This window comes from Millisia brevis NBRC 105863, assembly GCF_001552615.1.
Classification (GTDB): Bacteria; Actinomycetota; Actinomycetes; order Mycobacteriales; family Mycobacteriaceae; genus Millisia; species Millisia brevis.
The window spans coordinates 57,547-149,201 of the sequence record NZ_BCRN01000016.1; the positions used below are offsets into that span (position 1 = coordinate 57,547).

The 91,655-nt window shown below is 69.7% G+C and carries 87 protein-coding genes and 1 pseudogene (1 of these 88 running past the window's edge); 30 read left to right on the plus strand and 58 right to left on the minus strand.

The features are described 5' to 3' along the window. From hemB to MB1_RS19825, 6 genes are all read right to left on the minus strand, one after another. Positions 1-59 carry the 5' portion of a porphobilinogen synthase gene (hemB, locus tag MB1_RS19800; protein WP_066911526.1) on the minus strand. 925 nt of this gene lie to the left of the window's left edge, so 59 of the gene's 984 nt are visible here — the first part of the coding sequence; it begins with the start codon at positions 57-59; the stop codon falls past the left edge of the window. Continuing rightward, on the minus strand, positions 56-1,615 hold the full coding sequence (locus tag MB1_RS19805) for a bifunctional uroporphyrinogen-III C-methyltransferase/uroporphyrinogen-III synthase (protein ID WP_066911528.1): 1,560 nt from the start codon (positions 1,613-1,615) through the stop codon (positions 56-58). The genes hemB and MB1_RS19805 overlap by 4 nt, the downstream gene beginning before the upstream one ends. 207 nt (positions 1,616-1,822) lie before the next feature. Next, entirely contained in the window at positions 1,823-2,809 is a 987-nt protein-coding gene (gene hemC, locus MB1_RS19810; RefSeq protein ID WP_066911531.1) for a hydroxymethylbilane synthase, read from the minus strand. After that, positions 2,806-4,170, minus strand: coding sequence for a glutamyl-tRNA reductase (locus MB1_RS19815; protein WP_066911534.1), 1,365 nt, complete (start codon positions 4,168-4,170; stop codon positions 2,806-2,808). Before MB1_RS19815 ends, hemC begins: the two co-directional genes overlap by 4 nt. Continuing rightward, positions 4,167-4,913: a redox-sensing transcriptional repressor Rex gene (locus tag MB1_RS19820; RefSeq protein WP_084352258.1), complete on the minus strand. Its 747-nt coding sequence runs from the start codon at positions 4,911-4,913 to the stop codon at positions 4,167-4,169. The genes MB1_RS19815 and MB1_RS19820 overlap by 4 nt, the downstream gene beginning before the upstream one ends. Before the next feature lie 196 nt (positions 4,914-5,109). After that, on the minus strand, positions 5,110-5,415 hold the full coding sequence (locus MB1_RS19825) for a glutaredoxin family protein (RefSeq protein WP_066911540.1): 306 nt from the start codon (positions 5,413-5,415) through the stop codon (positions 5,110-5,112). 206 nt (positions 5,416-5,621) lie between these two features. On the opposite strand from MB1_RS19825, the gene MB1_RS19830 reads away from it, so the two are divergent. Continuing rightward, complete coding sequence (locus tag MB1_RS19830; protein ID WP_245650284.1) at positions 5,622-6,503, plus strand: HAD family hydrolase; 882 nt, start codon at positions 5,622-5,624, stop codon at positions 6,501-6,503. A 3-nt stretch (positions 6,504-6,506) separates the two neighbouring features. Here MB1_RS19830 and MB1_RS19835 read toward each other — a convergent pair whose 3' ends face one another. The 9 genes from MB1_RS19835 to MB1_RS19870 all read right to left on the minus strand — a co-directional run bounded on the left by MB1_RS19835 (position 6,507) and on the right by MB1_RS19870 (position 14,663). Then, positions 6,507-7,493 carry a lysophospholipid acyltransferase family protein gene (locus MB1_RS19835; protein WP_066911735.1) on the minus strand — a complete coding sequence of 329 codons (987 nt, stop codon included), beginning with the start codon at positions 7,491-7,493 and terminating at the stop codon, positions 6,507-6,509. A 14-nt stretch (positions 7,494-7,507) separates the two neighbouring features. Next, complete coding sequence (locus tag MB1_RS19840) at positions 7,508-8,602, minus strand: NAD-dependent epimerase/dehydratase family protein (RefSeq protein WP_066911543.1); 1,095 nt, start codon at positions 8,600-8,602, stop codon at positions 7,508-7,510. A 195-nt stretch (positions 8,603-8,797) separates the two neighbouring features. Further along, complete coding sequence (locus MB1_RS25280) at positions 8,798-8,899, minus strand: 30S ribosomal protein bS22 (protein WP_003402602.1); 102 nt, start codon at positions 8,897-8,899, stop codon at positions 8,798-8,800. A 191-nt stretch (positions 8,900-9,090) separates the two neighbouring features. Continuing rightward, the gene (locus MB1_RS19845; protein WP_066911546.1) at positions 9,091-9,327 is read right to left on the minus strand and encodes a helix-turn-helix domain-containing protein; all 237 of its coding nucleotides are present in this window, start codon (positions 9,325-9,327) and stop codon (positions 9,091-9,093) included. Positions 9,328-9,422: 95 nt separating this feature from the next. Beyond that, a complete protein-coding gene (proC, locus tag MB1_RS19850; protein WP_066911549.1) occupies positions 9,423-10,268 on the minus strand; it encodes a pyrroline-5-carboxylate reductase in 846 nt (281 codons plus the stop codon). 54 nt (positions 10,269-10,322) lie between these two features. Continuing rightward, entirely contained in the window at positions 10,323-11,198 is an 876-nt protein-coding gene (locus MB1_RS19855; protein WP_084352262.1) for a thioesterase family protein, read from the minus strand. Continuing rightward, positions 11,195-12,166, minus strand: coding sequence for a sugar phosphate isomerase/epimerase family protein (locus MB1_RS19860; protein ID WP_245650275.1), 972 nt, complete (start codon positions 12,164-12,166; stop codon positions 11,195-11,197). The genes MB1_RS19855 and MB1_RS19860 overlap by 4 nt, the downstream gene beginning before the upstream one ends. Then, positions 12,163-13,683, minus strand: a complete 1,521-nt coding sequence (locus MB1_RS26845; RefSeq protein ID WP_066911552.1) for an Rv0497 family membrane protein — start codon at positions 13,681-13,683, stop codon at positions 12,163-12,165. The genes MB1_RS19860 and MB1_RS26845 overlap by 4 nt, the downstream gene beginning before the upstream one ends. After that, positions 13,680-14,663, minus strand: coding sequence for a Ppx/GppA family phosphatase (locus tag MB1_RS19870; protein ID WP_066911555.1), 984 nt, complete (start codon positions 14,661-14,663; stop codon positions 13,680-13,682). Before MB1_RS19870 ends, MB1_RS26845 begins: the two co-directional genes overlap by 4 nt. A 165-nt stretch (positions 14,664-14,828) precedes the next feature. Here MB1_RS19870 and MB1_RS19875 point away from each other — a divergent pair, with 165 nt between their 5' ends. Then, a complete protein-coding gene (locus tag MB1_RS19875; RefSeq protein WP_245650285.1) occupies positions 14,829-15,566 on the plus strand; it encodes a DUF3109 family protein in 738 nt (245 codons plus the stop codon). Between the two features lie 27 nt (positions 15,567-15,593). On the opposite strand, the gene MB1_RS19880 is transcribed toward MB1_RS19875, so the two are convergent. From MB1_RS19880 to MB1_RS19895, 4 genes are all read right to left on the minus strand, one after another. Further along, positions 15,594-16,277, minus strand: coding sequence for a winged helix-turn-helix domain-containing protein (locus tag MB1_RS19880; protein WP_066911558.1), 684 nt, complete (start codon positions 16,275-16,277; stop codon positions 15,594-15,596). Continuing rightward, positions 16,274-17,536: a sensor histidine kinase gene (locus MB1_RS19885; protein ID WP_084352264.1), complete on the minus strand. Its 1,263-nt coding sequence runs from the start codon at positions 17,534-17,536 to the stop codon at positions 16,274-16,276. The genes MB1_RS19880 and MB1_RS19885 overlap by 4 nt, the downstream gene beginning before the upstream one ends. A gap of 173 nt (positions 17,537-17,709) precedes the next feature. Further along, a complete protein-coding gene (locus tag MB1_RS19890; protein ID WP_066911561.1) occupies positions 17,710-18,465 on the minus strand; it encodes a phosphoglyceromutase in 756 nt (251 codons plus the stop codon). 137 nt (positions 18,466-18,602) lie between these two features. Then, positions 18,603-19,238, minus strand: coding sequence for a TIGR03086 family metal-binding protein (locus MB1_RS19895; RefSeq protein WP_066911564.1), 636 nt, complete (start codon positions 19,236-19,238; stop codon positions 18,603-18,605). A 103-nt stretch (positions 19,239-19,341) separates the two neighbouring features. Here MB1_RS19895 and MB1_RS19900 point away from each other — a divergent pair, with 103 nt between their 5' ends. Beyond that, on the plus strand, positions 19,342-20,316 hold the full coding sequence (locus MB1_RS19900; protein ID WP_066911567.1) for a helix-turn-helix transcriptional regulator: 975 nt from the start codon (positions 19,342-19,344) through the stop codon (positions 20,314-20,316). Positions 20,317-20,326: 10 nt separating this feature from the next. Here MB1_RS19900 and MB1_RS19905 read toward each other — a convergent pair whose 3' ends face one another. From MB1_RS19905 to MB1_RS19925, 5 genes are all read right to left on the minus strand, one after another. After that, entirely contained in the window at positions 20,327-21,934 is a 1,608-nt protein-coding gene (locus MB1_RS19905; protein WP_066911570.1) for an AMP-binding protein, read from the minus strand. 104 nt (positions 21,935-22,038) lie between these two features. After that, on the minus strand, positions 22,039-22,542 hold the full coding sequence (locus tag MB1_RS19910) for a type III secretion system chaperone family protein (RefSeq protein ID WP_245650286.1): 504 nt from the start codon (positions 22,540-22,542) through the stop codon (positions 22,039-22,041). A 35-nt stretch (positions 22,543-22,577) separates the two neighbouring features. Continuing rightward, positions 22,578-23,912, minus strand: a complete 1,335-nt coding sequence (gene mshA / locus MB1_RS19915; protein ID WP_218000282.1) for a D-inositol-3-phosphate glycosyltransferase — start codon at positions 23,910-23,912, stop codon at positions 22,578-22,580. Between the two features lie 30 nt (positions 23,913-23,942). After that, complete coding sequence (locus MB1_RS19920) at positions 23,943-24,671, minus strand: cache domain-containing protein (protein ID WP_066911576.1); 729 nt, start codon at positions 24,669-24,671, stop codon at positions 23,943-23,945. Between the two features lie 54 nt (positions 24,672-24,725). Beyond that, positions 24,726-25,466: a FadR/GntR family transcriptional regulator gene (locus tag MB1_RS19925; protein WP_066911579.1), complete on the minus strand. Its 741-nt coding sequence runs from the start codon at positions 25,464-25,466 to the stop codon at positions 24,726-24,728. A gap of 264 nt (positions 25,467-25,730) precedes the next feature. On the opposite strand from MB1_RS19925, the gene MB1_RS19930 reads away from it, so the two are divergent. After that, positions 25,731-26,777, plus strand: coding sequence for an LLM class flavin-dependent oxidoreductase (locus tag MB1_RS19930; RefSeq protein WP_066911582.1), 1,047 nt, complete (start codon positions 25,731-25,733; stop codon positions 26,775-26,777). Between the two features lie 96 nt (positions 26,778-26,873). On the opposite strand, the gene MB1_RS19935 is transcribed toward MB1_RS19930, so the two are convergent. Together MB1_RS19935 and MB1_RS26110 are read right to left on the minus strand one after the other, a co-directional pair. After that, complete coding sequence (locus MB1_RS19935) at positions 26,874-28,199, minus strand: ROK family protein (RefSeq protein WP_084352269.1); 1,326 nt, start codon at positions 28,197-28,199, stop codon at positions 26,874-26,876. A 71-nt stretch (positions 28,200-28,270) separates the two neighbouring features. After that, positions 28,271-28,414 carry a hypothetical protein gene (locus MB1_RS26110; RefSeq protein ID WP_169801705.1) on the minus strand — a complete coding sequence of 48 codons (144 nt, stop codon included), beginning with the start codon at positions 28,412-28,414 and terminating at the stop codon, positions 28,271-28,273. Between the two features lie 137 nt (positions 28,415-28,551). Between MB1_RS26110 and MB1_RS19940 the strand changes: the two genes are divergently transcribed. Next, on the plus strand, positions 28,552-29,466 hold the full coding sequence (locus MB1_RS19940) for an L-lactate dehydrogenase (RefSeq protein ID WP_066911585.1): 915 nt from the start codon (positions 28,552-28,554) through the stop codon (positions 29,464-29,466). On the opposite strand, the gene MB1_RS19945 is transcribed toward MB1_RS19940, so the two are convergent. Beyond that, complete coding sequence (locus MB1_RS19945; RefSeq protein ID WP_084352270.1) at positions 29,463-30,581, minus strand: UDP-N-acetylmuramate dehydrogenase; 1,119 nt, start codon at positions 30,579-30,581, stop codon at positions 29,463-29,465. The genes MB1_RS19940 and MB1_RS19945 overlap by 4 nt on opposite strands. Before the next feature lie 25 nt (positions 30,582-30,606). On the opposite strand from MB1_RS19945, the gene MB1_RS19950 reads away from it, so the two are divergent. Genes MB1_RS19950 through MB1_RS19960 form a run of 3 tightly spaced genes read left to right on the plus strand, consistent with a single transcriptional unit; the run spans position 30,607 to position 32,416 of the window. Further along, the gene (locus tag MB1_RS19950) at positions 30,607-31,107 is read left to right on the plus strand and encodes a DUF2505 domain-containing protein (protein WP_066911588.1); all 501 of its coding nucleotides are present in this window, start codon (positions 30,607-30,609) and stop codon (positions 31,105-31,107) included. Positions 31,108-31,133: 26 nt separating this feature from the next. Further along, a complete protein-coding gene (locus MB1_RS19955; protein WP_066911591.1) occupies positions 31,134-31,637 on the plus strand; it encodes a DUF2505 domain-containing protein in 504 nt (167 codons plus the stop codon). Next, positions 31,616-32,416 (plus strand): class I SAM-dependent methyltransferase, encoded by an 801-nt coding sequence (locus MB1_RS19960; protein WP_245650276.1) that lies wholly within the window; start codon positions 31,616-31,618, stop codon positions 32,414-32,416. The genes MB1_RS19955 and MB1_RS19960 overlap by 22 nt, the downstream gene beginning before the upstream one ends. A 19-nt stretch (positions 32,417-32,435) precedes the next feature. Here the strand turns inward: MB1_RS19960 and MB1_RS19965 are convergent, their stop codons facing one another. Then, positions 32,436-33,401 carry a LysR family transcriptional regulator gene (locus tag MB1_RS19965; protein WP_169801706.1) on the minus strand — a complete coding sequence of 322 codons (966 nt, stop codon included), beginning with the start codon at positions 33,399-33,401 and terminating at the stop codon, positions 32,436-32,438. Between the two features lie 172 nt (positions 33,402-33,573). Between MB1_RS19965 and MB1_RS19970 the strand changes: the two genes are divergently transcribed. After that, on the plus strand, positions 33,574-34,341 hold the full coding sequence (locus tag MB1_RS19970; protein WP_169801707.1) for an LmeA family phospholipid-binding protein: 768 nt from the start codon (positions 33,574-33,576) through the stop codon (positions 34,339-34,341). A 28-nt stretch (positions 34,342-34,369) separates the two neighbouring features. Here MB1_RS19970 and deoC read toward each other — a convergent pair whose 3' ends face one another. Next, positions 34,370-35,068 (minus strand): deoxyribose-phosphate aldolase, encoded by a 699-nt coding sequence (gene deoC / locus MB1_RS19975; RefSeq protein ID WP_066911600.1) that lies wholly within the window; start codon positions 35,066-35,068, stop codon positions 34,370-34,372. A 47-nt stretch (positions 35,069-35,115) separates the two neighbouring features. Between deoC and purU the strand changes: the two genes are divergently transcribed. Beyond that, positions 35,116-36,072 carry a formyltetrahydrofolate deformylase gene (gene purU, locus MB1_RS19980; RefSeq protein WP_084352272.1) on the plus strand — a complete coding sequence of 319 codons (957 nt, stop codon included), beginning with the start codon at positions 35,116-35,118 and terminating at the stop codon, positions 36,070-36,072. Positions 36,073-36,093: 21 nt separating this feature from the next. Here the strand turns inward: purU and MB1_RS19985 are convergent, their stop codons facing one another. The 5 genes from MB1_RS19985 to MB1_RS20005 form a co-directional block, all read right to left on the minus strand. Then, the gene (locus tag MB1_RS19985; protein ID WP_245650277.1) at positions 36,094-37,230 is read right to left on the minus strand and encodes an alpha/beta fold hydrolase; all 1,137 of its coding nucleotides are present in this window, start codon (positions 37,228-37,230) and stop codon (positions 36,094-36,096) included. 147 nt (positions 37,231-37,377) lie between these two features. Continuing rightward, a complete protein-coding gene (locus MB1_RS19990) occupies positions 37,378-37,668 on the minus strand; it encodes a DUF2516 family protein (protein ID WP_066911603.1) in 291 nt (96 codons plus the stop codon). A 67-nt stretch (positions 37,669-37,735) separates the two neighbouring features. Then, positions 37,736-38,464, minus strand: a complete 729-nt coding sequence (locus tag MB1_RS19995) for a heparin-binding hemagglutinin (protein ID WP_066911606.1) — start codon at positions 38,462-38,464, stop codon at positions 37,736-37,738. Between the two features lie 74 nt (positions 38,465-38,538). After that, positions 38,539-38,985, minus strand: coding sequence for a helix-turn-helix domain-containing protein (locus tag MB1_RS20000; RefSeq protein WP_174531985.1), 447 nt, complete (start codon positions 38,983-38,985; stop codon positions 38,539-38,541). 199 nt (positions 38,986-39,184) lie between these two features. Then, the gene (locus MB1_RS20005) at positions 39,185-40,456 is read right to left on the minus strand and encodes a DUF445 domain-containing protein (protein ID WP_066911609.1); all 1,272 of its coding nucleotides are present in this window, start codon (positions 40,454-40,456) and stop codon (positions 39,185-39,187) included. Between the two features lie 223 nt (positions 40,457-40,679). Between MB1_RS20005 and MB1_RS20010 the strand changes: the two genes are divergently transcribed. Both MB1_RS20010 and MB1_RS20015 read left to right on the plus strand, forming a co-directional pair. After that, positions 40,680-41,480 (plus strand): TetR/AcrR family transcriptional regulator, encoded by an 801-nt coding sequence (locus tag MB1_RS20010; protein WP_245650278.1) that lies wholly within the window; start codon positions 40,680-40,682, stop codon positions 41,478-41,480. Positions 41,481-41,529: 49 nt separating this feature from the next. Further along, positions 41,530-43,812, plus strand: coding sequence for a M20/M25/M40 family metallo-hydrolase (locus tag MB1_RS20015; RefSeq protein ID WP_169801708.1), 2,283 nt, complete (start codon positions 41,530-41,532; stop codon positions 43,810-43,812). Here MB1_RS20015 and MB1_RS20020 read toward each other — a convergent pair. Both MB1_RS20020 and MB1_RS20025 read right to left on the minus strand, forming a co-directional pair. Next, complete coding sequence (locus tag MB1_RS20020) at positions 43,809-44,837, minus strand: PHP domain-containing protein (RefSeq protein WP_066911615.1); 1,029 nt, start codon at positions 44,835-44,837, stop codon at positions 43,809-43,811. The genes MB1_RS20015 and MB1_RS20020 overlap by 4 nt on opposite strands. A 10-nt stretch (positions 44,838-44,847) precedes the next feature. Next, positions 44,848-45,795 (minus strand): NADP-dependent oxidoreductase, encoded by a 948-nt coding sequence (locus tag MB1_RS20025; protein ID WP_066911618.1) that lies wholly within the window; start codon positions 45,793-45,795, stop codon positions 44,848-44,850. Positions 45,796-45,859: 64 nt separating this feature from the next. Between MB1_RS20025 and MB1_RS20030 the strand changes: the two genes are divergently transcribed. Together MB1_RS20030 and MB1_RS20035 are read left to right on the plus strand one after the other, a co-directional pair. Continuing rightward, a complete protein-coding gene (locus MB1_RS20030; RefSeq protein ID WP_066911624.1) occupies positions 45,860-46,330 on the plus strand; it encodes a MarR family winged helix-turn-helix transcriptional regulator in 471 nt (156 codons plus the stop codon). A 121-nt stretch (positions 46,331-46,451) separates the two neighbouring features. Next, positions 46,452-46,766, plus strand: a complete 315-nt coding sequence (locus MB1_RS20035) for a hypothetical protein (protein WP_157084187.1) — start codon at positions 46,452-46,454, stop codon at positions 46,764-46,766. 11 nt (positions 46,767-46,777) lie between these two features. On the opposite strand, the gene MB1_RS20040 is transcribed toward MB1_RS20035, so the two are convergent. Further along, positions 46,778-48,082, minus strand: a complete 1,305-nt coding sequence (locus tag MB1_RS20040) for an HNH endonuclease (RefSeq protein WP_066911630.1) — start codon at positions 48,080-48,082, stop codon at positions 46,778-46,780. 216 nt (positions 48,083-48,298) lie between these two features. On the opposite strand from MB1_RS20040, the gene MB1_RS20045 reads away from it, so the two are divergent. Beyond that, positions 48,299-49,273, plus strand: a complete 975-nt coding sequence (locus MB1_RS20045; RefSeq protein WP_066911633.1) for an alpha/beta hydrolase — start codon at positions 48,299-48,301, stop codon at positions 49,271-49,273. 49 nt (positions 49,274-49,322) lie between these two features. Next, positions 49,323-50,450: an AraC family transcriptional regulator gene (locus MB1_RS20050; protein WP_245650279.1), complete on the plus strand. Its 1,128-nt coding sequence runs from the start codon at positions 49,323-49,325 to the stop codon at positions 50,448-50,450. Between the two features lie 15 nt (positions 50,451-50,465). On the opposite strand, the gene MB1_RS20055 is transcribed toward MB1_RS20050, so the two are convergent. Together MB1_RS20055 and aceA are read right to left on the minus strand one after the other, a co-directional pair. After that, positions 50,466-51,353, minus strand: coding sequence for a 3-hydroxybutyryl-CoA dehydrogenase (locus MB1_RS20055; RefSeq protein ID WP_066911636.1), 888 nt, complete (start codon positions 51,351-51,353; stop codon positions 50,466-50,468). 43 nt (positions 51,354-51,396) lie between these two features. Further along, positions 51,397-52,686, minus strand: a complete 1,290-nt coding sequence (aceA, locus tag MB1_RS20060; protein ID WP_066911639.1) for an isocitrate lyase — start codon at positions 52,684-52,686, stop codon at positions 51,397-51,399. A gap of 379 nt (positions 52,687-53,065) precedes the next feature. Here aceA and MB1_RS20065 point away from each other — a divergent pair, with 379 nt between their 5' ends. The 4 genes from MB1_RS20065 to MB1_RS20080 all read left to right on the plus strand — a co-directional run bounded on the left by MB1_RS20065 (position 53,066) and on the right by MB1_RS20080 (position 58,103). Further along, positions 53,066-55,156 carry a S9 family peptidase gene (locus tag MB1_RS20065; RefSeq protein ID WP_066911642.1) on the plus strand — a complete coding sequence of 697 codons (2,091 nt, stop codon included), beginning with the start codon at positions 53,066-53,068 and terminating at the stop codon, positions 55,154-55,156. Positions 55,157-55,166: 10 nt separating this feature from the next. Further along, positions 55,167-56,579 carry an acetate metabolism transcriptional regulator RamB gene (gene ramB / locus MB1_RS20070; RefSeq protein ID WP_066911645.1) on the plus strand — a complete coding sequence of 471 codons (1,413 nt, stop codon included), beginning with the start codon at positions 55,167-55,169 and terminating at the stop codon, positions 56,577-56,579. A gap of 61 nt (positions 56,580-56,640) precedes the next feature. Continuing rightward, on the plus strand, positions 56,641-57,222 hold the full coding sequence (locus MB1_RS20075) for a carboxymuconolactone decarboxylase family protein (RefSeq protein ID WP_066911648.1): 582 nt from the start codon (positions 56,641-56,643) through the stop codon (positions 57,220-57,222). 38 nt (positions 57,223-57,260) lie between these two features. Then, positions 57,261-58,103, plus strand: coding sequence for a PPK2 family polyphosphate kinase (locus tag MB1_RS20080; protein ID WP_245650280.1), 843 nt, complete (start codon positions 57,261-57,263; stop codon positions 58,101-58,103). 3 nt (positions 58,104-58,106) lie between these two features. On the opposite strand, the gene MB1_RS20085 is transcribed toward MB1_RS20080, so the two are convergent. The 3 genes from MB1_RS20085 to lpdA all read right to left on the minus strand — a co-directional run bounded on the left by MB1_RS20085 (position 58,107) and on the right by lpdA (position 61,294). Continuing rightward, positions 58,107-58,841, minus strand: a complete 735-nt coding sequence (locus MB1_RS20085; protein ID WP_084352284.1) for a DUF6882 domain-containing protein — start codon at positions 58,839-58,841, stop codon at positions 58,107-58,109. 87 nt (positions 58,842-58,928) lie between these two features. Next, on the minus strand, positions 58,929-59,885 hold the full coding sequence (gene mshB, locus MB1_RS20090) for an N-acetyl-1-D-myo-inositol-2-amino-2-deoxy-alpha-D-glucopyranoside deacetylase (RefSeq protein ID WP_218000283.1): 957 nt from the start codon (positions 59,883-59,885) through the stop codon (positions 58,929-58,931). A gap of 5 nt (positions 59,886-59,890) precedes the next feature. Continuing rightward, positions 59,891-61,294: a dihydrolipoyl dehydrogenase gene (lpdA, locus tag MB1_RS20095; RefSeq protein WP_066911654.1), complete on the minus strand. Its 1,404-nt coding sequence runs from the start codon at positions 61,292-61,294 to the stop codon at positions 59,891-59,893. 37 nt (positions 61,295-61,331) lie between these two features. On the opposite strand from lpdA, the pseudogene MB1_RS20100 reads away from it, so the two are divergent. The 4 genes and pseudogenes from MB1_RS20100 to MB1_RS20115 form a co-directional block, all read left to right on the plus strand. Then, positions 61,332-63,497, plus strand: a pseudogene (locus MB1_RS20100) (prolyl oligopeptidase family serine peptidase); the annotation flags it as partial. Between the two features lie 146 nt (positions 63,498-63,643). Then, positions 63,644-66,103, plus strand: coding sequence for a beta-glucosidase family protein (locus tag MB1_RS20105; protein WP_084352288.1), 2,460 nt, complete (start codon positions 63,644-63,646; stop codon positions 66,101-66,103). Positions 66,104-66,134: 31 nt separating this feature from the next. Then, positions 66,135-67,283 (plus strand): MacS family sensor histidine kinase, encoded by a 1,149-nt coding sequence (gene macS / locus MB1_RS20110; protein ID WP_066911660.1) that lies wholly within the window; start codon positions 66,135-66,137, stop codon positions 67,281-67,283. A gap of 41 nt (positions 67,284-67,324) precedes the next feature. Further along, the gene (locus tag MB1_RS20115; RefSeq protein ID WP_066911770.1) at positions 67,325-67,954 is read left to right on the plus strand and encodes a response regulator; all 630 of its coding nucleotides are present in this window, start codon (positions 67,325-67,327) and stop codon (positions 67,952-67,954) included. A 33-nt stretch (positions 67,955-67,987) separates the two neighbouring features. On the opposite strand, the gene MB1_RS20120 is transcribed toward MB1_RS20115, so the two are convergent. Next, positions 67,988-68,506 (minus strand): GNAT family N-acetyltransferase, encoded by a 519-nt coding sequence (locus MB1_RS20120; RefSeq protein ID WP_245650281.1) that lies wholly within the window; start codon positions 68,504-68,506, stop codon positions 67,988-67,990. A 114-nt stretch (positions 68,507-68,620) separates the two neighbouring features. On the opposite strand from MB1_RS20120, the gene MB1_RS20125 reads away from it, so the two are divergent. Further along, positions 68,621-70,606, plus strand: coding sequence for a DUF2339 domain-containing protein (locus MB1_RS20125; protein ID WP_066911663.1), 1,986 nt, complete (start codon positions 68,621-68,623; stop codon positions 70,604-70,606). Here the strand turns inward: MB1_RS20125 and MB1_RS20130 are convergent. The 14 genes from MB1_RS20130 to MB1_RS20195 form a co-directional block, all read right to left on the minus strand. After that, positions 70,582-72,189 (minus strand): lipase family protein, encoded by a 1,608-nt coding sequence (locus MB1_RS20130; protein WP_169801709.1) that lies wholly within the window; start codon positions 72,187-72,189, stop codon positions 70,582-70,584. The two genes, MB1_RS20125 and MB1_RS20130, sit on opposite strands and share 25 nt — an antisense overlap. Before the next feature lie 168 nt (positions 72,190-72,357). Next, positions 72,358-73,032: a histone deacetylase gene (locus MB1_RS20135; RefSeq protein ID WP_218000284.1), complete on the minus strand. Its 675-nt coding sequence runs from the start codon at positions 73,030-73,032 to the stop codon at positions 72,358-72,360. Between the two features lie 34 nt (positions 73,033-73,066). Beyond that, entirely contained in the window at positions 73,067-74,557 is a 1,491-nt protein-coding gene (locus tag MB1_RS20140) for an amino acid permease (RefSeq protein ID WP_066911669.1), read from the minus strand. A 272-nt stretch (positions 74,558-74,829) separates the two neighbouring features. After that, positions 74,830-75,702: a serine/threonine-protein kinase gene (locus tag MB1_RS20145; RefSeq protein ID WP_066911672.1), complete on the minus strand. Its 873-nt coding sequence runs from the start codon at positions 75,700-75,702 to the stop codon at positions 74,830-74,832. A 4-nt stretch (positions 75,703-75,706) separates the two neighbouring features. Continuing rightward, positions 75,707-76,489, minus strand: a complete 783-nt coding sequence (locus MB1_RS20150) for an isocitrate lyase/PEP mutase family protein (RefSeq protein ID WP_066911675.1) — start codon at positions 76,487-76,489, stop codon at positions 75,707-75,709. Positions 76,490-76,525: 36 nt separating this feature from the next. Then, positions 76,526-78,010 carry an acetyl-CoA acetyltransferase gene (locus MB1_RS20155; protein ID WP_066911779.1) on the minus strand — a complete coding sequence of 495 codons (1,485 nt, stop codon included), beginning with the start codon at positions 78,008-78,010 and terminating at the stop codon, positions 76,526-76,528. A gap of 76 nt (positions 78,011-78,086) precedes the next feature. Further along, positions 78,087-78,428, minus strand: a complete 342-nt coding sequence (locus MB1_RS20160) for a winged helix-turn-helix domain-containing protein (RefSeq protein WP_066911678.1) — start codon at positions 78,426-78,428, stop codon at positions 78,087-78,089. After that, on the minus strand, positions 78,425-78,871 hold the full coding sequence (locus MB1_RS20165; protein ID WP_157084188.1) for a hypothetical protein: 447 nt from the start codon (positions 78,869-78,871) through the stop codon (positions 78,425-78,427). Before MB1_RS20165 ends, MB1_RS20160 begins: the two co-directional genes overlap by 4 nt. Positions 78,872-79,002: 131 nt before the next feature. After that, positions 79,003-79,395, minus strand: coding sequence for a hypothetical protein (locus MB1_RS20170; protein WP_157084189.1), 393 nt, complete (start codon positions 79,393-79,395; stop codon positions 79,003-79,005). A 37-nt stretch (positions 79,396-79,432) separates the two neighbouring features. Then, a complete protein-coding gene (locus MB1_RS20175; RefSeq protein WP_066911687.1) occupies positions 79,433-80,677 on the minus strand; it encodes an MFS transporter in 1,245 nt (414 codons plus the stop codon). Next, complete coding sequence (locus tag MB1_RS20180; protein ID WP_066911782.1) at positions 80,674-81,984, minus strand: LLM class flavin-dependent oxidoreductase; 1,311 nt, start codon at positions 81,982-81,984, stop codon at positions 80,674-80,676. The genes MB1_RS20175 and MB1_RS20180 overlap by 4 nt, the downstream gene beginning before the upstream one ends. Before the next feature lie 50 nt (positions 81,985-82,034). Then, positions 82,035-82,892 (minus strand): ABC transporter permease, encoded by an 858-nt coding sequence (locus MB1_RS20185; RefSeq protein ID WP_066911690.1) that lies wholly within the window; start codon positions 82,890-82,892, stop codon positions 82,035-82,037. Next, positions 82,885-83,700 carry an ABC transporter ATP-binding protein gene (locus tag MB1_RS20190; RefSeq protein WP_066911784.1) on the minus strand — a complete coding sequence of 272 codons (816 nt, stop codon included), beginning with the start codon at positions 83,698-83,700 and terminating at the stop codon, positions 82,885-82,887. Before MB1_RS20190 ends, MB1_RS20185 begins: the two co-directional genes overlap by 8 nt. A gap of 113 nt (positions 83,701-83,813) precedes the next feature. Further along, the gene (locus MB1_RS20195) at positions 83,814-84,584 is read right to left on the minus strand and encodes an IclR family transcriptional regulator (protein ID WP_245650282.1); all 771 of its coding nucleotides are present in this window, start codon (positions 84,582-84,584) and stop codon (positions 83,814-83,816) included. Between the two features lie 219 nt (positions 84,585-84,803). Here MB1_RS20195 and MB1_RS20200 point away from each other — a divergent pair, with 219 nt between their 5' ends. From MB1_RS20200 to MB1_RS20210, 3 genes are all read left to right on the plus strand, one after another. Then, positions 84,804-85,751 (plus strand): TauD/TfdA dioxygenase family protein, encoded by a 948-nt coding sequence (locus tag MB1_RS20200; RefSeq protein WP_066911693.1) that lies wholly within the window; start codon positions 84,804-84,806, stop codon positions 85,749-85,751. Between the two features lie 54 nt (positions 85,752-85,805). Then, on the plus strand, positions 85,806-86,753 hold the full coding sequence (locus MB1_RS20205; RefSeq protein WP_066911696.1) for a TauD/TfdA dioxygenase family protein: 948 nt from the start codon (positions 85,806-85,808) through the stop codon (positions 86,751-86,753). A 67-nt stretch (positions 86,754-86,820) separates the two neighbouring features. Next, positions 86,821-87,834, plus strand: coding sequence for an ABC transporter substrate-binding protein (locus MB1_RS20210; protein ID WP_066911700.1), 1,014 nt, complete (start codon positions 86,821-86,823; stop codon positions 87,832-87,834). Between the two features lie 69 nt (positions 87,835-87,903). On the opposite strand, the gene MB1_RS20215 is transcribed toward MB1_RS20210, so the two are convergent. Further along, a complete protein-coding gene (locus tag MB1_RS20215; RefSeq protein WP_066911703.1) occupies positions 87,904-88,803 on the minus strand; it encodes a LysR family transcriptional regulator in 900 nt (299 codons plus the stop codon). 81 nt (positions 88,804-88,884) lie between these two features. Here MB1_RS20215 and MB1_RS20220 point away from each other — a divergent pair, with 81 nt between their 5' ends. Together MB1_RS20220 and MB1_RS20225 are read left to right on the plus strand one after the other, a co-directional pair. Beyond that, the gene (locus MB1_RS20220) at positions 88,885-89,823 is read left to right on the plus strand and encodes a family 2A encapsulin nanocompartment shell protein (RefSeq protein WP_066911705.1); all 939 of its coding nucleotides are present in this window, start codon (positions 88,885-88,887) and stop codon (positions 89,821-89,823) included. Between the two features lie 142 nt (positions 89,824-89,965). Next, a complete protein-coding gene (locus MB1_RS20225) occupies positions 89,966-91,654 on the plus strand; it encodes a family 2A encapsulin nanocompartment cargo protein cysteine desulfurase (RefSeq protein WP_439646964.1) in 1,689 nt (562 codons plus the stop codon). Position 91,655 lies beyond the last annotated feature (1 nt).

Here is a 91,655-nt window from a genome sequence, read left to right on the forward strand (position 1 = left end):
CGCATCGCCGGAGTGGTGCGCAACCGGCGCGGTCGAACGACCGGATGATCGAGGCTCATCGGCGCCGCGACTTCTTGCGCGGCGGCGGCAGAGCTCCCTCGGCCCGCAGCTGCGCGGCCCGCTCCGCCAATGCGTCGACCAGTTCGGCGACGTTCGCGGTCTCGGGCTGCACGTCGACCCGCAGGCCGAACTCCGCGGCGGTCTCCGCGGTCTTCGGGCCGATGCAGGCGACCAGCGTGCGCGCGTGCGGCTTGCCGGCGATGCCGACCAGGTTGCGCACGGTGGAGGACGAGGTGAAGCAGACCGCGTCGAAGCCGCCGGTCTTGATCATCTCGCGGATCTCCGCCGCCGGCGGTGCCGCGCGAACGGTCCGGTAGGCGGTGACGTCGTCGATCTCCCAGCCGCGGTCCCGCAGGCCCTCGGCGAGGGTCTCGGTGGCGATGTCCGCGCGCGGCAGCAGCACCCGGTTGACCGGGTCGAAGACGTCGTCGTACGGCGGGAAGTCCTCGAGCAGACCCTGCGACGACTGCTCGCCACTGGGCACCAACTCCGGCTCGATACCGAAGGCGCGCACCCGCGCGGCCGTTCCCTCACCGACGCAGGCGATCTTGACACCGGAGAAGGCCCGCGCGTCCAGACCGAACTCGCCGAACTTCTCCCAGACCGCGCGCACCGCGTTGGTCGAGGTGAACACGACCCACTGGTAGCGGCCGTCGACCAGACCCTTGACCGAACGCTCCATCTGCGCGGGGCTGCGCGGCGGCTCGACCGCGATCGTCGGCACCTCGATGGGGATCGCGCCGTGCGAGACCAGCCGATCGCTCATCTCCGCGGCCTGATCCTTGGTCCGCGGCACCAGCACCGTCCAGCCGTACAGCGCGCGCGACTCCCACCACGACAGCTTGCCGCGCTGCGAGATCGCCTTGCCGACGGTGACGACGACCGGGCCGGGCTGCTCGATCACCGTCTTGCCGAGCGTCGCGAGGGTCGCCTCGATCGTCTTCTGCCGACGGGTGGTGCCCGCGGTGGTGACCGCCACCGGTGTCTGCGGCGCCAGGCCGTGCTCGACCAGCGCGGACGCGGTCTCGGCGAGGTGCTCGGAGCCGGCGCTGATCACCAGCGGACCGGGCGCGGCGGCGACCGCCGGCCAGTCGACCTCGCCGCGCACGTCGACCTCGGTATGCGTCGAGCCGAGCGCGACACCCGCGTAGCTCGGCACCGCCGAACCGGCGGGCAGGCCCGGGTAGACCTCGAAGCCGACCGTGCTCCGCGAGACCGCGGTGATCTCCGCGATCACCGAATCGGTGGTCAGCGGATCGCCGGCGACCAACCGCACGACGTCGTAGCCATTCTTCGCCTCGTTGACGAGGGTCTTTGCGACCTCGGCCGGCTCGCCGAGAGCCGGACGCACCTGAACGTCGCGATCCTCGTCGGTCTCGCCGGCGATGTCGGCGCCCACCAGATCGGTGATATCGGCTGCGACCTCGGCATCGACGAAGGCGCGATGTGCGGTGCGCAGCGCATCGCTGGCCCGCAGCGTCAGCAGCGCGGGATCACCCGGGCCCGAGCCGACGAAGAGGATCCGCCCCCGGGCGTTGGTGCGGGTTCGGGTCATCGATTGTTCTCCAGTGCATACTTGTTTCGGAAGCGAAGTTCGATCGAATCGACGGAGCCGCGCTTCGGGATGACGCGTGCGGTGGCGATCCGTTCCGGCCGGCCTACTCGTGTCGACCGACGTTTCGCTCGGACACCGGCCCGACCGGGCCGTACCAATTCGAGTTCACGTGCCCCTTCGAGGGTGCCCATATATGCCGTCCGGGTCTCAGACATCGCTTCCACTTCCCTGTTCCGCTGTCGCGGGCACCCGTTCGGCCGGCCCCGACGGTTCCGTCGGTGTCACCAGCTCGCGCGCACCCAAATCCAATAGTTCGCGGGCGACCGCTGCGCCCACTTTTTCCGCATCCGCGACCGCCGCCACGGCGGAGGCCTTCAACACGTCACTTCCGTCGAACGCGGCCGCCATCCCGCGAATCGACAGTTCCTCGACGATGCGGCCGTCGTCGTCGAGCGACTCGACAACCTCCGCGATCGCCCCCACCGGCGCCGTGCACCCCGCCTCGAGTTCCACGAGCAGGGCCCGCTCGGCCGCCACCGCCGCCCGCGTCGCCGGGTCGTCGATCTCGGCCACCAGCCGGATCAACTCGGCGTCGTCGGAACGCACTTCCACCGCCAGCGCTCCCTGCGCCGGCGCCGGAACGAACTGACTCGGCTCGAGCGATTCGGTGATCGCGTCGAGCCGTCCGATACGTTCGAGACCCGCGCGCGCCACCACGACCGCGTCGAGCTCACCGTCGGTCACCTTGCGCAGCCGCGTATCGAGATTTCCGCGCAGGGGTACCACCGTCAATCCGAGCCCGAGCGCCTCGAGCTGCGCCACGCGCCGCGGAGCCGACGTTCCGATCACCGATCCGGCGGGCAACTGACCGAGCACCAGGCCGTCCCGCGCGACCAACGCGTCGCGGACGTCGGCGCGCGGCGGCACCGCGGCGATGAGGAAACGTGGATCCGCAGCCGTGGGGAGGTCCTTGTACGAGTGTACGGCGACATCGATCCGCCCGTCGGCGAGCGCATCGCGCAGAGCCGAGGTGAAAACCCCGACGCCGATCGTGGCCACCGGAGCCTGCGAGCGATCGCCCGCGGTCTCGACGATGACCAGTTCCGCCTCGTGGCCCAGGGCGCGCAATTCGTCGCGGACGGTCCCGGCCTGGGTCGTCGCCAACAGCGACCCGCGCGTTCCGATCCGAATCACGACGTCACGTCCGTTCCCTTGTGTCGTTCCACCGGCGGTCCGGCGATCTCGACGGTCTCGCTCGCGGCGGCCACCGCGGCCGCGGAGCCGGGCGACAGTTCGAACAGCTCGCGCAGCGCCTCGGCGTAGCTGCTTCCGCCGGGGGCCCCGGCGAGTTGCTTGACCCGCACCGTCGGCGCGTGCAGCAACTTGTCGACCACCCGGCGGACCGTATGGGCGACCTCGTCGCGCTGCTGATCGGGCAGATCGGGAAGTCGGCCGTCCAGGCGCAGCAATTCCGCCTCGACGACCTCCGCCGCCCGCCGGCGCAGCGCGGCGACCGTCGGGGTCACCGCGGCCTCGCGCTGGGCGAGCAGATAGGCCGCGAGCGCGGAGGCCACGATGTCGCGGCCGGCGCGCTCGTCCTCGGCGGCCAGCGTGGACGCCGGGTCGCGCTGCAGCGCCTGCACGTCGATGACCTCGACACCCGCCAGTTCGGTGACCGCGGGGTCGATATCGCGCGGAAGGCCCATGTCGCACAAGACGATCGGGCGATCCTGCCGCCCGACGAGAGCCGACCGCACCTGGTCGGCACTCAGCACGGTGCCCACCGCGCCGGTACAGGCAACCAGGACGTCGGCGTCGGCGACCGCGGGAACCAGATCGTCGAGACCGGCGACGTCGGCCGGGATTCCCGCTTCGGTGACCGTGCGGGCGAGGTTGCGGGCCCGGTCGAGGGTGCGGTTGATCAGCGTCACCGAACCGATGCCGGCGCGGGTGAGATAGGCGACCGCGAGCGAACCCATCGCCCCGGCACCGACCACGACGGCGCGCCGCCCGGCCAGCCCGCCGAGGAACCCGTCCGCGCGGTCGAGCGCGACCGAGACCATCGAGGCGCCGGCCGAGTCGATGCCGGTATCGCTGTGCACCCGCTTGCCGACGCGCAGGGCGCCCTGCGACAGCTCGTGCAGCACCCGCCCGACCGCGTGCTGCTCGTCGGCGACCGCATAGGCCGACCGCAACTGGCCGAGGATCTGCTGCTCACCGACCACCATCGAATCGAGGCCCGCGGCGACGGTGAACATGTGCTCGACCGCCGACTCGCTGTACCGCACATAGGCATGTCCGGTCAGATCCGCGAAGGGCATCGCGCTGTGGTCCGACAACACCGATCCGACGTCGGCGAGCGCGGAGTGGAACGAATCGACGACGGCGTAGATCTCGACGCGATTGCACGTCGAGAGCACCATCGCCTCGGATACGTGCTCCGATTCGAGCAACGCCGTCAGCATCTTCGGTCGATCGACCTCGGCGACCGTGACGCGCTCGAGAACCTCCACCGGGGCGGTCCGATGGGAGACGCCCAGCAGCAACACACTCACCGCGCACCCACCGATCCAGCCGTCCTACCCGTGCCCATGCCACCTCCAGACGCGGCGTCATTGCCGCGCATGTCCGCTTCACCGTCGGATGCCTGAATATCGACATCGTCGAACGCGTTGATGCTGTTGAACGTGAGCACCTGCATGTCGATCGCGAGATCGACCCGCCGCTGCTCGACTCGATCCGGCAGATCGAAGTCGGCGGCGGTGAAGTTGAGGATCGACCGCACCCCACCGTCGACGAGGGTGCGGGCGACGTCGGCGGCCGGCGCGTCCGGAGTGGCGACCACGCCGACGGTCGGGGCGAGTTCCCGGCAGGCCCGGGGCAGTTCGGCGACATCGCGGACGGTGAGCGTGCCGAGTCGTTGGCCGACGCGCTCGGGACTGCGGTCGAAGAGGCCGACCATGCGGAATCCCTTGCGGTTGAACCCGGAGTAGCGGGCCAGGGCGGTGCCGAGGTGGCCGATGCCGACCAGGACCACCCGGTGCTGGCGGTCGAGGCCCAGTCCGCGCTCGATGCGCTCGCGCAGCCGGGCGACGTCGTAGCCGACCCCGCGGATCCCGCTGCGGCCGAGGTGGGACAGATCACGCCGAAGCTTCGCGGAACCGACCCCGGCGGCGCCGGCCAATTCCTCACTGGATACCGTCACCACGCCGCGCTCGACCATGGAACCGAGGACCTCGAGGTAGATCGCCAGCCGGCCGACGGTCGCCTGCGGTATCCGGGACACACTCGGTGGCATATGGGGGCCACCGGCAGGTGTGCGGCGCACGTAGGACACGTCTTCGGCTCCTTGCCCGACCGCTGCGACTGCCGACGACGACAGCCGGATACGGTGGGTCACGACTCGGGTTCAGCAGGGACTACGGTAGCCGCTTGTGAACGAATGAACAAAGTCGCCGAGCCGTCCGGTAGGATGCCGGCGCCCCGATAGGGCATCACCGCCCCAGATCCGCGCTCAACCTGGCCGTATCCACCGTCCAGTAGGAATGCTCCTCGCCGTCGAGCAGCACGACCGGCAACCGGTCGCCGTACTCGGCGCGCAGCTCCGGATCGTCCGCGGCGGCCAGGTCGACGTCGATCACCCGCGGGGTCAGCCCGAACTCGCCGCAGATGCCGCGCAGCACCTCGAGCGCCGTCCCGCAGGCGGAGCATCCCTCCCGGGTCAGCAGGACGACATCGTGCTCGCCGGTCTCGGTTCTCCCTGTCGCCACCCGGCCAGCATTCCACGCACGCGGTCGCATCTCACGTATTCGCCCGACAACTCGTACTCCCGGCCGTCGGATCGCTTGGCTAATGTGGATCAGGCGCCGTCGCATCGACGCGTCGCTGCGATTGCGCTTGCGCGATACGTACTCGTGTGCGGGAAGGAGGCCAGGTGGGGCCTCGGATCACCAGGGAGTCCGCCGGCGAGTCGACCCGATGGGAGTCGACACGGTGGCGGCGACCGCTGGGGGCGAGCCTGGCCGACCTGCGCGCGTCGCTGGCCGGCAACGCCAGCGCCGACGCGGCGCTCGCCGGGCTACAGGAGCACGAGGCCGACGAGGCGATCGACTCCACGGTGCCCCGCGACCTGACCGCGGCGGCGTTCTTCGACGTCGACAACACGATGGTCCAGGGCGCCTCGATCATCCACTTCGCCCGCGGCCTGGCCGCGCGCAAGTACTTCTCCACCCGCGATGTCGCCGAGTTCGCCTGGCAGCAGGTCAAGTTTCGGGTCAGCGGCAAGGAGGACCTCGGCGACGTCGCCACCGGCCGACAGAAGGCGTTGTCCTTTGTCGCCGGTCGCTCGACCGCCGAGCTGCGCTCCCTGGGCGAGGAGATCTACGACGAGGTGATCGCCGACAAGATCTGGGCGGGCACCCGCGCCCTGGCCCAGATGCACCTCGACGCCGGCCAGCAGGTGTGGTTGGTCACCGCGACCCCGGTCGAGTTGGCGCAGATCATCGCCGAGCGGCTCGGGCTGACCGGCGCCCTGGGCACGGTCGCCGAGAGCGTCGACGGGGTCTTCACCGGCAATCTCGTCGGCGACATCCTGCACGGTCCGGGCAAGGCGCACGCGGTGCGGGCCCTCGCCATCCGGGAGGGTCTGTCCCTCGACCGCTGCTCGGCCTACTCCGACAGCTACAACGATGTGCCGATGTTGTCGCTGGTCGGGACGGCCGTCGCGATCAATCCCGATCCGAGCCTGCGCGAACTCGCCCGCACCCGCGGCTGGGAGATCCGCGACTACCGCACCGGCCGCAAGGCGGCCAAGGTCGGGCTGCCGACCGCCGTGGCCCTGGGCGCGATCGCCGGCGGGGTGGCGGTCGCCGCCGGGCGGCGGCGTTAGGGGTCAGTAGAAGACGTTGCGGCGGCGGGCGAGCAGCCGGTAGAGGTTCTGCTGGATCGTCTCGCGCACGTGGTCGGTGATCTCGAACAGTTCCATCGGATCGTCCGCCGCGGCGGTCGGGTAGTCGGCGGTGTGGATCGGCGCGCCGAATTCGATGAGCCACTTGGAGGGCAGCGGCACCAGGCCCAGCGGACCGAGGTGCGGGAACAGTGGGGTGATCGGGAAGTACGGGGCGCCGAGCAGCCGGGCCAGCGCGGTCAGTTCGCCGATCTTCGGGTAGATCTCCTCGGATCCGACGATCGAGCACGGGATGATCGGCGTACCGGTGCGCATGGCGGCGGAGACGAATCCGCCGCGGCCGAAGCGCTGCAGCTTGTAGCGCTCCGAGAAGGGCTTGCCGATCCCCTTGAATCCCTCGGGGAAGACACCGACCAGATCACCGTTGTTGAGCAGCAGCTCGGCGTCGGACTGGCAGGCCAGCGTATTTCCGGTACGCCGGACCAGCACCGAGACGCCGGGGTATTCGAACCCGAAGTCGGCGACGAGCATCCGCACCAGCCGGTGCGCGGGATGCTCGTCGTGCACCCCGACGGCCAGCATCGTGCCGTCGATCGGGATCACGCCGGCGTGGTTCGACACGACCAGCGCGCCGCCGGTCGCCGGGATATGTTCCATTCCGCGGATTTCGACGCGGAACCACTTCCGGTACAGCGGTCGCAGCAACGGATACCAGACGTTCTGGGTGAAGTCCTCGTCGTAGCCGAACTCGTCGATCTCGTAGTCACCGGCCAGCCGCCGACGCAGCAGATGGGCCGCCGAACCGACGTCGTCGATCAGCCGGCGCCGAATCTGCTCGAGCAGTTCGACCGCCTCCGCGGGCGGGGCGGGCAGCGTTCGCGTCCCGACGGCCGATCCGTCGGACGGCGGCATCCGGGTGCTCGCGCCGCCCGCGACCGAGCGCAGGGGTAGAACTTTGGCCACGGTCGACACCGCCCTCCCGTCGGTCATTTCGCCGAATTGTTCGTCATCGAATCATGCAGGGCCGGAACCAATGTCGGCTTCGGCCTACCTCCGAGCAGCGACTCGATGCGCACCGCCGCCGACGTGACCCACTCGGGATTGATCACCGGCGGCTTGCCGAGTCCGACGACGTAGTCGTCGATCGCCTCCAGGGTCGTCCGTTCCGGTCGAAACCTCAAGACCTCGCGCATGCGTGTGGTGTCCACCCCACAGCCGTACCGGAAATACTGCATATGCTCGTCGTCGATGGACCCGGTACTCGGTCCGATGATCGCGCTGCCCACCTTGCGATAGATCGGCGACGGCAGCGGCACCTCGAGCCTACCCGCGCGCCGGATCGCCTGACTGAGGGGCACGACGCCGTCCGCGGCGATGTTGAAGGTGCCCGAACGGTCGGACACCGCGGCGACGGTCAGCGCGGCGAGCGCGTCCTGCTCGTGCACCAACTGCAGGCGAGCGTCGCGTCCGAGGATCGTCGGGACCAGCGGGGAGGCGAGGTATCGGGAGATCATCCCGTTCATCAGCGGGCCGACCATCGGCGCCTGACGCAGGATCGTCACGTCGATGTCGGCGCGTCGGCGCCCCAATCCCCTGGCGTATCCCTCGATTTCGCGGCAGTCGATCGCAAAGGCGCCACGCAACCGCGAGCGGGCCGAGGTCTCCTCGGTGAAGCGAGCCGGGTCCTTCGGGCTGCTGCCGTAGACGGCGGTCGACGAGCGGACCACCAGCTTGCGCACGGTCTCGGACTTCTGGCAGACGGCGAACAGCTGCATCGCCCCGATGACGTTGACGTCCTTCATCATGGTGCGACCGGCTCCGCGCGGCGGGCGCGAGAGCAGCCCGGCGTGCACGACGGTGTCGATGCCGGCGTTGCGGATAACTTTGGCGATGAGCGGATTACGAATATCGGCACGAACGAATTCCGCGCGCCCGAAACGACGCATCATCGCCTTGCTGGGCTGTACGTAGTCGACGCCGATCACCCGCTCGATGCGGTCGTCGCGGGCGAGGCCGGCGGTCAGGAAGCCACCGAGGAATCGGCTGGCGCCCGTGACGAGCACGGCGCGAGGCGCGTTCACCGCTGCCGATCCTGAACCATCGATCCCGCCTCACCCCTCGGATTACGAAGCACCGGACAGCCCGCACGGGAGAATGTGATCTCCGCCTCCCGGGTCAACGCCGACGAGGACAGGCTACCCCGCCCGGAACGACGAATGCCCACCACGTCACAGTGGTGGGCATTCGCTGATACGGGCCGGATTCGGCGACGAATCCTACTTGCCCAATTTCCGGCGCTGCACGCGTGTCCGACGGAGCAACTTGCGATGCTTCTTCTTCGACATGCGCTTGCGGCGCTTCTTGATTACTGAACCCATTCGGGACGTCCCTCGCGTTTCGCTTCCACGCACACAGCCGGTGTGTGCTCAGTACGGCCAGGCGTACCCACTACCCCGGATCGCTCCGGCGTACGGGTGAACACCCCGCACTGGTCAGGCACGACGACGCACAACATTACCGGGTGCGCCTGCCGTGCTCGCGAGCGGGTCCCCGTCGAGTCCTCGCGCGCTCAGCCCGCGTCGAAGTAGGAGGTCTGCAGGTACTCGTGAACCGCCTTCTCGGGGACACGGAACGACCGACCCACCCGCACCGCGGGCAGCTCACCGCCGTGTACCAGTCGGTAGACGGTCATCTTGGAGACGCGCATCAGGGCGGCCACCTCGGCCACCGTGAGGAACTGCGGCCCGGTCACACCGATCTGGACGTCCTGACCCGGGCCCTTTGTGGGCTTGTTGATGGGTGCCATCTATTCACTTACCTCCGACACGGCCGCGCCGCCGGCTTCCCCACCGGCGGAACAGACACGCACGTGCTGCCTTGAGCTTAGCGGGACGGATGGGATTAGTGCGACGCGCGCGCCGATTGCGGCGCGTCTTCCGTATGACGACCCAGCTCCGCCGACCGCTTGCGGGCCGCTTCGACCGCGTTGAGCAGGCCCGCTCGCAGGCCGGCGCGCTCGAGTTCGCCGATCGCCGCGGCGGTGGTACCGGCCGGGGAGGTCACCGCCGCGCGCAGTTCGTTCGGGGTCTGGTCGGAGCGGTCGAGCAGGGCCGCCGAGCCGATCAGCGTCTGCGTGACCAGCGTCGACGCGGTGGCCCGGTCGATGCCGAGGGTGACGGCGCCGTCGATCAGTGCCTCGGTCACCAGGAAGAAGTAGGCCGGTCCGGACCCCGAGATCGCGGTGACCGCGTCGAGGCTCGACTCCGGCAGGACCAGGACGCGGCCCACCGATTCGAGGATCGTGCGGGCCTGCGCGAGGTCGTCGGCGGCCGCATGCCGTCCGGCGGCGATCACCGACATCCCCTCCCCCACCAGCATCGGGGTATTCGGCATCGCCCGCACCACGGGTGCGCCGGCCGGCAGCTGCGCCTCGATCCGAGCGGTCGATACCCCCGCCGCCAGCGACAGGACCAACTGGTCGGTGTCGGTATCGGAATCGACCGCACCGACGCCGGCGAGCACGGAGTCGACGTCGTTCGGCTTGACCGCCAGCACCACGACGTGGGCGCCCTCGACCGCGTCGGCGATCGTGGTGACCCGGATGCCGAAACGGTCGGCGATCTCGTCGGCGCGCACGGCTGCCCGCTCGGCGACCACCAGATCCTTGATCGGCCAACCGGCCTCGACCAGACCGGCCACCAACGCTTCACCGATTCGGCCGCCGCCGATCACCGCAACTCTCGTCATGGCGAATAGCGTGCCACGGCCCTCGGTGCGATCCCCGTCACACCCGCTCGACCGTTAGCCGCCCTCACCGGCCGGCAGCGGCGGCATCGCGAGCTGCCGGCATTGCGCGACGATCGCGTCGTTGCCGTCGATGACCAGGTGATCCTCGTCCATCCAGCCGGTGCCGACCGCAGTCGCCCGGGTGACCAGCCGCAGCCAGCCCGGTTCGGGGATATGCCGCAGATAGCTCGACATCTGCACGGTCGGAGCCCAGCCGGGGCGTCCGAGGTTGAGCGTGATCGGCGGGCTGGTGTCACCGGCCATCAGGCCGAACAGCGCCCGCACATCGTCGCTCTTGGCGTCCTCGTCGAACAGGCGCAGCCACAGCCGGATCTCCGGTCCACCGATCGATCCGGTCAGGAACGACGCCGAGCGCGGGTCGATCGCCATGTCGATCCCGGCGGCGATGTGGATCACCGCGGCCAGCGGGTGGCTCGGATCGACGGTCAGACCCAGTTCGCCGGGTTCGACCGGCATCTCCCGACAGACCTCGTCGTCGGACTGCACGTACCTCTCGTCCGGATGCCCGAGGACCACCAGGGCGCGGACGTATTCGCGCCCCTCCTGGAGCGCGGAGACCGCGATGTGCACCACGCGCCGGCCGCGCTTGACGACATCGGTGGTCAGCTCGAGCCGGCCCGGATCGGGAGCCGACAGGTACGAGGCGGTCACCGCCAGGGGCTGGCGGGTGTCCAGTCCCTCGGGGTCCTCCGCCCGCAGCCGATCGCGGGCGGCCGCGGCCAGCACCGCCATCAGGGCGCCGCCGTGCACCTTCGGTCCGATCGTCCACATCGGATCGACGACGGCGACGAACCGCGCCGGGTCGGCGCCGTCCGGCTCCAGCGTCACCAGATCGGTGAAGGGGTGCCCGGTGCGGGGCAAGCGACTCATCGAAGCGGCCTTCCGTAGTGCGTATGCGGATCGGGACCCCCCGGGGTGGCGGGGTCGGGATCGGTGCTGCCGCGCGCGAAGTAGCCGCGGGAGGCGACCAGGGCCCGTTCGAGGATCTCGGTGCGCTCGCGGACGGTGCGCGCCGACTTGGTGGTCACCTCGACCGCGGCGCTACCGGCGAATCCGGCCTCGACCGCCGCTCGGCAGACCTGCTGGATCGGCTGGGTACCCGCGCCGGGCACCATGTGCTGGTCGAGGGGATGGCCGTCGCCGTCGGCGAGGTGGAAGTGCACCAGACCGGCCCCCATCCGCCGGGCCAATGCCAGCGCGTCCACGCCGGCGGCCGAGGTATGCGAGAAGTCGAGCGTGTAGTGGCGGTGGCCGGTGTCGGTGGGGTCGAAGGAGGGCCGATAGGCGCTCGCCCGGCGCGAGTTGGCCGAACTCTCCGGCCCGAGGCCCGGGTTCTCCCTGAAGCGGTGGTCCGGCAGCGGCCGATCGGCGGACCGACCTCTCCTGCGCAGGCGTCCGGCGATCAGCCGACCGGCCTGGACGGGAAACATGTTCTCCACCCCGACCGCGACCCCGGTGCTGTCCTCGAGGCGTTCGATCTGCTCACCGATGCGGTCGGCGTAGACGCGTTGCCACCGAAAGGGCGGGTGCACGACGACCACCTCGGCGCCGAGCTTCTCGGCGGCCTGCACCGAGCGGTCGAGCTTGGCCGCGGGGTCGCTGCCCCAGACCCGCTGGGTGACCAGCAGGCAGGGCGCGTGGATCGACATCACCGGCATCCGGTAGCGCCGGGAGAGCCGCCCGATCGCGTCGATGTCCTGGCTGACCGGGTCGGCCCAGATCATCAGCTCGACGCCGTCGTAGCCCAGTTCGGCCGCGTAGCGGAAGGCGGCGTCGGTGTTCTGCGGATACGCCGAGGCCGTCGACAACGCGATCGGGGTGATCGGGTTGGCGTTCACCCCGTACCGAGCAACATCGCCAGCGGTCCGAGGGTGACCAGTGCGCCGACGGCGACCGCCAGCACCACGCTGAACAGGTCGTCGGCCCGGCGCAGAATCCGGATGACCGTCACCAGCGCGATGATCACCAGGATCGCCAGCACCACCGCCAGGACCGGCAGGTCCTGCCAGAGCCGCTGGAAGCCCAGGAACAGCCCGGCGCCGACGGCGACGGCCACCAGCGCCTGGCCGACCAGGATCGCCCACTCCCGGACGTTGCCCGGGGCGTGGTGGGTATGTGCCTCGGCCGCGTCATCGGATGCGGCGTCGGTGCTCACCGAATCGGCGCTCACCGAATCGGCGCTCGTGGAATCGGCGCTCGTGAAATCGGCGCCGGCCGCGGTGGTCGGCACCGCCGGGTCCGTCACGTCGTCGGTGGCGGCGCCGGCCTCGGGGGTGGCTCCTGCCGCGCCCACGAGTGCGGCGATCGGGGCCGGACCCGGGGTGGCCGCGGGCGGGGTGGTCACCGGCGGGCTGGTCGCCGGCGGGGTGGCGGGTGAGGCGGTGGTCACCGGCGTGGCGTCGGTCGGCGCGTCCGCATCCTCGACGGCGGCCGGGGTGATCGCCGTCGGTCCGGTGTCGACGCCGCCGGCCTCCTCGGGCTGATCGATCGACTCGTCGGCACGCCGACCGCGGCGCTTGAGCAGCCGGGTCAGTCCGGCCCGCGCCGGCTTGGCCGACTCGTCCGCGTCCTCGGTGTCGGGGGCCTCCGGGGTCGTTTCGTCCACAGGGGGCGCCGCCGGGGCGGCCGGGACGCGGGAACCGGGCGGGGGTGGGATCGCGGGCCGCCACTGGATCGGCGACATCACCTCGGTGCGCTCGGCCGGCGATTCCGGATTGCGCTGCTGGGCGGGGGTGCCGGACGTGGCCGGGGCGCTCTCCCGACGCAGGGCGTCGGTATTCCAGGGCAGATCGCGCGACTGCGGCACGGCGGAGCCGTCCGGGACCGAACGGCCCCCGGCAGCGGGAGCGGCAGGTGCGGGCGGCGTGGGGTTGACGCGCGCCTTCGGGACCGGGACGGGAGCCAGGGTCGGGCGACCGGCGGCGGGCGCCTCGACGATCGCGTGACCGTTGGTGGCCGGGGCAGCGCTGGTCGTCGGGGTGGCGTCAGTGGTCGGGGCGGGGCCGTTGGTGGCGGGGGCAGGACCGTTGGTGGCGACGGCGGTGCCGTTGGTCGCGGGCGCGTCCGAGGGAGCCGTGCCGTTGGTGGCGGGGGCCGCGCCATTGGTGGCGGGGGCGGCGCCGCTGGTGGGCGCGGCGCTGTTCGCGCCGGCCGCGTCGCTGTCCGCGGCGTCGGTATCGGTCGACTCCTCGAGCCGGGGGACCTTCGGAATGTCACCGGTCAGTTCGGCGACCGAGATACCTCCGGACACGCCTCGGCGGCGTCGGCCACCGGCTTGTTGTCCGTTGACCTTCTGGCCGTTGCGGGCCAGCAGTTCGGCAACAGTGACCTGCTTGCCGTCCTCATCAGTACTCATCTCGGGCTCTCCACCAGATCTTCGCCGACCTTACGACCGACCACCGGATCCTCGCCCGGTTCCGAATCCAATCGTCGCAGGATCAGTCCCTCGCGCAAGGCCCACGGACAAATATGCAGCGTATCCAGCGACAATGCACGCATAGTGGCCTCCGCCACCAGGGCGCCGGCGACCAATTGGGCCGAACGATCGGAACTCACACCCTCCAATTCTGCACGGTCGGCGCTGGTCATCCGCGCGATGAAGGCGATCACCTGCCGCAGACCGGTCGCGGTGAGGTGCCGCGGGACCCGCAAACCGGCCGCCGACGGGGCGGCTCCGGTCAGCCGGGCGAGGGAGCGGAAGGTCTTCGACGTGCCGACCGCCAGATCCGGGGTACCGGCGGCGAGCAGGTCGCGCGACGGCTCGACCAGTTCGGCGTCGAGCCAGTCGCGCAGCACGGCCACCCGGCGCTTGCTGGGCGGATCGGAGTCGAACCAGTCCCTGGTCAACCGCCCGGCACCCAACTGCAGGGACATCGCCACGTCGGGGGTCTCGTCGACGCCGCTGCTCAGTTCGAGCGAGCCGCCGCCGATGTCGAGATCGAGGATCCGCCCGGCGCTCCAGCCGAACCACCGGCGAACCGCCAGGAAGGTCAGCCGCGCCTCGGACTCCCCGCTGAGCACCTTGAGCTCGACGCCGGTGGTCCGCCGCACCTCGGCCAGCACGTCGTCACAGTTGCCCGCCTCCCGCACCGCCGAGGTGGCGAAGGCCATCAGCTCGCCGCACCCGGAGGTCCGGGCGATATCGGCGAACTCACCGACCGAGGAGACCAGCCGCTCGGCGCCCACCCGCGTGATGTTGCCGGTGTCGTCCAGGTTCTCCGCCAGCCTCAGAGCCGCCTTCGTCGAACTCATCGGGGTGGGGTGACCGCCACGATGGGCATCGACCACCAACAAATGAACGGTATTGCTACCCACGTCCAAAACGCCTAACCGCACGCCTCTACGGTACTGCCTCCACTCGACACGCCGATTCGGTCTAACCTCACGACGGTGACCAGCGATTGCGATCGGAGCCTGGAGGCCGCTACGAGCCGGACCGCCACGCCCACCATTCCCGCGCCGGAAGTGGAACTCGACTTCCCCCGCGAATGGGTGCAATTTATGGATCCGGCCAACACCGAGCACCTCATCAAGGCCGACCTGACCTGGCTATTGTCCCGCTGGACCTGCGTTTTCGGCACTCCCGCCTGCCGCGGAACGGTCGCCGGGCGGCCCGATGACGGGTGCTGCTCGCACGGCGCCTTCCTGTCGGATGACGACGACAGCGACCGATTGGCCGCGGCCGTCGAGATGTTGACCGACCAGGACTGGCAGTTCCGCGAGAAAGGCCTCGGCCGCAAGGGCTATCTCGAACAGGACGACCTCGACGGCGAACCCGCCGTGCGCACCCGCAAGTTCCGCGGCGCCTGCATCTTCCTGAACCGTCCGGGATTTGCCGGCGGTCCCGGTTGCGCGCTGCACATCATGGCGGTGCGCAAGGGCATCGAGCCGCTCGAGGTCAAGCCGGACGTCTGCTGGCAGTTGCCGATCCGGCGCACCCAGGAGTGGCGGACCCGCCCCGACGGCTCGGAGATCCTCGAGACGGTGATCGAGGAATACGACCGCCGCGGTTGGGGCGAGGGCGGCGCCGACTTGTCGTGGTACTGCAGCGGATCGCCGGACGCGCACGTCGGCACCCGGCCGGTGTGGCAGTCGTACGAGGCGGAGCTGACCGAATTGCTCGGCCGGCCCGCCTACGACGAGTTGGCCGCGCACTGCCGACGGCGCCAGGGCCTCGGCCTGATCGCGGTGCACCCGGCGACCCGCGAAGCCCAGCGCCTCGGCCTGCGCCGGGACTGACCGCCCCGGCGCCGAACCGGAGCCGACTCAGCCCTCGAGCTTGTAGCCGAGTCCGCGTACGGTGATCAGGAATTCCGGATGCGCGGGATCGCGCTCGATCTTCGAACGCAGCCGCTTGACGTGGACGTCGAGCGTCTTGGTGTCGCCGACGTAGTCGGCGCCCCAGACCCGATCGATCAATTGACCGCGGGTCAGCACCCGGCCGCTATTGCGCAGCAGGAATTCGAGCAGGTCGAACTCCTTGAGCGGCAGGGTGATCGGGTCGCCGCCGACGGTCACGACGTGCCGGTCGACGTCCATCCGGACCGGGCCGGCGGCCAGGATACCGGTCGCCGCGTCGGTCTCGCCCTCGCCACCGCGGCGCAGCACCGCGCGGATCCGGGCGATCAGCTCACGAGCGGAGTACGGCTTGGTGACGTAGTCGTCGGCGCCGAGTTCGAGTCCGACGACCTTGTCGATCTCGCTGTCGCGGGCGGTCACCATGATCACCGGGACGTTCGCCCGCTGCCGCAACTGCTTGCAGACATCGGTACCGCTCATCCCCGGCAACATCAGGTCGAGCAGCACGATGTCCGCGCCCACGCGGTCGAACTCGGCGAGGGCGGAAGGGCCGTCGCCGACGACCAGCGCCTCGAAACCCTCCTTGCGCAACAGGAATGCCAGCGGGTCCGCCAGCGACTCCTCATCCTCGACGATCATTACCGTTGTCATGTGTCCTCCGAGCCGGTGATCGATCCCATCCGGGTACCGCGCATGGCCGCCCGCATGGGCGATCCCGCGGCACCGGACCCGCCTCCGGAGCCCTTGCGGGTGGCCGGTGCGGGAGTATTCGGTTGCGCCTCTTCCCGATACAGCGGAAGCCTCAGCGCGAAGGTCGACCCGGTGCCCAGGCGGCTCCACAGGGTGACCTCGCCATGGTGATTGGCGGCGACGTGCTTGACGATCGCCAGTCCGAGCCCGGTACCACCGGTCGCCCGCGATCGTGCGGTGTCGACGCGGAAGAAGCGCTCGAAGACGCGCTCGCGGTGCTCCGGGGCGATGCCGATACCGCGGTCGGTCACCGCGAGCACCAGCCGGTCGTCGCGCACGCCCCGCGAGATCGACACGCTCGAGCCGCTGGGTGAGTAGGCGATCGCGTTCTCGACCAGGTTGGAGACCGCGGTTACCAGCAGGCTGTGGTCGCCGAAGACCTCGAGCCCGCTCGGCGCATCGGCGACGACGGTCATCCCGGCGGTCTCCGCCTTGGTCGCCGAGCGCTCGATCGCCTCGCGCACCACCGAGTCGATATCGACGACGTCGAGCGCGGCTGTCGGTTCCTCGGCCTGCAAGCGGGACAGCGAGATCAGCTCGCCGACCATATTGCCCATCCGCAGGGCTTCGAGTTCGATGCGGCCGCCGAAGTGGCGCACCGAGTCGGCGTCGTCGGCCGACTCGAGCAGCGCCTCCGCCAGCAGGGAGATCGCGCCGACCGGCGTCTTGAGTTCGTGGCTGACGTTGGCGACGAAGTCGCGCCGGGTCGCCTCGAGGCGGACCATCTCGGACTCGTCCTCGGCGAAGATCAGCACGAACCGCGGGTCCTCGGTGGTCAGCATGCGGGCGGTGCCGCGCACGGTGATCGTCACCGTCGGGGTCCCGGTGGTCTCCGGGGCGGTGGTCAACTCGATCGGTACGACGCCGCCGCGATCGAAGACGCGCTGCGCCGCCGCCCAGATCCGGGGGTCGACCGCGCGGCCGTCCGGGACGAGGGCGAGTTGCTCGGAGCGAGGGTTGTGCAGGATCACATCCTGGAACCGATCGACCACGACGATCGCGCTCTCGGACGCCGTGACGATCAGTTCGAGAACCTTCGAAAAGGTCAGTCCCGATTCCCGACGCCGACGCTCGGCGCGTCGCCGTTGCCAACGCGCCCCCAGCACCAGGCCAACGATGATCCCGGCGATCAGGAATGCCAGGAACTGCAGGACCGTCACATCCAGAAATATACGGGCGTCCCGACTCCCGGTGAATGTCCGGGAGTCGGGTCCACCCGACCGCCATCGGGAATTGCGCGGCCATTCACCGCGCGTTTCCCGAGCTTGTGTGGTGGATTACATTCCTGCCTGGAAGCGGCTACTTACCACCCCGCCCGGCGAAGCCGTGGCGGCTACTTGCCACCCTGCCCGGCGACCGCGGCGGCGCCGGCGGCGGCGGCCTCCGGGTCGAGGTATTCGCCACCGGGGACCTTCGGCACCAGCACGCCGTCGACCTCGTCGAGGTCGTAGCGCAGCGGGATGCCGGTCGGAATGTTCAGCGCGGCGATGTCGTCGTCGGAGATCTTGTCCAGGTACTTGACCAGGGCGCGCAGCGAGTTGCCGTGCGCGGCCACCAGCACGGTCTTTCCGGCCTTCAGCTCGGGAACGATCGTCGACTCGAAGTACGGGATCAGGCGGGCGACCACGTCGGCGAGGCACTCGGTGCGCGGCACCTCCGGGAGGTCGGCGTAGCGAGGATCGGCGTCCTGGGAGTAGGTCGAGCCGAGTTCGATCGGCGGCGGCGGGGTGTCGTAGCTGCGGCGCCACAACATGAACTGCTCATCGCCGTACTTCGCCTTGGTCTCGGCCTTGTCGAGCCCCTGGAGGGCGCCGTAGTGGCGCTCGTTGAGCCGCCAGTCGCGAACCACCGGGATCCAGAGCCGGTCGGCCTCGTCGAGCGCGAGGTTGGCCGTGACGATCGCGCGACGCAGCAGCGAGGTGTAGAGCACGTCGGGCAGCAGCCCCTGCTCGGCGAGCAGCCGTCCGCCACGCTTCGCCTCACCGACACCCTTCTCGGTGAGTGAAACGTCCACCCAGCCGGTGAAGAGGTTCAGCGCGTTCCATTCGCTCTCGCCGTGTCGCAGCAGGACCAGGGTTCCGATAGTCATGGCTCGATTTTCCCATGGGTCCGGGGCGTCGCGCCTCATGTCGGGGGAATGTTCACACGGGCATTCCCGACCGGACGGCGCGACGCCCCCACACGACCACGCCGTCGTGGCTTCTCGGGCGTGACTTCTCGGGCGCGCTACTCGTCGGCGCTCACCCACGGCGCCGAGACGCGGCCGCTCCAGTTGGCGAGCCGCTCGGTGGCGTCGGCCCCGGGGCGCGGCTCGACCACCGGGCCGAAGGGCACGTCGTCCATCGCCCGGATCTGCGCCGGGATGAATCGGGTCGCGAAGGCGAAGGCCCCGTCGACCGCGGCGGCATCGGCCCGGGCGGGCTGCCCGGTGGCCACCGCCAGGTCCCAACCGTGTACCAGGGTTTCGTTGACGTATCCCCAGAGCACGCCCGCGCCGGGTACCTCGCCCCAGGGCACGACGATCGGGGCGGTCAGCCGGCTGTCGTCCCGCCAGGTGTCGATCGCCTCGGCGACGATCGGGGCGTAGTCCGCGGCGGCGTGGGTCGGCAGATCGACCGCGACGGACATGACGTCCCGACCGGCCCCCGCCGCCGCCGCCCGCTTGCCGGTCCCCACGATGTGGCGGATCAGGCCGAGAACGTCGAATTCGGTACACGGGGTGGGCAGGGCGTACTGCTGCTCGGTGACGTTGGCGAGCAACTCGGTCATCCAGGCGGTCGCGGCGGCATAGGCCGGGCGCGGATCGGTGGCGGTCGGGGCGGCGGTCGGGGCGGTGGCGGTCGGGGCGGTGGTACCGGTCATGGTCTTCTCCCGGGTCGAGTCGTGTGGGCTGCTCGTCGTACGGGAATCAGTTCACCGCCATTTCCTGACACCTGCTGTCAGGTTTTCCGGGAGAATCGAAAATATGCGGGCCGAACGACTGATCGCGGTGCTGATGCTGCTCAAGGGGCGGGAGCGGGTGACCGCCGCCGAGATCGCCCGGCAGCTCGAAGTCTCCGAACGCACGGTATTCCGCGATATCGAGGCGCTCTCGCTCTCCGGGGTGCCGGTCTACGCCGAGCGCGGTCGGCACGGCGGATTCGCGCTGCTGCCGGGCTACCGCACCGATCTGACCGGGCTGACCCTCGACGAGGCGATCGCGCTGCTGGCGGGTTCCGGGCGGATCGACTCCGCCGCCTACGCCGGTGCGATGCGGAAGGTGACCGCCGCGATCCCGGAGACGCATCGCGCGCGGGTGAACGATGCGGCGCAGCGGGTGCTGGTGCGGCCGGAGGGCTTCGTGCGCCCGGCGCCGACGATCGCGGCGCTGCCACTGGTCCAACGAGCGGTGCTCGACGGTCGACGGCTGCGGGTGCACTACCGGCGCAACGAATCCCAGCAGGCGCAGTGGCGGGTCCTCGATCCGATCGGCCTGATCGTCGCGGGCGAGGTGTGGTACCTCGTCGCGCTGCGCGACGGCGCCGAGCGCATCTACCGCCTCTCGCGCATGGCGGACGTCGAGCTGCTCGACGAGCCGGCGCAGCGCCCGGCCGAGGTCGACCTCGAGGAGATCTGGCAGCGCCATCGGGCCCAATTCCGCGCCGGCTTCGCGATTCTGGAGCTGACCGTCGAATGCGCCCGAGCCGGCGTGGAGACCCTCGCGACCCATCTTCCGCTGCGCGTGGACCGTCCGGTCGGCGACGACCGCGTCCGCTGCATCCTGCAGACCGTCGGCCGCGAGATGGCCCTCCAGCGCCTCTGGATCCTGTGCGGCATACCGGAACTCGAGCTGGAGGTGATCGAGCCGACCGAGTTCGCGGAGCGGATCGCCGAACGCTCGGCCGCGGTGACCCGCAGACACCAGCGGCGCCCGGAGGGTATCCGGGCGCCGCTCGGCTAACGCATGCGAATCAGCGGACGCGCAGATCCTTGCGAAGGATCTTGCCGGACGCGGACTTCGGCACGATGTCGATGAATTCGACCTGCCGCACCTTCTTGTGCGGAGACACCTGGGCGGCGACGAAGTCGATGACACCCTGCTCATCGATCGTCGAATCGGGCTGGCGCACAACAAAAGCCTTCGGCACTTCCTCGCCCTCGTCGTCGAGGACACCGATGACGGCAACGTCGGCGATATCGGGGCTGGTCAGCAGCACCGCCTCGAGCTCCGCCGGCGGAACCTGGTAGCCCTTGTACTTGATCAGTTCCTTGATCCGGTCGACGATGTACACATTGCCGGCGCCGTCGACGACCGCGAGATCACCGGTGTGCAGGTAGCCGTCGGCGTCGAGGGTGTCCTTGGTCGCCGCCTCGTTGGCCAGGTAGCCGACCATGATGTTCGGGCCGGAGACCCACAATTCGCCCGGCTCGCTCAGTTCGGTGGAGCCGGCCGCCGGGTAGGCGACCTCCTCGCCGGTGGCCGGGTCGACCAGCTTGTTGAGCGTATTGGGCACCGCCGGGCCGACACTGGAGAGCGGGTAATCGCCCTGGTGGGTCACCACACCCTGCACCGACAGCGGCTGCGCGTGCGAGACCGGGCTCATCTCCGACATGCCGTAGCCCTGCGCGACGAGGGTGTCGAGCCGCTTGGACACCGCCAGGCCGAGCTCCTCGTCGAGGGAGGCGGCGCCGGAGAAGATCACCTTCACCGACGACAGGTCGTACTGGTCGACCAGCGGATGCTTGGCCAGCGCGACGGCCACCGGCGGCGCGATGAACAGGTGGGTCGCCTTGTGGTCCTGCGTGAGGGTCAGGAACTGGACGAGGTCGAAACGCGGCATCGTGATCAGCGTCGAGCGCTTGGCCAGCGCCAGGTTGAGCAGCACCGTCATGCCGTAGATGTGGAAGAACGGCAGCACCGCGATGAACTTGTCGCCGGCCTTGATCGCCATCCGGTCCTGGATCTGGCAGACATTGGCCACCAGGTTGCGATGGGTGAGCATGACGCCCTTCGGGACGCCGGTGGTCCCGGAGGAGTACGGCAGCACCGCCAGGTGGGTGGCGGGGTCGAAATCGACCGCCGGAGCCGGCGTACCGGTCGAGATCAGGTCGATCGCCGAGGAGAAGCCCTCCGCGCCGTCGAGCACGATGACCTGCTCGTCGGACAGGCCGACCTTGCGGGCCCCCTCCAGGGCGGCCTCGAGCAGCGGCGAGACCGTGATCAGCAGCTTCGCCTTCGAATCGGTGAGCTGCTTGGCGATATCCGCGCCGGTGAACAGCGCGTTGACCGTGGTGGCGACCGCGCCGATGCGCAGGATGCCGTGGAAGGCCGCCGCGAAGAAGGGCACGTTCGGCGCGTGCAGGGCCACGACGTCGCCGAGACCGATCCCGCGGGCGGTCAGCCCGCCGCCGACCGCGTCGATCAACCCGACCAGGGTGCCGTAGGTGGTCTCCGCCCCGTCCCGACCGTCGATGAAGGCGGTCACCGCCTTGTCCTCGTCGCTCAGATCGGAGAACAGGAAGTCGAAGACGCTGACATTGGGGATCTCGACATCGGGATAGGGGCTGCCGAAGCTCATGGGTCTCCTCTGACTCATTCGGGTCGGCGACCGCGGCGTACCGGCCCGCCGGACATCCGAGCCAGTATGCCTCACATATCCCCTCTTTCGGGAGGGGTCGGCCCTCAGCGAACGCCGTCGACGCTCGCGCGATCCTCATCGGTGATCAGGTGTTCGAAGGCGGCCAGATTCGCCAGCGATTCGCCCCGCGATACCCGCCACTTCCATTCGCGGCGAATGGATTCGGCGAATCCCAGTTCGAGCAGCACATTGAAGTCGCCATCGGCGGCCTCCAGGATCTGGCCGAGGATCCGGTCGATCTCGTCATCGGTGACCAGTTCGGTCGCCAGCCGGCCGATCAGGTAGATGTCGCCCATCGTGTCGATCGTGTACGCGACGCCGTAGAGCCGCCGATTGCGGCGCAGCAGGTAGGTATGCACCCCGTCGGTGTTCTCGTCCGGATGCCGACAGACGAAGGCCTCGATCCGCACCCCGTGCGGACCGGCGGTGAACTGCGCCGGGGTCTTGAGCCGCCGCTCCCCCGGCAGCTGGACGACCAGGACGTCGGCGTCGGGCCGGGCGTATTCGAGCTCGCGTTCGACGGCGATCGCCTCGACGCGGTCGATCACCTCCCGCCGACGCGCCTGCGCCGCATCGGGCCCGCTCACCGGACCGTCACCCGGTTTTCGCGAACGATGCCGGTGAACCGGGGTCCGAACGGGCGTGCCGGCGGGGTGAACAGGCCGGACCGCGCGCGCCGGTAGCTGCCGAGCAGCCCCTCGGCGGTATGCGCCCAGGAGAACCGCTCGGCCTGTGCGCGAGCCCCGGCGGCCAACCGCTCGCGCAGTTCGCGATCGGTGACCAGTCGCTCGACTTCCTGTGCCCACCGGTCGATCTCGTGCCCGGGCACCAGCAGGCCGCTGCGGTCGTGCGCCACCGCGACCGACAGGCCGCCGACCTCCGCTGCCAGTACCGGCGTTCCGCAGGCCTGCGCCTCGATCGCGACCAGCCCGAAGGACTCCGAGTAGCTGGGCACCGCAACGATGTCCGCGGCCCGGTAGACCTGCGCCAGGCGGTCCGGCGGCTGCGGCGGCAGAAACGTGACCGACTCGGACATGCCGAGTTCCGCTGCCAGTTCGACCAATTCGTCCGGGCGCTCCAGCCCGGTGCCCGACGGGCCGCCGACGACCAGCACCCGCAGCGGCACACCGGGATTGCGGCGACGCACCACGTCGGCGGCCCGCAGCAGGATGTCCGGGGCCTTGAGCGGCTGGATCCGACCGACGAAGGCGACGATCGTCTCGTCGGGCGACAGTCCCAGAGCGCGGCGGGCCGCGCCGCGGTCGCCGGGGCGGAAGCGACTCAGATCGGCTCCGGGGGCGACGACGTCGACGCGATGCGGATCGGCCCCATAGGTGTCGATCAGTTGGCGGGCCTCGGCGATCGTATTGGCGGTCAGCCGGTCGGCCTCGGCGACAACCTGCCGTTCGCCGATCTCGCGGGCCGGCGGTTCCGGCCGGTCGCGGGCGGCGAGGGAGGCGTTCTTGACCGCCGCGAGGGTATGCGCGGTGTGCACCAACGGCACCCCCCAGCGGTCGCGCACCAGCCAGCCGACCTGGCCGGAGAGCCAGTAGTGCGAATGCACCACGTCGTACCAGCCGGGGCGCCGGCCCGCCTCCGCGCGCAGGACACCCGCGGTGAAGGCGCACAGTTGCGTCGGCAGATCGTGCTTGTCGAGGCCCTCGAAGGGGCCGGCGACGACGTTGTGGACCGTGACGCCGGGCGCCGGGGACTGCAGCGGTTCGTCCGCCGACGATGTCGCGCGGGTGAAGATGTCGACCTCGACATCGCGGCGGGCCAGTTCGAGCGCGGTCTGCAGGACGTAGACGTTCATCCCGCCCGCGTCGCCGGTACCGGGCTGGGCGAGCGGCGAGGTGTGCAGCGACAACACCGCCACTCGACGTACCGCTGTCTTTCGCTCGACCGTCTTTCGCTCCACCTGATCAATAGTGCCTCGAGCGGGCGCGACCTACGGAATCGCCCACAATCGCCAGGTCGGACCGGCCACCTGCCGCCCGACCGCGTCGTCGGGGATCTCGGCGGCCGGCAGCAGCGAACCGATCAGCCAGCGCGCGGACGTCGAGACCACCACCCGATCGTCGTCGCCGACCACCACGATGTCCGATCCGGCGTCGCGCAGCCGCCCGAGGACCACCGATTCGAAGCGCGATGCGCGCACATCGGCGCCGGCGACCCCGACGAATCGGTCGTCCACCGCGACCGGGTCGGTGAAGGTCAGCACGTAGCTGTCGGTGCCGTAGACGTCGACATAGGGTCCGACGACGTGACGTCGCCCGGTGCGCGCGGGAACGGAGTACCAGGGCGCGGACAGGTAGTCGTAGAAACCGAGCCGGCCGGGGTTGAGCTCGACCTCGAGGCGGCTCGGGATATCGCGCTCGGCACCGTACTGCCACCACTCGAGCCACAGCGGCTGGTCGTCCAGCAGGTCCGGGGCGACGACCACCCCGAGCCCCAGCGGTATGTCCGACTGCGCCAGCATCTCCAGGACCGGTTCGCGCACCCGCCGAATATCCTTCTCGGTCAAGGACTTTCCTTCGGACGCCGCCGATCGGCAGCAGCCGACGAAGAGCCGATGAATCTGCGTGACCGCCCCGAAGATCTGCTCGACCACGCCGCCGACCGCGTCGGCGGCCAGGCGCGCGTCCTCGACCGAGGGGCGGGCGGTCGATCCGCGCATGAGGTCCAACCGTACGCGGGCGGACCGGTTCCCGCGCGGCGTAACCGCGATCGCCTACCGGCGGACGAGCGCGATGTGCACGTCGATCAACGCCAGGGTGGTCGCCTCGATATGTTCCTCGGTCCGAGCGCGGGCGGCGATCGGATCGCGGGCGGCGATCGCGTCGACCACCAGCCGATGCGCCTCGACATCCGACCGCAGGTCGTCGGCCGATCGGCGCAGGCTCCAGAGCACCTGGCCGAGTTCGATCTGCAGATCGAACTGCTGCCGGGTCAGCCGCACCGACTGGGCGGCGGCGGCGACGGCGATGTAATAGCGCCCCTCGAGACGGCGCTGTTCACCGAGACGCGGCTCGTCGGCGAGGCGGTCGATGATCTCGCGCAGTCCGGCGATATCGGACGCCGCGGCCCGCCGCGCGGCCAGCCGGGCGGCGCTGCCGGCGACCGCCGCGCGCATATCGCCGAGTTCGCGCAGTTCGCTGCTGCCCAGTTCGCGCAGCCGGTCGCGGGCCAGTTCGCCGAGGATCGAGTGGTCGACCTGCACGAAGCTGCCGCCGCCGCGGCCGCGGCGGGTCTGCACCAGGCCGTGACTGCGCAGTTCCGCGAGCGCATCGCGCAGGGTGGTCGGCGCGACACCCAGCGCCGCGGCCAGGTCGCTCTCCGGCGGCAACTGTTCGCCGTCCTCGAAGATGCCGAGCGCGATCGCGCTGCCGAGCCGGCGCACCACCGCCGCGCTGCGCCCGACGCCGTCGTCCAGTGGCGCGAGCACCGCACGGCGCGCATCCGCGGTCAGCACCGAATCGCCCCCTCTCGCCCGACGCCGACGACCACCGTTTTCCAACGATCCGATTCCGAGTTCGACCAACTTTTCCGGATCGGTTGCGGACTAAACATATGATCCCATAGTTTTGAAACGCCAGAGGAGCGCGCCGTCGATGTCAGCGCCCCGGATCCTCACCCGAGGAGGTCCGATGACCCGGTTCGAACTGTTCCGTGGCGCCGATGTCCTCGCCGGTGAACCCTTCCGCCCCGCGGCCAAGCGCAAGGAGATTCCGTCCCGATGAAATTCAGCTACGTGATGTTGCCCGACTATCCGCTGACCGACTCCCTGGCGTCGATCCAGCTGGCCGACGAATTGGGCTTTCACGCGGTCTACGCCGCCGACGAGACCTGGCACAAGGACCTGTGGCTGTTGTTCGCCGCGGCTGCCGACAAGACCACCAATATTCGGATGGGGCCGTCGGTCTCCGCGGTGGTGCTGCGCGAGCCGAGCCTGATCGCCCAGGCGACCGCCACCCTCGACGAACTGACCGGCGGCCGGGCCGAGGTGGTGCTCTCGTCGGGCAACTTCGGCCTGCTCGCCCAGTACGGGATGGACTGGAGCACCCAGAAGCCGCTGAGTCGGGTCAAGGAGGGCGTCCACGTCATCCGAACCCTTCTCGACGAGGGTGCCATCACCTACGACGGCGAATTCTTCACCTACAAGGGACTTTTCACCTTCGCCCGCCCGGTCGCCGACCATGTGCCGGTCAAGATGGGCGCGATGCGCGGCCCGAAGTCGTTCCAGGTCGCCGCGGAGTTCTCGGACGGCTGTCACCACGCGCTGAGCTACACCAAGGGTGCCTACGAGTACATGGTGGAGAACATGGCGATCGGAGCCGAGCGCGCCGGCAAGAAGGTCGAGGATCTCGACATCGGTGCCTGGGTCGTCTTCGCCACCGGTGAGGACTCCGCGATCGCCAAGGACGCCGCCCGCTCGATGGTCGGACTGTACGCCTCGGCGATGCCGAACGAGCAGCTCGAGCGCAACGGTGTCGATCCCGCCGATATGGCGCCGATCATCAGCAAGCTCGGCGCCGGCGATCTCGCGGGCTCGATCGATGCCACCACCCCCGAGATCGGCGAGATCCTCTCGGTCGCCGGCACCCCGGAGGAGTGTGTCGCCAAGCTCAAGGAGATCGAGGCGGCGGGCGTCAACCACATGATTCTGGCCATTACCGACGCGACCCTGGTCAAGACCTTCATGGGCCGCGATATCGAGGGCGTTGCGGACGTCGACACTCAGCTGCGGCTGATCGCCGACCGCATCATGCCCGCCTTCCGGTAGCGCCGACTCGGGACCTCCCCCCACCCGGGTCGGCGCTACCGGTCCCCCCGACCGCGACGGTCTAGGGGACACACGCTGTCGGTCGCGTGCGACCGGTCAGGCGGTGCGCGGCAGCGTGGCCGCGCGCCGCAGCGTGCCCAGCGGATCGGCGTAGAGCGAGCCGAGGGCGACCGCGGCGGCCGCGTAATGCTGGACCCGGGCGCCGAAGCCGGTGACGTGCACGGTGGTCGGGGCCAGCGTGGTACGCGCGGTGAATTCCGCGCCGACCGCGGCGAGAGCCGGCCGGTAGTCGGTGAAGGCCTGGCCGCCGAGAATCACCCGATCGGGGTTGATCATGTCCCGCGCGACCGCCACGGCGCGGCCGAGCACCCGCCCGCGCTCGACGAGCAGATCGTGCGCCGCCCGTGAACCGTCGCGCGCCGCGGTGATCACGTTGGCGATCGTGGTCACGTCCGGCACCCCCGCCGCCTGCGCGGCCTGCACGATCGCGCGGTCGCCGACGGTCACCTCGAGGCAGCCGGTCGCGCCGCAGGAGCAGGCCACCGAGCTGCCGGTGGGGAGATGGGCGATCGATCCGGCACCGCTGGCCGGGGCGTGGACGCGGTTGTTCACCGTCAGCGCCAGGCCGACGGTCTCGCGGGCGTAGACGTAGAGCGAGGTGCCGCCGTCCGGCAGCACGGGGGTATCGCCGGCGCGGGTCAGCAGCAGTTCCGCGGCGGCCATCGCCGGCACGTGCGGCGCGACCGAGATCGGCACATCGAAGCGCTCGCCGATCAACCGGCCGACCTGCGCTCCGGTCCAACCGAGACGCGGGTGGTCGACGATGCCGGTGGCGGCGTCGACCGCTCCACCGATCGCGACCCCCACCCAGATCAGACGCGGGCCCCGGCGGCGCGCCGCGTAGGCGGCGGCGCTGTCGGCGATCGAGCTGAGCGCGGTGCTCGGATCCCCCTTGGGCGTGGGAACTTCGACCACTCCGGTGATCCGGCCGCTCGGGTCGGTCGACACGATCGCGGTGCCGGCGGCGCCGATGTGGATGCCGAGCGCCATATGCGCGTCGTGGTCGACCTCGACCGGGATGCGCGGGCGGCCGACGGAGCCGGCGACGGTGAGGTCGGCGCGTTCGTTGAGCAGGCCCGCCGCGAGCAGCGAGCTGACCTGACGGTTGACCGTGGCGGCGCTGGCGCCGGTCTGGCCGGTGATCGTGTCACGGGCGGAGGGGCCACCGAGGATGACCGCTCGCAGGACGGACGCGGCGGGCGAGTCGGCGATCTTGAGCTGGGCCGGAGCGATCCGAGCCCGCCCCGGCGTCACCGGCCGACCGGGCTGAGCCGGTCGCAGCAGGGGCGCCGGCCGACCGGCCGACGCACGGCCGCGGGTCGGAATGCGACTGGAGGTGGAAGCTGCCAGGGAAGTGTTCACTGCTCGTCCTTCGAAACCGGCGGCGCGGGCGGGCGCCGCTCGGATAACGAGTCACGGACGAGCGAGAAGTCTCAGACGTCCGCCGACTCGTAGGGGGATTGGGGCTGTCGGCTCATCGATGAGCGACAACACAATTCACGAGCGAGCGGCAGACGGGAGCCGAGAGCGGCGGTCACGTACGTGACGCGCAGCGCATTGCTCGGCTTGGACACCATGCCGTCAACCGTAGCATCAAAACGCCAGACTTCCGCTTCGTGATGCCTATCACATCATAGCTCCGGCATGCGCGACGGCACGCACCGATACCCCTAGGCTCGGCTGTGCACGCCCTCACACCAGGACGGGGACATTCGTGAAGATCGCCATCGTCGGAGCCGGGTCGGTGGGATCGACCCTGGCCTACACCGCACTGCTGCGCGGCACCGCCCGCTCGGTGGTGCTCTACGACATCGATACGAACAAGGTGCGCGCCGAGGCGCTCGACCTGCGACAGGGCCTGCAATTCATGCCGGCCGCGACGGTCGACGGCTCCGACGACGTCGACATCTGCGCCGATGCCCAGGTGGTCGCGGTCACCGCCGGAGCGAAACAGAAGCCGGGGCAATCCCGCATGGAACTCGCGGCGTCGACCACCTCGATGCTGCGCACCCTGATGCCACAGTTGGTGGCGGTCGCCCCGAACGCGATCTTCGTGATGGTGACCAATCCGGTCGACGTGGTCACCTACGCCGCCCAGCGGATCACCGGTCTGGACGGAGCTCAATTGTTCGGCTCCGGAACGGTTCTCGACTCTGCGCGGCTGCGCGGGCTGATCGCCGAGCACTGCGGCGTCGCGGTGCAGAATGTGCACGCGTATATCGTCGGCGAGCACGGTGACAGCGAGATCCCGGTGTGGAGCAGCGCCGTCGTCGGCGCGGTTCCGGTCACCGAATTGACCACCGCCGCCGAACGCGACGCGACGGCGACCGACGTGGTGCGGGCGGCCTACGAGATCATCAAGGGCAAGGGCGCGACCAACTATGCGATCGGCGCGTCGGCCAGCCGCATCATCGACGCGATCCTGCGGGACGAGAAGCGGGTGCTGCCGGTCTCGACGACGGTGCACGACTACCACGGGATCAGCGACGTCTGCCTGTCGGTGCCGACGGTCGTGGGCGCGGGCGGCGCGGAACGACAGCTCGTGATCCCGATGACCGACGAGGAGATCGCCGGGCTGCGCGCCAGCGGGGATTCGATCCGGTCGACCGCCCGCGGGCTGGGTTTCTAGCCGACCGGCGGGAGCTCCACCCCGACGAGCACCGGCTCGGGTTCGAGGGTGATGCCGAACCGCTCGGCGACGCCGTCGCGCACCTCGGCGGCCAGCGCCAGGATGTCCGCGGTGGCGGCGGCGTCCGCGTTGGTCAGCGCCAGGGTGTGTTTGGTCGACAGCCGGGCCCGGCCGCCGGCCGCCGGGTAGCCCTTGTGGAAGCCGGCGCGTTCGATCAGCCACGCCGCGGACAGCTTCACCGCGCCGTCGGCGGCCGGATACTGCGGCACCGCATCGGCGCCGGAGACGCGCGCCGCGCGCTCGATCGCGGCCGGCGCGTCGGCGGCGGCGATGATCGGGTTGGTGAAAAACGAACCGACACTGTAGGTATCGCGATCCTCGGGATCGAGCACCATCCCCTTGCCGCGGCGCAGCGCCAGGACCCGGTCGCGCACCGCGGCGGCCGGGCGCCGCTCGCCGGCCTCGGCGCCCATCGCCGCGGCCAGTTCGCGATAGCGCAGCGGGGCGGACAGGCCGTCCGCCCGCCCACCGAATTCGACCGCGAGCACCACCAGCCGCGAGCGGCCCTTGAGCACGCTGGTGCGGTACGCGAAGCCGAGTTCCTCCGGCGCGGCCCAGCGGCTCGAGCCGCTCTCCCGATCGAACAGGTGCACCCGGCGGATCAGCTCGGCCACCTCGACGCCATAGGCGCCGACGTTCTGCACGGGGGTCGCGCCCACCGCCCCCGGGATGCCGGACAGGCACTCCAGCGCGCCCACGCCCGCCTCGACCGATCGGCGCACCGCGTCGTCCCACACCACGCCGGCGTCGGCGACGACGGTGTCGCCGTCGATCCGCAGCCCGCTCGAGACGATCCGCACCACGGCGCCGCGGAAGCCTGCGTCGGAGACCACCACATTCGAGCCGCCACCGAGCAACAGCACCGGGACGCCGGCCGCGTCGAGACCGCGCAGCACCTCGACGAGCACCTCGGTCGAGTCGCAGGCGACCAGCAGATCCGCCGGGCCGCCGGTGCGCAGGGTGGTCAGCTCGCCGATCGGCCGGTCGAGGTCGACCCGCGCGCCGAGATCGGCGAGGCGATCGGCGAGACGACCGGTATTCGTGTCGGTTTCCACGAGCAGTCACGGTAGCCTCCCGGGAATGGCCGCCTCATTTACCCAGAGTTTCTCCACCAGCGTCGTTCCGGTCGATGCCTACGCCGACGCGATCGTCGACCGCACCTTCTGGAACGACCGCCTCGCCGCGGTCGGCGGTCCGGGCGGACGGATCACCTCGTTCGAGGGGGACGGCAAGAAGGCCGACGTCACCCAGGTGCAGGTGATCGCCAAGGACCTGCTGCCGCAGGCGGTGACCGCCTTCCTGCCCGGCGACCTGGAGATCGAGCGGCACGAGATCTGGACGCGCACGGCGGACGGCGCCGACGGCCGGTTCACCGCTTCGGTGGCCGGCGCCCCGGCGACGGTCGACGGGACGCTGTCGATTCGCTCGGTGGACAAGCAGGCGACGGTCACCGTGCACGGTGAGGTGGAGGTCAAGGTTCCGCTGATCGGCGGCCGCATCGAGAAGATGATCATCGAGCAGCTCCAGGAGCTGATCAAGGCCGAGCACGGGTTCGCGGTGCAGTGGCTCGAGAGCCGGTAGCTCGACGGTCGGTAATCTGACCCACCATGGCGCGTCGCATGAGTTACTCCGCCCGGCTGCGATTCGAGACCGGCCAGGTCTACGAGGCGTTGCAGGACACCGGCTATTGGGAGCACCGGATCGAGGAGTTGCGCAAGTACTCCCCCAACGAGATGGTCTCCCTCGAGGTGTCCGACTCCGGTATCGACGTGGAGTTGCACCACATCCTGCCGCGCACCGAGCTGCCGGAGATCGCGCAGACGGTGATCAAGAAGGACATGGTGATCACCCGCCATGTGCACTTCGACCCGTATACCGAGACCACCGCGGGCACCTACAGCGCGTCGATCCCCGGCGGGCCGGGCTCGCTGACCGGTGAGACCTCGCTGTTTCCCACCGAGACCGGCTGCACCCTGCGGACCACCTCGACCGCCAAGGTCTTCGTCCCCTTCGTCGGGCCGCGCCTCGAGCAGCTGATGTTGGTCAACCTGGTCGACCTCTTCCGCGCCGAGGGCGACCTGACCGCCGAGTGGCTGACCAAGAAGGGCTGATCCGGGCGGCGCCGGGGCGCGCCGAGGGGGTGATCACCCGCGGCACCACCGGTATCAATCGGTTGCGCCGCATCGACCGGCATTCCCTGCGCGAACCGGTGGTCGTTGCCGCGCTGGGCGACGATCCGCGGCCTCTGGCGATCGACCTGGGCTACGGGGATCGGCCGGTGACCACCCTGGAGTGGGCGGGCCGACTGCGCGCCGCCGCACCCCGGATCGGCGTGGTCGGCCTCGAGATCGATCCCGAACGGGTGGTCGCCGATCGCGACGGGGTCATCTTCCGGCGCGGGGGCTTCGAACTGGCCGGGCTGCGCCCGACGCTGCTGCGGGCGATCAACGTGCTTCGGCAGTATCCGGAGGAGGCGGTCGAGCCCGCCTGGGCGCGGTTGCTGGGCGGTCTGCGCCCGGGCGGGGTGCTGATCGAGGGCACCTGCGACGAGATCGGGCGGCTCTGCAGCTGGGTGACGCTCACCGGCGACGGTCCGCGCACGTTGACCCTCGCCTGGGATCCGGCCGCGATCGAGCGGCCCTCCGACCTGGCGGCGCGGCTGCCCAAGGCGCTGATCCACCACAATGTCCCCGGCCGGCCGATCCACGAGACGCTGCGGGCCGCCGATCATGCCTGGGAGGCGGCGGCGGGGCTCACCCCGTTCGGGCCGCGGGTGCGGTGGCGGGCGGCGCTGGCGTCCCTGGCGGCCGCCGGGCTGCCGGTCGAGGTATCCCGTCGGCGGCTGCGCGACAACGTCCTGCGGGTGCCCTGGGCGCACGTGGCGCCCTGAGGAGCGGCACGGATGGGCGTCAGTCCTCGACGGCGGCGCCGGGCAGGCAGGCCCGGTGGATCTCCACGGCCAGGTTCACCAGATCGATCGCGGCGCCGTCCAGGGCCCGCATCGTGTCCCAGACGGCGCTGAGTCGACGCGCCATCGGCAGCCCGTCCACCCGCACGCGCACCAGGCGGCCGTCCTCGAGGTCGGAGCGGGCGGTAAGCGAGGACATCACCGCGGGCGCACGCAGGGCGTAGACGGCCTCGCGGACGGCCGCGAGGGTATCGACCTCGATCGCGGGGGCGACCGCCGCACCGAGCAGATCGTCGATCGTCGATCGCGGACCGCAGCCGGGCCGGCGCTGGACCAGCGCGGTGCGCGCCAGGGTGGCCCGGTCGACCGCGTCCAGGGTGGTCCACTGATGGTCCGGGGACACGACCACCACCAACTCGTCGGTCCAGACGGTATGGCGCGACAGGTCGGACGGCACCCGGGCGTCCTCGACGAAGCCGACCGCGACCGTCCCGTTGCGCACCGCCTCGATCACCTCGGGGGCACGTCCCGGTCGGCAGCCGATCCGCACCCCGGGGTGGACGCGGCCCATCGCGGCGGTCCAGCGCGGCAACAGGTACTCGGTGAACGTCGCGGTGGCGGCGACCTGCACCGCGGGCTCCTCCGGGTCGCCCGACTCCGGGTGCGCCGCCGCCGGAGCCGGGTGCGCCGCCGCCAGGGCCGCGGCACCCGAGCGGATGCGCCCCGCGTCGTCGAGGACCCGACCGATCCATTCGACGACCGCCACCCCCTCGGCGCTGGTGCGCACCCCGGTCGGCGAACGCTCGAAGATCGTCACGCCCAGCGACCGTTCGACCCCGCGCACCCGGGCCCCGATGTGCTCACGGGAGACCGAATGCAACCGAGCGGCCGCTCCGAGGCTGCCGAGGCGCGCGACGGACGACACCATCGCCAACGACGTGAAGTCGAAGGACGCCTCGCCAACCATGTCCGATAAATTACCGATCGAACCGACCCGCGACTTGATCGCACCGAATAAAACCATCCGTATGGTTCATCCGATGCGACGTATCGGTACAGCGGTACGTCCCGTCGTGAGGAATCACGGGATTCGGCGGCTCCCCGTCCGGACCGCTGCGCGGCAGGCACAATTGAAGCCGATGAGCACTCGACCCTCGGGCCCCAATGCCCCACAGACTTCGTCCACGCGTCGCCGGGGCACCGGCACGATCATCGCGGTGGGGGCCGCACTGGTGGTGGTGCTGCTGGTACTCGGCTCGGTCGTCGGGGAATTTTACCTGCGAAACCGGATCACCGACTGCCTGGAGGATCAGCTGTCCGCCCAGATCGGTTCGCCGACCTCGGTGGAGCTGGGCTCCCGGCCGATCCTGTTGACCGCCCTGGACGACACGGTCTCGTCGGTGACGATCCGCAACCAGGATGGCGTCTTCGGCAACGCGCGGGGTATGGACGTCGAGGCGACCGTTCACAACGTGGTCGTCGACGGCTCGACGCCCGCGCGGGTCGGCTCCTCGGACGCCACGGTGCACTGGAGCGCCGACGGGATCCGCCAGACGCTTTCGGAGAGCGGGATCGGGCCGCTGCTGACCGACGTGACCACCGACCCGGCCACCGGCACGATCCGGGTGGTCTTCGGGGCGCTGGCGGCGCTGACGGTGGCGCCGGAGATCTCGGGCAACTCGATCGAGATCCGGACGGTCGACGCCTCGTTGCTCGGGCTGGGGATTCCCACCGACCTGGCGAGCAGCGTCGTCTCGACGCTCGCGTCCGGCCTGCAGGTCTACCCGCTGGGCATGACGCCGCAGACCGTCGAGGTCGACGCCGACGGGGTCGGCCTGACCCTCGCGGGCGGCGAGTACTCGCTCAACGCCACCTCGGATACCGGCGCGGTCCCGCAGACCTGCTGACCTGCCGCGCCGGCTCGATCCCGGACGATCAGGCGGGAAAGCCGTCGAGGACCTCGCGGGAGCGGGACAGCCCGAGCCGGGTGGCGCCGGCGGCGATCATCGCCGCGGCGGTTTCCGCATCCCGGATACCGCCGCTGGCCTTGACGCCCAGGCGCCCCCCGACGGTGTCCGCCATGATCCGCACCGCCTCGACGCTCGCCCCGCCGGCCGGGTGGAAGCCGGTGGAGGTCTTCACGAAGTCGGCGCCGGCGCGCTCGGCGGTGACGCAGCACTCGGCGAGCAGGTCCGCCCCACCGGGGGCGGCGAGCAGGACCGCCGATTCGAGGATCACCTTGAGCACCGCCGACCCGCCGATCGCCTCGCGGACGGTGACGATGTCGGCGAGCACCGCGGACATATCGCGCTCGAGGGCCGCGCCGACGTCGATGACCATGTCGACCTCGGCGGCGCCGGAATCGACCGCCAGGCGGGCCTCGGAGCCCTTGATCAACGAGTGGTGCTTGCCGGAGGGGAATCCGGCGACCGTGGCGACCACCAGCGATTCGGGTGCCCGCACCGGCAGCACACCGGGCGACAGGCATACCGCGACCACACCGAGGTCGACGGCCTCGGCGATCGCCTCGGCGACCTGCGCCGTGGTCGCCTCCGGGGCGAGCAGGGTGTGATCGATCATCGCGGCCACGGTCGCCCGCGTCGGGGTGTCGAGGATGTTCCCGTCGGTGGTCATGTCCCCAGCATCGCACCCGCTCCACCGGCCGTGCGAAGCTGACCGGTATGACCAGCTCGACCCCCCGAGGCGCGACACCCCAGCGCTCAACCCCCCAGCGCTCAACCCCCCAGCGCTCAACCCCCCAGCGCTCGACCTCCCAGCGCCAGTACGTCTTCACCCTGGGCTGCCCGGACCGCACCGGCATCGTCGCGGGTATCTCGTCCTTCATCGCCGAACACGGCGGCTCGATCGCCGAGGCGGCGTACCACGCCGACGCCGACAGCGGCTGGTTCTTCACCCGCCAGGCGGTGGACGCGCGCACGATCGATACCTCGCTCGAACAGCTGCGGGCCGGATTCGGTGCGGTCGCCGCCGACTTCGGTTCGGATGTCGAATGGGCGCTTCATGATTCGGCGGAACCCAAGCGCATCGTGGTGCTGGTCAGCAAGGAGATGCACTGCCTGCACGACCTGCTCGGCCGAAATGCGCAGGGCGAGTTGCCCGGAACGATCGTCGCGGTGATCGGCAATCATCCGGAGCCGGCGACGCTGGTCGAGGCGCACGGGGTGGTCTTCCACCACGTCCCGTTCGCGAAGGACCCGGAGGATCGCGCGGAATCGTTTGCCGCCCTGGCGAAGCTGGTGGATTCGTTCGACGCGGATGCGATCGTGCTGGCCCGCTTCATGCAGGTGCTGCCGGCCTGGCTCTGCGAGAGCTGGGCGGGGCGGGCATTGAATATCCACCACAGCTTCCTGCCGTCGTTCGTCGGCGCACGGCCCTACCACCAGGCCTTCGCGCGCGGCGTCAAGCTGATCGGGGCGACCTGCCACTACGTGACCGGCGAACTCGACGCCGGACCGATCATCGAGCAGGACGTGATCCGCGTCGACCACTCCGACACGATCCCCGACCTGGTGCGTCAGGGCCGCGATATCGAGAAGCTGGTCCTCGCCCGTGGGCTGCGCTGGCACCTCCAGGACCGCGTCCTGGTGCACGGCCGCAAGACGGTCGTCTTCGACTGACGACCCCGCGCCCGGCGGCGATCAGGCGTCGACGAGGACCCCGCCGGGCCGGCCGATCGCCGGCTCGTCGGTGTGCTGAGCGAGCCGGATGATCTCGGCGTTGGTCTGCTCGACCGCCTCGACCGGCAGCATGTGGCCGACGCCGGGGATCTCGATGAACCGGTACAGCTCACCGGTGTCGGCGAGCTTGGCCGCGATCCGGTAGGAGTGCACGGCCGGGGTCAGCCGGTCGTCGGCGCCGACGAGCACCGTGGTCGGCACGGTGATGTTCTCGAGGCCGCTGTAGATGTCCAGGTCCGCGAGCATCAGGCCCCAGGCGCCGCGGGTCTTCGGCGAGCAGGACCGCACGATCCGGGCGCTGAAGTCGACCTCGGCGCGGGTGGCGTCCTTGCTCAGCGCGACGTAGCGGATACCGGAGAGCACCAACGGGCTGGTGAGCGTCTCGGCGGGCAGCGGCAGCTCGGTGCCGATGCTCGCGCGCAGCAGCGCTTCGGCGCGGGCGGGCAGGCGACGGCGGAAGGGCAGCACGCCGAGGTCCTGGAGCAGCTGGTTGGCGCCGGTGCTGGCCAGCACGATGCCCTTGGCGTAGCGGGAGACCTCGTCGGGGCGACGCCCCGCCCACGACATGATCGACATGCCGCCCATGCTGTGGCCGACGATGACGGCGGGCTTGGCGGGATCGACGGTGGCCTGCAGAACGTCGGCGAGGTCGGCGCCCGGGGTACCGGCGGTCAGCCGGGCGGAACCCATCGTCGAGTTGCCGTGGCCACGCTGGTCGTAGGTGATGACGCGGTAGCGGTCGGCCAGAGCGTTGATCTGCGGGGCCCAGAACTCGGTGCAGCAGACCCAGCCGTGGCACATCACGATCGGTTCGCCGTCGGCCGGGCCGAACTCGCGGACGAACAGTTCCGCGCCGTCGCCGGTGCGCACCGTGCGGCCGCGGTCGGGGGCGGTGATCGAGCCGATCAGATCGTCGACGCGGGTCGGGAGCAGGTCCTCGACCGGAATGCGGCGGTTGCCGATCGCGGAGTCGAGGATCGCGGCGGGAGCGGGCGGCTGATGCCGCCGTCGAGCGAGTCCGGCCATCGCGCCGGCAACCGAGACCGCAGCCCCACCGGCGGTGATCAGAGCGGCCTTCGAGCCCATCTTCCCGCGCATTTTCACTCCTTGTCCGCAAACGTCGTTCGCTCCGGACGGCCAAGAATATGTGGCCCCGACAACAGTGTCGGCATCGGGGTTACAGGTATTACAGCGACACGCCAGGCAGGTATGTCGCATCTTCGTATCGCCCGGCCGGGCGCCGTCTCACCAGCGCGGACGCTGGATCTCGTCGACCTTGGGGCGGACATCGACCAGATAGATGAGGGTGGCTGCGATAGCCGCGATCCCCACACCGAAAAATCCGATCGGGCCGAACAAGAAGAGGAACACCGTAGAGGCGGCCAAAATTCCGATCCAGATCGGCTTGGTCAGCTTCCCGGCGGCCGTGAAGGCGTCCTCGCGCTGCCGAATCGCGTGCACCAACGCGTAGGCGGCGAAGCCGATCGCCACGATCTGAATCGCATAGAAGATCACACTGGTCGCCGTAGTCGTCATTTCCTCAGTATAGAAATCGATCGCCCGGGGCGGCGGTGGTCGCGCGCCCCGGGCGATCGATGGCAGATCAGACCTTCTTGGCGGGCGCCTTGCGGGCCGGGGCCTTCTTGGCCGGAGCCGCCGCAGTGGTCTTCTTCGCCGGCGCGGCCTTGGTGACCCGCGCCTTCACGGCGGGAACCTCGTCGGCGGCCTCGTCGACCGCATCCGCGACGTCGTCGGCAACCTCGGTGACCTTCTCGGCGACCTCGTCGGCGGCCTCGGAAACCTTGGAGCCGGCCAGACCGGCCAGCCCGGCGGCGCGCTCGCCGACGGCGCGGGTCTCGGAGGCGACCTTGCCGAGCGCCTGCTCGGTCAGCTCGACAACCTCACCGGCGGCCGCGTTGGCCCGCTCGATCGAACCCTCGATGCTCGGCGAGCGACGGATCCGCTCGACGGTCTCCTCGCCGCGTACGGCGAGCGAGCTGTAGAGATCGGAGGCGACCTTCAGGTAGGCCTCGGCGACCTTCTTGAGCTCCTCCGGGGTGAAGCTCTCGCGCAGCTCGGCGACCTCGGGCAGCTCGGACGGCAGGCCGACGAGGCGCTTGCGCAGGATCTCGACCTCTTCGACGATGCTGTCGACGCGGGCCTTGGCGGTCTCGCGGGCGGTCTCGACCCGATCGTTGACCTCGGTGCCGGTGCTCTCGGCACGAGCGCGGACCTGGGCGACGACATCGGCAACGGCCTGAACCACGGCGTCACCGGCGCCGACGGCGGCGTAGATCGGGGTCTTGACGTTGTCGAAACGAGGGTCGGTCATCGGGAATTCTCCTCTGCTGAAATTTCTTGTGGCGCAACGTGACGGCGCCGCGCCGATGTCTGTGTGTGGCCCGGCTATTCGTCGGTGGACGTCGGCACGACGATCACCTCGGAAGGACCGGGGTCAGGCGAATCGACATCGGACACACTCGATGTCGCGTTCTCCCGACAGAAGGTCTCGTAGATCTCCAGGAGCGTGCGCTTCTGCCGTTCGTTGAGAACGACATCCGCTTCGACCGCATCCCGGACCGGGCTGTGCGGCCGCTCGTCCAGGAAGCCCGCTCGCACGTACAACGCCTCGGAGGACATCCGCAGCCCCTTGGCGATCTGGCTGAGCACCTCCGCGGACGGCTTGCGCAGTCCGCGTTCGATCTGGCTCAGATACGGGTTGCTGACCCCCGTAAGGGTGGCCAACTGACGCAGCGAGACCTGCGCGGACTCCCGCTGCGCCCGAATGAAACTGCCGATATCGCGGGGCGTGGCGGCCACCTTCGCCGCCAGATCGCCGGCCAACTCGACCACACCACCGTCCCCGGGCTCCCCGGCGGCGGAGTCCTGCGACTCGCTTTCGGAGCGTGGCTCGGGCTTCACAACGCCCTCCCGGGATTCGGTCGGATCACCCGCGGTGATCGATTCGGTGTATTACCGACCGTAGCCTCGCCTGCTAGCTATTGCAAGCACATTGCTAGCAATAGCTTGCACCTGTGATCGACGGCACACGTCAGCCGAACATGAGGAACGACAGGGTGTAGATCGCCAGACCGGCGAGGGCGCCGACCACCGTGCCGTTGATGCGGATGAACTGCAGATCGCGACCGACCTGCACCTCGATCTTGCGGCTGGCCTCCGCGGCATCCCATCGCCCGATCGTGTCGGAGATGATCGAGGTGATCTCGTCGGCGTAGTTGGTCGCCGCGAACCGCGCGGCGGCGAGCAGCCAACGATCGAGCTTGTCGCGGACCTCGGGTTCGTCGCGCACCTTCTCACCGATGCGCTGGATGTTGTCGGCGATCTTGCGGCGCAGGGTGGAGTTCGGATCTTCGACCGACTCGGAGATCAGCCGCTTGGCGACCGTCCAGGTGGCCGCGGCGAGCCCGGTGATCTCCTCGCGGCCCATGATCTCGGCCTTGATCTTCTCGGCCTTGGCGATCGTCTCCGGGTCGTTCTGCAGATCGTTGGCGAATTCGACCAGGAACGCGTCGGCGGCCAGCCGCAGCTCGTGGTTCGGGTTGGACCGAACCTTCCAGGTGAAGTCGACCAGTTCGCGGTGGATGCGCTCCCCGAGCAGTTGGTTGACGAACTGCGGCGCCCAACTCGGCGAATCGCGGGTGACGATGCGATCGATCGTGTCCAGGCTGCCGAGGGCCCACTGGTGGGCCCGCTCGGCGAGCATGTCGATCAGCGGGCGATGCCGCCCCTCGTTCAACAGCTCGGTCAGCACCCGGCCGATCGGCGGACCCCACTGCGGGTCGGCGATGCGCTTGACGATCGTGCTGTCGATGACCTGCTGGACGTCCTCGTCGTTGAGCACCTCGAGCGCGCCGCGCAGCACGGTCGCCGACTCCGCGGCCACCCGCTCGGCGCTGCTGGGCTTGGCCATCCACTCGGCGAGCCGAATGGGGATCCGCGCCGAGCGCACCTTGTCGGTGACGACCTCGGGCGACAGGAAGTTCGTGCCGACGAAGGAGCTCAGCGCGGTACCGAGCTGGTCCTTCTTGCGCACGATGATCGCGGTATGCGGGATCGGGATACCCATCGGATATCGGAACAACGCGGTGACCGCGAACCAGTCGGCGAGCGCGCCGATCATGCCGGCCTCCGCCGCGGCGCGCACGAAGCTGACCCAACGCGGGGCGTCGAGCGACTCCTGCCAGCGGCAGACGAAGTACACGATGGTGACGAAGACCAGCAACCCGGTGGCGAACGCTTTCATCCGCCGCAGATCGCGGATCTTCGCCCCTTCGTCGAACGTGAGCAATTCCACGCTGGCCATTGTGCCCGCGTGTTGCGCTGCGTGGTTCGGGGTATTCACCCATATCCCGCGACGCGAGCGCTGCCGGCTGCGCCACAGTCGCCCCGTAAGGGCCTCATCAGCCCGTATCCTTGAGCGGACGACGAGACCTGGAACCGATTCGGCACAAAACGTGGCCCACGCAACGCTCACCCGAGCGGGCGGCGGCACCGCGGATCGGTGGGTACAAGGAGGGCTGAACTCGATGGCTGCCGATGCGATGGCCACTCCCGGCAAGGGAGGGTCCGGAAGTCGCACCACGAGCACCGGCCGCACGATCAGTCGCGTCCGCTCCGGAGCGGACGCCGGCGACGGCCGCAAGCGGCGCTGGCGCGAGCACAAGCTCGCCCGCCGCGAAGAGTTGGTCGCCTCGGCCACCAATGCGATCCGCGTACGCGGTCCGAACGCCGGTATGGACGAGATCGCCCAGGAGATCGGGATCTCCAAGACCGTGCTCTATCGGTACTTCACCGACAAGGCCGACCTGGTGACCGCGGTGCTGGACCTGTACGTCAGCGAGACGCTGGCCCCGCGGCTGATGGCCTCCATCCAGGAGGACTCCGACGAGTACAACCTGATCCGCACCACGATCGGCGCCTACGTCGACGCGGTCGCGGCCGATCCGAATCTGTACCTCTTCTTCGTCTCCCAGAACTCCGGCAATACCGCGATCAGCGAGTCCGAGCAGGCGATCGCCGAGTTGGTCGTCGTCGTGGTCGGCGAGCGACTGCGCGCCCTGGCGATGGATTCCGGCGGCGCCTACGTATGGGGTTACGGGCTGGTCGGCAGCGTGCGACTCGCGGTGCACTGGTGGATCACCCACCAGTCGATGTCGAAGGAAGCGCTCGTCGACTACCTGGTGATGATGATCTGGGGTGGCGTCGCGGGCGTCGCCGCCTCCGGTGCGTCACCGGCGGTGTTCAACCAGTTCCCGCATCCGTTGCAGCCGATGCCTCCCGCCGAGGCTGCCCGGGTCCAGGCCGAGGCGGCCCCCGACCCCGAGTAGCGGCATCACCTGCCGATAGCGGGGCCGACTAGCCTCGGTCGCTATGCGGGTGAGCGACCCCACTGTCGGGGCACGTCTGGTGGCGGCGATCGCGCTGTTGACGCTCGCCGCGATCGGGACGGTGGCGGTCGGCTTCGCCGGTCGCGTCGAGATGCGGGCGGCCGATGCACCGGCCGAGGTGTTCAGCGTCGACCGGGCGCGGTCCGCGGTCGAGCCGATCGTCGACGAACCCCGGGTCCCCGGTACACCCGAACACGCCGCCGCCCGCGACTATCTGGTGCGGCACCTGTCCGAACTCGGCTGGCGTACCGAGGTTTCCGAGGGCGTCGGCAGCGTCGAGGCGACCGGGGACGCGATCGAACGGCTCGGGCGGGTCGACAACATCGTCGCGACGTTGCCGGGTACCGATCCGACCGGATCCGTGCTGATCGCCGCGCATTACGACACGGTGCCCGGCTCGCCCGGAGCCGCGGACGACGGGATCGGCATCGCCACCGCCCTCGAGGTGGCCCGCGCGCTCGATGCGACCGGGCCGCACCGCAATACCGTCACCGTGCTGCTCACCGACGGCGAGGAGTCCGGGCTCCTGGGCGCCGAGGCGTTCGGCCGGGCGCTGACGCCATCCGCGTCCGAGGCACCGATGGTGGTCATCAACAACGAGGCTCGCGGCAGCAGCGGGCTGCCGGCGATCTTCCGCACGAGCACCCCGAATGCCGAGCTGGTGCGCATCGTCTCCGGAATCCGTGGTGCCGCTTTGGATACCGGGGCGCAGGCGGCTTTCGAGTTGATGCCGAACGATACCGACTTCACCCGGTTCGAGGAGGCGGGGCTGGCGGGCCTCGACACGGCGATCACCGGCTCGTCGGCGAACTATCACAGCGTCACCGATACCGCCGATCGCCTGTCGTCGGAGTCGCTGCAGCGGATGGGCGACGTAACGTTGGCCGCGGCAGGGGAATTGGCGGCGACCGATCTGGCGTCGGTCAACTCGGACGGGTCGGCGGTGGCGGCGGCGGTGCTCGACCGGACCGTCCACGCGCCGCGCTGGGTCGAATGGCTGGTGGTGGCGGCAACTCTGGTCGGTGCCGCCGCGGTGGTGATCGTGCGCCGCCGGGCGGGCGACCGGTGGGCGGCGTTGTCGGTGGCCGCGGTCGCCGGGGTGGCGATCATCCCGATCGGGGCGGCGGCCGCGGTGGTGCCGTGGTGGGTGACGGCGATACTGAACCCGACGATGGTGTCGAGCGTGGTCGGCGATCCGTATCGGCCGGGGGCATTGCAGATCGCCGGGATGGTCACCGCGGTGGCGGCGGCAATGGTGGTCGCCGGGGTGTTGCGGCTACGGCTGTCCCGGTCGGAGGTCGGGATCGGATCCCTGCTGGGAGCGGTCCTGCTGGTGGTGGTCGCGGCCCTGTTGCCGGGGTACGCGCTGGTCCTCGGCGCGGCGGTGCTGCCTGCGGTGGCCGGCGCGCTGGTGGTCGGCCGGGTCCGTCCGACGATCGGCGTACCGGTGGTGGCGGTCGCGGCGGCTCCGGCGGTGGCGATCCTGGTGCCGTTCGCGGTGGCGATGTTCGATATCGGTCTGGAGATCGGTGGGGCGGCGGCCGGTCTGGTGGCGATCGTGCTGTTCGGCTGTCTGCACCCGATCATCGATGTTCTGATGACGCGGCGCACGCCCCGGCTGCGCGACGTCGTTCCGGTCGTGGCGGTGGGTCTGGTGGGTGTGGTCGCCCTGTCGGTGACGGCGGTGATCGCCAATGCCTCGTCGGTGCGGCAGCCGATGCAGGAGAGCATCGTCTACGCGGTCGACCAGGACACCCGGTCGGCGCAGTTCGTGGGCGGTACCGACCCCAAATCCGCGTGGGCGCAGCAGTTGATGCCGGATCGCGGTGCGGTGGAACTTCCCGGCCGGGACAGCCAGACCCTGCCGTACGGGTCGGCTCCGGTGGTGGACCTGGCGGCGCCCGAGCTGACGGTGTTGTCCGACCGTCGGGAGGGCGATCGGCGCACCCTCGAGGTGCGGCTGAGCTCCGGGCGCGCGGCGTCGGAGCTCTATCTGCGGACCGTCGGCGACGTGACGGTCGCCGGCCCGGTGGTGGTCGCGGGACGCGAGGTGTCGACCGCCGACGAGGCGGATCGAGCCGGGCTGTCGGTGCGCTTCATCGGCGAGCCGACGGTGACGGTGCGCTTCACCGTGGTGGGGGCGGGCGACACCGTCGAGTTGCGGGTCGCGGACAGCACCCCGGACGTCTCGGCGATCCCCCAGTTGGTGGCGCCGGAGGATGTGGTGGTCAATGCCCCGTCGACGTTCGTCTCCCGTTCGGTGACGATCTAGCGGTCGCCCGCGCACCAGGCGAGCAGGTCGTCGGCGGGCAGCGTGTTGATCACGCGGTCGGCGGTGACCCCGTGGCGTTCGGCGCGTTCGCAGCCGTAGCCCTGCCAGTCGAGTTGTCCCGGGGCGTGGGCGTCGGTGTCGATGGAGAACATGCAGCCGGCGGCGAGGGCCTGCTCGAGCAGCGGTCCCGGTGGGTCGCGGCGTTCGGGCCGGGAGTTGATCTCGACGGCGGTGCCGGCCTCGGCGCAGGCGGCGAATGCCGCGTCGGCGTCGAAGACCGACGGCGGGCGAGTGCCGCGGTCTCCTTCGACGAGCCGGCCGGTGCAGTGGCCGAGAACGCTGACCGTGGGGTGGCGTACCGCGGCAAGCATGCGCCGGGTCATCGTGTCGCGGTCGTCGCGCAAACTCGAGTGCACGGAGGCGACGACGATGTCGAGGCGGTCGAGCAGTTCGTCGGTCTGGTCGAGCGAGCCGTCGGCGAGGATGTCCACCTCGATGCCGGTCAGGATCCGCAGCGGCGCAACCTGTTCGCGCAGTTCGTCGATCACGTCGAGCTGCCGGCGCAGCCGGTCGGCGTCGAGCCCGTTGGCGACGGTCAGCCGCGGCGAATGGTCGGTCAGCGCGCAGTATTCGTGGCCGAGGCGCCGGGCGGTGAGCATCATCTCCTCGATCGGCGAGCCGCCGTCCGACCAGTTCGAGTGGGTGTGCAGATCGCCGCGCAGCGCGGCGCGCAGGCCGTCCACCGATCCGATCGGTGCGGCCGCCTCCCGCAGCTCGAGTAGGTAGTCGGGGACCGCTCCCCCGGCCGCCTGCCGGGCGACCGCCGCGGTCTTCGGCCCGACCCCCTTGAGGGACTGCCAGTCGTCGGTGGCGGCGATCCGTTGGCGTTGCGCGTCGGGCAGCGCACCGATGATGTCGGCTGCCTTCCGGTACGCCTGCACCCGACGGGTCGGGTTGCGCGAGCGCTCCAGCCAGAACGCCACCTCGCGCAGGGCGACCACCGGGTCGAGGGATTCGGTACTCACCCCTACATGCCTACCCGCTCCCGGTCGATCCCAGGCCCTCGGGACTCGAGTCGATGACGATCTTTCCTTGAATCTCACGGGATGCGTACAGCGCCCAGGCCGCGGCGGTGTCTTCGAGGCGAAAGGTCCGTCCGACGAACGGGGCGATGCGGCCTGCGTCGATGTCGTCATGCAGATCGTCGAGTGGACCGGGTCGAGATGCCAATGCGTTTACGAAGCGGGCATGCACCCCGACTTCCGCGGCTAGATCCGCAGGCGGCGGAGCATTGAGCGTGAGCAGATGGCCACCCCGTCGAATACGCCGCAGGGCAAGGGCATCGAGCTGCGGCCCCAGCGCGTTGACGATCGCATCCACGCCCTCGGGCACCGCGTCGACGGAATCGAATGCTCCCGCGCCCCCGAGGGCCTTCAACCGGTCCAGCGACCGAGCGCTCGCCACTGCGATCACGTCGATATCGCGCAGATGCGCGAGTTGCACGAGCGCATTTCCGACCGCACCCCCTGCGCCGAGTACGGCGAGCGTCCGACCGGCCCGCAGGTCTGCCGGCTGCAGGACCAGTGCCGCGGTCTGTACCGCCAGCGCCAAGGAGGCCGCCTCGCCGTGGCTGACACCGTCGGGTTTGCGGGACACCGCGCCGGCGTCCGCGACGGTCAACTCGGCATGTGAACCGCCAGGTCCGCCGAAACTGTAGACCTGATCCCCCACGTTCCAGCGGGTCACGTCGGGGCCCGTGGCCGCGACGACTCCCGAGAAATCCGAACCGGGAACGTAGGGGAAGTCCGGATCGGGGAAGACGCCGCGCAGCGCTCCGCCGGCCCGTTTGAGCACGCCGGGGTTGACCGAGGACGCATGGACTCTGATCAGAATCTGTCCGGCCTCGGCCTGCGGTGCCGGATAGTCCTCGTCGAAGCGAAGGGCTTCCGGGCCGCCGTATCCGTCCATCACGATCGCGCGCATCGAGGCATACCTTTCAATAGTGGGATAGGAAGTTACTGCCTTGGCAAGTAGTATAGTAGCTGTCATGGCCGAGCCGATGCACGAACAACCCCTCGCGGAGGTCTTCGACGACCTCGTGCGGTGCCAACTCCGTCTCTACAACGCTCTCGACGAGGCGCTGCGCTCACAGCACGGGATCGTGGTCAGCCAACTGCTTCTCCTGCGCTATCTCCGCGAGCACAGCAACGTTCGAGCCATCGACCTCGCCGAGCATTTCGCGATCGGCATCGGTTCGACCAGCAAGGCGGTGGAGCGCCACGTCACCATGGGATGGATTGCGCGAGTGGCACATCCGAGCGACCGCAGATCGTCGTTCCTCGAACTCACCGATTCGGGTCGCCTGCTCGTCGACGATGCGGAGGGGACCTTCGACCGCACCTTCTCGGAGCTGCTGGCCGCGCATGCCGATCCCGACTTCCTGGCCACGACCGCCTCGTCACTGCATCTGCTGCGGAGCAGCCTCGAGCAACACGCGGTCGGCCGACCGGTCGGCTGAATACCCCACTACACCAGAACATCTCATACCTTTGGAGAACAACGTGCATTACGCCCTCAATGTCGGACTCGACCCCACGGCCGTCGCTGACCCCAACAATCCGAGCGCAGCCTTTCCCACTGTGACCCCACAGGAGGTGCAGGCCGGACTCGATAAAGCCGCCGATGATCTCGCCACACTCGGTCTAACGCTCGAGAATTGTCTCCTCGACCGCGGGCCCGACGCCGCCGAAGCCTTCCGTCGGACCGTCCTGGAGCGGCACTACGACATCATCATCGTGGGCGGAGGTATCCGGCTGGAACCGTCGATGACCCCGCTGTTCGAGAAGATCGTCAACATCGCACGGGAGGTCACCCCCGACTCGATCCTCTGCTTCAACACCGGACCGGCAACCCACCTCGAGACCGTCAAGCGCTGGTGGCCCGTCGGCGCCTGACGCGCCGCGCCCTACCCGGTCGACTCCAGGCAGCGCGGCGGAGGTGGTGCCGTACTTCGGTAGACGCGCCCCGTCGGGGTGATCGTTTCGACGGTGTGGCGTCCTGTTCGGTCGTCGACCACACGCGTGGACCACCCGACCACCTGCTTCGCGTGATTGCACCCCTCACACAACCCCTGCCCATGTGTCGCGGTGGTCGCCCCACCGTCGGCAACCGGGGTGATGTGATCGATATGTCGCACCGGCGCATCGCAATACGGCATCCGGCATGTGTGGTCCCGGGTGCGGATCAGCCGCGCCACCCCGGGTGGGAAGCACCGGGATCGCGATTCCATCGCCACGATTCCGGTCGGGTTGGCGTACACCCGCCGCAGCGTCAGCAACCCTTCCCCATCGGCGGCAAGGACCAGCTCGCGCGCGAGGTCCGCGGGGATCGGCCCGAACTCCCCACACTGAGCGGGTTCATCACCGCCCGCCAGCAGGGTGGCATCGGATACCACCAGGTTGACGGCGATCGGAACCACCGGCGCCTTCGCGGCGGGAACGTTCACACAGCGGGCGCCGGGACCGGCGGGGACGACGCCGTGGATCACCCGGTCGAGCAGGGTGTCGACCATGACCGCTCCACGCGACCGCTTGTCACCGGACGCAGCCGCGGTGGCCGCCGCCCGGACCAGGGTCGCGTACGCGGCGACCCCCTCGACCAGGGGAACCGTCGCCGACAGCCGAACCATTCCACCCGGCAACGGCCGCAACGACACCCGCCGATCCTTCACCGCCTGTTCGCGCGCCCGCACGAAGACCTCCCGATCGGCCTCGTATGCCCGGGCACGAACCTCCTTCTCCAAACATCGCACCGATACTGTTTCGAGCCGATCGATCTCCGCCCCGATCCGCGCGTCGATCTTCCCGCGGTCCTCCCGCGACACCGTCGCCGTCTCCCGAACGATGACCGTCGCCCGCCACTCGTCGATCCGCCCGGTCCGAAGCGCGGCGAGCGTATGCGGCATCTCGGTGGTCAGCACCATCGCCAACCCGACCCGACGAGCCCCGCGATGCGGCGACTCGCGACGCGCCATCCCGACCTGCACCGCGATGCTCCGCTCGACCCGCTCCGCCTTCTCCGGAAGACGACAGGTCTGACGCTGAGAACGACTGAAGGCTGCGGTCACGACGGCCTTGAATCCGTCGGCAGCGCTGGTCAATCGTTCCAGCTGCGTCAACATGCGGACGCGGGCGGCGTCGTCTCCGGGCCCGGTCGATCGCGTCAGCGCGTCGATCCAGGAGTCGAGCTCTTCGGGAGTCGCCTCCCCCATATTCACAGGATGATCCGATGGGAACATGTGTTCGATTATATAGAGACCCTCCGACACGAACCAGACCGGAATCCCATCTGTGGATAACTCGATCACCTTGCCGAAACGAGTAACTCTCCTGCCGATCGGCACCTGTGGCCACGGCCGCCGGATTCGTAGTTTCGACCTCGTGGATATCGCGGCATACCGGCCGCGACGGATCGAGAGGAACCATCGATGAGCACGACGACCACCACTCCGCAGACCTACCGCGACCAGCGGGCCTGGCGCGACCTGCAGACCTTCCTGCCGGAACGGTTGCGCCTCGACGACGCCGCCGCCCCCGAGGAGGAGTTCTGGGACTGGCGCGGCAACGCCGTCCACCTGGACCGGTACCGCAACGCGCAGGCGCCCGCGAAGGTGGTGCTGCACCACGGCGTCGGGACCAATGGCCGGCAGATGTCGCTGATTCTCGGCGCACCCCTCGCCGCACGGGGTTTCGAGACGGTGGCCCTGGACAACCTCGGCTACGGCATGACCCGCGTCGCTCCCGGAACCACCCCGAGTTACGACGACTGGGTCGACCTGGTGGTCGACTTCCTCGCCTACGAACAGTCCCGCGACGACCGCCCGATCGTGCTCTACGGCCTCAGCGCCGGCGGCATGCTGACCTACCACGTCGCGGCGAAGGCGCCGCGGGGCACGCTGCGCGGCATCGTCGGCATGACCTTCCTCGACCAACGCAACCAACAGGTCCGCGACGAGACCGCGCACGACATCGTCACCTCCCGCGTGGGCATGCCCCTGTTGAACATGGTCGACCGAACCCCGGCGGCAAGGCTGCGGTATCCGATGACCCTCGCGTCGAAAATGTCTGCGCTGGTGAATGATCCGGACGCTCTGAAGGTGATGACCGACGATGCCACCTCCGCCGGGAATTGGGTGTCGATCCGGTTCCTGAGCAGCTACGGCGCCTACGTCCCCGCCGTGGAGCCGGAGGACTTCGACGCCTGCCCGGTGCTGTTGACGCAGCCGGCACAGGACCGCTGGTCGCCGCTGCACCTGAGCACCCCGGTGCTCTCGCGGATCACCCGGGTGCCGGTCGAGACGGCGCTGCTGGACAACGCCGGGCACTACCCGATCGAGGATCCCGGCCTCGCGCAGATGGTCGACGCGATCGCCGACTTCGCCGGCCGGGTCACCGCATCCTGACGGCGGGAGTTCGCCGAGGTCGGGCACGGTCGTGCGCGGGATGGCTAGGATGACGGCTGCACAGGCCGGGCCGATCCTCGGGGGTGTCGTGGTTCATTGGAGTACTCCGCGATCGGCCATGGGCGCCCTGTTGATGCTGGGACTGGGCCGCGACCACGGCCTGACCACCGAGCAGTGCCTGGCCGGCACCGGCCTGGCCGAGCGACAGCTGGCCGATCCGGACGCGGCGCTGGGCGTCACCGACGAATTGGCCGTTATCGCCAATGTGGTTCGCGAATTGGGTGATCCACCGGGGCTCGGACTGGAGGCCGGCGAACTATTCCGGTCGACGTCCTACGGGCTGTGGGGGTTCGCGCTGATCAGCAGTCCGACGTTGCGGTCGACGATCCGGGTCGGCTTCCAGTTCGGCGAGCTGAGCTTCTCGCTCAGCGAGACCTCGGTGCACGACGCGGATGGCGAGTTGCGTCTTCTACTCGAACCGCTGGGCATCCCGCCGGACCTGCGACGCTTCACCGTCGAACGGGACGCCGCGGCGATCCAGACGCTGCACCGCGACCTGCTCGCGGCCCCCCGGGCGCTCCGGCGCGTCGAGTTCACACGGCCCGCGCCGCCGGCGGACGTCCTACCGCGTTACGCGTCGCTGTTCGGGGTGCCGCCGATCTTCGACGCCGACGCCACCATGCTGGTCTTCGACGCAGCGGAGGTCGACGTGCCGCTCCCGCAGGCGAATGGGCAGACCGCCGCCGTCGTGCTCGGACACTGCCGCGACCTGCTCGACGAGCGGCGCGCGCGCAGCGGGATGTCGAGGCTGGTGCGCGATCTGCTGATCGAACGCCTGCCCGCTCCGCCGGATGCCGCCGACCTCGCCCGGGAACTGCACATCGGCGAACGCACCCTGCGGCTGAAGCTGGCCGACGAGGGGACCTCGTATCGGGCTCTGCTGGACGAGGTCCGGGAGCATCTGGCCGAGGAGTTGCTCGTCAGTCAACGCCTTCCGGTCGCCGAGATCGCGCACCGCCTCGGATACGTCGAGGTGTCGAGCTTCTCCCAGGCGTTCCGGCGATGGAAGGGAATGGGGCCGCGGGCCTTTCGGGACCTCGACCGCCGTGTCGACCACAAACGCCCGCCCGCGTCGACCCGGGGGCTGTCCGGGATCGAGCGTGGGCGGGCGTTGTGATGCCGACCGATTCGATTATGTGGTGACGATTCGGCCGTTCTCGTAGGTGTAGAAACCGGCACCGGTCTTCTTGCCGAGCAGTCCGGCCTCCACCATGCGCAGCAGCAGCGGCGGCGGCGCGTAGAGCGGTTCCTTGTATTCGTCGTACATCGCATCGGCGATGAATTTCACGGTGTCCAGACCGATCAGGTCGGAGAGCACCAAGGGGCCCATCGGGTGTGCGAGCCCCAGTTGAATCGCCTTGTCGATGTCCTCCCGCTTCGCGGAACCGGATTCGAGCATCCGGATCGCGGAGAGCAGGTAGGGCACCAACAACGCGTTGACGACGAATCCGGACCGATCCGACGCACGGACAACCTGCTTGCCCAGGACCTCCGAGGCGAACGTCTCCGCTCGCTCGGCGGCCGCCGGGTTCGTGCGCAGCGTGGTGACCAGCTCGACCAGCGGCAGCACCGGCACCGGGTTGAAGAAGTGGAGTCCCACCACCCGTTCCGGCTTGCTGGTGGCCCGGCTGATCCGGGTGATCGACAGCGACGACGTGTTGGATGCGAGCACCGCGTTCGGATCGGCGACGACCTTGTCCAGCGCGGAGAAGATCTCCGCCTTGACGCCTTCGTCCTCGACCACGGCCTCGATCACCAGTTGGCGATCGGCGAAGTCTCCCAGATCCGTGGTCGAGCGCACCTTGCTCAGCGCCTGATCGCGCTCGCGCTCGGTGATCTTGCCGCTCGACACCCCGCGATCGAGCGACTTACGAATCCTGGCCAGACCCGCCTCGGCGAGCTCGGCGGTGTTTTCGAACACGAGCACATCCACCTGGGCACGGGCGCAGACCTCTGCGATTCCCGAGCCCATCTGGCCCGCGCCGACGACACCGACCCGCTCGATCCGGTCATCCGTCACGTCGACTTCTCCTCCTCGATCATCCACCGATCGCTGATGCGACTCAGTGGAACTGGCCCTCTTCGGTGGAGCCCTTGAGCGCCGCCGTCGAGGTGTTCGGGTCGACGGTGGTGGCGATCGCGTCGAAGTAGCCGGCGCCGACCTCGCGCTGGTGCTTGATCGCGGTGAAGCCACGCTCTTCGGCGGCCTTGAACTCGCGCTCCTGCAGGTCGACGAAGGCGGTCATGCCCTCGCGGGCGTAGCCGTGCGCCAGGTCGAACATGCCGTAGTTGAGCGAGTGGAAGCCGGCCAGCGTGATGAACTGGAACTTGAAGCCCATCGCGCCGAGCTCCTTCTGGAACTTGGCAATGGTCGCATCGTCGAGATGCGCCTTCCAGTTGAACGACGGCGAGCAGTTGTAGGCGAGCAGCTGGTCCGGGAACTCGCTGCGCACGGACTCGGCGAACTTCTTGGCGACCTCGAGGTCCGGCACGCCGGTCTCCATCCAGATCAGGTCCGAGTACGGGGCGTAGGCCTTCGCGCGGGCGATGCAGGGCTCGATGCCGTTCTTGACCCCGAAGAAGCCCTCCGCGGTGCGAGTGCCGTCGAGGAACTCGGTGTCGCGCTCGTCGACATCGGAGGTGATCAGCGTCGCGGCCTCGGCGTCGGTACGCGCGATGACCACGGTCGGCACACCGGCGACGTCGGCCGCGAGGCGAGCCGAGGTCAGGGTGCGGATGTGCTGCTGGGTCGGGATGAGGACCTTGCCGCCGAGGTGGCCGCACTTCTTCTCCGACGCGAGCTGGTCCTCCCAGTGGGAACCGGCGACACCGGCGGCGATCATCGCCTTCTGCAGCTCGTACACGTTCAGCGCGCCACCGAAGCCGGCTTCGCCGTCGGCGACGATCGGGGCCAGCCAGTTCTTGACGCTGGTGTCACCCTCGACCTTGGCGATCTCGTCGGCGCGCAGCAGCGCGTTGTTGATCCGACGCACGACCTGCGGCACCGAGTTGGCCGGGTACAGCGACTGGTCCGGGTAGGTGTGGCCGGAGAGGTTCGCGTCACCGGCGACCTGCCAACCCGACAGGTAGATGGCCTTGAGGCCCGCGCGGACCTGCTGCACAGCCTGGTTGCCGGTCAGCGCGCCGAGGGAGTTGATGTAGTCCTCGTTGTTGACCAGGTCCCACAGGATCTCCGAACCGCGGCGAGCGAGAGTGGCTTCCTCGACAACCGTGCCCTGGAGCTTCTCGACCTGCTCGGCGGTGTAGTTGCGGGTGATGCCCTTCCAGCGCGGGTTCGTATCCCAATCGTTCTGAATCTCCGCCGCGGTCCTGGGGGCTCCGGTCGTCGACATCGACAGTCTCCGTCTCTGTGGGTATCGGTAGTGCGGGAAAAACCTTCGCATGATTGTCAGAAATCCTGCGACGCACTTCGAGAATGGCACAGCCTCAAAACCGCGTCTACCTCGGGTTTTTGTGAACGCGCGCTACATGCGCACCCAGAGTTGCCAAGGTTGCGAAGATTCCGATCCCGCCGCGATCCATCTCCGCAGGTAGCGCCGGTTATCCAGTACGGGCGTTATGTTTGCGCCGCCGGGGGTCCACGCACCTCCCGGGAAGCAGCCGGCCGCGAAAGTGAGACGCAGATCACTTACCGGCGAGTTCGGAAGTCGGGGAATCGCACGTCGGGGGCCGTATCCGGGCCCCGGGTCGCCCCGGTGTCACACTGGGACGGTGACCGATCCGAACGGTTTTCCCCGGCTGTACGCACGCACGCAGCGGTTCACCCTCGGGGCGCCGCGCACGATCACCGTCTCCCCCGACGGAGCGACCGTGCTGTTCCTGCGCTCGCGCCATGCGACCGATCCGGTCACCTGTCTGTGGGCGCTCGACGTGGCCGACGGGGTCGAGCGGCTGCTGGCCGACCCGCGCGCGATCGCCGAGGCCGAGGGCCTGGCCGACGACGACGAGCTGCCGGAGCAGGAGCGCGCCCGCCGCGAGCGCACCCGCGAACAGGCGGGCGGCATCGTCGGCTACACCACGGACGCGGCGGTCCGCACGATCGCCTTCGCCCTCTCCGGGCGCGCCTATCTGGTCGACGTCGCCGGCGCCGAACCGCCCCGGCCCATCCCCGGCGCGACCGGCATCACCGATCCGCGCGTCGACCCCACCGGTCGCGCGACCGCCTTCGTCCGCGACGGTGCGCTGCTCGTCCACGATGGCGCCGACGCTCGCACCGACGTGCTGGTCGAGCCGGAGACGCCGGGCGTGCGCTACGCCACCGCCGAGTTCATCGCGGCCGAGGAGATGAACCGCGCCCGCGGTTTCTGGTGGGCACCCGACGGCTCCGCACTGCTGGTCACCCGCGTCGACGACACCCCGGTCGACCGCTGGTACATCTCCGATCCAGCCAATCCCGGCCGGGAACCGGCGCGGATCGATTACCCCGCCGCGGGGCGCCCGAATGCGGTGGTCACCGTCGAGATCGTCGGCATCGACGGCGCCCGCACCCCGGTGCGTTGGAACCGCGAGGCCTACGAGTACGTCGTCGACGGTCGTTGGGACGCGCACGGGCCACTGCTGACCGTTCAATCCCGCGACCAGCGCGAGGTGCTGATCCTGGCGGTCGATCCCTCGACCGGGGAGACGACCGTGCTGCACTCCGGCACCGATCCGGAATGGGTGGACATCGTCTCCGGGGTACCGGCCCGGCTGCGGGACGGCTCACTGGTGCGCGCCGGCACCTCGGACGACACCCACCGCCTCTTCGTCGACGACGTCGCGATCACCCCGGTCGGATTGCAGGTGCGCGGCGTCGGATCGGTCGGCACGGATTCGATCGTCTTCACCGCCTCCGAGGAACCGACGTCGATCACCGTGCACCGGTGGACCCGCGACGAGGGCATCACGCTACTGAGCGAGAAGAGCGGCGTCGCGGCCGCGGCGAACGGCGGCGAGACCACGGTGATCACCCAGCGCGGCCACGGCTACGTCGGCGCGATCACCCGGGTGGCACGCCCGGGCGCCACCCACATCATCGGCTCGCTCGCGGCGACGCCGGACGTGCCGACCGTCGAGATCTTCCCGGCGGGACCACGCGGGGTGCGCACTGCGGTCATCCTGCCGCGCGACCACGTTCCCGGCACGAAGCTGCCGATCCTGATGGACCCCTACGGCGGGCCGCACGCCCAGCGGGTGCTGGACTCGAGCGGGATGTATCTGACCAGCCAGTGGTTCGCCGATCAGGGCTTCGGTGTGGTGATCGTCGACGGTCGCGGCACCCCCGGCCGCGGACCGGCCTTCGAGCGCGAGGTCGCCGGCGACCTCGCCGCCCCGGTCCTCGAGGATCAGATCGACGGGCTGCGGGCCGCGGTCGAGCGGTTCGAGGATCTCGACCCCGGCCGGGTAGGCATCCGCGGCTGGTCGTTCGGCGGCTACCTGGCGGCGTTGGCGGTGCTGCGGGAGCCGGACGTCTTCCACACCGCGATCGCGGGCGCCCCGGTCACCGAGTGGGAGCTGTACGACACCCACTACACCGAGCGCTACCTCGGCTCGGATACCGCGGCGCCGTCCTACCGGCGCTCGAGCCTGATCCCGGACGCACCGGCGCTGAGCCGCCCGCTGCTGTTGATCCACGGCCTCGCCGACGACAACGTCGTCATGGCCCATACGCTGCGGCTGTCCGGGGCGCTGCTCGCCGCCGGTCGACCGCACCGGGTGCTGCCGCTGACCGGGGCCACGCATATGGCCTCGGACGAGGTGGTCGCGGAAAATCTGCTGACCCTGCAGGTCGAATTCCTGCGGTCGACCCTCGGTATCGAGTGACGGCGCGGCGATGGCACGAACGTTCATCGGTGGCCGACTGCGCCAGCTGCGGGCCGAGCGCGGCCTGAGCCAGGCGGCGCTCGCCCGCGAACTCGAGATCTCGGCGAGCTACCTCAATCAGCTCGAACACGACGTGCGCCCGATGACCGCGCCGGTGCTGCTGCGGATCTCGCAGGCCTTCGGCGTGCAGACCTCGTTCTTCACCTCCGCGGACGACTCCCGGCTGCTCGCCGAACTGCGCGAGGTGATGCTCGACCCGGAGGTGGGCACCACGGCGGCGCCGGAAGAGTTGGCCGATCTGGTCTCCGCGCATCCCGGGATCGCCCGCGCGATGGTCAATATGCACCGCCGGTATCGCAATACGACCGCGCAGTTGGCCGAGGCGACCGAGGATCGGTTCAGCGACGGCAGCGGCTCGGGATCGATCTCGCGGCCACACGAGGAGGTCCGCGACTACTTCTATCAGCGGCAGAACTACCTGCACGAACTCGACACCGCCGCCGAGGATCTCGCCGATCGGCTGCGCTTCCACCGCGGCGACGTCGCGGGTGAGATCGGCAAGCGGTTGCGCAATCTCTACGGGGTGAACATCGTCGAACGGATCGACCTCGGCGAGAACGTCCTGCACCGCTTCGACCCGCGGACCCGGGTGCTGTCGATCGCTCCGCAATTGTCCAATGGGCAGAAGGTCTTTCGCTTCGCGACCGAGTTGGCCTATCTCGAGCAGGGCGACCTGATCCGCCGCCTGGTCGACGAGGGTTCCTTCACCAGCGACGAGGCCCGCGCGCTGGCCCGGATGGGTCTGGCGGGCTACTTCGCCGCCGCGACCGTGCTGCCCTATACCTCCTTCCACGATCGGGCGGAAACCTTCCGGTACGACATCGAACGGCTCTCGGCGTTCTACGCGGTCAGCTACGAGACGATCTGCCACCGTCTCTCGACGCTGCAGCGCCCGGACCTGCGCGGGGTGCCGTTCTCGTTCGTGCGCGTCGACCGGGCCGGCAATATGTCGAAGCGGCAGTCGGCCACCGGTTTCCACTTCCCGTCGAGCGGCGGCACCTGCCCGTTGTGGAACGTCTACGAGACGTTCGCCTCGCCCGGCCGGATCATGACGCAGATCGCCGAGATGCCGGACGGCCGGCGGTATCTGTGGGTGGCGCGCACCGTCGAGCGGCGCGCCCAGCGATATCGGCAACCCGGCAAGACCTTTGCCCTCGGGCTCGGCTGCGAGGTCCGCTTCGCCGGCCGGCTGGTCTACGCCGACGGCCTCAACCTCGACGACAAGCTCTCCGCCACCCCGATCGGCTCGGGCTGCCGGGTCTGCGAGCGCAACAACTGCCCACAGCGCGCCTTCCCGCCGCTCGGCCGCAGCCTGGAGATCGACGAGCATCGCAGCGCGATCTCGCCCTATTCGCTGCACTGAGCCGTTTCGCTGCACTGAGCCCGCCCGGGGTGCGCTGCACCCGGCCGGTTACGTTGGCCCCATGAGCGAAGAGACGCCGCGCATCGCACCGGGTCGGCTGCGCCAGTTGGGCCCGTTCAATTGGGTGACGTGGCGGATCGTCTCGCTGGTGATGGGTACCGACGACGCCAAGCTGTTCTCGGTCCTCGGTCGCACCGGCGGCCTCTATCGCGGCTGGTTGTTCCACGGCGCGCATCTGATGCCCGGTGGACGCATCCCCAACCGCGAGACCGAGATGATCATCCTGCGCGTCGCCCACCTGCGCGGCAGCGACTACGAGTTCGACCATCACACCCGCCTCGGCCGGCTGCGGGGTGTCACCGACGAGGTCCGCGAACGGGTGATCGTGGGCCCCGACGCTCCCGACTGGTCGCCGCGCGAGCGCGCGGTGCTCACCGCCGTCGACGAGCTGGTCACCAGCAAGGATCTGAGCGACGCGACCTGGACCGGGCTGTCGGAGGTCTACGACGACCGGCGCTTGCTCGAATTCCTGCTCCTGGTCGGCCAGTACGACGGTCTGGCCACCACCCTGCACACGCTGCGGATGCCGCGCGACCGGTTCGACCGGGCCCGCACCCTGCCACTGCCGAAACAACTGCGATAGAACCTGCCATCGCCCGGTTCGCATTACACTCGATGCGCATGGGGATTTCCGAGATCGGCACCGCACTGAAGATGCGTCCCGGCCTGAAGGTCGGCGAGATCGACTTTCGCGCCACCCCCGGCTTCTACGGCTCCAAGAACGACGGGCGCGCCGTGCAGGACGAACGCACGGCGGTGCTCTCGGACCTCCAGGAGATGCTGTACGCCAACGGCCGCACCGGCGATACCCGCTCGGTGCTGCTGATCCTGCAGGGCATGGACACCGCCGGCAAGGGCGGCATCGTCCGGCACGTCATCGGATCGGTCGATCCACAGGGCGTCGACATCGCCTCGTTCGGTGTCCCCACCGAGGAGGAGAAATCCCATCACTTCCTGTGGCGCATCGACCGGAAGTTGCCCCGCCCCGGACGGATCGGGGTCTTCGACCGCTCGCACTACGAGGACGTTCTGATCGGGCGGGCCCGAGAGTTGGCTCCCCCGGACGTGATCGAGGCCCGCTACGCCGAGATCAACGAGTGGGAGCGGGAGCTGGTCGAGGAGCGTGGCATCACGCTGGTCAAGGTGGCGATGTTCGTCTCGCGCGACGAGCAGCGCGATCGGCTGCTCGAACGGCTCGACCGGCCGGACAAGTACTGGAAGTTCAACCCCGGAGACATCGACGAGCGCAAGCTCTGGCCGGAGTACGCCACGGCCTATCAGATCGTGCTCGACCGCACCTCGACCGACTACGCGCCGTGGAATGTCCTGCAGGCCGACCGCAAATGGTATGCGCGCCTTGCGGTTACCGATCTGCTGATCGATGCGTTGGAATCCCTGGACCTGTCCTGGCCGAAGCCGGACTTCGATCCCGCGGTCGAGCGGCGGCGCCTGCTCGAATCCTGATCCCTAGTGGCTCGGCGAGTGCTCCGGGCCGTCGACGATGCTGCGGATCCCGGCCAGCTGGGCGGTGTCGTCGAAGGTCAATTCCGCGTGCAACCCCGGCCCGGTCAGCTCGGCCGTCGAGTTGTCCGGGGAGAAGGTGATACCGAGTCCGCGCAGCCACGCGTAGCTGCCGACGGCGCGGCGGTGATCCCGCAACCCCAGATCGACGGTGCCCTTCTGCAGCACCCGCAGCACCCGTTCGGGATCGGGCGCCGGCAGCAGGAACGACGGATGCTCGATCAGGATGGTCATGATCGCGCCCTCACCGGCGTCCATCTGGTAAGACGTCCACCGCCCGGAGAAGACCTTCGCGGCCTCGGCCAGCAGGTCGGCGACCTGCCGGGGATCCTCCGCACCGAGGTCGGCGAAGCCGATCTCCGGCTGGACCAGCGTGCCGATCCCCCGCTTGGAACCGAACTCCCGCAGGGCGACCACCAAGCCGAACAGCGGCGCCGGCAGGTCGTCGCGCGTCGCCCAGGACCACGCCCACGACCAGGTCCGGGTCTCCGGGCTCGCCACCCCGATCACGTGCACCCGATCGGCCACCAGCGGCGGGTTGCCGGCGAACGAGGCCTGCGGTGCGGCCAGATCCAGATCGCAGGTTCGACCACCGATGACCTCGACCAACCGCAATTGGTGCTCCAGGGACAGCAGTGCGGCATCGTCGACCATGTCGGCGAGGGTCAGCGGGGTGGTCACGAGGTATGAGGGTAGTCCTGTGGCGCGCGGCAACTTTCGCCCGGATCAGCCCCGACACAAAGACTGACACGTAACCGGTCTGTCCGATCAGTCCGAATCGATTCCGGCGAACAGATCGTCGGCGCCGGCCGGAGGCGCACTGCCCGCCCCGAGCACGTAGCACTCGTTCATGAACGGGCCCATGTGGTCCTCGTCGGTGAACCAGCGGATGCCCTCCTCGGTGATCTGGCTGCGGTGGGCGCGCAATGCCGCCAGCCGCCGGGACCGCCAGGGCGCACCCGCGATCCGCGCGACGATGTACCGGTTGGGGGTGCTCATCGGCGGATCGTCCGGGCCGTCCGGATCGTAGGCGGCGAAGAACGACGGCCCCTCGTCGTCCCGATCCGCGGCCGCCTCCTTGGCCACCCGAATCATCGCGCGCATCTCGTCGGCCGGCGAGGCCGACCACAGGATCCGGTCGACCTGCCAGGCCGGTCCGAGATCGGGCCGGAAGGCCGGCGCCGCCGCGAGGGTATAGGCGTAGTGCGTAACGCGGTGCGCCTGAATGTGATCGGGGTGACCGTAGTGCCCGAAGCTGTCGTAGGTGATCAGCACCTGCGGGCGGCGATCCCGGATCAACGCCACCAGTTCGGTCGCCGCGACCAACAGGTCGGCCTTCCAGAAGGCGTTGTCGGGTAGGTCCTGCGCGGGGATGGCGAACCCGGTCGCCTCGTCGTAGGCCATCCCCGAATCGGAGAACCGGCCGTCGCCGCCGAGGCGGACGAAGTCGGTGACACCGAGTTGCTCCATCGCCGCCGACAACTCGCCGAGCCGGTGCCGGCCGAGCTCGGCGGGCTTGTCGCGCAGGTAGTCCAGTTCGGGCGTCACGATCTCGCCCAACTCGCCGAGGGTGCAGGTCACCAACGTGACGGCTGCGCCCTCGGCGACGTAGTGGGCCATGGTCGCCGCGCTCTGCGACGACTCGTCGTCGGGATGCGCGTGCACCAACATCAACCGGCGATCCGGCTGCGGGACGGCCGAATCCGGCCCGTCGACCAGGGTCACCCGCGTCAGAAGTTGATCATGTGACCGGCGAGGCCGTGAATGGCCTCCTGGATCGCCTCGGACAGCGTCGGGTGGGTGTGCACATTGCGCGCCACGTCGTACACGGTCAGATCCCACTTCTGGGCCAGCGTCAGCTCCGGCAGCAGTTCGGAGACGTCCGGTCCGATCAGGTGACCGCCGAGCAGTTCGCCGTGGGTGTTGTCGGAGATCAGCTTGACGAAACCGTTCGGATCGCCGAGGCCGTGCGCCTTGCCGTTCGCGGTGAACGGGAAGGTGGCGACCTTGACGTCGTAGCCCTCGTCGCGGGCCTGCTGCTCGGTCAGCCCGAAGCTGGCGACCTGCGGCTGGCAGAACGTCGCGCGCGGCATGAAGCGGTAGTCGTCGATCGGCAGGGTCTCGGCCCCACCGATCGTCTCGGCCGCGACGACACCCTGGGCCTCGGCGACGTGCGCGAGCTGCAGCTTGGCGGTGACGTCACCGATCGCGTAGATATGCGGAACCGAGGTGCGCATGACGTTGTCGATCGCGATGGCGCCGCGGTCGGTCAGGGCGACGCCGGTGTTCTCCAGGCCGTAGCCCTCGACGCGGGGGGCGAAGCCGACCGACTGCAGGACCTTGTCGACGGTGATCGTGTCGACCGAGCCGGACTTGTTGTCCTTGACGGTGACGGTGACCTTGGAGCCGTCGTCGTCGATGCTCTGCACGGCCGCGCCGGTGCGCAGCTTCACGCCGAGCTTCTTGTAGGCCTTGGCGATCTCCTTGGAGACGTCGGCATCCTCGTTCGGCAGCGCCCGGTCGAGGTACTCGACGATCGTCACGTCGACGCCGTAGTTGGCCAGCACGTAGCCGAACTCCATGCCGATCGCGCCCGCACCGACGATCACGATCGATCCCGGCAGGTCGCGGGTGAGGATCTGCTCCTCGTAGGTGACGACGTTGTCGCTCAGCGACGTGCCCGGCAGCAGCTTGGTGGTCGAGCCGGTGGCGATGATCGCGTTGTCGAACGTGATCGTCTCCTCGCCGCCCTTGGTCAGGTCGACCTTGAGGGTATTCGCGTCGACGAAGCTGCCGAGACCGTCGTACTCGGTGATCTTGTTCTTCTTCATCAGGAAGTGGACGCCCTTGACGCGGCCGTCGGCGACCTTGCGGCTGCGGTCGAAGGCGGCGCCGAAGTCGAAGGAGGCCTCCCCGGAGATACCGAAGGTCTTCGCCTCCTTCGTGAAGATGTGCGCCAACTCGGCGTTGCGCAGCAGAGCCTTCGACGGGATGCAGCCGACATTGAGGCAGACACCGCCCCAGTACTGCTTTTCGACAATGGCGACGGACAGGCCGAGCTGCGCTGCACGGATCGCGGCAACGTAACCACCGGGGCCGGCCCCGAGAACTACGACGTCATAGTGAGAAGTCACGCCCCGAAGCCTAGTACCAGGCAGCTACCGGCGTCCGGCGGTCCGGCAAGCCAGAATGGTCCCCATGACCGACCCGAAGAATGCAGCCCCGGACAGCACCGACCCGAACCTCTGGCTCGAGGACATCACCGGCGACGACGCGCTGGGCTGGGTGCGCGAGCACAACGGCGGGACGGTCGACCGATTCGCGACCGGCGACGACTTCGAGACCCTGCGCAAGGAGGTGCTCGACGTCCTCGATTCCGACGCCCGCATCCCCTACGTGCGGCGGCGCGGCGAGCACCTCTACAACTATTGGCGCGACGGCGAGCATCCGCGCGGGATCTGGCGGCGCACCACGCTCGCCGGCTACCGCTCCCCCGAGACCGATTGGGAGGTGGTGATCGATCTGGACGCGATCGCCGCCGAGGAGGACGTCAATTGGGTCTGGGGCGGCGCGCAGTTGCTGCGTCCGGATCTCGACCGCGGTCTGGTGTCGTTGAGCGTCGGCGGCGCGGACGCGGTGGTCGTCCGCGAATTCGACATGACCACCCGGCGCTTCGTCCCCGAATCCGAGGGCGGCTTCTTCGTGCCGGAGGCCAAGACCCGTGTCGGCTGGATCGACCGCGACACCGTGTACATCGGCTCCGACTTCGGGCCCGGTTCGATGACCGACTCCGGCTATCCGCGCACCTCGCGCCGCTGGACCCGCGGCACCGCCCTCGCGGACGCGCCGACGGTCTACGAGGGCCTGGCGACCGACGTCTCCGCCGGCGTCTCCTACGACAGCACGCCCGGCTTCGAGCGGACCTTCGCCTCCCGGGCGATCGACTTCTACAATAGCGAGATCGGCCTGCTGACCACCGACGGAGCCGACGCCGCCGGCGGCACGGACTCGATCGAATGGCTCGACGTCCCCACCGACGCCTCGGTCGACGTCAACGAGCGGTGGTTGACCATCCGTCCGATGACCGACTGGGAGGTCACCACGGCCGCCGGCGCGGTCGTGCATCCCGCCGGGTCGCTGCTGACGATCGATTTCGACGCCTACCGGGCCGGGTCGCGGGAACTGACGACGCTGTTCACCCCCGACGAGCACCGGTCGCTGCACCAGTACGCCTGGACGAAGAACTTCCTGCTGTTGGGCGGGCTGACCGATGTGAAGACCGATCTGTCGGTGGCGACCCCGCCGACCGACCCGACCGCGCCGTGGTCGATCGTCCCGCTCGATCTCGGCGACGAGCCGGTCACCACCGAGGTGATCGCGACCGCGAGCCGCGAAGGCGACGAGTTCTGGCTCTCCGCCAGCGGATTCCTCACCCCGCCGACCCTGTTGCGCGGCGAGGCGAAGGCGGACGGCGCGACCGGGGTCGAGGTGGTCGCCGCGACCCCGACCTTCTTCGACTCCACCGGGATGACGGTGCGGCAATTCTTCGCGACCTCCGCCGACGGGACCGCGGTGCCGTACTTCGTCGTCGGCACCCCGAGCGAGACGCCGGTGCCGACGCTGCTCTACGGCTACGGCGGCTTCGAGGTGTCGTTGACCCCCTCCTACAGCGGGGTCATCGGCCGCACCTGGCTCGAGCCGGGTAATACCTATGTGCTGGCGAATATCCGCGGTGGCGGCGAGTACGGTCCGTCCTGGCATACGCAGGTGCTCGGACCGAACCGGTACAAGGTCGCCGAGGACTTCGCCGCGGTGGCCCGCGATCTGGTCGATCGGGGCATCACCACCACCGCTCAACTGGGCGCCCGCGGCGGATCGAACGGCGGCCTGCTGATGGGCATCATGCTGACCGCCTACCCGGAACTGTTCGGCGCGATCGTCTGCGAGGTCCCGCTGCTGGACATGCGGCGCTACCACCTGCTGCTCGCCGGCGCCTCCTGGGTCGCGGAGTACGGCGACCCCGACGACCCGAAGCAATGGGAGTTCATCTCGAAATACTCTCCCTACCAGAATATTTCGACCGACCGCGCGTACCCGCCGGTGCTGATCGCCACCTCGACGCGCGACGACCGGGTCCATCCGGGGCACGCCCGGAAGATGGCCGCCGCGCTCGAGGCGACCGACCGCACCGTCTTCTACTACGAGAACATCGAGGGCGGGCACGGCGGCGCGGCGGACAACTCGCAGGCGGCGTTCAAGTCGGCGCTGGCCACCACCTTCCTGCGGGAGACCCTCGCACCCGGCGGCGGGACGACGGGAGAGATCTCGAAGGGATAAACCCGGACGGCCAACCGCCAAGACTATTCCTTCGACACTCCACGACGGAATAGCTCGGCAAAAACCGGTCCATCGATGGGTGGACCGGGCATCAATATGTACCGTCGGTTTCTTGTCGGTACACAATTCGACGTACGGTTGGCTGCATGTCGGACACAAGTGGTGCCGCGTCGGGGGTCGACGGCTCGCTTCCGAGCGAGTCCGAGCCACCCGACGCTGCGCCGACCGGGAAGCCGAACGGGAACGGGCAGCACCCGAACGGCGCGCGCGCGACGCCCACACTCGCCGAGTGTGTCGCCCTGACCTCCGGCCTCGACCCCTGGCACCTGCAGCCGGTCGAGCGACTCGGCATCCCGTCGATCCTGATCACCGGCAGCACCCACGGCATTCGCAAGCCCGAACCCGGCTCCGACGACGACCCCCTGCTGCGCCGCACGTGGCCCGCCACCTGCTTTCCCGGCGCCGGCACGCTCGCCTCCAGTTGGGATGAACCACTGCTCAACCGGGTCGGCGCCGCGCTCGGCGCCGAAGCCCGCGAGGCCGAGGTATCGGTCCTGCTGGGTCCGTCGGTCGATATCAAGCGCTCGCCGCTGGCCGGTGGCGGATTCGACACCTACTCGGAGGATCCGCTATTGGCCGGCCGCCTGGCGGCCGCGCTGATCAAAGGAATTCAATCCTGTGGCGTGGGTGCCGTCCTGCAACATCTCGGGGCGATAAATCAGCAGACCGATCGCATGCGGATATCCGCGGAAATCGACCCGCGCACGCTGCGGGAAATCTATCTGCGGGCGTTCGAGTACGTGGTGGCCGAGGCCGACCCGTGGCTGGTGATGTGCGCGTCCAACAGCCTCAACGGGGTGCCCGCCGCCGAGAACCACTGGCTGTTGACCGACCTGCTGCGCCACGAATGGGCCTTCGACGGTGTCCTGGTGTCCGACTGGGGGGCCGTACGCGACCGGGCGGCGTCGATCGCCGCCGGGGTCGACCTGCAGATGCCGCCCGCCCGCACCGAGGGCCCGACGTCCGACTCCGCCGTCCGCGCCGCGATGGCCGACGGCCGCCTCGCCGAACACGATGTGCGCCGGGCGGCCCGTCGGGTCGCCGACCTGGTCGACCGGGTGATCGATGCGCGCGCCGCCCGCGAACATCCGGTACCGGAGGTCGACTACGTCGCCCACCACGATCTGTGCGCCAAGGCCGCCGCCGCGGGTGCGGTGCTGCTGCGCAACGAACCGCTCTACGGTCGGCCGCTGCTGCCGTTGCGCCCGGACGACGACTTCGTCGTCCTCGGCGAACTCGCCCGTGAGCCGCGCTATCAGGGCACCGGCTCGACCCGGGTGGAACCGGCCGACCTCGACGATCCGCTGTCCGGGCTGCGCCGCCTCTGCGACCACCCGATCCCCTTCGAATCCGGCTATACCCTCGACGGCGATCCGGACCGGGACGCCGAACTGCTCGGCCGTGCGATCGATCTGGTTCGCGGGGCCCGCCTGGTGGTCTGCTTCGTCGGGCTGCCGGAACGGTGTGAGCCGGAAGGTTCCGACCGCACCGGTCTGGCGCTGCCGGACAACCAGGTCGCGATGATCCTCGAGGTGGTGCGCCGCTGCGAGGAGGTGGTGGTCGTGATGACCAACGGCGGCGTCGTGACCACCGAATGGGCCAACGAGGTGCCCGCGATCCTGGAGATGTGGCTCGCGGGACAGGCGGTCGGCACGGCGACCGCGGACGTGCTGATGGGCCGCCGCTCCCCCGGTGGCCGGTTGACCGAGACGATCCCGCTGCGCCTGGGTGACACCCCCGCGCACGGCAACTTTCCCGGCGAGTTCGGGCAGGTTCGCTACGGCGAGGGCCTGCTGGTGGGCTACCGGTGGTACGACACCCGCCGCGCCGCGGTGGCCTTCCCCTTCGGACACGGCCTGTCGTACACGGTGTTCTCCTACGAGGACGTGTGGGTCAACCCCCGCGGCACCACTGCGGAGGTGATGGTGCGGGTGACCAATATCGGCCGCCGCGACGGCTCCGAGGTCATCCAGGTCTACGTGCGCGATCCGGAGAGCTCGGTCAGCCGGCCCGCCCAGGAATTGCGCGCCTTCGCCAAGGTGCACCTCGAGCCGGGGGAATCGACATTGGTCCGACTGGACCTCGACGAGCGCGCCTTCGCCAGCTGGGATCCGGTCGTCGACCGCTGGGTGGTCGAGGGAGGCGCCTTCGACATCGCGGTCGGCTCGTCGTCGCGGATGATCCACCACGTGCTGCGCATCGAGGTGACCGGCGACGTGCTCAACCGCCCGTTGACCGGCGCGTCGACCGTCGACGAATGGCTCGCCGACCCGCTCGGCGCGCGCATCATGACCGAGACGATCCGCGACGGCCGCGGCGCGGTCACCCTCGACCCGGCGCTGTCGACCGTGGTGCGCGGCATCCCCCTGGCGCGGCTGCCCGATCTGCTCGGCGGCTTCCTCGACCACGAGACGGTCACCGATATGCAGCAACGGGTCGCGGCCGCATCGGCCCGCGCGCTGGAGGCCGGCGATCGCCACGAGTCCCTCGAGTCAGGTGCCCCGGAGGCGGCGGCCGAGCAACCGACGGCACAATCGCCGGTCTAGTGGGGGACGGCGATATGGCACCCTACGGGTCATGTCGCGCTCGACCGCCACGTCGCATGTCACCGAGGCCGAGGCCCCGTTGTGGCGCGCCGCGGCCGCGTTTCGACTGCTGACGATCATCTACGCGGTCAGCTACCACTCCACCGTCGCGGGCAACCAGGCGTCGCCCCGGCTGAGTTGGGTGGTCTTCGGACTGATCATCGCCTGGACGGGGCTGTCGGCGATCGCGCTGGCCACCGGGTGGGGGCGACCGCGAATGTGGGCGGCCTTCGACCAGGTCGTGGTAATCGGCGCGGTAATGGCGACCGTGCTGGTCGCGACCACGGAGTGGCGCGGCAACAACCAGGTCCTGCCGACCACGCTGTGGGTGACCAATGCCGTGGTCTCCGGCGCGATCGCCTGGGGGCCGTGGTTCGGCGCGCTGATCGGCGGGGCGCTGGCGGTGCTGGTGTCGATGGTGCGCGGCGACGTCGCGATCGAATTCTGGAGCAACGCGACCGTGCCGGTGCTGGTGTCGGTGGGCCTGGCGGTCGGGGTGGCGGCCCGCTCCTCGCGGCATGCCGCCGAACAGTTGCGGGCGGCGACCGAGCTGGAGGCCGCGACCCGCGAGCGCGATCGGCTGGCCCGCCAGGTCCACGACGGCGTGCTGCAGGTGCTGGCGATGGTGCACCGCCGCGGCCGCGAGATCGGCGGGGAGGCAGCCGAACTGGCCCGGATCGCCGGGGAGCAGGAGGCGGCGCTGCGACGACTGATCTCCGGGCTCGACCGGGTGCCCACCCCCGCGGAGAAGGCCGACCTGGCCGCCCGGCTGCGGGCGATCGCCGCCCCGGATGTGACGGTCTCGGCGCCGGCCCAGGCGGTGCTGGTCGACGCGGCCACCGCCGGTGAGGTGCTCGCCGCCGTCGAGGCCGCGGTGACCAATACCCGACTGCACGCCGGCCGCGACGCCCGCAGCTTCATCCTGGTCGAGGATCTCGACGGCGAGATCGTCATCAGCGTGCGCGACGACGGCGTCGGGATGCCCGACGATCGGCCGGCCGACGCGCAGCGCGAGGGCAGAATGGGCATCGCCAAGTCGATCGTCGGCCGCATCCACCAGCTCGGCGGCACCGCGCAGCTGCGGTCGGCACCCGACGACGGCACCGAATGGGAACTGCGGGTTCCCCTGCGCGAGAGGTGAGCGACGTGTCCGACGACCCGACCGGGCCCGCGGCGACCGTGATGGTGGTCGACGACCACCCCATGTGGCGCGAGGGCGTGGCCCGCGACCTCGGCGATCGCGGCTACCGCGTCGTGGCGACCGCCGACGGCGTGGGCGCGGCGACCCGCCGCGCCACGGCGACCACCCCCGATGTGGTGCTGATGGACATGGAACTGTCCGACGGGACCGGTGCGACGGCGACCGCGGCGGTGCTCGCGGCCTCCCCGCGCAGCCGGGTGCTGGTGCTCTCGGCGTCGGCGGAGCGCGACGACGTGCTCGACGCGGTCAAGGCCGGGGCGTCCGGCTACCTGGTCAAGAGCGCCTCGATCGAGGAATTGGTCGATGCGCTGGAGGCGACGCTGCGCGGCGAGGCGGTCTTCACGCCGGGCCTCGCCGGGCTGGTCCTCGGCGAGTACCGCCGGATGGCCGCGGCCCCGCCCGCCCAGCAGAAGCCGGGTGCAACCTTGACCGAACGCGAGACCGAGGTCCTGCGGCTGGTGGCAAAGGGGTTGAGCGCCAAGCAGATCGCCACCCGCCTGACCGTCAGCCATCGGACCGTCGAGAACCACGTCCAGGCGACGCTGCGCAAGCTGCACCTGGCCAACCGCGTCGAGCTGACCCGCTACGCGATCGAGCAGGGGCTCGACTGATCGTCGGCCGGCCCGTCGACAGCCACGGTGCTTCTACAGCTGCGCAACCTGCCGCAGGGCGTCGCCGGTCAGCCGGAAGGTGGTCCAGCCGTCGACGGTATCGGCGCCGAGGGCACGGTAGAAATTGATCGCCGGTTCGTTCCAGTCCAGGGCGACCCACTGCAGCCGCACCCAACCGCGCGCGACGCCGATCGCCGCCAGCGCGGACAGCAGCGCGCGGCCGTAGCCGCTGCCGCGGAACGCCGGCTGCACGTAGAGGTCCTCGAGGTAGCCGCTGCGGCCCTCCCAGGTGGAGTAGATCGGGAACCACACCGCGGTGCCCACCACCACCGAGTCCCGTTCGACGACGATCGCGTTCGCGTAGTGGTCGTCGCCGAAGAGGTCCTCGCGCAGCTGCTCGACCGTGACCTTCACCGCGTCGGGTTCGCGCTCGTAGACGGCCAGCTCGTGGATCAGTCCCCGGATGGCGGGCACGTCGTCGACGGTGGCATCCCGGATGACCGCACCATCGGCGAGGTCGATGGGCGCGGGTAGGAAGGTCGCGGTGGTCACGCCTGCGAGCGTACGGCCGGTGGCCGGGTCGCTTCGCGCGGTGCGCGAGATTCTCCGACGATCCGAGTAGTGGTACTCACCCCAAAACGGGCGAAACCCACCAGGATCATCGGCATGACTTCACCCGGCATCGATCCGCGGCTGGTCGCCGCCTTGGTCGCCGACGTCGCCGCCCTGCGCGGTCAGCTCGATCGTGTGAGCCGCGGGCTCAGCGCGCTGCAGAACACGTTGGCCGCTTCGTCGCCCGCGCCGGGAGCTGCCCTCGCGCAGGCGCCGGTCGGTCACCTCCCACCCGCTCAGCCCGGTCCCCTCCCGCAGGCGCCCGGGCTTCCCCTACCGCAGGCGAACGCCGTCCCCATGCCACCGGCTGCCGCGGTCCCCGTGCCGCAGGCGGGCCCGATGCCCCAGATGCCGGCGGGCCCGGCCCACCCCGGCCCGGTCCACCCCGGGCCTGCACCGATGGCCTCGCCGCCGCTGCCGACCGCGCCGAAGCAGCCCTGGTGGCAGCGCGACGGGGTGGTCAGCCGGATCCTGGCGGTCGCCGGCGGCGTGGTCACCCTGATCGGTCTCGGCATGTTGGTCGGCCTGGCGATCCAGGCGGGCTGGTTCGGGCCGGCGGCGCGGGTGGCGAGCGGCGGGGTGCTGTCGGTGGCCCTCGTGGGGATCGCCGAGCGGCTGATCCGGCGCCCGGGTGGCCGGGTCGGCGCCCTGGCGGTCGGTGCCACCGGCATCGCGGGCCTGACGGTGACGGTGATGGCGGCCGGCGACGTCGGATACCGGTGGTTACCGCCGATCGCGGCGGTGGGCGCCCTGGTGGTGGTGACCGCCCTCGGATTGGCGGCGGCGCGCCACTGGTCGGCCCAGTCGACGACGGTGGTGACCGCCGCGGCGGTGTCCGCGTTCGCCTGGCCGACGGTCGGCGACCATCCGCTGTTGGTGGCTCCGCTGCTGCTCGGCCTGCAGGTCGCGGTGCTGCTGCTGCAATATCCCCGCGTCTGGCCGGTCGCCTACTTCGCTGCCGCCCTCGTGCCGATGGTCGCGCTGATGCCCGCGACATCCGACTTCCGCTACCAGTCGGCCGCGGTACTGCTGTCCCTGGTGGCGATGGTGATCGCCGTCGTCGCCGCCACCGCGACGCTGCGTCGGGTCGATCCGCAGCAGCGTGGTCTGGCCACCGCCGCCGGCATCGGCGTCGTGGTGCCGATCCTGCCGCTGCTGGTCGCCCTCGGGGACAACTCCCCGGAGCTTCGCCTCGGCGACCTCGCGATCCTGGCGATCGTCGCACTGGTGACCGGGGTCGCCGCCATGCCGATCCGACGCTCGCCGCTGCCGGTGGTGGTGCGGATCTCGCTCGGCGTGGTCGCAGTGATCTGCGTGCTGCGGCTGGCCCTCGCGGCCCGCGAACCGATCACCACCTCGGTGGTGCTGATGCTGGTGGCGGTGGTGCTGCTGGCGATCGCGGTGGCCACCCGTTCGATGGCCGGGTGGGCGACCGGCTGGCTCTTCGGAGTCCTCGGTTTGATCACCGCGGTCGACAGCTACGGCGACGGACTACTGAGCGAATGGCTCCGCGACGATCTGGACGGCGGGGCCGCGATGGTCGGCGTCCTGACCGTGCTCGCGGCCGGGGCCGGCATCGTCGCCGGACGCAGGCTGCGCAACCCCGAGGCGGCGTCGGACCTGGTGATCGCCGGCCAGGTATTGATCGGCCTGCTCGGGGTGACGCTGACGACGGTGGCGGTCGGCACCCTGATCAACCCGGAACCGTCCGGGTGGGTGGCCGGGCACTGCGCGGCGACGGTCGCGTGGATGGCGGTGGCGGTCGCCAGCCTGCAGCGCGGCCTGGTCGACCGGGACAACCCGCGGATCTGGTTGATCGCCGGGCTCGGGCTGGCGGCGATGGCGACCGCGAAACTGTTCCTGTTCGACCTCGCCTCGCTCGGCGGGGTGCCGCGGGCGCTGGCGTTCCTGCTGGTCGGGGTACTACTGCTGGTCGCGGGCACCCGGTACGCCCGCAGCTTCGCGGAACGTCGCGGGGAGACCGAGCAGGCGGCGTCGGGTCGAGCGGCGTCCGGTCAGCCGGGTCCGCCGGCGCAGTAGTCCGCGGTCGGCAGGCCTGCCAGCCGATCGCCCACCCAGTGCACGATCTGTTCGGTCAGCGGCGAATCGTCGGCGACCAGCGTCGCGTGGTCGAGTCCCTCGAACTCGCGATAGTCGATCGGCTGACCGGCCGCGCAGCGTTCCCGGATCCACTCCCGCTGCGCTGCCGGTACGACCAGGGTGTCCTCGGTCCCCTGTGCCACCAGCACCGGCACCGGGATGTGGTCGACCACCGACCCCTTGTCGAGCACGTCGCCGAGGCCCCGGTCGAGCGCATCGGGAGTCAACAGTTCGCTGATCTGCGAGGCGGTCGCCAACGCGGCCACCGCGTCACGGCCACCGAAACACAACTCGCCGAGTCGATCGACCGCCCGCTGATTGCCGGACCGCACGATCGCGTCGATGTCGAAGTCGGGATCGAGCCGCGACGAAGTGAGCACCTGGTAGGCGGTGACGATCCGGCCGGCCGCGGATTCCCCGATCCGGTCGTAGATCGCGCGCAGGTCGGTCGCGGGGGCGAAGGCGGCAACGCCGAGCAGCTGCACGTCCGGGGCGTACTGCTCGGCGATGATGCCCGCCCACAGAGCCGCATGCCCGCCCTGCGAATGGCCCATCGCCACCGTCTCGTCGCTCAGGACCAGGCCGTCGATCGCGCGAGCGGCGCGGACCGCGTCGAGCATATTTGCCGCTTCGGGACGCCCGACCAGATACGGATGCGGGCCGTCGGTGCCGAGGCCGACGTAGTCGGTGACCACCGCCACCCATCCCTGCCCGATCAGTTCCCGAGCGGCGCCGGCGGCCCCGTCGAGCGGTACCGCGGTCAACGAGGGGGCGCAGGCGGGGATGATGCCGGTCGTTCCGTGGCCGATCGCCAGGACCGGCGCGGGCTCGGTGCGGTCGAGCGCCGCGATCACCGTCGCGCTGGCGACGGCGGGCTCGCCGGTCCCGCCGATCGTCGTATAGAGGATGCGCCAGCCCTGCATGCCATCGTCGATCCCCTCGGTCGCCGCCTCGACGCGCAAGAGTTGCCCCGCCTCCGCCGGAACATCGGCGGGCGGCTGATAGAACGCGCCGGGCTGCACATGGGTCCCGCCCTGGAAGATCAGCCCGCTCGCGACCAGCAGCACCGCGGTCGCGGCCAGGGCCGCGGCCGACAGCACCGTCTGCGGGGTCCCGCTCAGCGGCCGGGTCAACGATCCCGTCCCGGATCGCGGCGCGAAACGGGCCCGCAACAGGCCGATCAGAAAGACGGCCGCGACGACCAGCCCGATCGATGCCGGCGCCAGCAGTGGCCACAACACCGGCAACGGTGCGCCGAGCAGCAGCGCCGTCCCCAGCAGCGCCGGCGCGGTGCGCGGCGGGCGACGCACCGCCCGCAGGATCTGCGCGACGCCGAGGGCGATCAGCCCGACGGCGACCCCGACGGCCACGTAGCGCTCGGATCCGCCCGGCAGGAGGGGAATCGCGGCCATCCCCGCGGCGATCACCGCAACCGTGGCGGCGACCGCGCCGGGCCGCGAGAACCGGCCGGCGGACCGCCAGAGGGCGATCAGGCCGATAATCGGGAGGATGACGGCAGTCACAATCGACAGGACGGCGAACATACGCTTGTTCGTTTCCCTCCGTTCGGCCGGACGGAAATCAACATACCGGGGAGACCGGACCGGATGTGACGGACCGTGCCGTTCGGCACCCTCGTCGACGACCGTCGCTGCCCGATAACACAATCGCGCGGTCCATCCCGTAGTCGCCTACGGTTTGTCGGCATCGGGCGTCAACAGGGCAGCGATCCGCGAGGTGGACCACCGTCCGATTCCGGGGCGCCGCGAGAGGTAGTCGGCGGCGGTGGCCGGGGACAGCCCGTGCCCGTCGACCAGACCATTCAGCACGGTTCGCAGATAGGCGGCCGACGGCGGGGATTCCTCGATCCGTCGATCGGAGGTGAACGTGAGGATCGGGTGGCCGTCGAGGTCTCCGCAGTGCAGCAGGGTCTCGTAACGACCCGGCCCGCGGCGGTGCCGGCCGTACCGCAGGGCCGGCGCGACGTCGATCGGTTCGCCGGGCTCGGCGCGCATCTCCTGGGCGACGATGTCCGCGAACTGCCCACCGGTCACCAGATAGCCGACCGCGGGGGTCCCGAGGGGATCGGCCGGGGCGTCCGGGTCCAGGAAGCTGATCCCGCCGCCCCAAACCTGCGAATGCCAGCCGAAGTACATCTCGCCGGGCAGGGTCAACGCCCGCGGCGGCGGCACCGGACTGCGGTCCCGGCAGCCCGGGTAGACGCGTTCGGCGCCCGGCGGGCGGCCGCCGATGAGGTAACAGTCGAATCGGGGACGGTGGAGGTTGGAACCGTAGGCGGCGTACCACAGCCGATCCATGCACCCTCCGGTCGACTCGTCCGCGACGCGGATCACCCCGGTACCCACTGTGCCACGGGTACCGGGGTGATGGTCGTTGGCGCTACTTGTCGTTCTCGGCGCCGGGCCCCTCCGGGATCGGCGGCTGCGGGACGACCGGGTACGCCCCGGTATAGCCCGCACGCTCGGCAGCCATCCGCATCACCTTGCCGCGCACCGCGTACCAGCCGCCGATCAGCGCCGGAACCATCACGATGATCGCGATCAGGTTCCAGTAGTTCTCGTAACACATCAGCACCGTGACCGCGGCCAGGAAGACCAGGGTCGCGTAACTCGTCCACGGCGTTCCGGGCAGCCGGAAGCTGGGACGGCTGACCAAACCCTGCTTGTCCCAGCGATACAGCTGGATCTGGCAGAGCATGATCATCCCCCAGGTGGAGATGATGCCCAGCGCCGACAGGTCGAGCGCGATGTTGAACGCCTCCGCGGGAACGAAGAGGTTGAGCACCACGCCGAGCAGGGTCAGGGCGCCGGTCAGGGCGATGCCGCCGAAGGGCACGCCGTTGCGGTTCATCACCCCGGTGAAGCCGGGTGCACTGCCGTTCATCGCCATCGAACGCAGGATCCGACCGGTGGAGTAGAGGCCGGCGTTCAGGCTGGACATCGCCGCGGTCAGCACCACCAGATTCATCACGCCACCGGCCGCGGGAATGCCGATCCGGGAGAAGAAGGTGACGAAGGGGCTTTCGCCGGAACGGAACTCGGTATACGGCAACAACAACGCCAGCAGCAGCAGGGAGCCGACGTAGAAGACCGCGATGCGGAAGATCACCGAGTTGATCGCCTTGGGCATCACCTTGGCCGGATGCTCGGTCTCACCCGCGGCGATGCCGACCAATTCGACAGCGGCATAGGCGAAGATGACGCCGGAGGTCACGACGAACAGCGCCATGGCCCCCTCGGGGAAGAGGCCGCCATTGTCGGCGATCACCGACAGGCCGGTCGACTGCCCCTGGATGTCGAAGCGCCCGGCCAGGAAGACCAGGCCGACCACCAGGAAGGTCACCAGGGCGGTGACCTTGATGATCGACGCCCAGAACTCCATCTCGCCGAAGAGCTTGACGGAGATGACGTTCATCGTCAGCACGATGCCCAGAGCGATCAACGCGATCAACCACTGCGGCAGGACGTCGAACATGCCCCAGTAGTGGACGTACAACGCGACCGCGGTCACGTCGACGATCGCGGTGGCCGCCCAGTTGAAGAAGTACAGCCAGCCGGTGACGAATGCCGTTTTCTCCCCGAAGAATTCACGGGCATACGAGACGAACGAGCCCGAGGACGGGCGATGCAGAACCAGCTCTCCCAGGGCCCGCAGGATGAAGAAGACGAAGACTCCGCAGAACGCATATACGAGAAATAGACCCGGACCCGCGTCATGGAGTCGACTACCGGCGCCCATGAACAGGCCGGTACCGATGGCGCCGCCGATCGCGATCATTTGGATCTGACGCGGTTTGAGACTCTTGTGATAGCCCTCGTCCTCGTGGGCGAGGGACGAATTATCGTAAGTGCTGGGAGATTCCGCCGACATGCCGTCCTCCTCATCGTCGGTTTTCGTCGATGCGCGATAGCGGAGATCAGCTCCGATCAGCTCCGCCGCACGGCGGATTTCACGGTAACAATCCTGACCAACTGTTCAAAGTCGAGGAATGTAAACAGTGCCGGCACGCGTATTACACAGCAGGACATTGCGCCCATGCCAATCGTGAGGGAACCGTATATGAACTGCGGGTATCCGAATTTACACGTACCGGAATGCGAACTAATCGACAAACTGGTCAATCACGACAATTACGCTGTCGTTCAATACCGTTCGCCCGGAATGGGAACTCCGCGCAGTGTTCGACCGACGATGTCGACAAACTCGAGGCAGTTCGAGTATCGCCGCGCAGGGTCCTTGTCGAGGGCCTTGGCGAATACCGAATCGAGCGAATGGGGCAACCACCTGCGGCGGGAGGTGATCGACGGAACCGACTCGCGCAGATGCGCGCGCATGGCCGCCGTTGCGGTGGCGCGCGGATAGGGAGTCGTTCCGGTCAGCAATTCGAAGACGCCGGCCGCGAAGGCGTATTCGTCGGTCGCGCCGGTCAACGGCCGTCCGGTCAGCACCTCCGGCGCGGCGTAGGCGATCGTGCCGTGAATCATGCCGGTCCGCACCGCATCCCGATCCGAGCCCGCGTACTGAGCGATTCCGAAATCGATCAGCACCGCATGCGATCGGCCGTCGATCAACATATTGGCCGGCTTGACGTCGCGATGCACCACACCGGCCGCGTGCACCACGTCGAGCGCCTCGGCGATCCCCCGGCAGACCTCCACGATGCGGGGCACGTCCGGCTCGCGCCCGCGGGCGGGTACCAGGTCCGCGGCGGAGCCGTCGTCGACGCACTGCATACTCAGCCACGGTAACTCGATCCGGTCATCCCGCCGGTCGGGTACGGTGCCGTGGTCGTACATACGCACGATGTGCGGGTGGTCGAACAGCGCGGCGACGTCGAACTCCTTGCGGAATCGTTCGTGGGCGGCGTCGCTGCCCGCCGCCTCCGGTCGCATCACCTTCCAGGCGACCGATTCGTCGGAACCCGGCCGGTACGCCCGGTAGACATCGGAGCTGCCGCCGCGCCCGAGTGGCCGATCGATCCGCAGCCCGGCCACCACCTCCCCGGACCGGAACATCGCGTCAGGCTCCGGAGGCCGGTGACCAGTCCGCGACGAGCGCGCCGATCGTCGGGGTCAGCTCCCGCTGCAGGAGTGGACCGAAGGTCACCCGGGCCACGCCGAGGGCGGCCAATTCCTTGGGCCCACCGGCGGGCGTGCCGGTCCGGGGGTTCGCGATGACGTTGATCGGACCGGGGATCTCGGTCACCAGGGCGGCGATCGTCGCGGCGTCGAGCTGCAGGGCGACCGGGTAGAGGCAGCGGGCGCCCGCCTGCGCGCAGAGCGTCAGCCGGGTGATCGCCTCGGCGACCGGGTCGTCGAACCTCTTGTGCCCCACCAGTAGGGCGTCGGTGCGCGCGTTGATCACCACATCGACGCCGGAAGCGTCCGCCGCGACCCGCAGCGCCGCGATGTAGTCCGCGTGCTCCGCGGGCTCGCGCATCCGGTCCTCGCTGTGCACGGTGTCCTCGATGTTGATGCCGACCGCGCCGGCGGCGAGGACCCGCTCGATCAATTCGTCCGCCGGGGTGTCGTAGCCGGACTCCATATCGGCGGTCACCGGAACGTCGACCGCCGCACAGATGCGGGCGATCCCGTCGAGCGCCTCGGTCAGCGACATCCCCTCGCCGTCGGGTCGCCCCAGCGAGTCGGCCAGCGGATGGCTGCCGATCGCCAGGGCCGGGAATCCGGCGTCGACGACCGCGCGGGCCGACCAGGCGTCCCAGACGTTCGGCAGTACCAGCAGTGTTCCGTTGTGGTGGCGCGCGAGCAGGTCGCGGGCCCGTCCGACGAGATCCGTGGTCATGAACCCACTCTGCCGGCCGGGCGTCCCGCCGGCGCGTCAGCCTGCGGCGGTGAACCTGCCGTCGGCGGCGACGGCGCCGGCCGATCCGGCGCACTCCCCGGCGGCGGCGCCGGCCAGCAGGTCGGCGTCGGTCGAAAACGCCATGGCCCGTGCGCCGCCCGGGGTCCGGGTGGCCAGCAGCACCCGCTCCGGGGCGCCGTCCCGATCCCGGGTGACCGTCCACGACTCGATGCGCGCCGGGCCCTCGTAGGTGACCGGGGCGGCGACCGTCGGCGCGGCGTCGACCACCGACTGCACGTCGGCGTACCGGAATCCGGCCGCCGGGGGCCGGGTGCCGTAGACGCCGAAGGCGTGCTTGGTCAGGAAGCCGCCGTTGGCGGTGACCATGCCGAGCGAGTCGGGATGCTCGCGCAGCGTGGTGATCATGGTGGCGATCGCGTGGGTGACGTAGTTGTTCCACGGGCCGCCGGCGAACGACAGACCGCCGGTGATGGTGAGCGGGCGGGCCGGATCATCCACCGGTAGGCCGAGTTCCGCCGCCGCGACCTGGACGGCGGACGGGAAGCAGGAGTAGACATCGAGGTGGTCGATCGCGTCGACCGAGGTCCCGGCCAGCTCGATCGCCGCGCGGCCCGCCGCCGCGATCGCCGGCGACCGATCCAGCGCGCCGCGTTCGGCGACGTTGAACGTGTCGTGGGCGTCGGTACCGGACAGCGGGAAGACCCAGCGGTCCTGCGGTACCCGGTAGCGGCGGGCGGCCTCGACCGAGCAGATCAGCACGGCCGCACCCTGTTCGACGCTGTTGTTCGCGTTCATCAGCTTGGTGTACGGGTCGGCGATCAGGCGGTTGTCCGGTCCGGGGGTGACGATCTCCGCCGGGGTGAACTCCCGCTGGATCCACGCGTCCGGGTTCTTGGCCGCTACCGACGAGAACCGGGACCACAACCGACCGAGGCGATCCCGATGATCGGCCGGCGAGCGCCCGGCGGCCAGCCGCAGGGCCTGCTCGAACAGGGGGTAGACCTCCGACGGCCGGATCAGACCGACGCGGGTATTGCCGTCGAAGAGCAGCGGCATCTCCGGCACCAGCACCTCCGCCGGTGTCACGGTCGACGGCTGATCGGTCCACGGCTGCCGGGTGCCGGCCCGCCGGTGCTGCGACCAGGTCCGCCACGTCTCGGCGCCGCCGATCAGCACGACGTCGGCGCGCCCGGCGGCGATATCCAGGGCGGCGGCGTTGACCAGCGACTGCGGCATATTGCCGCCGGTTCCGGTCACGCCGGTATGTCGGGGTGCGGCGCCGAGCCGTTCACCCACCAGCGCGCCGGGGTCGCGGTAGTACCAGGACAGCATGCCGACGACCCGGATCGAGTCGACCGATTCGGCCAGAAGGGGTGCCGCCGCGTCGTCGGCGGCGGCGCGGGCCGCGCGAACGATCAGATCGACCGGTTCGACCCCGCCCTCGCGTTGGTTGATCTGGCCGCCGCCGACGAGCACGGGGGTCCGGGGATCGAGGGTCATCGCTGGGTCGCCTTCGCGTCGCCGCATACCGCGTACATGTTGTCCAAGATAACGGGTATCGGCGCCTCGACCCGGATCATCGCCCCGATTGGCCGGCCGCGGGGTCGGGCACGCCGATCGCGGCGATCTCCCGCAGGGCGGCGAGATGCCGGTTCCAGGCCACCCGCCCCTGCGGCTCCAACGCCAACCAGGTGCGGGGTCGACGACCGACGTAGCCCTTGCGCACCTTGACGTAGCCGACCTGTTCGAGCGCGCCGACCTGCTTGGACAGGGCGGAATCGGTTACCTCGACCGCATCGCGCACGGTGGCGAAGTCGGCCTCGTCGACCGTGGCCAGGGCCGCGACCACACTGAAGCGCACGGGATTCTGCAGGGCCGGGTCCAGGCGATGCCGCGCGTGCCGATGCGGCTCGGTCATCGGCCCGCTCCGCGCGCGATCGACAGCCCGGTCACGATGCACGGCAGCGCGGTCACCACCGCGCCGATCGCCAGGTACCACCAGCGCAGGCCGAGCTCGATCTCGATGACGTTGAGGGCCATGATCACGACCAACAACACCGCGACCGTGCCCAACAGGGCGAACAGGCCCTTGCGCTTCGCCCCGCGCGGTACCGCCCCCGCCGCGCGCGACTGCCAGACGGTGACGGCGAGCAGCAGGGCGACATAGCCGGCGAGCACGAGCGGCGAGCTGCTGCCACCGTCGACCGTCCGGGTCACCACGACGTACGCGCCGATGATGATGCCGGTCGCGGCCAGGTACAGGCCGTATATCCGACGATCCTTCGCGCCGGCCAGGTCGAGTTGCGCGGCGCGGTCGAGTCGATCGCGCGCATCCTCGGCGGTGTAGTCGGGTCCGTTCATCGTCGCCTCCTCGGGCATCCGCTTCCGTCGTTCGGAAACTAATGACCAGTAGAGCAACTACTTTCTAATTTGGCAAGTAGTTGCCGCGGAGGTCTCGGTACCGCGAGCCGGAACGCGGGCAGCACCACGACTCAGTTCATGGCGGCCCGGGCCGACCAATAGGACGTCGCGTGCAGCCGCTGGGGAAGCTCGTCGAGCGACCACCCTCCGCGCTCCACCCAGCCGGCCAGTTCGACGGCGTCGTCGGCGGTGCGGATCGGGCCCACCCAGCGGGCGGGTCCGACCGGCGCGCGGTGGTGGGCGTCGCACGGTTGCAGCATCGCGTAGGTCTCGGCCTCGCCACTGCCGGGCGTGCGATAGATCGGCGCGAGCAGGGCCGGTGTGGATACGAGCATTCCGTGCGCACACCGCCGCACCGTCGCTCGCAGGCCGTCGAGGGTGGCGGACTCGACCGCACCCCCGGGGCCGGTGCAGACCACCACCGTGAAGGCACGGTCGGTCCCACTCGTTCGCCCCTGCGTCATCGCCGCTCTCCCTTCGCCGGTTCGCCACCCTCCCAGATTATCGATAGTGATTATCGTTATCAACAGGTTCGTCGCGGCGGCGGGTATAGCGCGGCACGTAGCGCGCCAATAGCCCGGCGCCGAGCACCGACCACCCCGCCGACACCAGCACGGCCACCGACAGGGGTGCGAACGCCGCCCATATCGCGATCGACAGGGGACCGGCGAAGAAGCCGCCGTCGTGGGTCAGCCGCCAGGCGGCGAGGAATTCCGCCCGACCGTCCGGCGGGGCGACATCGGCTCCGATCGTCATGATGACCCCATTGCCGAATCCGTTGCCGATCCCCATGATCACGGCCACCACGGCAAACGTCGCGACGCTGTCGGTCAACGGGAGCGTGGCATAGGACACCGCCATCACCAGGATCGACGGCACGGCGATGAAGGTGCGGCCGAAGCGGTCCATCAGATATCCGGCGGGATAGGCGCAGAGGACGTCGGCGGCCGCACCCACCCCGAAGAGCAGGCTCGCGGTGGCCGGCGACAGCCCGATATGGCTGGCCCACAACGGAAGAACCGCGTCACGCGAACTGCGGGCGATACCGAGCAGCAGCGATCCACCGCCGAGGGTGACCAGCAGCCGCCCGTGCCGGCGCATCACCGCACCCAGTGGGACCGCCCGCGGCGAGGCGCCCGCCCCCTCCGGATCCGGCAGGCGCGCCATCAGAACGCCGGAGATCACGATCGCGGTCAGCTGGACGACGAACCCACCGCCGATGCCCATCCCCCAGATCGCCGCCGCCCCGATCAGCGGGCCGACGAAGAAGCCGAAGCGCATCGTGCCGCCGAACAGCGACATCGCCCGCGCCCGCCAGGCGAACGGAATCGCCAGCGACAGATAGTTCTGCCGGGCGAGCCCCCAGACCGCGTTGGCGCAGCCGACCAGCAGAATGCCCAGCGCCAGCACCCAGATCGCCGGGGCCAGCAGACACATCAGCGACCCGGTCGCCGCTACCGTGCTCGCCAGGATGATCGACCGGCGCTCCCCCAACCGCGCGACGATCTGACCGGCGCGCAGATCGCCGAGGACCTGGCCGAGGCCGACCGCCGCGACCGCCAGACCCGCCACCGCAACGGAGGCGCCGAGTTCCAGGGCCGCCAGGGCCATCACCGGCGCGGCGGCGCCCTGGCCGATCCCGTAGGTGGCGGCGGGCAGGAAGACCGTCGTCGCCAACGCCCGCAGCGGACGGTCGCGCTCCGCCGCCGCGCCGCTGGGCGCGGCGGCGGTATCCCGATCGGTCACGCAGGCGCGCCGACCCGCCGGCCGGACGACGCGGGCACGCGGGCGGGCGCCTCGATACCGTAGTGGCCGTGCAGGGTCGTCGCCTCGTAGTCGGTGCGGAATCGACCGCGCCGCTGCAGGATCGGCACGACATGGTCGACGAAGTCCGCCAGCCCGCCCGGCAGGTAGGGCGGCATGATGTTGAAGCCGTCGGCGGCTCCGGCGTCCACCCAGGCGATCAGGTCGTCGGCGATCTGCTCCGGTGTCCCGGCGATGCTGCGGTGGCCGCGTCCGCCGCCGAGCCTGCCGAGCAGGTCGCGCACGGTGAGGTTCTCCGCGGTCGCGAGTTCGCGTACCAGCGTCGATCGGCTCTTCTGGCCCTCGATGTGCGACTCGGCGGGCAGGTTGGGCAGCCGCTCGTCGAGCGAGAGCCCGGTCAGGTCGACCCCGAAGACCGCGGACAGTTGACGCAACGCGTAGTCCGCCGAGATCAGGTCGGTGAATTCGCGTTCCAAAGCCAGCGCCGCCGACTCGGTATCCGCGATATACGGCACGATGCCCGGCAGGATCGCGATATCCGCCGGGGTGCGCCCATAGCGGGGCAGGCGCCCGTGCAGGTCGGCGACAAATCGGCGCCCCTCGGCGATGCTGCGCTGGGCGGTGAAGACGACCTCCGCGTGGCGCGCGGCCAGGTCCTTGCCCGCCTCGGAACTGCCGGCCTGGACGAGCACGGGGCGGCCCTGCGGCGACCGCGGCGAGTTGAGCGGACCGCGCACCGCGAAGTGCTCGCCGACGTGATCGACGGTCCGGACGCGCTGCGGATCGGCGAAGGTCGCCGACTCGACATCGAGCACCACCGCGCCGTCGCCCCAGCTGTCCCAGAGCTCGAGCACGACGTCGACGAATTCCTCCGCACGCCGATACCGTTGGGCGTGAACGGGTATCGCGTCGTAACCGAAGTTGCGGGCCTCGTCGAAGCCGGCGGAGGTGACGATATTCCAGCCGGCGCGCCCGCCGCTGATGTGGTCGAGCGAGGCGAAGGCCCGCGCCAGGGTGAACGGATGCTGGTAGCCGGTCGACGCGGTGGCGATCAGCCCGACGTGCCGGGTGGCCCCGGCGATCGCCGAAAGCAGGGTCAGCGGCTCGAAGACCGCGGGCGAATTGCGTTCGACGTTCGGTCCGACCGCGAGGGTATCGGCCAGGAAGATCGAGTCGAGCCGACCGCGTTCGGCGATCCGCGCCACCTCGACGAAGTGGTTGACGTCGAGGATGTCGCGTTCCGCGGTGCGCGGATGCCGCCAGGCGGCCTCGTGGTGGCCGACCCCCATCAGGAAGGCGTTGAGATGCAACTGCCGTGTCACGTCGCGTGGTCCTTTCGTCACGAATCGCCGGCGGGACGCCAGCTGGAGAAGCGCCGCTCGAGCAGGACGAGAACGGCATTGAAGACCAGACCGACCAGGGCGATCGACACGATGCCCGCATACATATTCGGGATCTGGAAGTTCAACTGACTGGCCATGATCAGATAGCCGAGCCCCGATTGGGCGCCGACCATCTCGGCGGCGATCAGCACCAGGATCGACGCGGCCGCCGACAGCCGCAGGCCGGTGAAGATCGTCGGCAACGACGCCGGCAGCACGACTTTCTGGAACAGCCGAAACGGGGAGAGCCCCAACGATCGGGCCGACTTGATCAGCAACGGGTCGACGGTGCGCACTCCGGAGATCGTGTTGAGCAGGATCGGGAAGGTGCAGGCGTAGACGACCAGGGCGACCTTGGAAGTCTCGCCGATGCCCAGGATCAGCACGAAGACCGGCAACAGGGCCAGCGCCGCGGTATTGCGGAACAGTTCGAGCACCGGGTTGAGGTACTGCGCCACCGGCCGGTACCAGCCGATCAACACCCCGAGCGGGATCGCGACGATCACCGCGATGGCGAAGCCCTGCAGGGCGCGGCCGACACTGGCCGAGACATGCTGCCACAGCTGGCCATTGACGGCCAGGTCGACCAAGGCCCCGATCACCACCGAGAATTCGGGCAGGAAGGTGCGGTCGACCAGTCCGAGGCGGGGAGCGAGCTCCCAGACCGTGGCCAGCAGGATCAACGCGATCGAGGACCGGAAGATCCGCCGGCCGGTGCCGCCACCCTTGCGCGGCGGTCCCGTGAGGGGTCGCCGCCCCGCCGGTGCGGCGCCGCCGTCCGCCGGGGTGACCTGCTCGAGCGTCGAACTAGACATGGGCCACCGTCCCCACCACATCGCCGGCCACGGCGCGCTGCTGCGCCTCCGGTCGCAGCGACAGCCAGATCCGATGGCGGTAGTCGCGGAAGCGCTCCGACGAACGCAGGTCGTCGACCGCATCCCGATCGATATCGATGTCGAAGATCTCCTTGATGCGGCCGGGCCGTTCGGTGAGCACCGCGACCCGGTTGCCGAGGTAGATCGCCTCGTCGATGCCGTGGGTGATGAACAGGATCGTCTTGCCGGTCGTTCGCCAGATGCGCAGCAGTTCGTCCTGCAGGTTCTCGCGGGTCTGGGCGTCCAATGCCGCGAACGGCTCGTCCATCAACAGGATGTCGGGGTCGTAGGCGAGGCTGCGCGCGATCGCCACGCGCTGCTTCATGCCGCCGGACAGCTCGTGGGGGAAGCGATCACCGAAGCCCACCAGCCCGACCAGCTCCAGGTACTCGTCGGCGATCGTGCGGCGCTCGCGGCGGCCGACCCCCTTGGCCTCCAACCCGAATTCGATATTGCCGCGGGCGGTGCGCCACGGCAGCAGAGCGTATTGCTGGAAGACGATCCCGCGGTCGAGGCCGGGCCCGGTGACCGGAGCACCGTCGAGGAGAATCTCGCCGGAGGTGGGGGTGGTCAAACCCGCCACCAGGTCGAGCAGGGTCGATTTGCCGCTGCCGCTGGGACCGACCAGCACCAGGAATTCGCCGCGGTGGGCGGTGATCGTCACATCGTCGACGGCCAGAAAGGCGGGCCGCCCGGTCACCGTGAACTGTTTGGTGACCGATCTGAGCTCGAGGGTGGGAACGGGCATGCTGTCTCCAAAGGGTTCGCCGGCGGCCTGCGCCGAATCGGTTACGCCATGGTGGTCGGTGTCGGAGATGCGGGGCAACAGCCGTTTTCACGATGCGGAACGGCGGCGACCGATCAGATCGCGCCGCGCAGAATGCCGTCGACCGCGGCGTCGACGCGGGGCGGATCGACCGCGTCGACCAGCAGGGCCGCCGTCGTCCGCATCACCGGGAAGACCTGCGCGATCAGCGCGGAGTTCAATCGCACGCTGCGCGCCTGTACGCCGATCGAGGCGCGCACGTGGCCGTACCGGTCGAAGACGGGTACCGCGATCGCGGTGACGTCGTCGTGCGAGGTGATCGCGTATCCACGCCGCCGGGTGGTCTCGATGTCCGCGGGTTGCCCGTCGCGACGTTCCCGTCGACCGGTGAACGCGACGAGCGCATTGCCCATCGCCGTCGACCGCAGGTCCGCACGCTGCTGGGGAATCTGATTGTGACAGAACGTCACCGGCGGCCGCGCCATGTAGACGGTCACCGACTGTCGCTTCTCGGCGACCGACAGGCTCGCGGTCATCCCGATGCGGGAGGACAGCCCGTGCAGATGCGGCGCGGCGGAGTCGACGTCGACCGGTATGCGCACCGAATTGGCGAGCGTCAGCAGCCCCTCGCCGATCCCGTACCCCTCCGACTCCGGGTCCTTCATCAGCAGTCGGCCGCGCACCAGCGCCTGGGCGATGCGGTGAGTGGTGCTCACCGGCAGGTCGGCGCGCCGGGCGACCTCGGTAATCGACAGGAAGCGGTCCTCACCGTCGAGGGCGTAGAGCACCGATACGGCACGTTCGATCGCTTGGGATCCGGTCCGAACCGGGCGCACACCGGCCGGTAGATCGTCGGTGTCGGCCACAGTTCGCCTCCTTCGGCTCACGCATGAATCCCACGATCCCGCAGCGAACCGTTCGGCAGGAGGGTTGCGCGCGGCGTGATCGTATCGCCGCCGCGGGCCGGCCGATCGGGTGCGGGTTCCACGATGTGGAAGCGCTCTTGGCCAGTGCCCGAACGACTTCCATATTGGAGACACGACCGATCACCCGGCCCCAGCGGCCCCTGTGGAAGGGAGTCACCCGTGACCCTCGCCGATGTACCCGCCACCGACACGTCCACTGTTCGGATCGAACCGATCGCCGGATTCCTCGGCGCGGAGATCTCCGGAGTGGACCTGACCGAGGAGCAGAGTCCCGCCGCCCAGCAGGAGCTGCGCGACGCCCTCTACGAGTACAAGGTGCTGTTCCTGCGCGATCAGCCGATCGACCACGCCCAGCAGGTACGGTTCACCTCGATCTTCGGACCGGTGACCGATGCCCATCCGTTGGGCTATACCGACAAGTCCCCGGAGGGCTTCCCGCAGATCCTCGAGGTCGACTCGCGCATCTACGCCGCCCGCGGCGGCGCCCGCCGGTACAGCTACGCCAACTTCTGGCATCAGGACATCACCGCGCTGATCAACCCGCCGGCGGTCACCGTCCTGCGCGGCGAGCTGGTCCCCGAGGTCGGCGGCGACACCAGTTGGACCGATCTGGTGGCCGCCTACGAGAGCCTGCCGGAATCCTTGCAGCGTTTCCTCGAGGGGCTCTACGCGGAGAACCGGTTCGGCGGCCGGGAGCGCCGCTGGGAGAACAACTCCGAGGCCGAGACCCTCACCCGGGAGACCCCGATCATCAGCGAGCACCCGGTGGTGCGGGTGCACCCGGTGACCGGCAAGCGCCTGCTCGCGATCAACCCGGGCTTCACCAGTCGCATCGTCGGCCTGAGCCCTCGGCAGAGCGACCGCCTGCTCGACCTGCTGTTCGCGGAGATCACCAATCCGGCCTTCACCGTTCGCGTGCGGTGGACCCCGAACAGCGTCGGCGTCTGGGACAACCGGGCGACCGCGCATCAGGCGCCGACCGATCTCGACCACCTCGACGTCGTGCGGGTGCTGCATCGCACCACCGTCGAGGGCGACATTCCGGTCGGCGTCGACGGACAGCAGTCACGGTCGATCTCCGGCGAGCCCTTCCGCGCCCGCGCCTGACCGCCGCTCGACCGGCTCGAACCGCACCGACCGCACGATCGAAGGAGTTTCGACATGACCGTCACCGACCATCGGACCCCGAGCGCCGATACCGCCGTGGCACCGCACTTCGCACCCGTCGCCGGCCATATCGGCGCCGAGGTCTCCGACGTCGACCTGACCGCCCCACTGACATCGGCGCAGGTCGAGGCGCTGCGCGCGGGCCTGCACCGCTACAAGGTGCTCTTCTTCCACGACCAGCCGATCGACCATGCCCAGCAGATCGCGTTCTCCCGGCATTTCGGCCCGGTCACCGCCTCGCATCCCTACGACGACGACGCCCCGACCGAGTTCCCGGAGATCCTCGCGGTCGACAACCGCAACTACGAGAAGAAGTTCGGGGTCAAGGCGGCGAGCTATACCAACGAGTGGCATACCGACGTCACCGCCCTGGTCAACCCGCCGGCGGTCACCGTACTGCGCTCGGCGATCGTGCCCGACCGGGGTGGCGACACCACCTGGACCAACCTGGCCGCCGCCTACGCCGGTCTGCCGGAACCGTTGCGGGAGTTGGCCGACGGGCTGCGCGCCGAGCACCGCTTCGGTGGGCGCCGACCGGCCTTTGCCGCCGGCAGCCGCTACGACGAGAAGGTCAGCCGGACACCGCTGGTCGCGGAGCATCCGGTGGTGCGGGTGCACCCGGTCACCGGTGAGCGACTGCTGTTCGTCACCCCGGGCTTCACCCACCGCATCGTCGGCTACTCCCGCCGGCAGAGCGACGCCCTGCTCGACCTGCTCTTCGACGAGGTCACCAACCCCGCCTATACGGTTCGATTCCGTTGGCGTCCCGACAGTCTCGCGATCTGGGACAATCGTGCGACCGCGCATCTGGCGCCGAGCGATGTCAATCATCTCGAGATCGACCGGCTGCTGTACCGCACGACCATCGAGGGCGACATCCCGGTCGGGGTGGACGGTACGCCATCGGTGGCCATCTCCGGTGAACAGTTCACCGGTTCCTGACCGACCCGAATACCCACACGAAAGGCGATACCCGGTGCGCAGAAATCGGCCCGTTCCCCTGCTGATCATGGCGATCATCGTGGCGGTGGTCTCGGCATGTTCCGCCGCCGGGAGCGCGGGGTCCGGCGACGACGGGAAAACCGTTCTGCGCTATCAGGGTTCACCCTCGCAGGTGCAGTGGCCGGAACTGGCCGAGGCCTTGGGGTACTACGACAAGGTCACCCTCGACTGGGTGGGCGACACCACCAGCGGCCCACAGGACATCCAGTCGGTGGCCACCGGTCAGACCGATATCGGGTCCGCGTTCAACGGATCGGTCGCCAAGCTGCAGGAGGCGGGCTCGCCGATCACCGCGGTCATCTCGAGCAGCGGCTCGGACGATCAGACCTTCCAGGGGTACTTCTCCCTGGAAGGCAGCGGGATCGAGGGTCCGCGGGATCTGATCGGCAAGCGGGTCGGCATCAACACCCTCGGCGCCTACCACGAATACGCGATCAAGGAGTGGCTCTTCCGCAACGGCCTGTCGGATGACGAGATCAACCGGGTCGAACTGACCGTGGTGCCGCCGATCAATACCGAGCAGGCGCTGCGCAATGGTCAGATCGATGTCGGCAATCTCGGTGGTGTCTTCAAGGACGTCGCCCTCGAGACCGGCGGCCTGCACGAGGTCTTCCGGGATACCGATCTGATCGGCAACCTGTCGATCGCCACGACGGTGCTGCGGGACGATTTCATCGCCGAGAACCGGGAGGCCGTCGCCGATTACGTGCAGGGCACCGCCCGGGCGATCCGGTGGGCGCAGCTGCACCCACGGGAGGAGGTGATCGCGAAGTTCGAGGAGATCATCAACAACCGCGGGCGCAACGAGAACACCGAGTACGTGCAGCAGTGGAAGAGCCCCGGCATCCCGGCTCCCGGCGGGGTGATCAGCGCCGACGAGTTCACCCTCTGGATCGACGAGGCGATCCGCCTCGGTCAGCTCCAACCCGGGATCGACGTCGACGGGCTGTTCACCAACGAGTTCAACCCCTACGCGAACGGCACCTTCGATCCGTCCGCCGACGAAACCGGCTCGACCTGAGGAGGATTCGATACAGCACGGCGCGCGGGCCGGCACCCTCAGTGGGTGCCGGCCCGCGCGGCATTCCGGTCAGAGATCCCAGACCGGTTCGGTCAGGTTGCCGCGCAGGGCATCGAGCAGGACCTGCGCCGGGCGGGACTCGGGCGGCTTGCCGTAGTGGGCGACCAGCACATGGCGGCGCAGACCGGGCACCGGATGCAGAGTGACGTCCGGGTGACGGTTGGCGCGCAGGGTCAGCCCCGGCAGCAGGCTCACCCCGAGGCCCGCGGCCACCAGGGCCTGCACGGCGACGAAGTCCTCGGTCTCGAAGTCGACGCGCGGGGTGAACCCGGCGTCCTTGCACGCGTCGACCAGATGCTCCCGGCACCGCTCACACCCGGCGATCCACCGCTGATCGGCGAAGTCGCGCAATTCCGGCTGGGCGTGGTCGGTGTCCTGTCGCGGGGTCACCAGATACAGCGGCTCGTCGAGCAAGGGGATCAGGGTGGTGTCGCGGCGGTCGACCGCGGGCGCCTCGCCGTACTCGAAGACGACGGCCGCGTCGATCTCCCCCGCGCGCAGCGCCGCGAACGCCTCCGGCGGCTCCGCCTCGGTCAACGACAGTTCGACCCCGGGGTAGGCCGACACGATCGCCGCGGCCGCCGCCGGCACGATCGTGGCCAGAGCGGACGGGAACGCGGCCAGGCGCACGCGGCCGGTGCGCATCCCGGCGAGTTCCTCGAGTTCGGCGTGCGCCGATTCGACCTGTGCCAGGATCTGCTCGGCACGTTCGGCCAACAACCGACCGGCGTCGGTCAACCGGATACCGCGGCCCATCCGCTGCAGCAGCGGCATACCGACCTCGGCCTCCAGCCGAGACAGCTGGTGGCTGACCGACGGTTGCGCATAGTGCAGCGCCTCCGCGGCGGCGGTGATCGACCCTTCGCGCGCGACGGCGGCCAGTACGCGAAGTCGTCCCACGTCCAGCACCCTCGAAGTATAGGTGCGTTCTATGGTTCCTAAGAAAACTGGCATTGGACCCTATGGATCGCGCGGGGAAAGGTGGCGAGCATGGCGAAAACACCTCCCGGCGCGGGGCAGTCGATGTCGGTCAGCGACGCCGCCGCGCGGACACTGGCGAATGCAACCAAGACCGTTCCGCAGATGGCCGAGATCACCCCCCGGTGGTTGGTCCATCTGCTGAGCTGGGTACCGGTGGAAGCCGGCATCTACCGGGTGAACAAGGTGATCCACCCGGAGTCGGTCAACATCCAGTGCGACAACTACGACGAGGCTCCGCTGGAGGAGACCTACGTCGACTACGACCCGAATCCGCGGGAGTACCGCCTCAAGGCCGTGCAGACCGTGCTCGACATCCACACCCGGATCTCGGACCTCTACTCGAGCCCGCACAATCAGACCGCGCAGCAGCTGCGGCTGACGATCGAGGCGGTCAAGGAGCACCAGGAAAACGAGCTGATCAACAGCCCGGAATACGGTCTGCTCAGCAGCGTCGCCGACAGCCAGCGCGTCCCCACCCTCGGCGGCCCGCCCACCCCGGACGACCTGGACGGCCTGATCGCCAAGGTGTGGAAGCAGCCCGGCTTCTTCATCATGCATCCCGAAGCGGTGGCCGCCTTCGGCCGCGAATGCACCCGGCGCGGTGTGCCGCCACCCACGGTCAGCATGTTCGGTTCACAGTTCCTGACCTGGCGCGGCCTGCCGATCGTTCCGTCGAACAAGGTGCCGCTCGAGGACGGCAAGACCAAGGTGCTGTTGCTGCGCACCGGTGAAGCCCGTCAGGGTGTGGTCGGCCTCTTCCAGCCGGGTGTCTCCGGCGAGCAGGGACCGGGATTGTCGGTGCGGTTCATGGGAATCGATCGCAGCGCGATCGCCTCCTATCTGGTGTCGCTGTACTGTTCGCTCGCCGTACTGACCGACGATGCCCTGGCCGTGCTCGATGACGTCGAGGTGGATAAGTTCCATGACTACAGCCCCACCTACCGGTGACGGTGGCGCACCTGCCTGGTTGCCGGACGAAGCGACGCTGAGCCGGATGGCCGGGGAGCTCTTTCGGGCTCTCCCCGGCCAGGATCCGTTCGAGCCGTCCCCGGCGGTGGCCAGTGGGCCGCCCGGGGTGGTCGGGCCGCCGATGAGCCCGCCGAACGGTCCGCCGCCGACCAGCGCGCCGGCCAGTACGGCCCAATTCGCCAGCGGGTTCGCCGTGCCCACACCGGATCTGCCGATCCAGCCGGTCACCCCGGATGTTCCCGACCTGTCGGGCCTGACCGGTGGCGGGGTGGCGAGTCCGACCGCCGGCACGACGCCGGGCGGCCCGTCCGTCCCCTCGGGTGGAGCCACTCCCGGCAGCCTTCCGTCGGGTGCCCCGGCTGTGCCGTCGGTGTCCCCGGCTGCGCCGTCGGTGTCCCAGTTCTACTTCCTGACCGATATCCCCGGCTACACCCCGGCGGCGCCGGCCACACCGGGTTACGGCGAGGTGGCGCTGCCGCCGACCGATCTGTCGACCGACGACCGGTTCGCGGAGCCGCCGTGGTATTCCGCAGGACCTCAGTCGGTTTCCCCCGGTTCGATACCGCAGCTGCCGCTCGATCCGCATCCGCCGTTCGACGTGCACGCGATCCGGCGGGACTTCCCGATCCTGTCGGAGCGGGTCAACGGCAAGCCGCTGATCTGGCTGGACAACGCTGCGACCACGCAGAAGCCGCAGGCGGTAATCGATCGACTGGTGGAGTTCTACTCGCGGGAGAACTCGAATATCCACCGGGCCGCACACGAATTGGCGGCGCGGGCGACCGACGCCTACGAGGGGGCAAGGCGCACGATCGCCGACTTCCTCGGCGCCGGCTCACCCGAGGAGATCATCTTCGTCCGCGGGACCACCGAGGGCATCAACCTGATCGCCAATACGTGGGGCCACAAGAATATTCGTGAGGGCGACGAGATCGTCATCTCGCACCTCGAGCACCACGCGAATATCGTGCCCTGGCAGATGCTCGCCGAGCGGACCGGCGCGGTCATCAAGGTGATTCCGGTCGACGACGACGGCGTGCTGCTGATCGACGAGTACACCAAGCTGCTGTCCGACCGCACCAAGCTCGTGTCGGTCACCCACGTGTCCAACGCCTTGGGCACCGTGACTCCGATCAAGCAGATCATCGACATCGGCCACCGGGCCGGTGCGACCGTGCTGATCGACGGCGCCCAGTCGGTGCCGCATATCCAGGTGAACGTCACCGAATTGGATGCCGACTTCCTGGTGTTCTCCGGCCACAAGATCTTCGGCCCCACCGGAATCGGCGCGGTGTACGGCAAGCGGGAGATCCTCGAGGACATGCCGCCCTGGGAGGGCGGCGGCAATATGATCGTCGATGTCACCCTGGAGCGGGCGACCTTCCACGAGCCGCCCGGACGCTTCGAAGCCGGCACCGGCAATATCGCGGACGCCGCCGGTCTCGCCGCGGCGCTCGACTACGTGCAGCGGATCGGCCTGCCGAATATCGCTGCGTACGAACACGGTTTGGTCGAGTACGCGATGGCCGGGCTGCGGCAGGTACCGGGGCTGACGTTGATCGGTACCGCTCCGGAGAAGGCGAGCGTGGTGTCCTTCGTCCTCGACGGCTACGAGCCGCTCGAGGTGGGTACCGCGCTCAACCAGGAGGGCATCGCCGTGCGGGCCGGGCATCATTGCGCCCAGCCGATCCTGCGGCGCTTCGGCCTCGAGGCGACGGTGCGCCCGTCGTTCGCGTTCTACAACACCTGCCAGGAGGTCGACGCCCTGGTGGCGGCCGTACATCGGCTCGCCGCCCGACGCGGCCACTGAG

Coding starts and splice junctions, on each gene's coding strand:
- MB1_RS19805 (WP_066911528.1), bottom strand. CDS start 1,615: ATGACCCGAACCCGCACCAACGCCCGGGGGCGGATCCTCTTCGTCGGC.
- MB1_RS19820 (WP_084352258.1), bottom strand. CDS start 4,913: ATGCCACCGAGTGTGTCCCGGATACCGCAGGCGACCGTCGGCCGGCTG.
- MB1_RS19825 (WP_066911540.1), bottom strand. CDS start 5,415: ATGCGACCGCGTGCGTGGAATGCTGGCCGGGTGGCGACAGGGAGAACC.
- MB1_RS25280 (WP_003402602.1), bottom strand. CDS start 8,899: ATGGGTTCAGTAATCAAGAAGCGCCGCAAGCGCATGTCGAAGAAGAAG.
- MB1_RS19845 (WP_066911546.1), bottom strand. CDS start 9,327: ATGGCACCCATCAACAAGCCCACAAAGGGCCCGGGTCAGGACGTCCAG.
- proC (WP_066911549.1), bottom strand. CDS start 10,268: ATGACGAGAGTTGCGGTGATCGGCGGCGGCCGAATCGGTGAAGCGTTG.
- MB1_RS19855 (WP_084352262.1), bottom strand. CDS start 11,198: ATGAGTCGCTTGCCCCGCACCGGGCACCCCTTCACCGATCTGGTGACG.
- MB1_RS26845 (WP_066911552.1), bottom strand. CDS start 13,683: ATGAGTACTGATGAGGACGGCAAGCAGGTCACTGTTGCCGAACTGCTG.
- MB1_RS19875 (WP_245650285.1), top strand. CDS start 14,829: ATGGATCCGGCCAACACCGAGCACCTCATCAAGGCCGACCTGACCTGG.
- MB1_RS19880 (WP_066911558.1), bottom strand. CDS start 16,277: ATGACAACGGTAATGATCGTCGAGGATGAGGAGTCGCTGGCGGACCCG.
- MB1_RS19890 (WP_066911561.1), bottom strand. CDS start 18,465: ATGACTATCGGAACCCTGGTCCTGCTGCGACACGGCGAGAGCGAATGG.
- MB1_RS19895 (WP_066911564.1), bottom strand. CDS start 19,238: ATGACCGGTACCACCGCCCCGACCGCCACCGCCCCGACCGCCGCCCCG.
- MB1_RS19900 (WP_066911567.1), top strand. CDS start 19,342: ATGCGGGCCGAACGACTGATCGCGGTGCTGATGCTGCTCAAGGGGCGG.
- MB1_RS19905 (WP_066911570.1), bottom strand. CDS start 21,934: ATGAGCTTCGGCAGCCCCTATCCCGATGTCGAGATCCCCAATGTCAGC.
- MB1_RS19920 (WP_066911576.1), bottom strand. CDS start 24,671: ATGCGCGGATCGACCGCCCGCCCCTCGGTCGAGGACGCGCGCCTGGCC.
- MB1_RS19930 (WP_066911582.1), top strand. CDS start 25,731: ATGAAATTCAGCTACGTGATGTTGCCCGACTATCCGCTGACCGACTCC.
- MB1_RS26110 (WP_169801705.1), bottom strand. CDS start 28,414: ATGGTGTCCAAGCCGAGCAATGCGCTGCGCGTCACGTACGTGACCGCC.
- MB1_RS19950 (WP_066911588.1), top strand. CDS start 30,607: ATGGCCGCCTCATTTACCCAGAGTTTCTCCACCAGCGTCGTTCCGGTC.
- MB1_RS19955 (WP_066911591.1), top strand. CDS start 31,134: ATGGCGCGTCGCATGAGTTACTCCGCCCGGCTGCGATTCGAGACCGGC.
- MB1_RS19965 (WP_169801706.1), bottom strand. CDS start 33,401: ATGGTTGGCGAGGCGTCCTTCGACTTCACGTCGTTGGCGATGGTGTCG.
- MB1_RS19970 (WP_169801707.1), top strand. CDS start 33,574: ATGAGCACTCGACCCTCGGGCCCCAATGCCCCACAGACTTCGTCCACG.
- deoC (WP_066911600.1), bottom strand. CDS start 35,068: ATGACCACCGACGGGAACATCCTCGACACCCCGACGCGGGCGACCGTG.
- purU (WP_084352272.1), top strand. CDS start 35,116: ATGACCAGCTCGACCCCCCGAGGCGCGACACCCCAGCGCTCAACCCCC.
- MB1_RS19985 (WP_245650277.1), bottom strand. CDS start 37,230: ATGCGCGGGAAGATGGGCTCGAAGGCCGCTCTGATCACCGCCGGTGGG.
- MB1_RS19990 (WP_066911603.1), bottom strand. CDS start 37,668: ATGACGACTACGGCGACCAGTGTGATCTTCTATGCGATTCAGATCGTG.
- MB1_RS19995 (WP_066911606.1), bottom strand. CDS start 38,464: ATGACCGACCCTCGTTTCGACAACGTCAAGACCCCGATCTACGCCGCC.
- MB1_RS20005 (WP_066911609.1), bottom strand. CDS start 40,456: ATGGCCAGCGTGGAATTGCTCACGTTCGACGAAGGGGCGAAGATCCGC.
- MB1_RS20010 (WP_245650278.1), top strand. CDS start 40,680: ATGGCTGCCGATGCGATGGCCACTCCCGGCAAGGGAGGGTCCGGAAGT.
- MB1_RS20025 (WP_066911618.1), bottom strand. CDS start 45,795: ATGCGCGCGATCGTGATGGACGGATACGGCGGCCCGGAAGCCCTTCGC.
- MB1_RS20030 (WP_066911624.1), top strand. CDS start 45,860: ATGGCCGAGCCGATGCACGAACAACCCCTCGCGGAGGTCTTCGACGAC.
- MB1_RS20040 (WP_066911630.1), bottom strand. CDS start 48,082: ATGGGGGAGGCGACTCCCGAAGAGCTCGACTCCTGGATCGACGCGCTG.
- MB1_RS20045 (WP_066911633.1), top strand. CDS start 48,299: ATGAGCACGACGACCACCACTCCGCAGACCTACCGCGACCAGCGGGCC.
- MB1_RS20050 (WP_245650279.1), top strand. CDS start 49,323: ATGACGGCTGCACAGGCCGGGCCGATCCTCGGGGGTGTCGTGGTTCAT.
- aceA (WP_066911639.1), bottom strand. CDS start 52,686: ATGTCGACGACCGGAGCCCCCAGGACCGCGGCGGAGATTCAGAACGAT.
- ramB (WP_066911645.1), top strand. CDS start 55,167: ATGGCACGAACGTTCATCGGTGGCCGACTGCGCCAGCTGCGGGCCGAG.
- MB1_RS20075 (WP_066911648.1), top strand. CDS start 56,641: ATGAGCGAAGAGACGCCGCGCATCGCACCGGGTCGGCTGCGCCAGTTG.
- MB1_RS20080 (WP_245650280.1), top strand. CDS start 57,261: ATGGGGATTTCCGAGATCGGCACCGCACTGAAGATGCGTCCCGGCCTG.
- MB1_RS20105 (WP_084352288.1), top strand. CDS start 63,644: ATGTCGGACACAAGTGGTGCCGCGTCGGGGGTCGACGGCTCGCTTCCG.
- macS (WP_066911660.1), top strand. CDS start 66,135: ATGTCGCGCTCGACCGCCACGTCGCATGTCACCGAGGCCGAGGCCCCG.
- MB1_RS20115 (WP_066911770.1), top strand. CDS start 67,325: ATGGTGGTCGACGACCACCCCATGTGGCGCGAGGGCGTGGCCCGCGAC.
- MB1_RS20125 (WP_066911663.1), top strand. CDS start 68,621: ATGACTTCACCCGGCATCGATCCGCGGCTGGTCGCCGCCTTGGTCGCC.
- MB1_RS20140 (WP_066911669.1), bottom strand. CDS start 74,557: ATGTCGGCGGAATCTCCCAGCACTTACGATAATTCGTCCCTCGCCCAC.
- MB1_RS20145 (WP_066911672.1), bottom strand. CDS start 75,702: ATGTTCCGGTCCGGGGAGGTGGTGGCCGGGCTGCGGATCGATCGGCCA.
- MB1_RS20150 (WP_066911675.1), bottom strand. CDS start 76,489: ATGACCACGGATCTCGTCGGACGGGCCCGCGACCTGCTCGCGCGCCAC.
- MB1_RS20155 (WP_066911779.1), bottom strand. CDS start 78,010: ATGACCCTCGATCCCCGGACCCCCGTGCTCGTCGGCGGCGGCCAGATC.
- MB1_RS20160 (WP_066911678.1), bottom strand. CDS start 78,428: ATGACCGAGCCGCATCGGCACGCGCGGCATCGCCTGGACCCGGCCCTG.
- MB1_RS20165 (WP_157084188.1), bottom strand. CDS start 78,871: ATGAACGGACCCGACTACACCGCCGAGGATGCGCGCGATCGACTCGAC.
- MB1_RS20170 (WP_157084189.1), bottom strand. CDS start 79,395: ATGACGCAGGGGCGAACGAGTGGGACCGACCGTGCCTTCACGGTGGTG.
- MB1_RS20180 (WP_066911782.1), bottom strand. CDS start 81,984: ATGGGGGTCGGCCACCACGAGGCCGCCTGGCGGCATCCGCGCACCGCG.
- MB1_RS20185 (WP_066911690.1), bottom strand. CDS start 82,892: ATGTCTAGTTCGACGCTCGAGCAGGTCACCCCGGCGGACGGCGGCGCC.
- MB1_RS20190 (WP_066911784.1), bottom strand. CDS start 83,700: ATGCCCGTTCCCACCCTCGAGCTCAGATCGGTCACCAAACAGTTCACG.
- MB1_RS20205 (WP_066911696.1), top strand. CDS start 85,806: ATGACCGTCACCGACCATCGGACCCCGAGCGCCGATACCGCCGTGGCA.
- MB1_RS20210 (WP_066911700.1), top strand. CDS start 86,821: ATGGCGATCATCGTGGCGGTGGTCTCGGCATGTTCCGCCGCCGGGAGC.
- MB1_RS20220 (WP_066911705.1), top strand. CDS start 88,885: ATGGCGAAAACACCTCCCGGCGCGGGGCAGTCGATGTCGGTCAGCGAC.
- MB1_RS20225 (WP_439646964.1), top strand. CDS start 89,966: ATGAGCCCGCCGAACGGTCCGCCGCCGACCAGCGCGCCGGCCAGTACG.